This is a genomic window from Uliginosibacterium flavum, assembly GCF_040566545.1.
GTDB classification, from domain to species: domain Bacteria; phylum Pseudomonadota; class Gammaproteobacteria; order Burkholderiales; family Rhodocyclaceae; genus Uliginosibacterium; species Uliginosibacterium flavum.
In genome coordinates this window covers 1-86,732 of the sequence record NZ_JBEWZI010000016.1, presented here as the reverse complement: position 1 = coordinate 86,732, position 86,732 = coordinate 1, and the positions used below count along the sequence as shown (strand labels likewise).

Here is an 86,732-nt window from a genome sequence, read left to right as displayed (position 1 = left end):
GACTAAACTAAGGGGTTATTCTGGGCGCGGGAGATGCGCCGAATTATGCTGGTGGACTTGTGTTGAATGGGGTGGGCGTAACCCGCAGGCGTTTGGTGCGGTGAATGCCCCTTCATGCAAAGCTTGGGACTACCAACATGTTTAATAATTTTCAATTTCAGAAAAAAGGTTGCAATGCATTGAAGACCCCGCCAAATCGGGGAAAAGTGATGCTGGGTTGATGTTCATACGATTGAGCATTCGTAGCGCGATAGAGCGCTCAGAGTTCGGTACGAGGATCTTGAGCAAAACGGCCCCATCTCCGTCAGTTTCCTGATTGTTCTTGTTAATCCATTCTTCAAGCAGCCCTTTTTGGGTCAGCCGGGTAAATAATCCACCTTGGTTGACGAGACGTTGATTTTCATCTGATTGTGGCCGAATTATGACGAGCTCTGGCTCCGCTTCGCCGGTACAGATTAGATCCGCGATCGTTCGCGACCCATCAGGATTTTTTTGGATCTCTTTAAGGCGCGTGTTTCGGCGCGCGTTTTCTTTGTATCGGTTTTGGTTGGAAAGCGTTTCTACCGTGGGGAAATGCAGGGCGTAGATCGCTCTGTAGTCTGTTTGATCCGTCATGCCTGCGTCTGCAAACGCAAAGAATGCTGCGACAAACGGGGATGTGGTCCAGTCCAGCAGTGGGGTTGCGAGACCATGATGCTGTCCAAGAGCCCACCAGTCATTGTCGTCTTTGATTGCAGGAGGACTAAAACCTCTGCGCCCTCTTGTAGAAAGTTTGAAGCGTTCTAAATGTTGATAATGGAAAAATGGGTCGCTTGTGCTTTGTTTCTTGATCAGGCGATCAATGGTTGGTTCCAGTAGCCAAGAATCACAGCGCTGCCCTCGCCAGATATATGCGTCAAGAGTAGCCATCTCATAGATATAGTCTTGAAAACCTTTCCAGTCGGGGACGCTGACTTCAAAATATCCCGGCGCGATTTCCTTCGGCATAGTTTCTGTTGGGTCAGTCATGGGAGCTCTCGACAGGTTTAGTTGGGCAGTAGGTTGGATGAGCCGAAGGCGTAATCCGACGCGTGGGTTTGAAGGCGCAGACGTCGGAAGGCGCTGCGCTTTTGCGACCTACGAAAACCGGGTGATGGCGGTTGGCATTCGTTCCAGTCTCTTCTTCGCCGCCAGTCTAGCCGCAAGCTGACGTCATGTATCGATTTAGCTGTCTTGGAGGTCTTGCCCGCTTGGCTCTTCACTCAAGACGCAAACTCTCCGCTACGTCGTTCCCGCGAAGGCGGAAAGCCAGCGGCGTTCGCAAAGTCACTGGATTCCCGCCTTCGCGGGAACGACGAGGGGTGGGGGCGAAGGCCTGAATGGTGGCTGCCCGTAGAGCCTCACGTGGCTTGCCTCTTTAGAATGCCTGCCTGAAGAAGCCCGTCCCGCGTGCCTGTCCGGAATGCCAGTCTGCAGAAGCCCGCCAGATGAGGCTCTGCAGCCGGCTCTTGCGCAGCGGCTTCAGCGCTTGGCCTTATCCGCCGCCACCACCTTGCTGACGTAGGCCGGGAGTTGCCAGGCGCCGCCGGGGAAGCCGCGGCACATGCCGTCGCCGCTTTGTTCAGTGAGGGCGAAGACCTTGCCGTCAAATTGCCAGGTGTTCGTGGACCAGCAATCGCCAATGCCGCGGCCTTTCATGGCGGAGTTTATGCGGCCGGTTTCGGCGTCGAAGTCGCCGTCGGTTTCGAGGGCCTCGGGTTTGGTCGGGGCGCGGTCATTGATGATCCAGTTCAGCGCGGTGCTGTTGTAGGCGCCGACGCTGCAAGGGACGGAAAGGAGCAGGCGGTGCTCGTCGAGACGCGTAGTGCTGGCGTTGTCGAGCGCCTCATTGCCTTCGTTGCACTGCTCGCTGATGTCCTGGCTCAGAGTTTTGAGTGCGCGTTTGCCTATGGTGTCGTCGGCTTTGCGGGCGGGGAGCGGCTTGACGGCGATGACGACGGGCAAGGGCAGGGCGGGTAGCACGCTGCTTTCCTGTTTCGTGCCCTTGCGCACCAGGGCGCCGGGCGTGCCGAGGCGGCCCTGTTCTTCATCCATCTTGAGCAGGACGGCCTTGATGCCGGCCAGTGACAGCGTCCATTCAAGCTTGCCGGCGCGCAGCGTGGCTGTGTCGATGTTCAGGAGTTGCTGCACGAGGGGCAGGCTTTCCTTGGGCGGGATGGTGGCACTGTTACCTTTGAGATCCTTGATCAGCAACTTGCCGGCGCGCAGTTGCAGCGGGCCTTCGAGGCTCTGTTCGCTGACCACCTGGACGCTGACTTCAATCGGCGTGCCCGGCCCGGCGGGCCGGGTGATGAGGATGGAAACAGGGTCCGACTCGCCACCTTCCGCCTGGTAGCCGGCGGCGCGGCAGGTGCGCGTGTTGTCGCACTGCAGTTCCCAGTCCTTGTGTTGGAAACCTGCGCTGGCCGGGGCCGTGGCGAGGGTCAGTGCGATGAGAAAGCTGCTGGTGAGGAAGGTCGAGTGGGCGATTTTCATCGGGGCTCTTTCCGGGGTTTGTTGAGGCCTTGTCACGGCAGAAACGTGCTGGAAGCTTCGTTGCAGCGTTCTCCAGGTCGTGTCCGCATATGCCTGCGTGATGGTGTTGCGGATTGTACGGGAGGACGCCGGGCGCTGGATTGCGGCAGCAAAGGGCTGAACGGATTTGTCAGGACGTGCTTGCAGAGCCGCGCGTGGCATGGTTCTTGGATGTGCATGCCAGAAGATGCCCGCGGGTATTGGGTGCCTGGTGTGCCTGTCCGCAGAGGTTCGTCCGTAGCGGCTCTGCAGCTAGCCTATGCTTGCGATCGCACGATCATCTGCGGACTGGTCAGGGCTTCGGGCTTGAGGATTTCGTCGAGCTGTTCGCGGCTGAGCAGGCCCCGGGCGAGCACGATGTCGTAGACGCTGGCGCCGCTCAAGTGGGCTTCGGTGGCGACGTCGGTGGCGTTGGCGTAGCCGATGTAGGGATTCAGCGCGGTGACGATGCCGATGGAGTTGCGCACGGATTCGCGCATGCGGTCCGGATTGGCGGTGATGCCTTTGACGCAGCGCTCGGCCAGCGTGAGGCAGCCCTGGCGCAGGTGGGCAACGCTCTTGAACAGGCTGTGGGCGATGATCGGCTCGAAGGCGTTGAGCTGGAGTTGCCCGGCCTCGGCGGCGAAGCTGACGGTGACATCGTTGCCGATGACTTCGAAGGCGATCTGGTTGACGACTTCCGGGATCACGGGATTGACCTTGCCCGGCATGATCGAGGAGCCGGCCTGCATGGGTGGCAGGTTGATTTCGCCAAAGCCGGCGCGCGGGCCACTGGAGAGCAGGCGCAGGTCGTTGCAGGTTTTGGAGAGTTTCACGGCGACGCGCTTGAGCACGCCGGAAATCTGCACGAAGGCGCCGCAGTCCTGGGTGGCTTCGACCAGATTCGGCGAGGTGATCAGGGCGATGCCGGTCAGATCCGCCAGGTGCTGGCGCACGCGGGCGGCGTATTCCGGCGGGCTGGCGATGCCGGTGCCGATGGCGGTGGCGCCGAGGTTGATTTCGCGGATCAGGCTGGCCGCCTCGCGCACGCGCTCTTCGTCCTCGCCGAGCATCACGGCGTAAGTGCTGAATTCCTGGCCGAGGGTCATGGGCACGGCGTCCTGCAGCTGGGTGCGGCCCATCTTGATGACTTCCTTGAAGGCCTCAGCGCGCTCCTCGAAGGTTTCGCGCAGCACGGCCATGGCGCTCACCAGCCCGTGCAGGCCGCTGTAGGTGGCGATCTTCAGCGCGGTGGGATACACGTCGTTGGTGCTCTGGCTCATGTTGACGTGTTCGTTGGGGTGCAGGTGCTGATACGCGCCTTTGGCGTGGCCGAGCAGTTCTAGCGCGCGGTTGGCGATCACTTCGTTGGCGTTCATGTTGCTGGAGGTGCCGGCGCCGCCCTGGATGACGTCGACGACGAAGTGTTCGTGCCAGCGCCCGGCGCGGATTTCTTCGCAGGCGGCGACGATGGCGTCGAGATGCACGCGGCTGAGCAGGCCCAGCTCATGGTTGGTGATGGCGGCGGCCTGCTTGATCACGGCCAGCGCGGCGAGCAGATCCGGGTAGACCGAAATGGGAATGCCGGTGATCGGGAAATTCTCCAGCGCGCGCAGGGTGTGCACGCCGTAATAGGCGTCGGCGGGGACTTCGCGATTGCCGAGCAGGTCATGTTCGAGGCGTTTGCCGGGAGAAGCGGTGGTGGTGGTCATGGCGTTCTCGATGAAAAGTGGCGCGGTCGCGGCCGCGGAGTCGTGCTTGTTTCTACGGCGCGGTAAGGCTGAGGCTTGATGGCTTCGCTGGATTGTTGTTCGCTTCGAGGTAAATCTGTCGGGCTTTCTGAAGCAGGCTGGAGAGGTGCGCTGGGCTTGGTCTTGCACGGGGGCAAGCTGAAGAAGGCCGGCGGGTGCGGGTCTTGAAGGTGATGCCGTTCGTCATCAAGGGGGCGTCGTTGCCGAGTTGCGCTGGCTGAAAGGGGATATTGCCAATTTGAGGCTTGCGCAAGGATGTTTCTGGTAACACGCGTTTTCGAGATCTGGGCAATTCTGCTGCTTGTAGGATAAATGCTTACTTTCGTCTTCTTTTTGTTGAGCATGTATTCCTTTTTGCGCGTAAATACCGAGGCCACAGAAAGCATCGTGTGCGATTGTTCCGAAAACGTTCTGGCCCCTGCAGGTTCGATTGGCCGGACTCAATCAAATCCAGGAGCTAAACATGAGTTTCAAACTGAAAACAACGGCCGCGCTGGTAGCGCTGGCTGCCAGCAGCATGGCGTTTGCCGCCAATACCGGCGGTTTCTCTACCGCTACCGGCGGTAACCAGGCCGGCGCCAAGTCGGTCACGGTCAGCACGATGCAGGGCATCATCGATGCCATTGCTGCGGCACGCATCAACGCTGCGGGCACCAAGGTCGCTACGGGCGCTTATCCGCTCATCATTACCTATACGGGTAACGAAGATGCACTGATCGCCAACGTCGTCAAAGGTTCTACGGTTGATGCCTCGGGCAATTGCCCGTCCCCGCACTGGAGCGACGCCTACCGTGAAGTAGAGGTCAAGAACTTCACGTCCGGTCTTACCATCCAGGGCGCGAATGGTTCCTCGGCCAACTTCGGCATCACGATCAAGAGCGCCTCGAACAACGTCGTTGTCCAGAACATGAAGATCGGTGCCCTGGGCGGCGCCAGCAGTGATGCGGACATGCTGCGGATTGATGGCTCGTCGAACGTGCTGATCGATCACAACGAACTCTTCGCGGTGAACAACGAGTGCAATGGCTCGCCCGACGGAGATCTGACTTTTGAGTCGGCTATCGACATCAAGAAGGACTCGCACAACATTACCGTTTCGTACAACTATATCCACGACAGCAAGAAGGTCGGCCTGGATGGTTCTTCGGCCAGCGATATCGCCGGTGGCCGCGAGATTACCTTTCACCACAATTACTACTACAACGTGAGTGCTCGTCTGCCGCTGCAACGCGGTGGCTGGACGCACATCTACAACAATTTTTACGACAAGGTGACCGAGTCTGGCATCAACGTGCGCACCGGCGGCTACGCGCTGATCGAGAAGAACTGGTTCCAGAACGCCTACAACCCGGTGACCTGCCGTTACGACGTGGTCAACTGCGGTAAGTGGGACCTGCGCAACAACAACACCACCAGCGCGGCTGATAACGCCACCTACGGCATCACCTGGACGGATTCCGGTGGTGGCGCCAATGCCAACACCTGGGCCACGACAGCCGCTTTCCCGAAGACCCTGACCTACACGTACGAGCCGGTTTCCGCGCAATGCGTGAAGGACAAGCTGGCCAGTGTTGTGGGTGTGGGCAAGAACGGCGCAACCCTGGTGGCTTCCGCTTGCGGCAGCTCCAGCAGCTCGTCGTCGTCCAGCAGCTCCAGCTCTTCGTCGAGCAGCAGTTCCAGCTCGTCTTCGAGCAGCTCCAGCTCTTCGTCGAGTTCCAGCAGCTCCGGTGGTTCGTCGTCGAGCAGCAGCTCTTCGTCAAGCAGCTCTTCCTCCTCCTCCAGCAGTAGCTCCAGCTCGTCGGGTGGTGCAGTTCCCGTGCTGAAGGGTACGGGCTCTTATCCGGCAGGCTGGTCCAAGTGTGCGGATCTGGGCGGAATCTGCACGGTTGGCTCGGGTCAGGGCTGGGTTGCTTTTGGTGCCAAAGGCAAGTGGGTGTTGAAGAATGTCGGCGTGGGCAAGAGCATCGCCTGTACCGTCGCAGCCTTCGGTGGCGATCCGGCGGGTAGTTCGAACAAGTGTTCTTACTATCGCTAAGCGCGCTTGACCAGACCTGCTGCGCAAGCGGCAGGCACGCTTAAACAAAGCCCCCGGTTCGGGGGTTTTGTTATTTGATTTGAGCCGTTGGAGCAGGCCGAGGACTTCTGCGGCGGATTTACGGCCGAGATCGCCTATCAAGAAGCATGTTTTTAGCAGGGTAGTTGAGACCCCCTCAGGACTTGGCTCTGCAGGTAGAGTTCCTGAAGAGGCACTGTGGGCGGGGGTCTTCGGATAGGTGTTTTGTATCAGGGGCCGGGCTTACGTTGTCCGAAAGGCTTTGCCGCGGCTTGACTGACGAGTGGCATGTTCCGCGTGACACGCCTGCTGTGCCTGCTTGAGAGTTTGTTTTATGTAGGACAGATCCCTACTTTTTTTGATCTGCGTATTGAAGTCGTACGCCCTTTTGTGCATTAATAAGCGAGTCGCGCAAACCAATATGCGGGGCTGCCCGGACGTTTTTCCGAACCAGCAGGTTCGGGTGGTCGGGCAAAATTAATTTCAGGAGACAAAAAAATGAGTTTCAAGCTGAAAACACTGGCTACGTGCGTTGCACTGGCCACCAGCAGCATCGCATTTGCCGCTCAGACCGGTGGTTTTTCCACGGCTGACGGTGGCAATGTGACGGGCGCTAAATCCTTTACGGCGGCAACCCACACGGAAATCAACACCATCATCGCCAATGCGCGCCTCGACGCTGCTGGCAAGAAGATCTCTACCGGCGCTTACCCCGTCATCATTACCTATACCGGCAATGAAGATGCGCTGATTGCCAATGTCGTCAAGGGTTCTACCAAGGATGCATCGGGCAAGTGCCCCTCTCCGCACTGGAGTGATGCCTATCGTTACGTTGAGGTGAAGAACTTCACCGCTGGTATCACCATTCAGGGTGCGAACGGCTCCTCGGCCAACTTCGGCATCGTGATCAATGGCGGCTCCAGCAACGTTGTTGTCAAGAACATGAAGATTGGAGCCTTGGGCGGCGCCAGCAACGATGCTGACATGTTCCGCATCGACAGTGCTTCGAACGTGTGGATCGACCACAACGAGATGTTCGCTGTGAACAACGAATGTGCCGGTTCGCCCGATGGCGACCTGACTTTCGAGTCCGCGATCGATATCAAGAAGGACTCGCATAACATCACCGTTTCGTACAACAGCATCCACGACAGCAAGAAAGTCGGCCTGGATGGTTCGTCGAGCTCCGATATCGGCGGCGGTCGCGAGATCACTTTCCACCACAATATTTATTACAATGTGAATGGCCGTCTGCCGCTGCAACGTGGTGGCTGGACACACATGTACAACAACTTCTACGACAAGATCACCGAGTCAGGCATTAACGTGCGTACCGGCGGCTATGCGCTGATCGAGAAGAACTGGTTCCAGAACTCCGTGAACCCGGTGACCTGTCGTTACGACGTGGTCAACTGCGGCAAGTGGGATCTGCGCAACAACAACACCACCAAGGCGGCAGATAACGCTACTTACGGCATTACCTGGACGGATTCCGGTGGCGGCGTGAACGCTGACACTTGGACCACGACAGCGGCTTTCCCGAAGACCTTGACCTACACTTACGAGCCGGTGACCCCGCAGTGTGTGAAGGACAAGCTGGCTCAGTACGCCGGTGTGGGCAAGAACGGTGCGACGCTGACGGCTTCGGCTTGCGGTAGCTCCAGTTCTTCGTCATCCAGCAGCTCCAGCTCGTCTTCGAGCAGCAGTTCTTCGTCGAGCAGCTCCAGTAGTTCCTCTTCGTCAAGCAGCTCCAGCTCTTCGTCGAGCTCCAGCTCCAGCAGTTCTTCGTCGAGCAGCTCTTCTGGTGGCGGTACGCCTCCGGCAATGACCGGCACGGGTGATTATCCGGCTGGTTTCAGCAAGTGTGCCGCGCTGGGTGAAACCTGTACGGCCAAGACGACTGGCTGGGTGGCTTTCGGCCGCAAGGGCAAGTGGGTAGCCAAGTACGTAGGTTCGGGCAAGACCATTGCCTGTACCGTGGCAGCCTTCGGTTCTGACCCGGTGGGCGATCCGAACAAGTGCTCTACCAAGTAAGCGCATTTGATCAAACCTGCCACGCAAGTGGCAGGTGCAGCCAAACAAAAACCCCCGGATTTCGGGGGTTTTTGTTTTTGCTTCGCAGCAGGCGCGGCGCTTGCTGTGTACGACGAAGAGCCAGGCCTGGCGGGCCTGTACGGGCTGACTATCCTCAGGTGCGCAGTTTTCGCACGCGCTCCGACGGCGTGATGATGTCGGTCAGGCGGATACCGAATTTGTCATTCACGACCACGACTTCGCCCTGGGCGATCAGGGTACCGTTGACCAGCACGTCCATCGGTTCGCCGGCCAAGGCGTCGAGTTCGACAACCGAGCCGTGGGCCAGCTGCAGCAGATTGCGGATCGAGATGCGTGTGCGCCCCAGTTCCACGGTCATGTGCACCGGGATGTCGAGGATCAGCTCGTAGTCGTTCATGCTGCCGGGCTTGGTGCCACCATCGAAATTCTGGAATACGGCGGCTTGTGGCGCTGGCGCCGGGGCCGCGTCCACCACGGCCTGTTCCTGCATGGCCGCAGCCCAATCGTCTTCGCTGATGGGGGCTTCAGCTTCCGCGGCTTCGTTGATTTCGTCTTCAGTCATGGCTTTCTTCTCCTCTCACGCCCAGTTTGGCGGCGATCAGGTTGATTTCGGTGTCTTCCGGGAGGTTGAATTTTTCGACCCGCAGGGCGTAGTGACCGCCCTGAATGCCGTATTTGCACTCCAGAATCTTTACGCCATCCACATTCGCTTCGATGTTTTCCGGGATCTCGAGCGGGATGACATCGCCAACCTTGAAGTTCGCGATGTCGCGCAGTGACACGGTGGTAACGCCCAGATTGGCGACCAGATTGATATCCACGCCGTTGATCTGCTTGGACATCAGGTTGATCCAGCGCTTGTCCTGAGTGATGTGATCCGATTGCATCGAGCTGTAGAGGATGTCGCGGATAGGCTCGACCATCGAATACGGGAAGCAGATGTGCATGTCGGCCTGGGCACCGCCGAATTCCAGTGTGAAGGTGGTCGCGACCACGATTTCGCTGGGGGTGGCGATGTTGGCGAACTGCGAGTTCATCTCGCTGCGGATGTATTCGAACTGCAGCTGGAAGACCGGTGACCAGGCGCGTTCATATTCGGCGAAAACTACGCGTAGCAAGCCCTGGATGATGCGTTGCTCGGTGGCGGTGAAGTCGCGGCCTTCGACGCGGGTGTGGAAGCGCCCATCGCCGCCGAACATGTTGTCGACCACCAGAAACACCAGATTCGGATCGAACACGATCAGGCCGGTGCCGCGAAGCGGTTTGGCCATGATCAGGTTGAGGTTGGTCGGCACCACCAGATTGCGCACGAATTCGCTGTATTTCTGCACGCGGATCGGGCCCACCGAAACCTCGGCATTGCGGTGCATGTAGTTGAACAGGCCGATGCGCAGGTAACGCGCGTAGCGTTCGTGGATCAGCTCCAGCGTGGGCATGCGCCCACGTACGATGCGCTCTTGCGTGGCGAGGTTGTAGGAACGTATGCCCGTGCCGTCGTCGCCGGCCTGTTCCGGCTCGTCCAGCTCCCCGGTCACGCCCTTGAGTAGCGCGTCAACCTCTTCCTGAGAGAGAAAATCCTGGGCCATGGTTTGCCTCGATTCCTGCTACGGGTCAGTTCGCCTATTGCACGATGAACTGGGTAAAAAACACTGACACGACCGGACCTACAGGCTCCGGATCGGAAGTCTTCTTTTTCTTCTTGGATACGGGGGGCGGCTCAAAACCCATGATCACATTGATGATTTCCTTCATCTCGGTGGCGAGCTCTTCACGCCCTTCCGGCGAGGTGATCTCGGAAGGCTTCTTGCCCGAGAGCAGGGACAGTACTTCGTGCCTGATCTGCGGCATGAAGGCTTTGACCTGATCGCCGACGTGGGCGTCGATCACGCGCAATGAGGCCACTACCTGCAGGAATTGTTCGGCGCCATTGTCGGGCTGCAGATTCACGGTAAAGGGCTCCAGCGGCAGGAAGACCGGCGGCTTGTTCGGATCGAATTTCGGCCATTCGTGAACGGCGTGAGCAGGCGCTTCCTCGGCCGCAGCCTCTTCGCCTTCAGTCGCGACTTTTTTCTTGGCCAGCAGGGCGTAAGCGCCGCCGCCAATGGCGCCGAGCAACACTACAGCGGCCAGGATGATGATCAGCAGTTTCTTGCTCTTCTTGGGAGCGGGCGCAGCTTCGTCAGCTGCGGCCTCCTTTTTTGGTGCTTCCTTGCTTGTTGCCATAATCGGAGCTCCCTCGTCATTCAATTCTGTCTTGTTTCAGTATTGTGTCGCGCTCGGCACGACCCTCAAGGCTTGAATAACGGACATTGCAGGCCCCTTATGAAGGGTCTCGCTGCCAAATAAACGCGTTTCCCACTTCTGCCTGCTGTTTTTCGACTTGAATTCCCAGTTCCCAGTTCCCAGTTCCCAGTTCCCAGTTCCCAGTTCCCAGTTCCCAGTTCCCCGTTCCCAGTTCCCAGTTCTCAAGCAAACGTATCAATCGCCCCGCTGCCACGGCCTGTCCAGCTGCCACTCGTGCTGCCCACGGGCACTTGGCTGAGCTCGGCCGGGCTGGCGAAGCGGCTGGCCGCACTGCGTCGGCCGGAGTTGTCGTTCTGGGCCTGTTGCTGAGTGGAGCCTTCATTTACGTTGGCTTGACCCAGCTGGATGCCGGATTGCGCCAGCACCTCACGCAGGCGCGGCATAGCGTCCTGCAATGCCTCGCGCGCGGCCGGGCTGGCGGTGATGAAGGTGGCGCTGGCCTGATCGCCATTCATGCTGATCGAAATCTCGACGCGCCCCATCGAGGGCGGGGTCAAAACGATTTCGGCGCGGCCATTGTCGCGGCTGGCGATCCAGCTGACCTTCTGCCCGACCTCCTCAGCCCAGCCCCGCGTGGCAACCGGCGTGCTGATCTCGTGCTGCGGCAAAGCCTCGCCGCTGCGGCCGGCTTGAGGGCCTGACAAAACGCCGTGGGTGGCCAGTGTGCCGCTGCTGCTTGCCTGATTCTGGCTGGCGTTGGCCAGTTCCGTAGCAAAGGAGGATGACTTTTCCGTTTGCGAACCGGCAGCGAGCTTGTCCGCGAGCGGATCTGCGCTGGCTTTGAGGGTTTCGGATCGGATTTCGGAGTCCGCATCACCCTGGCTGGAGAGTGGCTTGCCATCGGCCTCTCCGGGCAGGATGCCGGAAGAGGCGAGCCCTGCCTGGTTCTTCGAGGCATTGTCGGCTGAGTTGTTTGCTTTGCCGGCAAGGCTTGCCGCCTGAGCGGCGAAGGCTGCCGTAGAGGTGGCAAACAAGGACGTATCGCGCGAAGCGTCCGTTTCAGCGCCCAGCGCAGTGCCGGTGTCATTGCTGCCGGGGCTGCTCGTGCTCGGAGCGACGGGCGCCGGATTGAGTCCTGCGGCGACCAGCAACAAGGCGGGATCGGTTGGCGCTGTGTTGTTGGCTTGCGTGGCAAGCGCTGCCGCAGTGGCAGCATCTGTCTCATCGGCAGCTTGCGCCGCGTTGCGCGTGTCGGCCTTGTCGCGCGGGCCATCCGTCTTGGCGCCGGGCTTGGATGCTTCCGGTGTCTGGCTGCGTGATTTCAAAACCTGTGCAAAAGTGGGTTTTCCGTCCTGCTCCGCTTGCTGGGGGGCATTCTGTGCAGCAGGGTTGCGCGGCGCCACAGGGGCGATTGCAGCAAGGGCGGGGGTATTCACTGTGGCCATGAAAGCTACCTCGATGAGCGGTGTTATGCGCTCCATTCAGCAAGGGCTGTGCCATGCCGCCGCCTGCGGCGGAGGACTGAGCAATGAGTGCTGAGGACTGAGTGGGGCATGCTTGGAAAGCCGCGTCGGGATTTGGTCTTCGGGCGGGAGCACTGCAGAGGTAATACGGGCGCGGATCTTCGGGAGGTGATGTAGGAGCTAGCGCAGCTGGCGATTTGCCAGTGTGAATCGCCAGCTGCGCTAGCTCCTACGGGGCATGCGTGGAGAGCCGCTCCCGGCAAGTTTCTTCGGGCAGATGTGCCGAAGAAGCTCGACAAGCCCGGCTCTCGGGATACGCTGACTCAGCACGTAGGGTGGGTTAGCCGCGCTTTTGCGGCGTAACCCACCGTGCCCTCAGTCCTCCGCCGCGTGCGGCCTATACGCAAAGACATTGCCCAAGATGGCTGCTCAACTCGGGCGCTGCGCTGCGGGTGTAGTCCTTGTCCAGCCGACCGCTGACCAGCGAGGCAGTGGGGGCGTCGAGCTCGGCGTTGAGCAGGCCCATGAAGGTGGGCGGGGCTACAAGGATGGCTCGACTGAAGCGTCCTCGACTTCGCTCCTGGCACAGGTCGTTGGCGACCTGGTGGGCGAAGCCCCGGGCGATACTGCGATCCGGCTGGCCCTTACGCGGGGAGGAGCGTCCATCGAATTCCGGCATGGTCGTGGCGGCTGCGTCGAGCTCGGTTTCTTTCACCAGTTCCAGAGCCTTGTTCGGGCCACTCTGGGAGAAGATGCGGGCGTGACGGGCATTGGCGACGACGATCCAGGTAATCATGGGTAGCTCCTTGGAGTGTGACGGGATGTCCGGGCCGGCAATTGCCGATCCAGCCTGTCAGCCTAGGAAGCCTTGCAACATGAGCGCCAATCAATTTTGACTATATCTTGCAGAGCCGCGCAGGGATTGGGTTTTGGTGGGGTGTGCCTGTAGAAGTCCGCCTGCTGGCGGTGTCGGGCAAGGGGGCTTGAAGAGGCCCGCCAGGCGCGGTGATGGGGGCGGGCTGTCAGGTCAGTTCGCGGTAGCAGTAACAATCGCGAGTGTGGTCATTAACCATCCCGGTGGCCTGCATGAAGGCGTAGCAGATGGTGCTGCCGACGAAGCGGAAACCGCGTTTCTTGAGCGCTTTTGACATTGCGTCGGATTCGGGCGTGCTGGCCGGGATTTCGCCCATCCCGCGCCAGTGGTTCTGACGCGGCTGGCCGCCGACGAATTGCCACAGCCAGGCGGGCACGTCGCCGACCTCGGCTTCCAGCGCCAGCCAGGCCTGGGCGTTGCTGATCGTCGAGCCGATCTTGAGGCGGTTGCGCACAATGCCGGGGTTGGCCATCAGACGGGCGAAGTCCGCGTCGGTGTAGGCGGCGATCTTGCGCACGTCAAAGCCGTCGAAGGCTGGGCCATAGCTCGCGCGTTTTTTCAGGATGGTGATCCACGACAGCCCGGCCTGCGCGCCTTCCAGTGTGAGCAACTCGAAGAGGCGCACTGGATCGCGCTGCGGGCGGCCCCATTCTTCATCGTGATAGGCGCGATACAGTGGATCGGCCGCGCCGGCCCAGGCTCCCAGCCAGGCGCAGCGTTTGCGGCCGTCGTCTTGCCAGTCAGCCATGCTCAGTCAGCCATCTCGCTGACGGGTGTCAGTACGCGAATATCCGGCAGGCCGCGCACCTTGCCGATCAGCATCAGCACGCTGCGGGTGACCAGCGCCGAGTTCAGATGGCGTTTGTGGGCGGCGAGGTTTTCCCATACTTCGATGGTATTGAAGCGGCCCGGGCGAGCGGCGTCGGCATACACGTCGAAGCGCATGCAGCCTTCTTCCTGACGGTGCAGTTCGGCCATTTCCTGGAGGATTTCCCGGACTTCTTCGATGTGCGCGGTTTCGGCTTCGGCGAGGGTGATGACGTGGATGGATTGGGCGGGCATGGAAGGTGTCGCGCTAAGAGTGAACCGGATTGTCAGGCGCTGATGCGGGCTTTGGCAAGCTCCAGCGTGCCGTGTTTGAGGGTCTTGTCCTCCGGGTCGGTGTGCAGCACGAAACCGATGCGTTCCACGAAGCGCAGCATGCGGTCATTGCTGGCCAGGAACTCGCCTTTCATGGTGACCAGACCGCGTTGTTGTGCTGTGCTGATGATCGCCTCCATCATGCGGCGGCCCAGTCCGCTGTGCTGATAGGCGTCAGCCACCACGATGGCAAATTCGCAGCTTGTGCCATCCGGATTGGTGTTGAAACGGCTGACGCCGAGCTGCTTTTCCTGCCCATTTTCGAGACTGGTGGCGATAAAGGCCATCTCGCGGTCGTAGTCGATCAGGGTCAGTTTGGAGAGCAGCGAGGGCGAGAGCTCGCGCAGGGCACTCATGTAACGGAAATACTTGGTCTCGGGCGAGAGCGCACGCACGAAGCCCTGATTCATCTCGGCGTCTTCCGGCTTGATCGGCCGGATGGTGACCGGCGTGCCGTCCTTCAACTGCCAGGCCCAGACCAGATTGGTTGGATAGGGGTGAATCGCCATGTGCTCGTAGCGCGCATTCTGGCGCGCATTGCGGCCGATTTCGATGCGTGCTTCGGCCGCCAACACGCCACGGTCATCGACGTAGAGCGGGTTGATTTCCAGCGAACGCAGCATGGGCATCTCGCAGATCAGATCCGAGACGCGCAGCAGCAGATGTTCCAGCGCTTCAAAGTCCGCTGCCGGCATTCCTTCGAGCGGTCCGAGCATGCGTTCGGCATGGGTGTCGTGGAGCAGGTCGCGCACCAGGAAGGCGTTCAAGGGCGGCAGCGCCACGGCGCGGTCGGGCCAGTAATTCGGATCGAGGCTGCGTTCGCCGAAACCGATCACCGGGCCGAAGACCGGATCACGCCACACGCGCAGCATCAGCTCGCGTGCGTAGGGGCTGTGGTAGGTCGGCTCCACGCACATGCCGGCGGCCAGTGCTTCGGGCAGATCCTGCGTAATCTGGGTCGTCAGCTCCGCCCAGGCCAGATGCAGGCCGACGTGGCTGAGCAGATCATGGCGTGCAGCCAGATGTTGCAGGCGCGTGCCGGCCAGCGCCGCGTTCGGCCGCAGGCTGATCGGAAAACCGAGCTGGGTGGCGGCCTTCTCGGCCTCGGCTTCGGAATGCACCACGCGCATGGCTGCCGTGGGAATGTGGAAGGCGGCCAGCAGCGCCAATGCCTCGTGACGGCGCAGCACCGTGCGCCGCTCGCTCAGCGCGGCGTCGATCAGACCGATGGCCAGTTCGCGCATCGGCGCTTTTTCATATTCGAGCGGGCCGGGTACCTGAGTCAGCAACTGCTGGTTGCGATAGTAGGAGCTGATGTGCGAGAACACGTCCACGGCGCTTTCCGGCGTGCGCAGCGAAGGAATCTTGGCAACACGGAAGATCTCGCGCGCCTCCAGGCAGGCATCGTCGCCGAGCCAGCAGGTGAGAATCGGCTTGTCGGAGCCCTTGCTCAGCTCGACGACGCGGCGTGCCACCTCGCTGGGCTGACTCATTGCCAATGGTGAGAGCAGACACAGGATGCCATCCACATTGTCATCAACGAGCAGGGCTTCCAGCGCGCGGGCGTAGCGTTCCGGGCTGGAGTCACCGATCAGGTCGACCGGGTTCTCGCGCGACCAGTGGGTCGGCAGGATCTTTTCCAGGCGGGCGATGGTTTCCGGCGCCAGGCGCGCCATCACGATGCCCAGATCGCCGGCACGGTCTGCCGCCATCACGCCGGGCCCGCCGCCATTGGTGATGATCGCCAGGCGTTTGCCGCGCGGGCGGAAATGCACGAACAGACCTTTGAGATTGCTGAGTAGCTGGGTCAGCGTGCTCAGGCGCACCACACCGGATCGGCGCAGCGCCGCGTCAAACACCGCGTCGTCGCCGGCCGCGGAGCCTGTATGCGCATGGGCTGCGCGGGCGCCCACCGGATGGCGGCCGACCTTCAACACCATCACAGGTTTCATGCGTGCTGCCGCACGCAGGGCACTGAGGAAACGCCGTGCATCGCGGATGCCTTCGATATAAACGAGGATCGCCTCGGTGCGGAAATCCCACACCAGATAATCGAGGATCTCGCCGAAATCCAGCTCCGCCGAGGAGCCCAGCGACACCACCGTCGAAAATCCCACCTGATTCGGCCCGGCGTAATCCAGCACCGCAGCGCACAGCGCGCCGGATTGCGAGACGAAACCGATCGAGCCGCTGAGCGCGCCGCTCGACGCGAAGGTGGCGTTCAGGCCCAGCAGCGGACGCGCCACCCCCAGACTGTTCGGCCCGAGGATGCGCATGCCGTACTGCCGCGCGATGCGCACCACCTCGTTTTCCAGATCGACACCTACGCCGCCGCTTTCGCCGAAGCCGGCCGACAGCACCGCCGCCACGCGCACGCCGGCCTGGCCACATTCATCGATCAGGCCCGGCACCGTGCCGGCCGGCGTGACGATGACCGCCAGATCCACCCTGCCCGGCACTTCGCCGATCTCGGCAAAGCAGGGCACGCCCTGCACGGATTGGTATTTGGGATTGACCGCGTACAGCGTGCCTTTGTAGCCCGCCGCCAGCATGTTGGCGACAAGGATCGCGCCGAGCGCATTTTCGCGTTCGGTGGCCCCGATGATGGCCACGCTGCGTGGCTCGAACAGCGGCGAGAGGTAATGTTTTTCGTCCAAGGAAGCACCCCGGCGAGGCAGCAGCAGGCGGGCGCCTGCCTGTACGTCAGAGTATGCCGCAACTGATCAACTGCAGGCATGCGGGCACACCCGATGGTCAGGGGTTTATCTGCTTGAGATGCGTTGCGCGGCTTTGATACGGGCCTTGTAGGGCCGACCCTTCGACAAGCTCAGGAGAGCCTTCGGTCGGCCGCCCACGCGTGGAGTGCGACTGAAGTCGCACCTGCAGGGCATGCCGTGCCGCAGCTTTATTCCAATGCGCAATAGAGGCGAGACGCGAAGACGAGCCGCTGACTGTGCATTTGCACGGCAAGCCTGTCCTGAGCCTGGTCGAAGGGGCGAAGTCGACAAAGTATCGGTTCTATTGCGGATTGGAATTAGATCTCGATAACGGTGGGTGGCTCGTCATCGATGGATTCAATGTAACCCTCTGCCAACAAGGTTTGAATCATCGCGTTTGCGGTGTCATCAACCATCAGGCGCTTCTGCAATTCATCCCAGGGCGTATGCCCGTCGATCACGATCAACGTGTTGCGCAGGCGCGAGGCCAGATGGTGTGTGCGGTGGCTGATTTCCTCCACGCCCTTATGGGTCTTGCTGTAAATCGTGTTGTCCGACATGGCGGCACTCCAGAGTCGCATGCTCTGACGCTAGATCGCCAACGCGCAGCTTGCAATGCGGGTATGGCCGGGAATGCACAGAAATTCACAAAACGGCGCCGCCTTGCAGGCAGGAATCAATCGCGCCACCTGTCTGCCTGAAGAGGCTCGCCCATGCTTGGTTTGCGAGCATGTGCCTTGCAGATCCTTGCTGCAAGCGGCTCTCCGACAGGGGTGGTCTCAGCTTGCAGGCGCAGCACTGCATGGCAGGATTTCCGGGATGAGCACGCCGTGCTCACTGTCGAATCGCCTCACCTTGAAAGCGCTGTATTTCGTGACTGTGTGCAGGCAAGTTCGCCATTTTCATGTTGCCTTTGCTGGCCATTACGCCTTGATTTATTGATGAAATTCATGAATTCATAAGCTTAATAATCTTTCAATACAATTTACTAAAGTTTTAGAAGATCGGGTCGTAATCCAAGATAGGCCGTTGTTTGGCTGATTTATTCCGGGTGGCCGGGTGGTAAGCATCGAGTTTCGGTAAAAAACGTAATTCAGGAGTGTTTTTTGATGGGTGACGAGATTGAAATAGGCCTCCGGATGCGGGCGGAAGAGCAGGGCGGCTCCGGGCTGGATGCCGTTCCGGAGCTGTTGAAGCCTTATCTCTCCGGCTGTCAGCAGCGCGATGGGCGTACCCAGCTGCGCTGGCAGCAATACACCTTGTCCAGTGCGTTCCAGCCGATTGTCAGCTTCAGCCACTCCCGCATCGTCGGCCATGAGGCGCTGCTGCGTGCCACCGATGTATTTGGCAGAGCCGTATCACCGCTGGACCTGTTCGGCAGCGTAAGCGCCACAGAAGAAATGCTGCATCTGGATCGCAGCAGCCGCTTGATGCACGTCCTGAATACCCGTCAGTCCCCGGGCTGGTTCTTTCTGAATCTGCATCCCGCGCTGTTCGGCAGTCTGCTGGAGTCGAATTCACGCCAGGTTACGCAGGCAATTGGTCAGTATGTTGGAGTGTCCTCCTCACAGTTCGTGGTGGAGATCGTCGAGGAGCACATCACCGACCATGTGCGTTTCGAAGAAGGCGTCGCCGCGTTGCGCGAGATGGGGCTTGGTGTGGCGCTTGATGATTTCGGTGCCGGACATTCGAACTTTGACCGGGTCTGGAAAATCCGCCCGGACGTCGTCAAGCTTGATCGCTCCTTTGCGGCACGTGTCGAAGAGGATCGCTCTGCGCGTCGTCTGCTGCCGCAGATCGTCAGCATGCTGCACGAGGCGGGAACGCTGGTTCTGCTTGAGGGAATCGAAACGCTTGATCAGGCGCGTATCGCCATGGATTCAAACATCGATTTCGGCCAGGGCTGGCATTTTGCCCGCCCCACGCCGAGCCCGGTTCAGGATCCGCTTTCAATCAAGGTAACGATGGATGCCGTGTGGGATCAGCAGGGCAAACGCGCCGATCTCGCCTGGGAAAGCCGTCGTCGCGTCATGGAACCTTATCTGAAAGCCATCTGGCTCACCGGGCAGCGCCTCGCGATGGGCGAAAGCCTGGAGCAGGTGGCGGATACGTATCTTCGCCTGCCGCATGTCGCCTGCCTGTACATGCTGGACGACGCCGGAATGCAGGTTGGACAAAACCTGAATGCGCCGACCAGCCACAAGCGGCGCGTCACCCTCGGGCTTGGGCACATGTCCGGCGCGCGGTGGTCCCGCCGCGCTTACTTCATCCGCGCCATGCACGACCCCGGCAAACCGCAGACAACGCGTCCCTATCTGTCCGTGGCGACCGGCGACATCTGCGTGACGGTCTCGATTCAGTTTGAGGTGGGCGGGCGAAAATTTGTCATCTGCGGTGACGTGGATTGGGACTCGCTCGAAGCCGCCTCCGGCGATTAATTTTCTCGTGATCTTGAACTTCTGAACGTCCGGGTGTATCCATAACAGACCCAGAGCCACCTCAAGGTGGCCGGTGCAGCACCCAACCCAACCGGACGAGAGGAAACCAGCATGAGCAAGTCGCCGATCATCAATCAGGACATCATCGCACTGTACGACGAATACACCCACGCACCGCTGCCGCGCCGGGTCTTCATGAAGCGCCTCACCGCCATCACCGGCAGCACCGTCGCCGCCAGCGCCGTGTTGCCGCTACTCGAAAACAACTACGCCCAGGCCGCCGTGCTCGCCCCCGATGACGCGCGCCTGACGGTACAGAAAGTCAGCTTTGCCAGCGAAGCTGGCAGCATCAACGGCTATCTCGCCGCCCCCAAGGGCGCCGCTGGCAAGCTGCCCGCCGTGATCGTCATCCACGAAAACCGCGGTCTCAATCCGCATATCGAAGACATCACGCGGCGTCTCGCGCTGGCCGGCTATCTTGCGCTGGGCGTCGATTACCTCAGCCTGCTGGGCGGCACCCCCGCCGATGAAGACAAGGCCCGCGACATGTTTACCAAGGTTGATGCCAAGACCATCGGCGCCATCTCGCTGGGCGCGCTGAAATTCCTCAAGGCCCATGCGCAATCAACGGGCAAGGTCGGCGTCGTCGGCTTCTGCTGGGGCGGCGCTGCCGTCAATCAGCTCGCCACCCTGGCACCGGATCTGAACGCGGGCGTCGCCTTCTACGGCATGCAGCCCAAGGCCGAGGAAGTCCCCAAAATCAAGGCCCCGCTGCAACTGCACTACGCCGGTCTGGATGAGCGCCTCAACGCCGGCATCGCCGCCTACGAGGCCGCCCTAAAGGCCGCCGGCAAGCCGTATGAGCTGTACATGTACGACGGCGCCAATCACGCCTTCAACAACGACACCAACGCCGCCCGCTACAACGAAGCCGCCGCCAAACTCGCCTGGCAACGTAGCCTGGATTTCCTCAAGCGCAATCTGGGTTGAGGCTTGGTTTGAGGTCTTGGCGGGTGAAATGAAGGCCGCAGGGAGTGATCCTCGCGGCCTTTTTACTTGCGTGAATTGCTTGATGCGCATCCAATCCAGAATATGAATCACGCGTTCCCGCTTTAGCGTCAACGCCCCAGTGTCGTTGTGCAATTCAGGAATCAAGTCGTGCTGAATCACATTCCAGCGTTGCATGATTATTTCACGTCGAGTAGCATCCATTAGGCATTTTTATGTTTGCGTGGCGGTCGCATCGTGCCTGAAATGGCCGCCAGCACTTTCCGGTTTTTGCCTCACGTTCCGAGAAAGTCCGGCTTCCAAGAGGGAGTTTGCAAGAAGCTCTGCTTTGTTGTTCGCGTCGGGTTTGGCCAGAGCTGCCGTTGTCAGATATTCCAGAAAGCGGACACCGTAGGAGTAAAAGTGATGAGTCATGCCAGAAATGTCGCCATGTGCTTGGGTGTTTGGCTATTGAGTTGCGGCACGACTTGGGGGGCGCAAAGGATTGAAGCTTGGAGCTATTACCCGGTACCTCCGTTCCAGACGGAGGACGTCAGTAATGCCGGTCTGACGGCAGATCTTGTGGTTTACCTGAACAAGGCTCTGTCCGGGAAATATGACGTTAATCTGGTGATGTTGCCCAAGGCCCGCTTAAACAAAATGCTGGAGCGTGGGGACAAGGCATTCGTTGCGTTTACGCCGTCAGTGGTATTTGACGGCCCCAACGGCGGCAGCTACCTATGGACCGCCCCCCTGTTCGAGGACAGACAGGAGCTGGTGTCGCGCGCGAAACAGCCATTTGAGTTCAATGGCCCGGCTTCGCTGTTTGGCGTCCGGTTTGGCGCGCTTCTGGGCCACATCTATCCGATGCTGGCGAAAGAGATGGAGAGTGGGGTCATTCACGCGGACCGTACGACCAGCGAGGCCTCTCTGATCGCCATGCTGATGGCGGGTCATGTTGACGTCATTACGATTCCGAATTCTGCAGTCCGCTACTACATGAGTACCAATACCGCTTTCCGGCAAGGATTTTGGATTTCTAGACAGCACCTTGGCGAATACACCCGTCACCTGATGTTCCAGCGTGGTATGGAAAAAGAGCGAGATGACTTTGACCAGATCATTCGCAAGATGAATGTCGATCCGGCATGGATTGGCACGCTGAAGAAGTACGGTCTGGAACCGGCCAGTCGAAAAACACGTTAGCCGTGCAAGAGCGGATCATTCGATCCGCGCGGTCAGGCCGCTGATTCATCACCATTTGGTTCTGTTCGCGCGGGTTAAATGCCCCGCCCTTGGCTAACGGATTTGTTGTTGTGGGGTTGGCTGAATGGCAGACTCATTTGCCTTGAAGAAGCTAATGAGCTCGTCAAACTTTGACTCCATCCGCTGGCCTTGGGCTTTCATTTGGGCTTCAATCTCATCTAGATTGCCCGTAAGTCCAAGATCTTGGCGGATGGCAATTAATACAGGTATGTGTTTGGTATTGATGTCGCGGAGTTTTGATATAAGGAAGCGCTGAAAGGCGAAATTGCTTTCGGTAAATCTAATCCATCCTGCGTTGCGCTCCTCGGAAAATTTGTCTGCTTGGGTTTGCTGAAACGCGAGGTTTGTTTGCAAAGCTTCAAAAGTCCGCAGGTCCGGAGTCCCTGATTCGTTCTGTTTGGTCATCTCCGAGAGGATGCGCGTCACTTCCATCTGTGTTTTTAAGTACATCTCATCGGCGATCTGAATGTCAGTTTTGGCATTGCTCGCAGGCATGAGGTGAATCATCAGGTCAAATACCAATTCTCCATACTCGGCCTGAAGCTGGTTAACAATTGCGGCGGTCTTCGGTTCGGCGACAAGCTGTAGTCGAGCAGCTGCAGAATTGAATCCTTGGAGTCCATCGCCAAGGTTAATCTTTGTCAGATCCAGTTGCGGCAATCCCACAAGGTGAGTATTCACTTTGACAAGCTCTTCTACCGTACGTAAATAGACTTCGCGCCGCAGTGTTGCAGTCCGTTCTTTGGTCTTTTCGGCAGCATCATGTTGAAGCTGCAATTTCAACCTGTTTGTGTTGCTCCAGTTCGAAATAAGCACCCCGCTTATCGTTATTAGTGAGGCAATTACCCCCGACCAAATGACATCTGGAATCATCTGTAGAATCGTTATCAAGGTAGTCATTGGGGTTGAAAACTCAGTCCGGTAGGGTGGGTTCGGCGCGCTAACGCTTCGTGTCAATGGCATGAATCATACGCTGTGTGGGCACACCGAGCCGACTCTTCAAAGTAGGGGGGGGCGAAGCAAGCCGCCACGATCTGTCGATGGCCAACGGTGGGTTGTCGCTGCGCTCCGAACCCACCCTACGAAAGACCTGCTCGCAGAGCCGCACCCATCGGACTTCCCCAGCCTGTCATCCCGCAAACGCCCGCCCAATGCGGCTCTTCAGGCACTCGCCCGTAGCAGGCTCAATTCAAAAACCACGCCATCGACCACGTTGCGGGCGCTGATGGTGCCGCCCATTTTGGCCATGTAGGTGCGCGCGACGAACAGGCCCTGGCCGCGGCTGCCCTGGGCGGCAGAGTCGGCTTGATCGGAGACGCCGTACTCGAAAATCTTGTCGAGCATGTCATCAGCAATCTGTCGGCCGCTGTTGTGGATGACGACGCGCGCGGCGCTTTCGTCGGCCTCTACGCGTAGCGTGATGGCGCTGCCGGGCAGGCGATGGCGGTCGGCGTTTTTCAGGACGTGGGTGACCACATCTTCCAGCGGATATTCGTCGGCGCGTACCCATAGCGGCTTGCCGCTGGCTGCGAAATGCACATCGACGATGCCGGCGCTGGGGGCGTTGCGGGCGATTTCGCTGAGGAAATTATCCAGATCGACGCGCCCGGCCTGCAGGGTGGAGAAGGCGAAGGCCTCGGAAGGCGAGGCGCTGCCGTAGAGCACGCGGATGGCCTGCTGCATGCGCGCCAGATAACGCTGATCGGGGTCGTTCTGGTCGGCGTGCAGGGCCAGCAGGGATTGCAGCGGTGACATGATTTCGTGGCCGACGGCGTGCCACATGTCTTTCTCCTGCTCGGTGCGGATCTGCTCGCGGCTCATGTCTTCGCGCACGCGGCGCAGCAGATCGTGCAGGCAAGTCGCCAATATGCCCAGTTCATCACCGCCGCGCAGGTCGGCGACGTTGAGCTGCTCCAGCCCGTGGGCGGCGCTGATGGATTTCTGCACGGCCTGGGCGCGGCGGGTCAGTCTGGCGATGCGCCGGATGATGCCCAGTTCGATCAGGAACCAGGCGAGAAAGATGGCCAGCAGCATGGCGCCGACGAACCAGCCGACGCGCGTGGCGACGCCGGCGAGGATGCGGTTGGCGCTGCGCACGTCGCCATTCAGGATCAGTTCGTAGCGGCCCACCGGCGTGCTGATCTCTTCGCGCGTTTCCAGCTTGAGTTCGTTGGCCTCGGCCGGCAGGCGGCGAATCAGCCAGAGAGCGGCAGGCGAGATTTCCTCGGCGTTGGCGTCGCCACCAATCATGTGCAGCAGATCGGGCGCGCGTTCGTCGCCGGTTTTGCGGATGCGCAATGATTCGCCGGGCAGCAGCAGGGGTTGCAGATCGACGAGCAGGAAGGGCGCGCGGGCGTCTTCGCTGTTGCTGTCGAAAATCACCGTCTCGTTGCCGGGCGCCAGCACCTGCAGGTGCACACGAATGTCATCCAGATCAGCGGGCGGCCAGATCGGCTGGCGTTTGTCGATCAAATCTTCGCGCAGTAATTCGATGGGCAGGCGAATCGAATAGAACACTTCACGCGGGCAGTCCGGCGTGACCGGCTGGCCCGGCAGGCAGGCTGCCGATTGCCAGACCCAGCCCCGGAAATCGCGCTGAGGGCGGGTGTAAACGTAGTCCTGATCGTCCCGTTCGACGAAGCCGGTGAGTCGTCCGCGCAGGGCCTTGCCGGGCAGGACTTCGGCGTTGTCATGGAGCTCGACGGGCGCCAGCCAGCGATAATCCTGGCCGCGCAGCGTGACATGCACACGCACGCGGTGCGCCACTGACAGATCGCGTTCGCCGAATTGATGGGCGACCAGATCGCCACTGGCGAAACGCCCCGCCGCATAGATGAAGGCGCCGGCCCAAGGGTTGGCGCCGACGGCGACGCACAGGCCGGCGTCCTGCGGGTACTGAACCATGCAGCCGGCCATCTCGACGGCATTGCGCACCTTGTTTTGTTCGTCGAAATCCAGCGCGGCATAGGGCAGCAGCAGCGGGCGCAGCGGCGTGACCTGCTCGCCGCCAGACTTCGGATTGAGCAGGGCGAGCTGGCCGGTGGGGTGGCGCAGGCGCGCGGCGATCTGTTCGCCTGTCTTGTGAAAGACTTCCTGATACTTTTCGAAGCCCTGCTGTTTTTCCTCGCGCAGCACGGCCAGCGCCAGGGCCACGGTGGCGATGGCCAGCAGCAGGAAAATCGCGCGAAAGATTGTGCGCAGGCGGAAGGAGGCGAGCCAGGCGAGGAGCGTGCGCGTCATCAGCCGCGCGCCTCGGTGGCCCAGCGGAAGCCGCGCATGGGCACGTTCTCGATGGCATCAAACACTTCGTCGATCTCGCGGAAGGCCTCGCGGATGGTGCTGACGTGTTTGCGGATGTTGTCGCGATTGCGCCCGCTTTTGACCACTTGGAACAGGTCTTCGTAGGACACGACCTGGCCCTTGTGTTCGTACAGCGCCAGCAGGATGCGCTGCGCGGTGAGCGGCAGATTCACGCGCTGGCCGCGCCATAGCGTCGCGCCCTGACGTAGCGGGTCGATGGACAGATCATCGCGTGGCTTGACGGGCGTGGCTTCCAGATTGCCGTTGCGCGTCTTCACCGTGCGCAGGATGTCGAGGAAGGTATCGATGAAATCGCTCTCCTCGAAGGTGGTTTTCTGCAGGTAATCCCAGGCGTCCAGCGCCTTCATGATGCTGCGGTAAATCGCCGCCGGCATGGCAGAGACGACCAGTACGGGCGTGCCCTGAGAGCCGCCGCCGGCCTTGTTGATGGCATTGATGATGGCCACGCCGGCATGGCGCTCGCGGCCCAGTTCGATATCCAGCACGACGGCATCGTAATGCTCGCGGGCAATCGCCGCCTCGGCTTCGTCGCGCGAAAACCACTGGTCGACGCGGATCTCCGGCCTGGCCGCCTCGATCCAGCTTTTGAGCTGATTGCTGGTCGGGAGGTCGTCTTCGATCACGGCTACTTTGAACATCGGGTTCTCCTGCGTGTATCGCGAATTTTCGTAGGTGCGACTTCAGTCGCACGCCACGTATGGCAGGCTGACTGAAGTCAGCCCTACAAACCCAAGCCGAACCCGCCCACCCCGTAGGTGCAACTTCAGTCGCACTCCGAGCGTGGCGGCGGACTGAAGTCCGCCCTACAACATCGGAGCCACAGAAGCTTGTGACTCCATATGGATTATCCCTGCATTCCAGCCCGGATTCATACGCGCTGCTGTGAGTGTTTCTTCCGGGGCCGGAAGCAAGAGGCCCGGCGGCGGGATTGAGTGCTCGCCAGCGCCGCCACCATGATTCAGTCACGGCAAAGCAAACGCCGCCACCTACTCACCTGAATCTGGAGAACATCATGGAACTGCCCCGCCTGAACACCCTGACCCGCAGCCTGCGCATCGCGTTTAGCCGTTTTTCCCGCAAGGCCGGCCCGGCTTGCGAGTCGCTCGGTCCGGTGGTACTGGGGGCGGGCGCCAGTCTGCGCCGTGCTGTGCGCCCGGTGCTGATCATCAGTCTGGTCGGTGCGGCCGGCTATGCCCTCGTCAAGCATCCGCCGCTGGGCAAGGTGGAGCGCGGCGAAGTCGGTCTGCGTGTGAATCAGCTGACCGGCTCGATCACTGAAGTCACCGATGGCTCGCTGCTCGTGCTTCCCGGCCTGCATCGCCTGCAGACCTACCCGCTGCACGATCAGGTATATCGCGCCGAGCGCAGTGCGCAGGCCGATGGCCCGGCGCCTTTTCAGTCGGTCGAGGGCATGTCGCTGGGCGTGGATCTGACGATTCGTTATGCGCTGGACCCGACACGGATTGCCAGCACGGTGCGCAAGCTGCCCGCCGACATTGGCGCCGAAGTGGTCGAGCCGGAAGTGCAGGGCGTGATCTACAAGACCTTCACGCGCTACACCGTGCGTGAAATCTTCTCGACCAAGCGTGCCGAAATCCAGCAGCAGATTGAGGCGGAACTCAAGCCCAAGCTGGCCGCCGACGGCATCCTGCTGCGCGGCGTGATGATGGGCAAGGTGGATCTGCCTGCCGATTACCGGCGCGGTCTGGATCAGCTGCTGAACGAGGAACTGGAAACCCAGAAGATGCGCTACACCCTCGAATTGAAGGAAAAACGGGTCAAGCAGACCGAGCTGGAAAGTCAGGCTGATGCGGTGCGCCGCGAACGCGCTGCAGAGGCCGCCGGTAACGAGCAGATCATCGCCGCCAAGGCGCAGGCCGAATCCATGAAGCATGTGCTGCCCTTCAAGGAGAAGCAGATCCAGCAGCGCCAGCTCGAAGCCGATGCCGAGAAAATTTCGCGCATCAAGGGGGCTGAAGCCAGTGCCGAGGCGCGCAAGATCGAAGCCGGTGGCGAAGCCTTCTCGCGCCAGAAACTGGCCGAGGCCGATGCCTATCGCGTCGAGGTGATGGGCAAGGCGTCCAGCGCGCAGATGGAACGCGACGGCGCGCTGATCACCAGGCACCCGCTGCTGATCCAGAAGACCATGGCCGACAAGCTTTCCGACAAGATCCAGGTGATCATCGCCCCGCCGAATACCAATGGCTTTATCGGCGCCAACCTGCTCGGCAACAGCCAGCCAGCTCAAGCACCGCAAGTTGCTGAACAAGGAGTTGAATGATGTTTGCTGCCACAGCATTGGCCCTCGCCATCGTCACTCAGGATCAGGTGGCGCTGCGCGCCGCGCCGCGTGATTCCGCCCAGCAACAGGCCCAGCTCTGGCAGGGCGACAGTCTGGAGGTGCGCGGCGAGAAGGGCGACTTCCTGCAGGTCTGGGACCACCGCCGCGAGCGTGGCGGCTACATCCGCGTCAATCAGGCGCGGCAGATGGAGCTGACGCCGGCCGCCGCGCCGCAGATGCTGGCGGTGATGAATTTCGTGCGCGATACGCCGGGGCAGGAGGCGCTGGGCATCGGCTACGCGGCCGCCTTCCTCAAGGCCGCAGAGCCGGCGCAGATCGGTCCGGAGGCCTTCGATGCGCTGGGCACCATGGCCGACCGGCTGGCTCGGCGCGCCTCATCCAGCCGCGGCGACAAGGCGAGTGACGCACGTACCGCAGCGCAACTCGAAGTGGCGGCGGCCTATGGCGTAGGCATGACGAGTTTCGAGCGCGAAGGCCGCGTGCAGATCTGTTACGACGGCGAGGCTTTTCGCCGCGTGCTGGCCCAGCCGCAAAGCGCGCCGCTGCTCAAGGCTCGCGCTGCGCTGGCATTGACGCGGCACGAATGCGTCAGCCCGGATCTCACCCCTAGCCAGCGCGCCACGCTGGATGCCTGGCGCATCGAAGTGCTCGGCCGGGTGGAGACGGCCAAGCTGCCGGAGCATGTGAAGAACCGCATCTTTATGCGCCGCGCCGGCGTGCTTTCGGCCATCGCTTACCAGCAGCAAAGGCGCGGCGAAGCGCCGCAGGAAACCGCGAACCGCGCCATCGAGAGTCTGGCCGCGATCAACAAGAGCGAGCTGACCGAAGACGACGCCAACAGCTACAGCGACGCCGCTACCCGCGCTGGCGTAGTGCGCTGGGCCGCCAGCGATGCCGCGCGCGCCGTGTCCACGCTGAGCGTGACGACTCGTCCCGGCCAGCCCGGCGAGACCTGCGTGCAACTCGTCGAAGCGAAACAGAAGGCAGCACTTTTCGAGCGCTGCACCTATGGCTTCGTCTATCCCGCTTCCGCCGCGCCCAACCCGCAGCACACCATGCTCGCACTGGCGGTGCAGACGCTCGATACCTGGCGCGAACTGTGGCTGTTCCGCAAGGGCGCAGACGGTTGGTTCGTTGAGGTGATCCCGCCGTCCGCTAACGGCCCGGACATCGGCTACATCGACTTCGCCGGCTGGGTGCCGGGCGGCAAACAGATGCTCACGGCACGCGAAGTGCGCGTCGAGGGTCGCTACAAAAAGAGCTTCGAGCTGATGAGTCTGGATAGTCTGCAAGTCGAACGCTGGGCCGACAAGCCGGAATCCCTGACGCCCTTCTACCGCTGGCAAGACCCGAGCTGGAAACGCATGACGCTGAGTTTGCGGTGAGGGTGGCTGGAGAGGCTCGCGGGGTGGGCTTCTTCGGCATGCATGCTTGCGGAGCAAGGCGAGATGCGGGTCTTCAGGCAGGTGTTTGCGTGGCTTTGTGCTGAGGGGCAAGAGCCTTTAAGTGCAGGAATCGGCAGGCCCGAACATTCCCGCCCCCTTCAAGGGGGAGGGCGAGGGTGGGGGTAAAAACGTCAAGCCGAGGGCTGTCCTTGTTGAACGTGACAACCCCCATCCCAACCTTCCCCCTGCAAGGGGGAAGGAGCCGTTTGGGCTTGGCCTTGGGGTTTTCGTTGATCTGATGAACGATTCATTACCCGGCGTAGGTTAGTCACCAGCAGCTGATAGCAAGTCATCGTACGCGGATAGCATTGACTCGACGAGTGGCCACTTGTTATCCATAGAAAGCATGGCTTCAAGTACGTGTCCGCCTTTTCTTTCTGATTTTGCAATGGACCATAGTAAATAATCCAGTGTGACTGTCGATCCAAGTACCTCAAACGCATGCGATACGTTGATGGGGGCGTGCATTGGAAATTTTATATTTGCCTTAGTGATTGCAGCTTTCAACTTTTCGCTTTTGCCGGACAAAGCGATTCGTTGATGTGTTTCTAGTGCAGCTTTATGCTGTGTCACAGCATTGCGAACAGAGTTTAATTCAGCATGTAAGTTGGTCAGCTCATCTGGTGATGGTCGATTGACTGGCGTGCTGTTACCGATTGCCCTGAGTAGTAAATCTAGTTTTTCTTTGTATCCGTCTGCATTGGTAAAGTCGCCATAAAACTTCCCTTTCAGAAAGCCTGGTAGAACAACGTTCTCAAGAAGTAGAGGGAGTACAAGCACTCGGCCTTCTTCAATCTCTCTGTTTGAGGCGATATCCAGCTCGCGCGTTACCCACGGACTGTCAATTGATGCGCTGGATAGAATCGCAGCTACGTAATCCACTTGTTCAAGACCTTCTCTGATTTTTTCAATCAGAGAGTCGCCGATGTTTATTTCAGCTTCGTCGATCCAAACAGCATGACCAGCTAAACGAAGATCGGTCGCAAGTTTTCTTGCGAATGCTTTGTCTTCGTGTGCGTGACTTAAGAAAATACTGCTCAAGAGATCCTCCTAGTGACTATAAGGTCGCGTTGCGATCCATTGTATGCCGCATACGGTGTCCGTCGCATGTTCCCCGTTTTATCCCAAAAAATACGAGCCATCAGTTTTTGACTTTGGTTTGGAATGGACTTTGGTTCGCTATCTTGCGCGTATAAGGCTGCCCTGAGCGCCGCGCGCAGCTTGCATCTGCAGGATGCATCCCCACACAAGCCCACAGGAAGCCACTCTCTGGCCTGCTCGCGTGCCTAGGCTTGCTGGACGCGCCTTTCCGGCATGGGTGATTTCAATCCGGTGGCCCGCTTCAGACGCTATCCCCCATGAAAAAGGCGCAGCCCGCGGGCTGCGCCTTTCACTTGCACACTGGAACGCTTACTTGCCGGTCGGTGTCGGCGAGCAGCTGGCGAAGTTCGTGCTGGTCAGCAGGCTGCTGGCATAGGTGAAGCTGCCGGCCGAGCTGGTGACGTTGCTGAACATGGTGCTGGGGGCGCTGCCCTTGATGCCATTGAGCACGAAGCCTTTGCCGCCGGTGATGTTCACGTTGGTGAAGTTGATGTTGTAGTGCTCGGAGCCCGTGTTGCCGCTGGTTTCGGCGCCGTAGGCACTGCTGCCCACCGAGCCGGTCAGGCCGTTGATGGTGATGTCGTGGAAGTGGCCAGGCGTAGGTGCGTCGGCGAAGGTGGAGTCCGCGTAGGAGGCCATGATCACGATGGCATCGTCAAGGATGGCGTTGACCTTGTTGTCCACCGCGCGCACGCCGAAGTCGCCCGTGCCCAGCGGGGCGATGCCGCCGCCACGGTTCTTGCCGGTTTTGAAACGCAGACCGATTTCGGTGCCGTTGAAGGTGTTCTCGGTGATGGCAATGTTCTTGAAGCCGGCCGCGGTGAAGCTGCCGAGCACCACGCCGCCGTGACCGTGCAGGGTGTAGTTGTTGAAGATCTTCGCGCCGTTGAGCGGGGTGGCGGCGGTGACGCCCGGTGCGCTGGTGCCGGCGTTGAGGTTGATGCAGTCATCCCCATTGTCGAAGGTCGAGCCGAAGATCCAGGCATTGGTCGGCAGCAGGCCGACCGGGCCGCTGGCGGTGAGCGCGCTGGCGTAGGCGGTCGACAGATCGATGCCGTCGCCATTGTGGATGCCCTTGCTGCTGGCGGCAGGCCAGGAGTTGGCGTTGATGTTGGCCACGGTGATGTTGCTGGAGCGCGCGATGAACAGCATGTGGTCCGGCGGGACGGTGAACTTCAGCTTGGAGACGTAGAGACCATTCACGCCGGTCAGACTGAGCAGGTCGGCACGCGCCGGATCCCCCGTGGCGTTGTCACCGCCCTGAGCAGCACGCTGGTTGTGCGCCAGGGTCGACAGGTAGTAGCCGCTGTTGGCGCTATCCGCCGATGAGCCGCTACTGCCTTGCACGGTGCCGGAGCCGGTGATGCGGATGTTTTTCATGCCCACGCAGAGGTTGTCCGCCACGTAGCCGGTACGGGCCGACCAGTCGGCGTAGTAGCCGCAGGTGTTAAGCAGTGCCTTGTAGTTGGTCGGGTACTTGATCGTGCCGAAGCCGGTGGTGCCGTAGATGGGGAAGCGGTTGTTGCCCCACTCGTAGTCGGCCGCCGCATCCGAGCCGAGCAGCACGCCGTCGATCTGGTAGGTGCAGTCACTCTTCAGATAGAGCGCGCCGCTCTTGAAGGTGCCGCTCGGGATCAGCACCTTGCCACCCACCGGGCAGGCGTTGATCGCGTTCTGGATCGTCTTGGTGTTCAGCGTAGTGCCATCACCGACGGCGCCGTAGGTGGTGACGTTGAGCGTGGTCGGCGTGGCGGTGGTGCTCTGGCTGACGACGTTGCTGTCGGCAGATTCGTTGCCGGCGCTATCCACGGCGCGCACGCTCAGCGCGTAGCTGGTGCTGGGGGCAAGGCCGGTGATGTCGTAATAGAGCTGCTGATTGGTGATGCCGGAAGGCCAGGAGATCTTGCTGACGGTGCCCTTGAGCGTACCGTTGGCATACACGCGATAGCCGCTGGGGCTGCCGCTGGTGGGTTTTTCCCAGGCCACGGTGATGTGGGTGTCTTCAAATGCCAGTGGCGGCACGGCCACGTTCTGCGGCGCGCTGGCGCTGCCGCCGGAGGAGGAGCTGGAGGACGAGCTGGAAGAAGAGCTGCTGGAGGAGCTTGAAGAGCCGCTCGAAGAACTGCTGCTGGATGACGAGGAGCTGGAGGAAGAACTGGAGGAACTGGAAGAGCTTGAGGAAGAACTGGAGCTCGATGAGCTGCTGGAGCTGCTCGTCACCGGACCCACGGAACACCAGGCAGACGTTGTGAAGCTGTTAGCCGGAAAGGCGGACAGCGAGCAGGTGAAGTTGCCCGTCTGCGTCGCATAGACAAAGAGGCCGGATTTACCCAGGGCCACATTGCGCGTGCCCGTCATGCTGCAGGCGGTGCCGACCTGGGCGCACTTGGTATAGCCGGCCGGGTAGTCGGTGGCGGCGTAGGCATTGGCCGTCAGCAGTAGAGCGGCCAAGCCGCCGAGTAGTCTGGTGTGCATCTGTTTGTCTCCTGATTTTTGTTGTGCTTGCCGCGAGAAAGCGAGTCCGGGTCTGGGCGGTGTCGTGCGCCAGCATCCAGCCTTGAATCGTTCTCATCTGTCTTGCTACCGCGCCTGAAACGCAGGATCGTCAGCCCCTTGTCTTGCTTCGTAGGCATTTGTTTCGATACGTCTTTGTAAGACAAATACTTACATTGATGTTGGCGAATTTTGCAGGCTAGGTAAGGATGCCCCGGCTGTCAAGCGTCTTGAGTTATTGCTTTAGTGGTAGCGGCGTCACGCCGGGCTGATGGCATGGCGCCGTCTGGATCAATCGCCCTGTACGGCTGAGTTTGGAGATGCTCGTTGCTGCCCGGCCCGATCAGGCTGTTTTCGGCAAGCCGGGACGGCGGCTATGGTGTAGGGTGGCGCGGCGTCGGCGCTAGCGCAGGATTTCACCTCAGACCGGCGCACTCATTCAGTGAATCAGGAGAAAACAATGCAAGTCTGTCTCGTAGCGAACCCCAAGGGCGGCGTCGGCAAGAGCACGCTGGCCACCAATCTGGCGGGCCTGCTGGCCTGGCGGGGGCTGGCTGGCGGTGATACGCAGGTGATGCTGGGCGATGTGGATCGGCAGCAGTCCTCGCGGCAATGGCTGGCGCGGCGGCCGGCGGTGTTGCCGAAGATTCATTCCTGGGAGATTGCGCTGGGCAATGCGGTCAAGCCGCCGCGTGATATGACGCACATCGTGCTGGATACGCCGGCGGCGCTGCATGGCGACAAGCTGAAGGAATGTCTGAAGCTTGCGCATCGCGTGCTGGTGCCTGTGCAGCCGTCGATGTTCGACATTCTGGCGACACAATCCTTCTTCGCTGAGCTGGCCGAAATGAAGGCGGCGCGCGGCGTGCCAGTAGGATTGATCGGCATGCGCGTGCATGAGCGTTCGCGCTCGGCCGAGGAGTTTCTGCGCTTCATCGAAACCACCGGCCTGCCGCTGATCACCTGTCTGCGCGACACGCAGAACTACGTGCAATTGGCCGCGCACGGCATGACGCTGTTTGACGTGGCGGCGTCGCGTGTGGCCAAGGATCTGGCGCAGTGGGTGGCGATTGAAGAATGGCTGGGTTTGCGTCTGCCGCAAACGCTGGATTAGATCTCGTTTTTGACAGCCTGAAGAGCCGCTACCAGCTTGGTTCTTCAGTCTGCATGCCTGCACAGGCAGGCGGGGTGGGGCTCTGCAGAGTGGCTGTTTTCACGGCTAAACATGTTGGCGCTCAGCCGATCCGGTTCTGCAGCGCTTCCCACAGCCCGATGACGTCGTTGCTGCCGAGCATGAAGCGCGTACCGTCTTTTTGCGTGACCAGAACGGCATTGCGCCCGGATACGTTGTAGAGCCAGCCGCGCTTGGTGTAGTGAATGCCCCAGCCTTCGAGCCAGGTGGTTCGGGTCATCTCGACGCTGGCGATGTCTTTCAGGTCGACTTGTTTGCGGACGATGCCGGGGCCGAAGCGCCAGCGCAGGGTGTCAGCGCTGACTTCGATGCTCAGCGAGGAGAACAGCAGGGCGCCGATGGTGAGCATGGTGCTGATCACCCACAGGGTGACGCGATACTGAGGGTGGCTCCAGGCGGCGAGGGCGCAGACCAGCACGGGGATGAAGATCAGGGTCAGGAGGGCGCGGGCGGGCTGCCGGCGCTGGTAGTTCGGCAGATTCTGCGGATTCAGGGATGTGCGGTTCTGGCGCGAGGGTCTTCTGCTGGGTTTGCTCAAGGGATGCTCCGGGTTGATTCGAAAATGGTGGTGGCCAGCGTGTCGACGCCAGCCTCGGAAAGGTCGTCCGTGCTGAAACGCCCCGCCGCATCGAAGCGGGTGAAGTTGCGGTTCTGCGAGCGGGTGTAGAGCGGGTCGTAATGCTTGTCGATGAGTTCGGCATACAGCGCAGGCAGGGCGCGTTCGCTGGCCCAGGCTTGCCAGCGCGCAAGCGATTCGTTATCGATGATGCCTTTGAGGTAGCCGAGTTTGCGGACCAGTTGCGCGGGCTCTTCGCCCAGCCAGGCGTAATCGCGCAGCAGGTATTCGATACGCGCGTCGCGGGTGGCGGCAATTTCGATGCAGGGCGCGGCACGCATGCGGGCGATCAGCGCTTCGGGCACGAAGATCGCACCAATCTTGCGGCTTTCGGCTTCGACGAAGACCGGGCGAGCCGGATCGAAACGGCTGATGGTTTGCTGTACGCAGGTCTCGAACCATTTCTGCGCCGGCTGACCCTGATCGGGCAGGCCGCCGAGCACCGAGCCCTTGTGTGCGGCAATCCCTTCCAGATCGAGCACCTGCGCGCCTTGTGCGCTCAGGGCGGTGAGGACGGCGGTCTTGGCGCTGCCGGTGGGTCCGCACAGCACGTGCAGGTCAAGCCTGGCGGGAATCGCGGCGAGTTCGTCGATGACGTGCTGGCGCCAGGTCTTGTAGCCGTTCTCAAGCTGACAGGCTTGCCAGCCGACCAGACGCATCCAGGTCACGAAGGAGCCACTGCGCATGCCGCCACGCCAGCAGTAGAGCAGCGGCCGCCAGTTTTTCGGGCGGTCGGCCAGGGTGGTCTTGAGGTGGTGCGCGATGTTTTCGGCGACCAGTGCGCCACCGAGGCGACGCGCCTCGAAGGGCGAGTGCTGTTTGTACAGGGTGCCGATCAGCGCGCGCTGTTCGTCGTCGAGTACCGGCAGGTTGATCGCGCCGGGAATGCGGTCTTCGGCGTATTCGGCGGGCGAGCGCACATCGATGATCTCGTCGAATTGCGAGATATCTGCTAGGGTCACCACGGCTTTGGACATCAGGATTGGACTATGCAAGAAATCAGATTGACGCAATTCTCCCACGGTGGCGGCTGTGGCTGCAAAATTGCTCCCGGCGTGCTCGCCGATATCCTCTCGCGCGCACCGCAAGGGATCATTCCGCCGGAGTTGATGGTGGGCATCGAAACCTCGGATGACGCGGCGGTGTACCGCTTGAACGACAGTCAGGCGCTGATCGCCACCACCGATTTTTTCACTCCCATCGTCGATGATCCGTATGACTTCGGCCGGATCGCTGCGACCAATGCGATCTCAGATGTGTATGCCATGGGCGGCACGCCGATCATGGCGCTGGCGATTGTCGGCATGCCGCTGGACAAGCTGCCCCTGGAGGTGATCGGCAAGGTGCTGGAAGGCGGCGCCAGTGTGTGCCGCGAAGCCGGCATCCCGATTGCCGGTGGGCATTCTATCGATGTGCTGGAGCCGATCTATGGTCTCGTCGCGCTGGGGCTGGTGCATCCGGACCGCGTGCGGCGCAACGCCGATGCGGGTGCCGGTGATGTGCTGATTCTCGGCAAGCCGCTGGGCGTAGGCGTGCTCAGCGCGGCACTGAAGAAGGGCATTCTGGACGCGGCCGGCTATGCCGAAATGATTCGCCACACCACCCAGCTGAACCGCGTCGGCCCGGCGCTGGCCGCATTGCCGGATGTTCATGCGCTGACCGATGTCACCGGTTTCGGGTTGGCCGGGCATCTGCTCGAAATCTGTCGTGGCTCCCTGCTGACGGCGCGCGTGGATTTCGCCAAAGTGCCACGCATCGCCATCGCCGAGGCGTTTGCGCGCGACGGCATCCGCACCGGCGCTTCGCCGCGCAACTGGACGGCGTACGGCGCGTCGGTGAACTTGCCGACAGGCTTTGCCGACTGGCAGCAGAACCTGCTGACCGATCCGCAAACCAGTGGTGGTTTACTGGTGAGTTGCGCGCCGTCGGTCGCCGACGAAGTGCTGCGCCTGTTCCACGACAACGGTTTCGGGGCGGCGGGTGTTATTGGTGAATTCGCCGAAGGTGCGCCGGTCGTGACGCTGGTGTAAATTGATGCCGGAGTAATCGGGATAGGCTCCCGGAACGGGGCCTGATGAGGAGATATTGCATGAAGCGGATTGTGTTGCTGCTGGCTTTGAGTGGTTTGGCGCTGGGTGCGCAGGCCGAGATTTACAAGTGGGTGGATGCCGATGGCAAGATCCAGTATGGCGATGCGCCGCCCAAGGAAGCCAAGACCAAGAAAGTGTCGGGCGGCGTGATGGTGGTGCCGGCGATGGTGGTGCCGCCGCCTGCTGCGTCAGCTCCAGCAGCGGCGCCTGCTCCGGTCAAAGCCAAGCCGGAGCCGGAAGCGCGCGAGGAAGGTGTGCGCAGTGGCGGTATTAGCATCAAACCTGAAGCGCCTGCCGCGCCCGCCGATCCGGATGCTGTTGCACGGGCTGAGGCGCGCCAGCGGGCGATCGATCTGTGCCGACAGAACCGCGGTAGCAATTGTGAAAACGAGGTCGATGCACAGCTCTATGGGCAGGCGGGGAGAACCTATGCGCCCGCTCCTGTCGTCATTCCCGGCTGGAGTCAGCCGCCGATTAGGCCTTCGAACCGGCCAGGAGCGAAAGCCCCTGACAGCCGGCAGTCTGCACCCGTCAGAGAGCGTGAATCGACCTTGAAGCGAGTGGTGCCTGAAAAGAAGTAACGGCCTGAAGAACCTCGCCCTGCCTTGTTGATGGCGGGGGTGTGCTGTAGAGCCAATATGGATGCGGGTCTTCAGGCAGGCGTAAAAAAACCGGCTTGCGCCGGTTTTTTTACGCCTGCAGCAAAGCTCAGATTGACTCGACCTTGATCGATTCAATCTTCAGCGCGGCGCCGGACTCGGCGCGGATCTGCAAGAAGGATTTGGCGTCACCCAGCGTGGCGTTGAACACGTTGTCGCCGGCTTTGAGTTCGCTAATCGGCGCGCGCACGATTACCGAGGCCTCGCCCAGCGGGGACTGAACCATCTTGGCTGTGCTGTTGTTTACATAGATGAAGAAGGTGTCCTTGCCGGCAATGACGGTGCTGGCTTCGCTGATCTTGACGGTGATCTTGTAGGGCTTGCTCAGATCCAGCACGCCATCCGGACGGGTGGCTGCAGTGGATTCGGCGATGGCGCCAGAGGCGTCACCGACGGCGCCCAGGGTGACACGCCCGTTGGCCAGCACGAGTTTGCCGGCTTCCACTTTCGGCTCGCCGAAGGTTACGGCGAAGAAGGGCTTGCTGGCGTCCGTGGGCAGGGCCTTGAAGGCCGGGACGAAAACTTTGTCGCTGGTGAATGAGGCGGACATCAGTTCGCCAGCTTGAGCAAGACCACTAAAAGCCAGGGCAATAACAACAGCCAGCAAGGGTTTGCGGAGATTCATGGGATTTCCTTCGAATGGTTCATTCCGGGATAAGCGCCGTGATCCTGATAAGGATCTGGCGCGCGTTCGCGTCAGGCCGAAGGGGATTCGGCGTTTTCGCAGTGACAGATGATGCCGTCGGTGTGAAGTGCGCGACCTGCCATCGGTAAGGCTATTAGCCGCGTTCAGCGTGCGGGTATACCGCAGGTTTCGCCCGACGTAGGGCTGGGCCGGATCAGTGGCCTTGCCTGCCTTTTGGGGCAGGTTTTTTTTGAGGTTTCTCAACAGATTCTGGGTAAGGGATCTTCACTCAGCTCGCCGATGAAGCGTTGCCCGCCGAGCGTCGTAGCGAGGGTGACGCAGCCACCGCTTACCAGCGTGCCGATGCGCGCAGCCTGTGCGCCTTGCGGGTGGTTGCGCCAGCGGCTAGATGCTTTCGGCATCCGAGATGAGATCGCTGGAGAGGCCGAATTCTTCGCGCGCCATCAGCACGGTGGCGCCGTGATCGCCGACCGGGCCGCTGACCAGTACCGCATCGCCGGCTTGCACGCTGCGGATGTCCAGCGTGCTGCCGGCCTCGCGCCAGCCCAGACCGGTGCTCGCGATGACGATGCCGCTGCCCTGACCGCGCGGCACTACTTTGGTGTCGCCACCCACAATGGGTACGCCGGCGACGCGTGCAGTCGCGCCGGCTGATTCGAGAATCGTGCGCAGATCACTCAGAGCGAAGCCTTCTTCGATAATCAGATTGAAGGTCAGCGCGGCTGGCTCGGCGCCGGACACGGCCAGATCGTTGAGCGTGCCATGCCCGGCGAGGCTGCCGATGTTGCCGCCGGGGAAGATCAATGGCTGTACGGTGAAGCCGTCGCTGGCCATGATCGGCACCCGTCCGTCCGGCTTGAGTGCGCTTCCGTCGGTGCCGGATTCGCGGCAGCCGAGCGCCGGAAAAGCCAGATTTTCCAGCAAATCCCGCATCAGCTTGCCGCCGTTGCCATAGGCCAGTCGAATGTATTCGTATTGCATCGAGTGTGGCCTCTTGTCGGCGATGAAAGGGTTTGCGACGAACTTCAAGGGCGTCACATCATAAGTCCATATTAGTGAGGTGGGAGCTTGCACAGTCAATATTGGTGCGGGTTTACCGGTAGACGGGCTTTCCGCTACGCGGCACACATCTCCGTTTTATTTCGGGGTAAATACATATGTTCAAACTGACTGTTGCCGTATTGTTTTTGAGTTTTTCGGGCTTGGCGCTGGCGCAACAAGCCGCACCGATCCGCATCGGCGTCATCGGTCCGTTTTCCGGCAAATCCTCCACCGAGATGGGCGAGAGCATTCGCGGCGGTGCCCGCGTGTTTGCCGAAGAGGTCAATCGTCTCGGTGGTGTGTTGGGGCGGAATATCGAGTTGGTGGAGCGTGACGATCAGGCCTCGCCGGACGTGGGTGTGAAAATGGCCCGCGAGCTGATCGAAAAGGAGAGGGTGGTCGCGGTTGTCGGTTTTGCCAATATCGGTGTGGCAACGAAGGTGGCGCCCTTGTTTCAGCAAGCCCGCGTGCCGCTGATCGTGTCGGCGGCGGATGGCGGCGAGATTACCAGGATGCCCGAGCAGGCCATGGGGACGCAGAATTTCATTTTCAGGCTCGCCGGGCGCGACCTGCTGCAGACTCAGGCGATGGTCAAGGATGTGGTCGAGCGGCGCAAGATTACTTCGATTGCCGTGTTGCACGAGGTCAGCCCGTATGGTGAATCCGGCAAGGCGAACCTGCTGAAGGTGCTGGAGGGGCAGGGTTTGAAACCCGCGCTCATCGACAGTTTCAAGCTGGGGGATCAGGATATGAGTGCGCAGCTGGCGCGGGCCAAGGAGGCCGGCGCCAAGGCGGTGCTGGTGTATGGCCAAGCCAGTGAGGCCGCGGCGATTGCGCGTGGCACGACAAAGATGAAGTGGGCCGTGCCGCTGGTCGGCACTTGGACCATGTCGCAGCAGGCTTTTATCGAGCAGGCCGGCCCGGCGGGCGAGGGCGCCCGCGCGGCGGTGACCTTCATCGAGGATGAGCGACGCGGCGCGCGTTATGAATTTGGCGCAGCCTATCGGCGCATCAACAAGGTGACGACGATCCCCTCGGCGGTGGCCGCGGCGCAGACTTACGACGCCCTGCGCCTGATCTTTCTGGCGATCTATCAGGCCAATGGCGCGACGGGCGAGAGGATTCAGCACGCGCTGGAATCGCTCGATACCCAGTCCCGCTCGACTGTGGTGGCGCGCTTCAGCCGTCCCTTTGCGTATGACGATCACGAGGCGATCAGTGACTTCCAGGTGATCATGGCCGAGGTGCGCAACCAGAAACTGGCTTACGCCTATCCGGGTGACGAAGCCAGTTCGCAGATGACGCGGATCCGTCGTTGAAATGCTTATGGCGTTTCCTTGTGATCGAGCGCCAGGCATTCCATGAGCTGCCCCAGGGCCATGCCCGCATCATAGGCGGGCTGGCGCTGGGATAGCTGCAGGCCGGGAAAACGCTCCCACAGGCGTTCTGCAAGCAGGCTATTCTGAAACACCCCACCGGCGCCGCCCAACGCTGTGCCTGCCTGCAGATCAAGCCTGCAAGCCAGTTCCGAAGCAGCCCTTGCCAGCGCATCGTGCAATGCCCAGGCGCGATGGGCGGTGGGGATCTGTTCGTTCAGCAAGCCGTCCAGCCAGGGCTGCCAGTCCAGCTCCCACAGATCACCCGTGTGCTGCCAGTGAATCGGCCGGCATGGTCCGTTCGCCACGGTTTTCGCCAGTGCCTGCAGGCGCATTGGCCCCTCACCCTCAAAGCTGGCCTCCTGGTACGCATCAAGCAAGGCGGTCGCGTCGAAGAGTTGGCCGATGGTGCTGGTTTGCAGGCTGTTGAGGCCGCGCTGCCAAGCCGTGTGCAGCAGCTCGATCTGCGCATGCCAGGGCGAGCATCTCCGGCTCGCAGTCCGACAGCGCACCAACGCTGACCTGCAGCGCGCGCAAGGCTCGACCCCTTGGTCCGTTCGCTTTCGGCGCTGGCGATCAGGGCGCGGCACAGGCTCAGCTCATGCACTGGCATCCCCTTGTTGCATGGCTTGCCACAGGGCATGGGATTCGGTATCAATAGCCGCGTCGATGCATTAGACGGCGTAGCCCACATGCACCATCACGTAATCGCCCGCCGCTGGTCAGGGCTGGGGCAGCAAGGCGAGGCCGATCTCGCGGCGCACGCCCAGCGCCTCGCTGATGGCGCGGTCGCCATGAATGCTCAGAATCTGCATCGGCATGCCCAGACACATCTCGTCACCCTTTTTTTTGCTTACCCACTCAGGCCGGATGGGCATGTTTCGGCAGTCATTATGGCGAAGGATTTACGATCAGCTCAAAGGTCTTCCCGATAGGGCTTGCTATCGCTTACCGGGACTCTAGCGTGAGTAGTACGCTGATAGAGGAGCATGCTGATGAGTGACATGCAATATTTCCCCCGCGCCGCCTTGGCCGGCTTGATCGAGGCAATCCGCGATGCGGGTTACCGCGTGATCGGCCCGCGCGAAGAAACCGGGCAGGGTGGTCTGGTCTATCGCGAAATCGATGGCGTCGAAGACCTGCCGCAAGGTCTCCACGACCGCCAGGAGCCGGGCCGTTACCGGCTGGAGAAAACCGGTTCGCCGCGCTACTTTGCCTGGGTCAATACCGCCTCGGCGATCAAATCCTTTGTCTATGCCCCGCGCGAAAAGCTCTGGCGCGCAGTGCGCAAGGAAGGGCGCATGCATTTCGAGGCCGTGGAGCGCGATGCCGGAAAAACCGCGATCCTCGGCGTGCGCGCCTGCGATCTGGCCGCGCTGGATCTGCAAGATGCCCACTTCCTGCGTGGCAAGTTTGTCGATCCCTATTACCAGGCGCGGCGCGAGAAGCTGCTGCTGGTCGCCGTGAATTGCAGTCACGCCGCCGCCACCTGTTTCTGTGCCTCCACTGGCGACGGGCCGGAGGTGGTTGGCGGCTATGACATTCTGCTGGATGAACTGGAGGACGGTTACCTGCTGCGCGTGGGCAGTACGCGTGGTGCGGTGATTGTCGCCGATCTGCCGCTGGAACCCGCCTCCACAGCGCAGCGCGAAGCTGCCTGGGCGCAGCTGCAGCAAGCGCGCGGTCAACAGCGGGCCTTGCCTGCAGCGCCAGATCTGGCGCGCCTCGGCGAGCATCTGGAGAGCGCGCGCTGGACCAGGATCGCGGATCGCTGCTTGTCTTGTGGCAACTGCACGGCGGTGTGCCCGACCTGTTTCTGTCATCGCGAATTCGAAGTGCCCGCGCTGGACGGCAAAAGCACCGAGCACTGGCGCGATGCCGACTCCTGTTTCAACGAGGATCACAGCTACATCGTCGGCGAAGTCGTGCGGCACGGCACACGCGAGCGTTATCGGCAGTGGATGACGCACAAGCTCTTCAACTGGGTGCCGCAATATGGGCGCATCGGCTGCACTGGCTGTGGGCGCTGCACCACCTGGTGCCCGGCCGGCATTGATTTCGTGGCGGAGGCCAACATCATCCTGGGTCAGGCCGAAGCGCCTGAAATCGACATTCCGCGCGTAGACGGATCGGAGGCGGCGCAATGACAAATTGCTATCTCCCATGGGAAGCCGAGATCGTCGAGCGCACCCAGGAAACCCCCGACATCTTCACCTGGAAGCTGCGCTTTACCGACCCGGATGTGGCGCACAGCTACAGCTTCAGGCACGGCCAGTTCAACATGCTGTATCTGTATGGCGTGGGCGAGGTGGCGATCTCGGTGATGTCGAACGACGGCGAATTCCTGCTGCATACCATCCGCGCAGTCGGCCGCGTCACCAAGGCCATGATGGAGCTTCCGCTGGGCACCCACGTCGGCGTGCGCGGGCCCTTTGGCAGCGCCTGGCCGTTGGATCAGGCCAAAGGCAAGGATGTCGTGTTCGTGACTGCGGGCCTGGGCTGCGCACCGGTCACCTCATCCATCAAACATGTGGTGAGCCAGCGCGCCGACTACGGCCGCCTGGTCATCATGCAGTCGGTGCGCCACCGCAATGAAGGCCTGTGGGAGCCGCAGTACGATGCCTGGCGCGAATTGCCGGATACGCAGGTGCTGCTCACCGCCTCGCGCGACAAGACACGCTGGCCGCACTGGCAACTGGGCCGTGTCAGCGTGCTGCTGGACGAGGCGCAATACGACAAGCACAACTGCGTGGTGATGATGTGCGGGCCGGACGCGATGATGGCCGATACCGCCCGCACCCTGGTCGAACTCGGCGTGCCCGGCGAGGCCATTCACGTATCGCTGGAGCGCAACATGCAGTGCGCCGTCGGCCACTGTGGCCACTGCCAGCTCGGCGCGCATTTCGTGTGCAAGGACGGGCCGATTTTTCGCTGGCCTGAAGTGGCTGAACTGATGCGCGTGAAGGGGTACTGATCATGAGCAAACCACGCGTTGCCATTCACAAATTCGCCTCCTGTTCCGGTTGTCAGCTTGCCTTCGTGAATATGGGGGTCGAACTGATCGAGCTGACCAAGCTGGTCGACATCGTGCACATGGCCGAGGTGGGCCACGTGTTGCCCGAGACCACCGAGGTGGATATCGCCTTCATCGAGGGCTCGATCACCACACCGCACGATGTGGAGCGCCTGACCAGGATTCGCGAGCACAGCAAATTCCTCATCACCATGGGCGCCTGTGCCACCTCGGGCGGCATCCAGGCGTTGCGCAACAACGCCGATACGGCCGAGTGGATGCGCTCGGTGTATGCCAAGCCGGAGTTCATTCACTCGTTGTCCACTTCGGGTGCCATCGCCAATTACGTCAAGGTGGATTTCGAGCTGTGGGGCTGCCCGGTCAGCGTGCGCCAGATGCTCGCCGCGATCCGCTCTTTCCTGTTCGGCGTGCCGCCGCAAATCCAGCGCGAGAAGGTTTGCCAGGAATGCAAACGGCGTGGCAACAACTGCATCATGGTCACGCAGGGCGCCGCCTGCATGGGGCCGGTCACGCGCACGGGCTGCGGCGCGCTGTGCCCGAGCTTCGGCGCGCCCTGCTACACCTGCTACGGCCCGGCCGAGAACATCAATGTCGGCAGCTTCGGGCGGCGTCTGATGGGCCTCGGCCTTTCGCAGGAACAGGTGCTGCGCAAGTTCGCCTCGATCAACAACGCCGCGCCAGCTTTCAGCGACGCGGCGAAGCTGTTCTGCAGCGAACCCTGGATGGAGGAATAGATCATGAAAGCTAAGGGTGTGTGTCAAGTTTTTGACGCTCCATCAAATCCCCCAGCCCCCCTGATCAGGGGAGCATACGTTGGCGCCGGGCGCTTTGCGCCTCTGCTGACAAGGGGGTGGGAGAGCGACTCTGCAAAGCACGGCCTTGCGGCTCCGGAACGGGACGGGTGTGCAACCCCGGTATTCCTGCGTGAGGAGTTTGATTCGCTTGTGGAGAGCCTGAAATGACAACATTGGATCCGCGCCGTGATATCGACATCCAGGTGCCGCTGCTGACCCGCGTGGAGGGCGAAGGCTCGCTGGAATTCACCGCCCGCGATGGCAAGGTCGAAACCCTGCAGCTGCGCATCTTCGAGCCGCCGCGCCTGTTCGAAAAATTCCTCGAAGGCCAGGACTACACCGAGGTGCCGCACATCGCCGCGCGCGTCTGCGGCGTCTGTCCGATTGCCTATCAGATGACCTCGATCCGTGCGATGGAGAAGATCTTCGGCGTGCCCGAAAATCCCTGGGTGCATGGCATGCGCCGGGTGATCTATTACGGTGAATGGCTGCAGAGCCACGCCTTGCACATCAACCTGTTTGCCGCGCCGGATTTTCTCGGCTTTGCTGACGCGCTGCAGATGGCCACGCGCTTTCCGGACGACGTGAAGCGCGGCATGCAATTGCAGGGCCTGGGTAATGACATGCTGCGCCTGCTCGGCGGGCGTTCGGTGCATCCGATCGGCCTGCGCGTCGGCGGTTTCCACCGTGCGCCGCCGAAACACGAAGTCGCTGATCTGGTTGACAAGTTGCTGGCCGCGCGTGACATGGTGCGCGGATTCGCCGCTTGGGCCGTCAGTCTGCCGCGCCCGGTGGATGAACAGGATTTCGTCAGCGTGGCGATCCGCCATCCGCGCGAATACGGGCTGAACGAAGGCCAGCTGGTGTCGAATCGAGGTCTGGATATCGATTTTTCCGACTATCCGACGCACTTCAAGGAGCACCAGGTTGCGCACTCCACCGCGCACTACTCGATGATGGGCGGGCAGAGCTACTTCCTCGGCCCGCTGGCGCGCATGAACCTGAATTTCGACCGCCTGCCGCTGGAGGTTCAGGATTTTTCCCGCGATCTGGGCCTCAGATTCCCCTCGCGCAACATGTTCATGAACGTCGCCGCGCGTGCGCTGGAATGCTATCTGGCGATTGTCGATACGCTGAGCATCCTGCAGCGTTACAAACTGCCGACCCGGCCCTGGCAGGATTTCACGCCGCGTGCCGGCATCGGCCACCACTGCACTGAAGCCCCGCGCGGCATGATCTACCACCGTTTCGAACTCGGCAGCGATGGTCGCGTGAAGACGGCCACCATGATCCCACCCACCTCGCAGAATCAGGCCCGGCTGGAGCAGAACCTGCACACTGCCGTCGAACATTTCGGTCTGGAGCATCCTGACGACGCGCTGCGTGATCTGTGCGAGAAAGTCATCCGCAACTATGACCCGTGTCTGTCATGCTCGACGCATTTTCTCAAGCTCACGGTGACTCGGGCGTGAGTCGTGTGGCGCAAGTCGCGAGTCGCAAGTCGTGATGGGCGGCCATGGGTGAAATCCTTGTCGCCGGTATCGGCTCGCCGCACGGTGCCGACCGCCTCGGCTGGGTTGTGATCGATGCTCTGCAGCACGCCAGCCTGCCGGCGCCGGTCAAGCTCGTCGCCTGCAGCTTGCCCAGCGAACTTACCCCGCTGCTGCTCGATGCCCCGCGCGCCATCGTCATCGACGCCCTGCTTGGCGATGGCCCGGCCGGCACGATTCACGTATTGCGTGCGACAGACCTGACAAGAGCCGCGCTGCGCCTGTCTTCCCACGGCCTCGGGCTGGTGGAGGCCGTCCAGCTTGCCTCTGCACTGGGTATGCCTGCAGAATGCCTGTGGGTGCTGGTCCTGGACGTGGTGCATCCCGAAGCTGAAATCGAGGATGCGTGGATTGAGGGGCTGGCGCAGCGAGTCAGGACGATGCTGACGGAGATTTGATCGCTGCACTCACACCAGGCAGGAGCACTTGGAAAGCCGATACCCGGAATCCGTTTGGCGTAATGCTGATTTCGGCCATCTGCCGGCAGTAGAATGCCTCGACCCGACTCACCAAGGACACTGCAACATGGCACTCACAATGTACGAAGCGTCGATTCCTGCCCTGAAGAAAACCCTGAGCAGCCTCGCGGCCATTCTCGCCAAGGCCGCCGAGCACGCCCAGACGAAGAAGATCGAGCCCGCCGTGCTCGTCAATGCGCGTCTGTTTCCGGATATGTTTGCCCTCGCGCGTCAGGTCCAGATCGCCACCGACCAGGCCAAAGGCTGTGCTGCACGTCTGGCCGGTGTCGAGATTCCAAAATTCGAAGACACCGAAACCAGCTTTGAAGAACTGCAGGTGCGCATCGCCAAAACCATCGCCTTCCTCGATGGCGTCAGCGCCGACCAGATCAATGCCAGTGAAGCGCGTGACATCGTGCTGCAGCTTCACGAAACCAGGCTCGAATTCAAGGGCGCGGATTACCTGCTTAACTGGGTATTGCCCAACTTCTATTTCCACGTCACCACGGCTTACAACATCCTGCGCCACAACGGCGTCGAGATCGGCAAGCGGGATTTTCTGGGCAGTCGCTGAGGCTTAAGCTTGGCTTGCTTGTGGTCGTCTCCGGCAGGAGTCAGGCAATTACAGCCGACGGCAGAAGTGAAATCTACAAGCTATTTTAAATTGTGAAGCGTCGCGTAGTCGCGGCGCAAGCGCCGGCTTCATGCCGAAAACTGTGCCCTGAACAAATTGGGCTACGCTGTAACGGTGGGAGGGAGTGTAATGACCTTTACTATCGATGCACTGGGCGTATTGCAGGAAAAGGGATACAGGAAGCACTGCCACCCCTTGGATACCCTGTCCAGAACATTTGAAATGACAAGCAAGAATGTGGCAAGCAAAGTCCGCTTTTACAAGTGGTTCGGTTTCATCCTGCTTACCATTATCCCGATCATTTCGGCACTGATTTCCGTATTGATCAGTCTCAAGAATCCTGGCTCGGACTGGTTGCCGGCGGAGGCTATGGTTTTTCCGCTTAGTCTGACTTTAACGCTGCTGACGATCTTGAATTCGATATTCAAGCCGAGTGAGAAATTTCGTGAGGTATGCCTTATCGGAATTGGAATTGAGCGTTTTGCCGTGGATTTTATGGTGGCTTTGGAACGAATGCCGAAAGTAGATGAGTCCAGCTTGCTTGAACTCATCGACAAGAAGCGAAAAGAATTCGAAACATATCAAATAGAGCTTATTGGCATGTTCATGCCAATGGAGGTCGCCGCCCAACAGGCCGCAGCGGCCGACGCCAAGAAGCGGCACCACTGAGTTTGACTGTTGAGCTTTTGCGTCCCAAAGTCCTGGCATCAATTAGGGGCGATTTGATTCACTCGCCCGGCGCTGGAATAGCGAGGCTGTGGGGTCGAGGTGAACTGGTGCCGATCATTGGGGTGACGGCATTGTTGCCGTGATATTTGCTGAAGAGCGTCGTCTGGCTTGCTTCTTCAGGTGCCTGCCGTGCACCGCGCCGTGGGGCCGGCTTGTGCAGGCAGGTGAGCTGGACAGGCCCGCGCGATGCGGGTCTGCCGTCGTGCAGCTAATCAGGCTTGTGGGGCTTCGGCCGAGGCAGCATCCAGCGAAGATCCCGGCACTTTGCCGTCGATGATCTGGCGGGCGTGTTCCCAGCCGGCGCGGCGGGCGTCGCCCAGGCTTTCGTAGGGGGCGCCCAGCGGGAGTTTGAACAGCGAGCTGGTGCGGGCCGGATCGTCGTCGCGGCTGATGCGCACGGCGACCTTGAAGGTGCGGACGTGGGCGCGCGGGTCACCGGAGCCGTCTTTGTAAACGAGGGCTTGGGCTGAGAAGCCCTTGTAGTGGCAGATCTCGATGCTGTTCATTTTTTGCTTTCTGAAAAGAGCGGATGGCTAAAAGCTGGTCGATGGCTGGCGCAGTGGCGACAGCATGAAAAGCGGAGATGAACTTGCCGGAAGGCCGCCTGCAGAGCGGGAGGCGGGGAAGGAGGGTGCCGGGAGGGCTCCGTGAATCAGGCCTGGCTGCTTGCGGATCGAGCCTTTGCATGCTGCGCGCTGGGCCGGGGAATGGCAAGCGCTATTCCTGCTTTCCCGGCACGGGTTTGGCTTGGGTCACGGGTTCGCCTGTTAAAATCCAGCCTCGCCCCGGAATCACTCCATGCCTCTCGCTCCCCGCGCCGCCGTTTTGCTCGACATGCTTCACCGCATCGATGCGCCGCGTCTGCACGAGCTGCCGGTGGAGGTGGCGCGGCGCAGTTTCTACAAGTTGATGTACGCCTATCGCGAAGAGCCAGAGGCGGTGGCTTCGGCCGTCGATATCGAAATTTCGCGTCGCGAGCATGCTGGCGGAGCATTGCCGGCGCGCCTGTACCGGCCTGCCGGGACAAGCCCGGAGACGGTCTTGCCGGTGATGCTGTGGTTGCATGGCGGCGGTTGGGTGCTGGGTGATCTGGAGAGTTACGATCCCTGGTGTCGCGCGCTGGCGAATGCTTGCGGGATTGCGGTGCTGGCGCTGGATTACCGCCTGGCGCCGGAGCACCAGTTTCCGGCCGGGGTGGATGACGCCTGGTTTGCGCTGAAGTGGCTGGCGAGCGCGGCGGCGGGGTTGCAACTGGATGCGGCGCAGGTCACGGTGGGCGGCGATTCGGCGGGCGGCACGCTGGCGGCGGTGTTGTGTCTGATGGCGCGCGATGCTGGCGGGCCGGCGATTGCGCAGCAGTTGCTGATCTATCCGGCGACGGATTTGCTGACCGAATTCGGGAGTGCGCGGCAGTACGGTGCCGGGCATTTTCTGGAGCGTGAAACCATGCTCTGGTTTCAGCACAATTATTTCGCGCGCGAGCTGGAAAAGCACGACTGGCGTGCTTCGCCGATGCTCGCGGCGAGCCATGCGGGCTTGCCGCCGGCGCTGGTAATTACAGCCGAATGCGATCCGCTGGCCGATGATGGCGCGGCCTATGCGGCCAAACTGGTGGCGAGTGGCGTGGCCGCGCGTCATCTACAGTTTGAAGGCATGGTGCATGGTTTCGTGACGATGTTTAAATTGTTTGTCGAAGCGCGGATGGCGCTGGATGAGATTGCCGCCGCTTTGCGCGCGGCCCGGATTTCGTAGGAGCGGCCTCTGGCCGCGAAATGCTCGCGGCCAGAGGCCGCTCCTACATCAAAGCAGGAATTGCCATGAACGAAAATCTGTCCCCTGAGAACTCCCCGCTGGGCCGGGCTACGGATTACTGCAGCGAGTACGCGCCACAACTGCTGTTCCCGATTCCCCGCCAGCAAAAACGCGATGAGTTGGGGCTGCATCCGGACAAGCTGCCTTTCGTGGGCGAGGATCTGTGGAATGCCTACGAACTGTCCTGGCTGAATCCGCGCGGCAAGCCGGTGGTGGCAATAGGCGAATTCCGTGTGCCGGCCTACTCGCCGCGCCTGATCGAATCGAAGTCGTTGAAGCTCTATCTGAACTCCTTCAACCAGACGCGCATGGAAAATGCCGAGGCCGTGTCGGCGACCATCGCGCGTGATCTGTCGGCCGCCGCGGGCGCTGGCGTGCATGTGTCGATCACGCCGATGGAGCGCCAGCCGCGCCGCATGATGGGTTACGTGCAGGGCGTGTGTCTGGATGCGCTGGATATCGAGGTAACGCAATATTCGCCGCAGCCCGGTTTGTTGCGCGTGAATGCGGAACACACGGTGGAGGACGAGATGCTCTACTCGCACCTGCTCAAATCCAATTGTCTGGTCACCGGCCAGCCGGATTGGGGCGCGGTGGTGGTGCGATACAGCGGCGCGGCGATTGATCGCGAATCGCTGCTGCGCTACATCATCTCGTTTCGCGAACACAACGAATTCCACGAGCAATGCGTGGAGCGCATCTTCACCGACATCCAGCGCCAGTGTGCGCCGAGCCAGCTGGTGGTGTGGGCGCGTTACACCCGGCGCGGCGGCTTGGACATCAACCCTTTCCGCAGCAGTCACGAGGGCTGGGTGGCGGACAATCTGTTCGAGGTCAGGCAGTAAATTCAGTGCTGAGCAATGAGGATTGAGTGCTGAGTGGGCTTGCTTGCAGAGCCGCTCCCAGCAACGGTCTTCGGGTGGGTGTGTTACAGAGGCAATACGGGGGCGGCTCTCGGAGCATACTGATTACGCACTCTGCACTCTGCACTCTGCACTCTGCACTCTGCACTCTGCACTCAGCACTCAGCACTCAGCCGCAGGCGGCAAGCGGCAAACACACAAAGAAAGTCGCGCCTTCGCCGAGCCGGCTGATGCAGCCGACTTTGCCGCCGCTGGCTTCGACGATGTGCTTGACGATCGAGAGGCCGAGTCCGGTGGAGTGTTCGCCGCCGGTGGGGCGGGCGGTGAGGCGGGCGAATTTGCGGAACAGGCGGCCCTGATCTTCTTCTGAAATGCCGGGGCCTTCGTCGCGGATCTGGAGCAGGGCGTGGCCACTCTCCTCTTCCAGGCGGACATGGACCTTGCGCCCATGCGGCGAATATTTGATGGCGTTGGAGACCAGATTGTCGATGATCTGGTGCAGGGCGGTCTTGTCGACCATGAGCCTGAGCGGCGCATCGGGCAGTTCCAGACTCAGGCGGATGTCCTTGGCTTCGCCGCGCTGACGGTAGCTTTCGCACACGCCCTTGATGCTTTCGCGTGCATCAACGCTGACCGGGCGCAGGGCGTAGTGGCCGGTCTCGATGGCGTTGATGTCGAGCAGGTTGCGGATGATGTCGAAAATCAGCTGGGCCATGCTGCGTACATTGCCCAGACGGTTGATCTTCTTCTCGTCGTCCCAGGCGTGCCAGCGCTCGCGCAGCAGATCGACGTAGCTGATGATCGCGGCGGTGGGGTTTTTCAGATCATGCGCAGCAATCTGCAGGAAGGCGCCGCGCTCCTCGTGCAATTCGGACAGGCTGCGGTTGTTGCGCTCCAGCGCTTCGTGTTGCTGGCGCTGCAGGGCCAGGGCTTCTTCAAGCTGGGTGGTGCGTTCCTGCACGCGGGATTCAAGCTGGAGTTCGGATTCGCGCAGGACTTCGATGATCTGTTGCTCGGCGATCAGGCGGTCGTTCTGGGCCTGGATGTGTGCGCGTTGCAGCAGATTGACTTTGTCAGCCAGGGCGAAGGCGATGACGAGGACGTTGAGTGCGGCGGCGAGCGGGAAGGCATAGAGTGTAATCGGGGTGGCGTGGAGCAGGCCGAAACCATTGGCGACATGCAGGCTGCCACCTGTGAAGAGGATGCCATTGGCGACGAGGTAGAAGCGGGCCGCACGATTGCCTTGGCGAAAGGCTTGAATGCCGACGAACAGGCCCGCAGCGCCGGTGAAGGCGCCCATCAGGTAGTCGGCCGGAATGGCGTAACGCGCGCCGGCGATGGCGTAAAGGGGCAGGATGCACAGCTCCAGTACCATGCACAGGCGCATGAGCAGATCGGCGCGCGGGTTGCTGCGTTTCAGGTCGAGAAAGCGGCGGGCGAAGTGGGCAAAGGCGACGCCAGCGATTACCGGCAGCAGGATGCCGGCAAATGCCATGATCGGGGCTGACTGGAGCTGCGCCTGTTCGTGCAGCATGCCGAGCAGATGACCCTGAAGAAGCCCGCTGCTGGCGATGAAGAGCAGAAAGTCGGCATAGCCGCGATCACGCGTGGTGCTCCAGACCATCAGGCTGAGCAGGCTGAGGGCGAAGAACACGCCGCCGTAGAGTCCCAACCACAGGCGCTGGGTGAAGCTCTGGCGGTAGAAGTGGGTGTCTTCATAAACGCGGGGCCAGGCGATCAGTGGGCGCTTGGCATTCAGGCGTAAATAAATTGTCACGGGTTCGTCTGCTTGCTCGATGTCGAACTCGAAAACCTGATTGTGATAAGGCCCCAGTTTGAGATCCCGGGCGGATTCTTCGAGGCCGCCGCTTTGTCGCTCCAGGCTGCCGTCGGCGCGCAGGACGTAGAGCGTGGCCTGATCCAGCAGGGGATTGGAGAGTTCGATGACGTAGCCGCTCTTGTCGCGTGGGATGATCGTGCTGCGTAGCCAGGCAGCCTCGCGGGTGAAGCCCAAGCTCAGGGTGCCGTCTTGCAGGGCTTGCCAGTGGGCATCAGGCAGGCTACGGATTTCTGCCAGGGCGCGCCCGCTGCCATCGCTCAGTGTTTGCCAGCTGACGGGAATTTCGGTGGAGGTTTCGCTTGCGTGGCAGTGCAAGGCGCTGCAGCACAGCACAGCCAGGATGAATGAGATCAGCTTGCGCATGCCTTCCCCTTTGTTGCAGTGGCGGCCGTGCATGGCGGCGCCGCAATGTGCCCGGATTCTGGCATGCCGGACCGGGCTGCAGGCGACTTTGTGGCGGGGATGCCACATTGGCCAAGGTTCAGGTGCGCTCGCTGAACCAGTCGAGTTTGTGATGCAGCGCGACAACTCCGCCAATAATCAGCAGCGCTGGCGGTTTGATTCCCGCGTCAATAACGATCTGCGGCAGCGTGGCAATCGTGCCGGTCAGGGTTTGCTGGTCGGGCAGGGTGGCGCGGCGCACACAGGCCGCGGGCGTGGCGGGATCCATGCCGTGGGCAATCAGTTCGCGGCTGATGTCGGGCAGCGAAGTCAGGCCCATGTAGATCACCAGCGTTTGGCCGGGGCGGGCCAGGGTGGGCCAGTCGAGTTTGCAGCCTTCGTCCTTGAGATGGCCGGTGACAAAGAAGCAGGACTGGGCGTGTTCGCGGTGCGTCAGCGGAATGCCAGCGTAAGCGGCCGCACCGGCTGCAGAGGTGACGCCGGGCACCACCTCGAAGGGGATGTTGGCGGCGCGCAGGGTTTCGGCCTCTTCGCCACCGCGCCCGAAAATGTAAGGATCGCCACCTTTGAGGCGCACCACCTGCTTGCCCTGCAAAGCCAGAGTGACGAGCAGCTTGTTGATGTCCAGCTGGGGCAGGGCGTGATTGCCGGCTTTCTTGCCGACGTAAATATGTTCCGCATCGGCGCGTGCGTGGGCCAGCACGGCGGCGCTGACCAGATTGTCGTACACCACCACATCCGCCGCAGCGAGCAGGCGTGCGGCTTTCAGAGTGAGCAGTTCCGGATCGCCGGGGCCACCCCCAACCAGATAAACCGTGCCCGGCGGGGTGTTGTTGAGCGTGCTTGTTTCCATGGGGCAGAAGTTTAGCGGCTTCGCACAACTTGCGCGAATGCGCGTAATGGCCGCTTGAGCCGTGTGGTAGGCCTTATGTGGATCGTTCTGGCGAGAGGGATTACCCTGAATCCAACACTTCGGATGCTGCGGGATTGTTCCTGAGCACACAGGATGGTAGTTTCGCCGCACTTTCAGACAGAATCAGTCCCCGCTCCGCCAGGGACGACAGGGTAATCAATGTCACAAACAGCATCAGGGCACGCTACGGAAGTTTCACGCAAGCGTCTGGCGGGGCTTACGCTGGCTGCGGTCGGCGTGGTTTTCGGGGATATCGGCACCAGCCCGCTCTATACGATGAAAGAGGTGTTCGGCGGGCACGGCATCGCGGTCAATCACGATAACGTGCTGGGCATCTTGTCGCTGGTGTTCTGGGCGCTGATGCTGATCGTGTCCTTGAAGTACGTGCTGTTCATCATGCGTGCCGACAACCGGGGTGAGGGCGGCATCATGGCCCTGACGGCGCTGGCGCAACGTGCGGCGGTGAATGCCTCTCCGCGCATGATGTGGGCGCTGACGGCGTTGGGAATCTTCGGCGCCGCATTGTTCTATGGCGACGGGGTGATCACGCCGGCGATGTCGGTGCTCTCGGCGGTGGAAGGTCTGGAGATCGCCGCACCGGGTATGCACAAATATGTGGTGCCGATCACGATTGTCGTGCTGATCGGATTTTTCTGGATGCAGAGCAAGGGCACGGCCAGCGTAGGCGCCTTGTTCGGGCCGGTCATGGTCATATGGTTCCTGACTCTGGGAGGATTAGGGCTCGCCCAGGTGATTCATCACCCGAGTGTGCTGGCGGCGATCAATCCCTGGTATGGCGCGAATTTTTTCATTGAACACCGCCTGCATGGCTTTCTGGCGCTGGGCGCCGTCGTGCTGGCGGTGACCGGCGGCGAGGCCTTATATGCCGACATGGGCCACTTTGGCCGGCGGCCGATCAAGCTGGCCTGGTTCTTTCTGGTGCTGCCCTGCCTGTACATGAATTATCTGGGGCAGGGCGCTTTGCTGCTTAGCGATGCGGCCACGGTGCGTAACCCCTTCTATCTGCTGGCGCCGGACTGGGCGCTGTATCCGATGGTGGGTTTGTCGACGCTGGCAACCATCATTGCCTCGCAAGCAGTGATTTCCGGCGCATTTTCGCTGACCCGTCAGGCGACCCAGCTGGGCTATTGCCCGCGGATTGCCTATATCCACACCTCGGCCCGCGAAATCGGGCAAGTCTATGTGCCGGGCATCAACTGGACCTTGCTGCTGGCCGTGATCGCGCTGGTGCTGGGTTTCCGTTCATCGAGCAATCTGGCCTCCGCGTACGGCATTGCGGTGACGATCACGATGCTGATCGATACGCTGCTGGCCTTCATCGTGGTGCAGGCCTTGTGGAAATGGCGCTGGTTCCAAAGCATTCCTTTCCTGGTGGGGTTCCTGATCGTCGATCTGGCCTTCGTGATTGCCTGTTCGGTCAAGGTGCTTGATGGAGGCTGGTTTCCGCTGGCCATGGGCGGGGCGATCTTCACGCTGCTGGCCACCTGGCATCGCGGTCGCACCTTGCTGTCGGAGCGCACCCGGCTGGAAACCATGCCGCTGGATATCTTCATTTCTTCCTTGTTTCATTCCCCGCCCCGGCGTGTGGAAGGGGCCGGCATTTTCATGACCTCCAACACGCAGGGCGTACCGCGCCCGCTGCTGCACAACCTGTTGCACAACAAAGTGCTGCATGAGCGCGTGGTGCTGCTCTCGGTGATGATCGAAGATGTGCCGGTGGTGCCGGAGATTGACCGGGTGGAAATTGAAGAGCTCGACTACGGCTTCTATCGGATGTATGTGCGCTACGGTTTCAAGGACGAGCCGGACGTGCCCGAAGCGATGGCGCAGGCGACAGAGAAGGGCCAGCTTGAATTCCGGATGATGGAAAGCACCTTCTTCCTCGGCCGCGAGCGGCTGGTGCCGCACATCAAGCCGGGCATGGCGATGTGGCGCGAGCGCCTGTTCTTCTTCATGTTCCGCAACGCCAGCAGCGCGGCGGATTTCTTCAAAATTCCGCCTAATCGTGTGGTGGAGTTCGGCACCCAGGTCGAGCTTTGATTATTTGACGGCCTTGCTGAAGAACCGCATGGAGCGGTCCTTTTCGGGTGGGTGTGCTGAAGAGTCTTATGGGGCGAGCCAGTCCGGGCAGGTGTGCTGAAGAACCAAGCTGAGTGCGGCTCTTCAGGCCGCCAGTTTTGAATCCTCGGCGCAGATTTTCCCGGCCAGCGCATCCACCAGTTGCATCAGCACCTGCGCTTCGCCTTCCGGCAGTTTCATGCAGCGCAGGGCCAGTTCGCGCGCGATGCGGGTCAGGCGCCAGAAGATCTCGTTCAGTACGCAGCGCGCTTCCACGCGCGCTTCGCGCAACTCGGCTGGCGAGAGCAGAGGCGCAATCACCTCGAAACTGTCCATGCCTGTGCTGGCAAAGGCCTTTTGTACACCGATGAAGCGCTCGAATACGTCGTGGGTAGCGGATTCGGCGGCAGGCGAAAATTTGTAATTACTGGTTTGCCAGTTTGCGTAAATTTCCTGAGTGGCAGCGATGCGGGCGAAGACCCGGTGGATGTCGTCCGGCATGTCGCTTTCTTCTGATTCGGTGGGTGTGTCGGGCGGGCAGTCTTCGCACAGGGCGCCGATTAGGCTGACCAGATCGGGGGCGAATTCGCCCGGCAGGATCTTCAGCGCGACGCTCAGATGCTGGCGCGGCTGTTCGCGGCTGACCAATGCCGAAATCATTTCTGCCAGGCCCAGAATCTGTCCACCGACGGACACTTCGGCGCGGCGGCGCGCGCGCGGATAGCCGAAGCCATCGATGCGTTCGTGATGATCAAGAATGGCCGCCTGGGTGAGCTTGTCGAGCTTGGCGACTTCGCGCGCGAGGGCTGCGCCGATGATCGGATGTGCCGAAAAAGCCATCCATTCGCGCGTTGAAATTTCGTGGCCGCGCTGGCTCAGCGCCGGGTCGACATACAGTTCGCCGACGTCGTGAAACAGCCCGGCTACGCCCATGCTGGCAAGCAGATGCGCGTCGTTGTAGCGCCAGGCATTGGCCAGACCCATGGCGATCAGCGCCACGCGGACATGATGTGGGCGATTGGCCGGTGAGTGGCGATCAGCGACGGCGAGAAGGGTGCAGGCCTGGGGTGAGAAATGCAGGTGTTCAAGCATGCCCAGTGGCGTGACCCGCCCCTGCGACCAGTGACAGAAACTGCGTAGCAGCGGAGTTTCGTCCAGCGCCTGTTCGGCCACACGGCACAGCGCCGCAGTGTCCAGCCCTTCGGCGCTGGCCAGGCTGGTTTCCAGCGGGGTCCGTAGACGGTGGTTGATGATCTGCTCGTACAGGCCGGGCGTGATGCGCGCACCGCGTGCCAGTAATTTCGTGCCGTTCTGTGCGAATACATCTTCGCTGGCCTGCACCTCGGTTTCCTCGGCCAGCGAGCTCAGAGCACGCAGGAAATGCGGGTTGGCCTGCGTTGGCAGCGCAGGGATGGCGGGATCGTGGGGGTCGGGAGGGCTCATGCGGGTCAGTGCCTCGCGCGGAGCTTGATGCCGGCAGCCGAGGCTAGCTGCTTGCGTGCTTTTTGTCTTTTCCCGTCGATCAATAGCGGGTAGCTCTCCCTGTTTCGAAGGGCGTCTCGTGGTGCCAGTACTATTTTCATCGTTCCCTCCCCTCGAGAAACTACGCATCGTTGGAGTTAACGGCCGATGCGAGCCTCACTGGAGGGGGACGGAAGGGTAAATGAATCGTGCCTGCGTTGAGGCTATTTGCTGCGCTTTCCGCTGGCCGCGGGTTTGCGTCGACGGTCGTAATATTGTGCGATGTCGGCCGGCAGCCAGTCGCGATAGGCGCGCGCCGCCGCATCGGGTAGCTTGCCCTCATGCACCAGCGCGTTGATCTGGCCGATGATCGCCTCGCCCGTCGGGCTGCGCGAGCAGGCGATATGCACCGGGAGCAGGGCTGTTTCGCCTTCTACCGGGATGAACCAGAACTGACTGGGTTTGAGGTCGAAGCGCCGGATCGCCCAGCTCAGCTCGATGGCATAGCCCATGACCGCATCGACGCCCTGATGATTGCTGAGCCGCAGCAGGCCGCTCGAAAACAGGTCGCTGGCATTGAACTGGACGAGTTTGCCTTGTGCGCTGCCCGCTTGCAGCACGGGATCAATGCTGGGGCCAAAGCTGCGTCCCGCGGCCACGGCGATTTCGAACTTTCTGGCGTTCAGCAAGGCGTCCAGACGCAGCTCGCCGCGCTCGTTCAGGAAGGGTTCCAGGTCGGCTTTGCGACTGCGCAGGGTGATCAGCCCATTCGGTAAAAAGCTCACCAGTGGCTCGGAAAAAATGAAGTTTTTCTCGCGTTCCGGATTCTTCAGCAATGCGCGGCTGCAGCCATTGCCGCGCTGCTTCATTTCTTCTTGCAGGCGTGCGGCATTGGCAGGGATCAGCTCGTGCTGGTAGTCCGGCATTTGCTGCATCAGCAGAGCACCCCATTGATCGGCGGCGCCGCGATCCTTGAAGGGGCCGCTGATGATCGAAATGGGGGGGAAGTCGCTGTGGAACCACACTACTGATTTGGCGGGGACCTGCGCTAATAGCGGGCTGATCATCAGGCTCAGGCAGATCGGGCACAGCAGCGAAATCAGCAGGCGCATGGTGTTGCAAACACAGGCAGGAAGATTCACAAAGCATAGATGGCGACAGCGCCTTGCCGCAAGCCAGGACTTACAAATTTGCATAATCCATGCTTTGGGTTGTGGCCTCAGTTGCCGTGGCGCGTGGCAAATTCCTTGCGAAGCTCTTCGGGCAGGCTCATGTAATCGTCCTGATTGCCATACCAGCGTGTAGAGATGCGCCCGGCCTCGCGGGTAAAAAAGCCCGCCCAGACTTTCTTTTGAGAGGGCAGCACGACGATCATGGCCAGATCGGTCGGGCAGTTGCGGGGACGGCACAGGTGGATGATCAGGGTGTCGCCACTCTGGCGCACTGGCGTTTCAACATCCAGGCGAGCCAGTGTCTGCCGTTCGGCTTTGGGCAGGAGCTTGCCCAGTGCGGCCTTCAGCGCGGGCTGGGCGAGCAGCGGCAAGGGGCCAGCGACGTGCTCGGAGGGGTAACGGCCGACCCAGGCGTGCAGGCCATTCCAGTCATCCGCGGCCTGGCTTGGGGCGGCACATAGCAGCAGGACAGACAGGAAGAGTGTGGAGAGTATTTTCATCGTGTGGCCTCAGAGATGGATTTTGTGGAGCGCAGCGATCGGGTGGGCGCTGTCTTCTTTCATGCAGGCTTCACAGACGAAAATCTTCTTCGAGTAACCCGCGCCGGTGCCATAGCTTGTATCGATGCCGCCGAGTTTGTTCTTGGCAATATCCAGATACAGCGTGGCGCACTGGATGTTTTTGGCCGCATCGGTCATCTCGCTGTGCTCGAAGTGAACACCTTTGGGTGAGCATTTGTTGACCATGTCTACCGCGCCCTTGGTCATCTGCATCAGGCCGGTGGCGCTGGACTTGGTATTTTTGACGGCGGGCTCGAAGCCGGATTCTTTCCAGATCAGGCAGATTACAAACTCGTTCGAAAACTCTTTGGACTTGTTGTTCGCTTGTACCAGCTGTTTGATTTCATCGTGGGTCATGGGGTTGATCCTTTTTTTGGGTACGCGAGAATCACCCGGCGCCCGCTCTGGCGCAAGGCTTTGCAGGCTATTGGGCGGGATTTGACCGAGCAGTGGCGGTGGCTTTGTGCCGTGACCGGCTGCCTGAAGAGGCTTGCTGCACGGGCATCTTCGGGCATGCCTGCTGAAGGCTAAGGCGCAGCAAGCCTCTTCAGGCAGGCTTGATGCAAAACAGGGCGCAGGCGCTCGGATCAACCTACCCTGTCGGCTGTTCATTCTTCTTGCCGCTTGATGACGCTGCTTCCCGATGAGTTTTCCGGCCGCCGCTACCACGTCTACAACGACTGGGTGCGGCGCACGCATGGCGGACGGGTGCAGAAGATCAGCATCGACGCTGGCTTTACCTGCCCGAACCGCGACGGCACGCTGGGGCAGGGCGGCTGCAGCTTCTGCAACAACGAGGGCTTTTCTCCGAGCTATCTGCGCGAGCAGCCACGCATGGCGGATCAGATTGCGACGGGCGTGGAGTTCATGCGCCGGCGCTATCCGCGCACGCTGAAGTTCCTCGCTTATTTCCAGAGTTACTCAAACACTTACGGTGATCTGCCGCGTCTGAAGGCGGCCTATGCCGAGGCGCTGGCGCATCCGGACATCGCCGGGCTGGTGATCGGCACGCGGCCGGACTGTCTGCCGGACGCGGTGCTGGACTATCTGGCCGAGCTGGCGCAGCGCCACATCATCGAGCTGGAAATCGGCGTTGAGTCCTGTTCGGATGCGGTGCTCGTCGAATGCCTGCGCGGCCACGATTTTGCCTGCGCGCAGGATGCCATCCGCAGAGCCGCGTCGCGCGGGCTTTTCGTGACCGGGCATCTGCTGATCGGCTTGCCGCTTGAGTCTGCAGCCAGCCTGCTTGAAGGTGCCCGCCAGCTGGCCCTTTTGCCGCTGGATGCCTTGAAGTTCCATCAGCTGCAGATCGTGCGCCACACCCGCCTGGCGATCCAGTATCAGCGCGATCCGGCGAGCATTCCTTTGTCCGATCCGGCTGCCTACATCGATCAGGTGATCGACATGTTGGAGCTGTTGCCGCCCTCGATCAAGATCCAGCGTCTGGGCAGTGAGGTGCCACCACCGCTGCTGCTCTCGCCGGACTGGGGCATGCGCCTGCATGCCTTTCCGGCGAAGCTGGAGGCCCGTTTGGAGGAACGTCAGACATGGCAGGGACGGCTGGTTTCCGGCGTTTTGTAGGAGCTAGCGAAGCTGGCGATTTCTTCCACGATGGGATCGCCAGCTTCGCTAGCTCCTACAGGTTTAAACCCAGAGTGAAATCCACGGCGCCAGCAGCACCATCAGGATGCCGGCGATGATCATGGTCAGGCTGGAAATCACGCCTTCTTCGGTGTCGCGCTTGTGTGCGGTGACGGTGCCGACCGCGTGCGCTCCAGCGCCAAACAGCGCGCCCTTGGCGAGCTTGGAGCGCACGGGCAGCCAACTCAGCAGCCATTCGCCCAGCACCATGCCGACCAGCCCGGTGATCACCACGAAGACCGCCGCCAGTTCGGCCTGCCCGCCCATGGACGGCGCGGCGGCAATCGCGAAGGGCGTGCTGATCGAGCGTACCGTCAGGCTGCGTTCCAGCAGCTCGGGCAAGCCCAGCAGGCGACTGAGCCAGACGGTGCTGAGCACGGCCACGCTCATGCCGACGATGACGCCGACGACCAGCGGAAACCAGTGCCTGCGGATGGTCTGGCGGAATTCGAAGATGGGCACCGCAAACGCCACCGTGGCCGGTCCGAGCATGGCGCTGAGCCAGTGGCTTTGCGCGTTGTAGGCCGCGTAAGGCACGTGGGCCAGCAGCAGAATCGCAATCAGCACGGCCGGCACCACGATCAGCGGCGACAGCCAGGCGCGCGGAAAGCGGTGATGGATGCCGCGCATCGCGACGTACAGCAGCACGGTCAGGGCCAGCCAGAACAAGCCGGTGAGCAGGGTCATGCTTTGTTCTCAAAATGTTTGCGCCAGCGCGCTTCCAGACGCCAAGCCAGATCCACGGCCAGCGCGGTGGCGATCATCACGCAGGCGGTGCTGCCGACAATCACCAGCAAAATTGCCAGCAGCTTGCCCTGCAAAATCTGCTGATACTGCAGCACGGCGATTACCACCGGGATGAAGAACAGCAGCATTTCGCGCAGCAGCCAGGCTGCGCCATCGGCCAGCCATTCACGTTTGAGCAGGCCCAGTCCGAGCAGTGCCAAGGCGATGGCAATTCCGCTGACGGTGGGCGGAATCTTGTGCAGCCAACGGGCGGAGAGTTCGACAGCTGCCAGCCAGATCAGGATCAGAACGCCGATTTGCACAAGCAGGCGAGCGAAGCGGCGGAGTTTTGGGGCCAAGGGTGTCATGCGGAGGGTCTGCAACAGAAGCCTTTGCATGATACGGCCGCAGCCATGAAAAAGCCCGCCGAAGCGGGCTGGTTTTCTTGCCGACAAACATTAATCGGCAAAGAAATTTTTCACCTTGTCCATCCAGGACTTTGCGCGCGGATTGTGGCTGTCGCCACCGTCCTTGCAGGTCGACTCGAATTCGCGCAGCAGTTCCTTCTGGCGCTCGGTGAGTTTTACCGGCGTTTCAATCACGACGTGGCAATGCAGGTCGCCGTGATAGCCGCTGCGCACGTTCTTGATGCCCTTGCCGCGCAGGCGGAAGACCTTGCCGGTCTGCGTTTCGGCCGGGATCTTGATCGAGGCCGCACCGTCCAGGGTCGGAATCTTGATCTCGCCACCGATGGCGGCGGTGACGAAGCTGATTGGCATCTCGCAATGCAGGTCGTCGCCTTCACGCTGGAAGACCGCGTGTTCCTTGATGTGGATTTCGACGAACAGATCGCCCGGAGGCCCGCCATTCACGCCGGGTTCGCCGAAACCGGCGTGGCGCAGGCGCATGCCGGAATCGATACCGGCCGGGATCTTCACTTCCAGTGTCTTCTGTTTCTTGACGCGACCAGCACCGTGGCAATCGCCGCAGGGGTCGGTGATGACGCGGCCGGATCCGTGACACTTCGGACAAGTCTGCTGGATCGAGAAGAAGCCTTGCTGCATGCGCACCTGACCGGCACCGCCGCAGGTCGGGCAGGTCTTGGGTTTGGTGCCGGCCTTGGCGCCGGAGCCGTTGCAGCTGCCACATTCCTCCTGAACGGGGATGCGGATGGTTTTTTCGACGCCGCGTGCAGCCTCTTCCAGCGTGACTTCGAGGTTGTAGCGTAAGTCGCCGCCGCGATACACGCGTGATCCGCCTCCGCCACCTCCACGACCGCCGCCAAAGATTTCGTCGAAGATGCCACCGAAGGCATCGCCAAAGCCCTGCTGACCGCCGCCGAAACCGCCGCCTCCCGAGGACTGATCCACACCAGCATGGCCGTAACGGTCGTAGGCTGCGCGTTTCTGGTCGTCGGACAGCATCTCGTAGGCTTCCTTGGCCTCCTTGAATTTATCTTCGGCACCCTTGTCGTCCGGATTTCGATCCGGATGGTGTTTCATGGCCATCTTGCGATAGGCCTTCTTAATGTCGTCGTCCGAAGCGTCGCGGCTGAGGCCGAGCACTTCGTAGTAATCGCGTTTTGCCATGGTCGGTCAGGGAGATGTTAGGGGCAGGAGAACGTGCAGTGCTGGATGTGGAAATGAGGAGTGGGCGCGCTACGCACCACACTCCTCATTTTTCCTTCCTGACCAGTGCTTACTTCTTGTCGTTCACTTCAGTGAATTCGGCATCCACCACGTTGTCGTCTGCGGGCTTGGCCTCGGCGTGGGCATGTGCTTCGCCTTGGCCTGCACCACCGCCCGCGGCCGCTTGCTGGGCGGCATATACGGCTTCGCCGAGCTTCTGGCTGACTGTGCCGAGGGCTTGCGTCTTGGCTTCGATGTCAGCCTTGTCGCTGCTCTTCATGGCTTCTTCGGCGTCCTTCAGTGCGGCTTCGATTTTTTCTTTCTCATCGGCAGCCACCTTGTCGCCATGCTCGCTCAGGGCCTTCTTGGTCGTGTGGATCAGCGCATCACACTGGTTGCGGGCGTCGACCAGTTCATGCTGACGGTGATCTTCTTCGGCGTGAGCGGCAGCGTCGTTCACCATCTTCTGGATTTCGTCTTCCGACAGGCCTGAGTTGGCTTTGATGGTGATCTTGTTTTCCTTGCCGGTCGCCTTGTCGGCAGCTTTCACGTGCAGGATGCCGTTGGCGTCGATGTCAAAGGTGACTTCGATCTGCGGCATGCCGCGCGGAGCGGGGGCGATGCCTTCCAGATTGAATTCGCCCAGCATCTTGTTGCCGGCAGCCATTTCGCGCTCGCCCTGATAGACCTTGATGGTCACGGCAGGCTGGTTGTCGTCGGCCGTCGAGAAGACTTGTGCGTGCTTGGTCGGGATGGTGGTGTTGCGTTTGATCATGGCGGTCATTACGCCACCCAGGGTTTCGATGCCCAGCGACAGCGGCGATACGTCCAGCAGCAGCACATCTTTCACGTCACCGCGCAGCACGCCACCTTGGATCGCGGCGCCGACGGCCACGGCTTCATCCGGATTAACGTCCTTGCGGGCTTCCTTGCCGAAGAACTCCTTGACCTTTTCCTGCACCTTGGGCATGCGCGTCTGGCCGCCAACGAGGATCACGTCGTCAATATCGGAAATGCCCAGACCAGCATCCTTCAGCGCCTTGCGGCAAGGCTCGATGGTGGCGTTGACCAGTTCCTCAACCAGCGACTCGAACTTGGCGCGGGTGATCTTCATGGTCAAGTGCACCGGAGCGCCGTTGGCCATGGTGATGTAAGGCTCGTTGATTTCGGTCTGCTGACCCGAAGACAGCTCGATCTTGGCGCGCTCGGCAGCGGCCTTGATGCGCTGCAGGGCAATCGCGTCCTTGGACAGGTCGACGCCGTTGATGGTCTTGAACTCAGCGACGATGAAGTCGATCAGGCGTTGGTCGAAGTCTTCACCGCCAAGGAAGGTGTCGCCGTTGGTAGCGAGTACTTCAAACTGCTTGTCGCCATCCACGTCGGCGATTTCGATGATGGAGATGTCGAAAGTGCCACCGCCCAAGTCGAATACGGCGATCTTCTGATCCTTCTTGCCCACCTTGTCGAGGCCATAGGCCAGTGCGGCGGCAGTCGGCTCGTTGATGATGCGCTTGACGTCCAGACCAGCGATGCGTCCGGCGTCCTTGGTGGCCTGACGCTGGCTGTCGTTGAAGTAAGCCGGCACGGTGATGACCGCCTCGGTGACTTCTTCGCCGAGGTAGTCTTCGGCGGTCTTCTTCATCTTGCGCAGCACGTCAGCGGAGATCTGGGGAGGCGCCATCTTCTTGCCGCGCACTTCGACCCAAGCGTCGCCGTTGTCGGCCTTGACGATTGCGTAGGGCATCATGTGGATGTCCTTTTGCACTTCTTTTTCTTCAAAGCGACGACCGATCAGGCGTTTGACCGCGTACAGCGTGTTCTTGGCGTTGGTCACGGCTTGACGCTTGGCGGGCGCGCCGCACAGGACTTCGCCTTCTTCCATGTAGGCGACAATGGACGGGGTGGTGCGCGCACCTTCCGAGTTTTCGATCACCTTGGGCTGGCCGCCTTCCATGATGGCCACGCAGCTGTTGGTGGTGCCGAGGTCAATACCGATAATTTTGGACATATTTACTGCTCCTTGATTGCAATTCTGGAAGCGCAGATGCGCGCTTCATGTTCATTTCTGATAACTAAGTGGGGGTAAGGCGGGCGATTTCAAGCCGACTGGGCGACGGCAACCAATGCCGGACGCAGCACACGGCCTTCCAGCGTGTAGCCCTTCTGGAAGACCTGCACCACCGTGTTGGCGGGCTGATCAGAAGGGATTGCAGAGATTGCCTGGTGCTTGTGTGGATCGAACTTCTCGCCGATCGGGCTGATTTCCTGCAAACCACTCTTCTCGAAGGCTTTGCTCAGGTTTTTGAGGGTCAGGTCCACGCCTTCACGGATCGCTTCAGGTGTTGCCCCTTCAACCGCCAGCGTTTGCTCCAGACTGTCTTTTACCACCAGCAGTTCGTTGGCGAAGCGCTCGATGGCGAACTTTGCTGCCTTGCTGATGTCTTCCTGAGCACGGCGGCGCATGTTTTCGGTTTCGGCCTTGGCGCGCAGCCAGGCATCGTGGTGTTCGGCTGATTGCAGTTCGGCCTGACGCAACTGTTCTTCGATGCTAGGAAAGCTATCAATGTTTTCGGCTTCCGTGCCGTCAACAGCTTCCATAGAGGTGTCTGAGGTGTTGCTATCGTTAGCGAGGTTATCCTGAGGGTGCGGCATGAAGCGGGCTCCTGAATGGTTCAATCAAGCATCTGCGGGTGCCGTTGATCCATTTCAAGTGCTGGCATTCTTTTTTTTCGTGAACTTTGTCACACTGGCGATAGAATCTGCCTGCTATTCAGGTTTGTACAGAAACAGACGGGGCGACGTGATCCATGGCTGATATGCCAACACAAGTCGGTAAATACAAGATCATTCGCGAGGTAGGGCGCGGTGCGACCGCGGTCGTCTATCTGGCGGAGAATCCGTATTATCCCGAGCCGGTGGCCCTCAAGTACATCTCCTTTCGCGACAAAGCCAAGGATGAGGCCAAGTGGAACCGGCGCCTGCTCAAGTTGTTGCGCGCCGAGGGCTCTGTGGCGCGCAAGCTGGATCACCCGCACATCATCAATATCTACGAGGCGGTGATCGAGGCGGAAGAGGCCTACGTGGTGATGGAGTATTTTCCCGGCGGCTCGCTGGAAGATTACTGTACTTACGAAAAAATGCTGCCCGTGCATCGCACCACCAGCATCATTTTCAAGTGCTGCATGGCGCTGGATTACGCGTATCGCCAGGGCATCGTTCACCGCGATATCAAGCCGGCGAACATTCTGGTCAATGCCGAGGACGAGGTGAAAATCACCGACTTCGGTCTGGCGCTGAACGTGAACAAGAAGAGCGCCGAAGATTCGACCTTCATCATGGGCGTGGGCTCGCCGGCCTACATGTCGCCTGAGCAGATCAAGAATTACCCGCTGAACCAGAAGACCGATCTGTATTCGCTGGGCGTGGTGCTGTTCCACATGCTGACGGGCCGTTTGCCCTTCCGTGCCAAGAATCCGGCGCAGCTGGTGTACAAGATCATCAATGCCGATCCGCCCTCGGCCAGTACGTTGAATCCTGATGTGCCTGAAGCTATGGATGCGGTGATTCGCCGCGCTCTGGAAAAGGATCTGTATTCACGTTACAAGAACGGCGCCGAATTCGCCAAGGATCTGTCGGGGATCCAGTTCAAGATTTACGACGAAAACGACCGGATTCCGGATGGCTCGCGCTTCGGGCAGTTGCGCAAGCTGCCGTTTTTTACCGAGTTCGAGGACGTCGAGCTTTGGGAAATCGTGCGTTTCTCCGCTTGGCGCATGGCCGAGCCGATGACCCAGATCATTCGCGAAGGGAATACGGACCAGCGTTTCGGAATTTTGCTGGAAGGCGAAATCGAATTGTCGATCAATGATCGCGTGCTTGCGACTGTGGCCTTGGGCGAGAGTTTTGGTGAGACGGCCTATCTGGACAAGGTCGACCACAAACAAACATGCACCGTGATCAGCCGTACCTTTGTGCGCTATCTGGAAATCACCCCGGCCGCGTTGGCTCTGGCGTCGGAAGAGTGTATGGAACACTTCCGGGATCGCTTGAGTTCGGCGTTGGTCGCGCGCCTGGCGCGTGCCGAAAGCAGGATCGCGGAAAGCGGTGTGAAAGCCATCCGTGCGGTGAATGTCACCATGTCGGGCATGGAGTTGCAGCTGGTTAATAATTAGAATTACACGACCAGATCAATCTGCTGAATTGTTTTGGCAATGCCGTCCTCGCTGAGGAACAGGCCAGTCGTGCGTACGGCTCCCGCCGTTTCTCCACCGGCCTTGAGCGTAAAGGCCGTTCCCACTCGATCCAGCGCAATCGCCCCGACATTCGCCGTTTTCAGGCTTTGCGCCTGATCGCCGGGATGCCATACCTGCAGTTTGCTGAATGCGGCGTCGTTTTCGTCGATCCAGCCGTTGCCGTCGTCGTCAAGCGCACTCAACTCTTCAAAACCATCACCGCTGCTTGGCCCGAATAATTCGCGGCCGTCGTCAATCTTGCCGTTGCCATTGCGATCCAGCGCCAGAAAGGCACTGCCGGCCGCCAGGCTTGCGAGGCTTTCCGTCTTGCCGTCGGCATTCAGGTCAAAACTGAATTCGGCAGCCTTCAGGCGAATCTGATCTGTCGCGAGGTTCAGCACCAGCGGATCTTTGGCTTTCGGGGCGTTGCTGGCTTCGAACACGCTGCGGCTTTCCTGTTGTTCGTAGCGCTGCATCAGCAGATCCAGCGAGAAACTGATCTTGCGCCCGTCAGCGGTGCTGACCTGGCCTTGAGCGCTGTAGCTGGCAATCTCCAATTCTTCATGCACTTGGCTGGTTTCAATCCGGACCGACCAGACGGGATCCGTGTTGGCGGGTGCAGGTGCATTTGCTGTCGCTTCGGTGGCCTCGGCAGGCGCTGCTTCGACGCTTGCACTGCTGCCGGATTGCAGTTCCGACGCGCTGAACAACTTCACCTTGCGCCCGGTCAGGGCTTCGATGATGGCGATCAGTAGTTGCATGCGCGGATCGGTGGAGTCTTCGCCGCTGCTCTCAACAATGGCTTCGCTCTGCTGCGCCGCCATGCCGGCGGATGAGATCTCGGTACGCGTAGCCGGTTCGGGCTGCGGCGCGCGGCGCTCCGGAAACGTGATGGAGAGGCTGGCTTCGCTGTGTCGCCGGGTGGATTGCCAAGCGAGCGCCTTGCCCTCCGAATGGAGGTTGGATTGTTCGATTTTCATGCGTTTCTCCTTGCGACCCTCAAATTGCGATCGTCTATGCAGGAGTTACCGGCATGCGACAGAAGAGCTTGAATTCCTGATGGGGGGACACCCCCTTCAAAGGCGGCGCGCGCCATGTCGTGAGCAAAGGCGTTACCATTCCGGCATCTGTCAATCAAGGGAACTTCCATGCCGGCTTTGATCGTTGTTATTGCGCTATTGGTGTTTGTGGTGATTACCCTCGCCAAGGGCGTGCGTATCGTGCCGCAGGGCGAGGAATGGGTCGTTGAGCGTCTGGGCAAGTACCTCACCACAATCACACCGGGCCTGAGTGTGTTGATCCCGTATGTCGATCGTGTGGCCTACAAGGTCACCACCAAGGACATCATTCTCGATGTGCAGGAGCAGGAGGTGATTACCCGCGATAATGCGGTGATCCTGACCAATGCGATTGCCTTCATCAAGGTGACCGATCCGATTCGCGCCGTGTATGGCATCACCAATTTTCAGGAAGCAATCCGTAACCTGGTGATGACGACGCTGCGTTCCATTGTTGGTGAAATGGAGCTGGATGAGGCCTTGTCTTCGCGTGACCGGATCAAGGCGCGGCTGCGCGAGAGCATTTCGGATGAGGCGATGGATTGGGGCATCAGCATCAAGACGGTGGAGATTCAGGACATCAAACCCTCCGAGTCGATGCAACGCGCCATGGAGTTGCAGGCTGCTGCCGAGCGCGAGCGCAAGGCCGTGGTGACTCGCGCCGAAGGCAGCAAGCAGGCAGCGATTCTTGAAGCAGAAGCGCGTCTGGAATCATCAAAGCGTGATGCGAATGCCCAGGTGGCATTGGCAACCTCGTCCGCCGAATCCATCCGGCGCGTGGCCGATGCGATTGGCGAGCAGAGCACGCCGATGATGTTCATCCTGGGTGAAAAATACATTCACGCCATGGAAAAGCTGGCCGCCTCGGACAACGCCAAGATGATCGTTCTTCCGGCGGATCTGCAGGAGGTCGTCAAGCGCTTCGTGGGTGTGCGCAGCTAAGTGCTTGCAGGGCCCCATCTGGACTGGTTCTGCGGAGTGCTTGCCTGCTCAGCCTTTACTGGCAAGGCTTGGCAGTATGTGGGGCTGAAGAAGTCCGCTGGGTGAGGCTCTTCAGCCAGGCTTAGTGAACTTTGTCGCGCATCAGGCGCTGCTTCTCGCGCACCCAGTCGCGCTCCTTTTCGGTTTCGCGCTTGTCGTACTGCTTCTTGCCCTTGGCCAGACCGATCTCTATCTTGATGCGGCCCTTGCTGTAATGCAGGTCCAGCGGGATCAGGGTGAAGCCGGCGCGTTCGACCTTGCCGATCAGCTGGCTGATTTCGTGGGCGTGCAGCAGCAGCTTGCGGGTGCGCACCGGATCCGTCTTGATGTGGGTGGAGGCAGACAGGAGCGGGCTGATGTGCATGCCGATGATGAACAGCTCGGCGCCACGAACCAGCACATAGGCCTCCTTGATCTGTGCCCGGCCGGCACGGATCGCCTTGACTTCCCAGCCTTCCAGCACGAAACCCGCCTCGAAACGTTCCTCGATGAAGTAGTCGTGAAAGGCTTTGCGATTGTCGATGATGCTCATATTGGGTGCTGTCGGTGGCCGTTGTCGGGCCGCAATCCGCTAGAATCCACCATTCTAGCAGTGCAGCGCAAAGCAGTTTTGGGTTCCCTATGGCTGAAATCAGGAAGTCTGTCCTTATCGAGCATTCGGCAGACGAGATGTATGGCTTGGTCGAACGCGTCGAGGATTACCCCGCGTTCCTGCCCTGGTGCGGTGGCGGCGAGGTCGTGGATCGCACGCCGCATTCAATGCTCGCGACCTTGCATGTGAATTATCACGGTATCAAGACGAAGTTTTCGACTGCCAATGTCAGCGAGCCGGGGCGGCGCATTGCGATGCGCCTGCACGACGGCCCGTTTCGCCTGCTGGAGGGGGAGTGGCGTTTCACGCCTTTGGGTGAGCGGGCTTGCAAGATCGAATTCCAGCTGCACTACGAATTCTCCAGTCATCTGCTTGAAAAGGTGCTGGGTCCCGTTTTCAGTCATATCGTCGGAAGTTTTGTTGAAGCCTTCGTCAAGCGCGCCGACCAGCTCGGCAGGGAAAGAAAATCATGAGTGAGCAGATCAGTGTGGAAGTTTGCTACGCCTTGCCTGAACGGCAGGAGTTGGCCAAGGTGAAACTGGCGCCAAATGGCACGGTGCAGCAGGCGCTGGAAGCTTGTGGTTTGTTGGTAAGATTTCCGGAAATCAGTCTGGAACAAAGCAAGTTCGGCGTGTATGGCAAGCTGGTGCGGCTGGATACAGCGCTTCGCGAGGGGGATCGGGTGGAGATCTACCGTCCGCTGATTGCCGATCCGAAAGAGGTGCGGCGCAAGCGCGCTGAAGAGGGCAAGGCTATGAAAAAAGGCGGCGGCGACTTGTAATTCCGTTTTCAGGCCAATATTGCCTTCGTCGACTTCGGCTTGCCGTGCTTTAGCACTGATCTAAGCCTCGCCTTCGCGGCACTATTGCCCTGAAAACGGAATAGGGGTAGCGCCTCTTGAAATGCAAAAAGGGCCGTTCGATGAGCGGCCCTTTTTGTATGTGCCTGCTTGCGTTTACTTGCAGTCGCTGGCGATCTGGCTGCGAATCCGGTCGGCTTCGCTCTTCATCTGATTTTCCGACAGAAAGTCCGGCTCGCCCTTGGCGTTGGGTTTGGACATGCGCCCTCCGCGCTCCAGAGCGGCGAGATTGCTGCGCAGGCTGCTGCAATACTTGTCTTTCTCGGCCTTGGCGTCTTTTTCTTTCTTGGCCTTGGCATCCGCTTCGGCCTGTTCAGTTTTGCGTTGTTTGTAGTCGCGATCCTGATCTTCCCAAGTTCTGGGGCCGGAGGCTTTGGCGGACGGGGCTGAGCCGCTCGCGCGCGGCGCCTCAGGTTCTGGCGGCACGATGTTGCCACGCACGGGCTTGGCGTCGGTTCCGACCGGCGGCTGGTCCGCGAAATGGGTACGCCCGTTGGCGTCTTTCCAGGTGTAAACCTGAGCGCTGGCCAGCATGGGCAGGGCACAGGCCGCAAACATTGCAAGGGATTTGAGGATGAATTTGAAAGCCATGAGTGCTCCTTTGTGATTCTTCGAAGTGCGTGCCGGATTCACGGCGCCGCCCTCCACCTGTATAATGCTCATTTGCCGGTAAGGATTATAGACATGCGATTGATCCAGAAGGCGCTGACGTTCGATGACGTTTTGCTGGTCCCAGCCCATTCCAACGTTCTCCCACGTGATGTCAGCCTCGCAACGCGCTTGACGCGCAAAATCACCCTGAATATTCCGCTCGTGTCCGCAGCCATGGACACCGTCACCGAATCCCGTCTGGCCATTGCGCTGGCACAGGAAGGTGGCATCGGCATCGTTCATAAGAACCTTACTCCGAAGCAGCAGGCGCAGGAAGTGGCCAAGGTCAAACGGTTTGAATCAGGCGTCCTGCGTGATCCGATCACGATCCCGCCGACACTGACCGTGCGCGAAGTCACTGCGCTGACCCGTCTGCACAAGATTTCCGGCTTGCCGGTGGTCGAAGGCCGTCGTGTCGTCGGCATTGTGACTAACCGCGATCTGCGCTTCGAAACCAATCTCGATCAATCCGTCGCGGCCATCATGACGCCGCGTGAGCGCCTGATCACGGTGCAGGAAGGTGCCTCGCTGGATGAAGCCAAGGCCCTGATGCATCGACATCGTCTGGAGCGCGTGCTGGTGCTCAAGGAGAACGGCGAACTCTACGGTCTGATTACCGTGAAGGATATCCAGAAAGCCACCGAGCATCCGTTGGCCGCCAAGGATGCGCAAGGCCGTCTGCTGGTCGGTGCAGCTGTCGGCGTGGGTGCCGGCACCGAGGAACGCTGCGAACTGCTGGCCGAAGCCGGTGTGGACGTGATCGTGGTGGATACCGCTCACGGCCATTCGCAAGGCGTGCTCAATCGCGTGAACTGGGTGAAGAAGAATTTCCCGCAAGTTGAAGTGATTGGCGGCAATATCGCCACCGCTTCGGCGGCCAAGGCGCTGGTCGACGCTGGTGCGGATTCGGTCAAAGTCGGTATCGGCCCGGGCTCGATCTGCACCACGCGGATCGTGGCGGGTGTTGGTGTGCCGCAGATCACGGCCATCGACAACGTGGCCAATGCGCTGGCGGCACAAGGCATCCCCTTTATTGCCGACGGCGGTATCCGTTATTCGGGTGACATCTCCAAGGCCATCGCGGCCGGTGCCAACTGCGTGATGCTCGGCGGCCTGTTTGCCGGTACCGAAGAAGCTCCGGGCGAAACCGTGCTGTTCCAGGGCCGCAGTTACAAGGCTTACCGCGGTATGGGGTCGCTGGGCGCCATGGAGCAGGGCTCGGCTGATCGCTATTTCCAGGACAACGACAGCGGCAACGCCGAGAAACTGGTTCCGGAGGGCATCGAAGGTCGCGTTGCCTACAAGGGCCCGGTCGGCGCCGTGATCCATCAGCTGATGGGTGGTTTGCGCTCTTCCATGGGTTATGTCGGCTGCAACGGTATCGAAGAGATGCGGGCGCGTGCCGAGTTCGTTGAAATCACCTCGGCAGGCATCCGCGAGTCGCACGTCCATGATGTGCAGATCACCAAAGAAGCGCCGAACTACCAGCATCTGGATTGATGAGCAGTACGGGCCACCATCCGGTGGCCCGCATGATTCCCGGAAAGTACGCTTGATGAACATCTCTGCATCGACTCCTGACAAGGCAACGAAGGGGCGCTCCGCAGGGATAGGGTTCATCATGATTACCGTGCTGATCGACATGATCTCGATCGGCCTGATCATTCCGGTGCTCCCCGCGCTGGTAGGCAGCTTCACCAGCTCTCCAACGGAGCAGGCCTGGTGGTATGGCGCGGTCGCGTTTTCCTTTGGTTTTGCCAACTTCATCGGCTCGCCGATTCTCGGCGCGCTGTCGGATCGTTATGGCCGCCGCCCGGTACTCTTGCTGGGCTTCTGCGGTCTGGCTCTGAATTTCTTTGCCACCGCCCTAGCGACTTCCCTGTGGATGCTGGTTGCGGTGCGTCTGGTCGGCGGCGCCATGCAGGCCAACGCCGCAGTGGCGAACGCCTACGTCGCTGACATTACGCCGCCCGAGCAGCGCGCAAGCCGCTTCGGCATGCTGGGCGCCATGTTCGGGCTGGGCTTCATCCTTGGCCCGGTGATGGGCGGCATCCTCGGAGCGATCCACCTGAACCTGCCTTTCTTCGCGGCCGGCACGCTTTCTATTCTCAATCTGCTGTATGGCTATTTCGTTCTGCCCGAATCTCTGCCGCTCGAACGCCGTAAGCCGATTCACTGGCCGTCAGCCAACCCTGTATCGGCGCTGCGCAAACTGGGTCAGCTCAAGGGTATCGGCCCACTGGTGGCAGTGGTGGCGATGGCCTCACTGGCGCAATTCACGCTGCATACCAGCTGGGTGCTCCATAATTTTTTCCGTTTCGGCTGGGGCCCCAGCGAAAACGGCTGGTCCTTGTTTGCCGTAGGCGTCATGTCGGTGATCGTGCAGGGCTTCCTGCTCAAACACTTCCTGCGCTGGTTCGGTGCCCGCAAGCTGGCTGCCATCGGTCTGGCCTCTGGCGCAGTGGCCTATCTGTTGTGGGGCCTGGCGACCGAGGGCTGGATGATGTACGCCGTGATCGGCTGCAATGTGCTGGCCTTTGGCTCCATGGCCGCCGTGCAGAGCCTGATCTCGAATTCGGCCGAGGCCCACAATCAGGGCCAGACCATGGGCGCGGTGTCTTCGCTCAATAGCCTGATGGCCGTGCTCGCGCCGATGGTCGGCGCGCCCTTGTTGGCGGCCGTTTCGCATCTGCCCGCACAGGACTGGCGTCTGGGCGCCCCCTTCTTTTTCAGCGCGCTGCTGCAAGCGGTCGCTGCGTTTCTTGCCATGCGCTATTTCATGACCCACCAAGCCGCTGCGACTGCCGCGGCTGCTGAACTTACTCCTTCTGAATCCGCCACGCTCTGAGCCATCATGCATAAAATCCTCATCCTCGATTTCGGTTCCCAGGTCAGCCAGCTGATCGCCCGTCGCGTGCGCGAAGCGCATGTGTATTGCGAACTGCATTCTTTCGATGTCTCCATCGACTTTATCCGCAGCTTCAATCCCACTGGCATCATCCTGTCGGGCGGGCCGAATTCGGTGTATGAGTCCGATTACCAGGCTGACCCGAAGCTGTTCGAACTCGGCGTGCCAGTGCTGGGCATCTGCTACGGCATGCAGTGGATGGCGCAGGTGCTGGGCGGCAAGGTTGAAGCCGGCACGGTGCGCGAATTCGGTTTCGCCGAAATCCAGACGCATGGCAGTGCGCTCTTCGACGGGCTGGAAGATCGCGTCGGCGATGCCGGTGAAAACTTCCTCGAAGTGTGGATGAGCCACGGTGACAAGGTCACCGAAATTCCCGCTGGCTTCAAGCTCATCGCCAGCAATGCCGCCTGTCCGCACGCGGCCATGGCCGACGAGGCACGCGGTTTTTACGCTGTGCAGTTCCACCCCGAGGTGACGCACACCCTCAAGGGGCGCGACATGCTCAATCGCTTCGTGCTGCAGATCTGCAAGGCCCAGCCGTCGTGGACCATGCCCAACTACATTGATCAGGCCGTGGCTAAAATCCGCGAGCAGGTCGGCACTGACGAAGTCATCCTCGGCCTTTCCGGCGGCGTCGATTCCTCTGTGGCTGCAGCACTGATCCATCGCGCCATCGGCGATCAGCTCACCTGCGTGTTCGTCGATAACGGTTTGCTGCGCCTGAACGAAGGCGAGCAGGTCATGAACATTTTCAACAAGCATCTGGGCGTGAAGGTTATTCACGTCAATGCCACCGCCCAGTTCATGGGGCATCTGGCCGGCGTCAGCGATCCCGAAGCCAAGCGCAAGATCATCGGCCGCGAATTCGTCGAAGTCTTTCAGGTTGAATCTGCCAAGCTGCCCAGCGCCAAGTGGCTGGCGCAAGGCACGATCTACCCGGACGTGATCGAATCGGCCGGCGCCAAGACCGGCAAGGCCCACAGCATCAAGAGCCACCACAACGTCGGCGGCCTGCCGGATACCCTCAAGCTCAGCCTGCTGGAACCGTTGCGCGAACTGTTCAAGGACGAAGTGCGCGAACTCGGCGTCGCCCTCGGTCTGCCGCATGAGATGGTCTATCGCCATCCCTTCCCCGGCCCCGGCCTGGGCGTGCGCGTGCTTGGCGAAGTGAAGCAGGAATATTGTGATCTGCTGCGCCGGGCCGATGCCATCTTCATCGACGAACTGCGCGCTTTCGACTGGTACGACAAGACAAGCCAGGCCTTCGCCGTCTTCCTGCCGGTCAAGAGCGTCGGCGTGATGGGCGATGGCCGCACCTACGAATACGTTGTTGCCCTGCGTGCCGTATGCACCAGTGACTTCATGACCGCCAAGTGGGCCGAGCTGCCCTACGAACTGCTGGGCAAGGTCAGCAACCGCATCATCAACGAAGTGCGTGGCATCAACCGGGTCGTGTACGACGTGTCTGGCAAGCCGCCCGCGACAATCGAGTGGGAGTGAGCCGCCTGCGGCGGAGTGTTGAGCAATGAGGTCTGAGTGCTGAGGGGGCATGCTTGAAGAGGTGCTCCCAGTAAGCTTCTTCGGGCTGCCGTGCTGTAGAGACAATGTGGGCGCGGCTCTTCGGTATGGCTATGTAAGACCTAACGAAGAACAGCTTCTTCGGCCTGAAAATGAATAAAAAACCCGCTACGGCGGGTTTTTTATTGGGTTTCGGCGGCAGGCTGAAGAGCCGCTTGCAGTAAGGGTCTTCGGGAAAATGCCTGAAGAAGCTTGATCGTCGCGGCTCTCGGGACACGCTGACCACGCACTCAGCACTCAGCACTCAGCACTCAGCACTCAGCACTCAGCACTCAGCACTCAGCACTCAGCACTCCGTGCTGATCATTCCGCTTCCCGCGTCACCCGCAGGATTTCGTCGAGCGAGGTGACGCCCTGGCGCACGCGCTCGAAGCCGTCTTCACGCAGACTGAGCATGCCGTGTTCGGCGGCGTGGTTGCGCAGCACTTGTTCGTTGGCGCCATCGTGGATCAGGGTGCGCGTGGTTTCGTCGAAGACCATCAGCTCGTAGATGCCGGAGCGGCTCTTGTAGCCGGTGTTGGCGCAGGCCGGGCAGGCGCCGGCGCGGTACAAGGTGTGGCTGGCGGGGATCTTGAGCAGGGCTTGTTCGGCGGCGTCGGGTGGGTAGGCGATGCGGCAGGCCGGACACAGGCGGCGCACCAGACGCTGGGCGAGCACGCCGATGCTGGAGGAGGCGAGCAGGAAGGGTTCGACGCCCATGTCGATGAGACGCGTCATCGCGCTCGGCGCGTCGTTGGTGTGCAGGGTGGCGAGCACAAGGTGGCCGGTCAGCGAGGCTTGCACAGCAATTTGGGCAGTTTCCAGATCGCGGATTTCTCCGATCAGGATGACGTCCGGATCCTGGCGCAGGATCGCGCGCAGGGCGCGGGCAAAGCTCATCTCGATGCGGGCATTGATCTGGGTCTGGCCGATGCCGTCGAGTTCGTATTCGACCGGATCTTCCACCGTCATGATGTTCAGTTCGCGCGCATCCATCTGGGCCAGCGCGGCGTAGAGCGTGGTGGTCTTGCCGGAGCCGGTGGGGCCGGTGACGAGCAGGATGCCGTGGGGCTGTTTGAGCAGGCCTTGCAGGCGCGGCAGGGTCGCGGCGGGCATGCCCAGACTGTCCAGATCGAGGCGGTTGGCGGATTTGTCGAGCAGACGCAGCACGACGCGTTCGCCGTGGGCAGTCGGCAGGGTGGATACGCGCACGTCGACCGGGCGCCCCGCCAGCCGCAGGGTGATGCGTCCGTCTTGCGGCAGGCGTTTCTCGGCAATATCCAGCCCGGCCATGATCTTGATGCGCGAGACGATGGCCGCGTGCAGGCCGCGCTGCGGTTCGATCACGTCGCGCAGGCCGCCGTCGATGCGGAAACGCACGGTGGCGCGGCTCTCGAAGAGTTCGAAGTGGATGTCCGAGGCGCCTTCACGCAGCGATTCGGTGAGCAGGGCGTTGATCAGGCGGATCACCGGGGCGTTTTCTTCGGCTTCCAGCAGATCCTGCGTTTCCGGCATTTCTTCGAGCAGGCTCGACAGGTCGACCGAATCGGCGATGTCTTCGACCATGCGCGAGGAGCGCGTGCCACCCTGATTGAAGGCTTGGGCCAGACGTTCCTGATACACCGCCGACGGCAATACTTCAAGCTTCAGGAGGCCGTCAAAGCCGCGCTGCAATTCTGCCAGCATGCCGGCGTCGCCGCCCTGGCGGAAACATACGTGCATCACGCCATCTTCGATGCCCTGATCGAACAGCCCGTATTCGCGGGCGTGGGCAAAACTCAGCAGACGTTCACTCATGGCGCAACCGGGCTGGCGGGGGTGGCGGCCGGAGCTGCTTCGGGCGCCGGCTTGGCGGGCGGCTGCGGCGGCAGGGCGGGCAACTGGGCGACCGGCAGATCGGGCAGCATCCAGTTGTGCGGCAGGGCGAACTCGCCCTGGCGGGCGCGCAGGTAGTCATAGCGTTCGTTGGCCAGATTGGCGCTGGCCTGACCGTCGCGCAGGATGACAGGACGCAGGAAGACCATCAGGTTGACCTTCTGGTGGGTGCGACTTTGATAGCGGAACAGATGCCCGATCAGCGGGATGTCGCTGAGCAGGGGGACGCGGGTGTCATTGTTGCTCTGACGATCCTCGATCAGGCCGCCCAGCACGATGATCTGGCCATTATCGACGAGCACCTTGGTTTCGATGGTGCGCACCTTGGTCGCAATACCGGTGCCGCTGGTGTTGACCGAAGTGTCGATGCTGGAGACTTCCTGCGCCACGGTCAGGGTGATCGCGCCACCTTCCGAAATCTGTGGTTTGATCTTCAGCTTGATGCCGATGTCGCGGCGCTCGACCGTAGTGAAAGGATTCTGGTTGGAGCCGGTTGAAGCCTGCGTGCCGGTGACGATCGGGATGTTCTGACCGACCACGATGCGCGCTTCTTCGTTGTCCAGGGTCTGCAGATTCGGAGTGGACAGGACATTGCCGTCGCCGGATTTTTCAATGGCGGAAGCCAGTGCGCCGAGGTTGGCAGTGCCATTGGTGGGGTCGCCATTGAACAGGCCGATGTTGAAACCTTCCGGCACGGTGCTGGCGGTGCCCGCGAGCAGACCCGTGGCAATCGTGGCGATGCTGTTGGTGCCGCCCGACAGGGATGAAATTACGCCGGCGCCAATCTTGGAATTCGCACCACCGACGGCCCACTGGATACCGAATTCGCCAGCCTTGGAGACATTGACCTCGGCAATCATGGCTTCGACATAAACCTGGGCGCGGCGAACGTCGAGTTTTTCGACGATGCTGCGGATGTCGTTGTAGATATGGTCGGGGGCGGTGACGATCAGCGAGTTGGTCACCGCGTCGGCCTGGATCATGACCGAGTTGCCGTCGATCTTAATGTTAGTGGCCGAGGAGGCGGTGCTGCCTGAGCTGCTCTGCGTCGCCGCCGAGGCAGCGGTTGCTGCTGCCTGAGTGCTGCCACTGGTGGTACTGCTGCCGCCCGACAGGCTGGAGGATGAGGCGCCACCTGAGTCCTGGCCGGTCAGGATGCCGCGCAGGGTGGCGGCGAGACGGGTGGACTCGGCATTGCGCAGATAAATCACGTGCATGCTGCTGCCGGAGACGCCGGGGCGATCCAGCATCTCGATGATGCGTTTAATCTGGGTCAGGTGCGCGGTGGATTCGCTGCGTACCAGCAACTGACTGTTGCGCGCATCGGTAACCAGCAGTACGCGCTTGACGCCGTCGGGTACCGGCAAAGGTGCGGAAGCGCCTTGTACCACGACTTCCGGCATCAGGCGGGCGATGGTCTGGGCGATGTCCAGTACCGAAGCGTTCTTGATCGGGAAAGCCTGCACGTCGTTATTCGGTGCCTGGTCGATGTGCTCGATCATGCGGTTGATACGCGACAGGTTTTCGGCGTAATCGCTGATGATCAATACATTGCCGGCCTGATAGGCGGCGATGATGCTGTTATTGCCCAGCAGTGGGCGCAACACCTGGGCCAGTTGCGTGGCGGATTCATAGCGCAGCGGGTAAATCTGGGTGACAAATTTGTCGCCAGAGCCAACAGTTCCTTTGCCCAGAACCACCGTGCCACCGTTCTGGCGCGCATCGGCCTCGGCCAGTACTTTGATCACCGTGCCGTTATCGATCAGGGTGATGCCCTGCTGGCGCAGGGCGGTCTGTACGATGGGCAGCACCTGATTGCGATCCACCGGCTGGCTGGAAACGATGTTGACCGTGCCCTTGAGTTTGGGGTCGATTACGAAGTTCTTGCCCGTGATCAGGGTCACGGCCTTGAGTGTGGCATCCAGATCCGAGTTGACGAAGTTCAGCGTCACCCGCTCGTCTACCGCATGGACAGGGGAGGCGAGGGCGAAACACAGCAGGCAGGCAGCGGTAAGGGCTTTGACTTTCATGGCTGGATCTTGAAGTTGAGTTGTTGCGGTTTGCCATCGCGCAGAATGGTCAGGGTGACCTCCTGTGACTGGCTGAAATGGTGGTAGATCAGGGAGATATCGGCAAGCTGGGTCAAGTCCCGATCATTGACACGCTTCATGATGTCGCCATCACGCAGATTCAATACTTTGGCCAGCGGCTGGGTGCTGGCCGAGGTGACGCGGATGCCGCCGCCAGCGAAGTTCGCCAGGCCCTTGTCCCAGTCGCCCAGATTGCCGCCCTGAGCGACGCCGGCCAACTGGCCGCGCGAGACGTTGCTGCTTTGCACGGGCACTTCTGCTTCAGCTTTGACGGGCTTTGGTGCAATGGGCTTAACTGGTGGAATGCCTGCCGGTGCCGGGGTAATGCTGATCGGTACCGGCGGAAAGGTCAGCTCGCTGCGCACGCCGGCTTGTTCGAAAACTGCCCGGTCGGCCAGCACTTCGATCAGACGCAGGCCGGGGCGCGCTTCCTTGCCGGTCGCGATGGCCACTGGCGTGCTTTCGATGCCGCCGATCAGGGCCACTCCGCGCTTGCCGGCGACGACGGCGATCAGCTGCATGCCCGCGGTCGAGCTGACCGGTTTGCCGGTTTCGGCGCTCGCGAACCAGCGTGCCAACGCGGCGCGGCCGGCGCCAGTGTCAGAGGCGGGCGGGCGCGGCAGCACCAGCGCGGGCTGGCTGGATTGCCAGCCGAGGATCTGCGCCAGCAGGCCGGCACTTTGCCAGCACAGCAGAGCGGCAATCAATGCGATCAGGCTGCGCAGGGCGAAGTTCGCATTCGGGCGCCAGGCCGCAAGTCGCGCCGGCATGCGCAAGGGGAGCAAAGAGGGGAATCGCATGGTTACGGGCATTTATGACTTTGCGGACAAGTATTGCATTGATTTGACAGCATGGGCTCGATCAATCCATCAGGCTGCTGCGCCGTGCCCACAAGACCTGGGGCATGTTCTTGCCGTCGCGTTTGAGCAGGGCTTCGTAGCCCAGATGGACTTCACTGAACCAGGCATCGATTTCGACACGGAAATAACTGCTTTCGACAGATACCGCGTTTTCCTTGAGACCCGTGCGCAGCTTCGCCGGCAGGGCTTCCTTGAACTCATCCAGATTCATGAAGGGCTTGCTGGCACGGCGCGAGATCAGCGCGCTGGCGTCACCTGACGACAGGTCTGCGATGCTGGCTTGCAAGGCCTCGGTGCTGGCGAAATTGGCGTTGATCGGCGTGGTTTCCGGTAGCAGTACCAGATGTTTTCTCAGCACTTCTTCGCTGCTCGCCTGCAGTGCCGCGCGGCGCAGCAGTTCGGACAGTTCCGGTGTGCTGGTCGGCTCGATCTTGCGCACTTCCTGAAAGGCTTGCAGCAGCTTGGCGATCTCGCCCGTCGATACGCCCAGCGTGCGCGCCAGGCGCAGCAGCGCGGCATCGTCCTCTTTCACGGCAGAGCCTGCGGGCGGCAGCAGATTGGCGAGGTTGAAGCGTCCCTGCAGCTCGTTCAGGCGGCCGGAGATATGTCCTTCCTCGACGGCGATGGGTGGAATCGGAATGGTCCAGGGCTCCAGCAGATGGTCGACCTGATTGTTGCGGGCGTCATCCCGTAAAGTCAGACGAGTCATGTCGAGGGCGGCAAAGGCGATCATCGTCGCGGTGGTGAAACCATTGCGGTTTTCCAGCTGGCGCATCCACAGCTGCTGGCGTGCGGTGAACAGGAAGGCCATGGCCGCGACAATCGCCACCACCAGCAGGGCAACGATCAGGGCCAGACCTTGCTGGCGGGAGGTATGTCGGCGCTGCGTCATGGCAGGTAGTACAGCCGTTCGAATTCGCCACGGCCGGCTAGGGTCAGGCGCAGACGCATGCCACGCGGGCGCGTCGGGTCAGCCAGATTACTGGCGGGCCAGCGCGCCAGCCATTTGTTGCTGCCATCCAGAAAGTTCAGTTCGCAGCGCTCCACGTTCGTCAGCAACAGGTTCTGGCCTTGCGTGCCGCTGTTGATTTGCACTGCAGCGGCCTGGGCGTTTTCCGGAATGATCTCCAGGGTCAGCTGGCCCTCCTTGAGCAGGTAGCGCACATGCACCAGTTCATGATCGGCGCTTGTGCCAAAGCGCAGCACATCCAGCTGGCATTGCGTGCCGCTCTCGCTGGTGCTCGCCTGCACGGCGGAGCGCAGCGGCGCCTCGGTTCCGGCCGTGCTGTCTTTCCAGCTGCGTGGCGCGGTCTGGGTGATGTCCAGACCGATGCGTTCGAACACCAGTTCCAGTTCGCGCCACATGTGCATTTCCTGATCCAGACGCAGCTTGGCCGTGGCCATGCTGTCCAGCCCGCGATAGGCCAGCAGCGTGATGATGGCGAACACCGACAGGGCGACCAGCACCTCCAGCAGGGTGAAGCCAGCGTGCTTCCGCTTAGTTTGCAACGCGCGCCACATAGCTCACCTGGTGTGCCAGCACATCATCGGGTTTGTCGGCGGAGAAGACCTTGATCTCGACCCGGCGGAAGCTCAGATTCGGAGTCGGTCCGGTTTCCTGACGCCACACGAATGCGAATTTTCCTTGCGTCGCCTTGCCGTCCAGCGCGCCCATTTCCGGGAAGCTGCGCGTTGCCATCAGTTCGTTGGTGACATTGCTCACCACCCAGCCCGCCAGCGTGCGCTGCTGCAGCTCGTAGCCTTTGTCGGCGCCGAAACCGCTGGCGCGGATCGCCGCACCCAAGGCCAGACTGATGATGGCGAGGGCGATCACCACTTCGAGCAGGGTGAAGCCTGAAGAGCCGCGCACAGCGTGCCTCTTCAGTGCGCCGTGCTGTAGAGGCAAGCTGGGTGCGGCTCTGCAGAGGGTGGGGTGTTCAGCGCGCACCGGTTTCCTCCTGCGCCACATCTTCGATGCGGATGCGTCCCAGCGCATCGGCCATGACTTGCACCCGCGCCTCACCGCCCTGCAGTAGCAGGGTGAAAGGCTCGGACAGGCCTTCGGCGGAAAACACCAGACGCTCGCCCAGCGGACGCGACTTGCCGTTAACCGTCTGCTGCAGGATGCGTACTTCGCCTTTCAGTTTGCGCGCCTGCAGCGCGCTGTCGCCGCTCAGCGCCAGCCATTTGCGTTGCTTGTCATCGCTGCGCCAGAACTGGAAACCCTCGCCGTCGCTCGAAAACGCCACCGGTTTGCCGCTATACACCGCCGCATCGCGCGCGGCCTCCAGTGCCAGACTCAGGCCTTCGGCATTCGCATGGGTCACGCGCGAGCCGGAGTCGTCAAGACGCACTACTGCCAGACCGATCACCACGAGGATGACGGACATCACCACGAGTAGTTCGAGCAGGGTGAATCCGGCTTGCTTGCGCATGACGCTTGAATCGGTCGGCTGCCTGGAAATCAGGGCATCCAGTTGCCGATGTCGGCGTCAAAACCTTCGCCACCGGACTGGCCATCGGCACCATAGCTCATCACGTCGATATCGCCATGCAGGCCGGGGGTGAGGTACAGATAGTCGTTACCCCAAGGGTCTTTGGGCAGGCGCTCCAGATAGCCGCCACTCTTCCAGTTGGCGGGCAACTGATCGCCACTGGGCTTGGTGATCAGCGCCTGCAGGCCTTGAGACTGACTGGGGTAGCGGCTGTTGTCGAGCTTGTAGAGCTTGAGTGCGGAGACGATGGCGCCGATATCCTGTTTGGCTGCGACGATGCGCGCCTCGCTTGGCCGGTCCATGATCTTCGGCACGATCAGCGCACCCAGAATGGCCAGAATGGATACCACCACGAGAATTTCGATCAGGGTGAAACCGGTATTGCGGCGTTGCATTTTCATGATTTGATTGTCTCTTACTTGATCAGCTGATTCATTTCGAACACCGGCAGCAGAATTGCCAGCACGATGAACAAGACCACGCCGCCCATGATCAGCACGACGGCCGGTCCGAGCAATTGCGTAAAGGTTTCGACGCGGCGCGACAGGCCGGCCGATTGCTCGGCGGCGGCGCGCTCCAGCATCGTATCCAGGCGTCCGGTGGCTTCACCGCTGGCCACCAGATGCACGAGGATGGGCGGGAAGGCTTTGGCCGCGGCCAGCGCGCGCGCCAGCGAGACGCCTTCACGGACCTGACGCGCAGCCTGTTCGGCGGCGGCTTTCAGCGGCAGATTGCTCATCACGCCACTGGCCGCTGACATCGCCGTGAGTACCGGCACGCCGCTGCCGGCGAGGATCGCCAGGGTGCTGGCGAAACGCACGGTTTCGGCGCTGCGTTCGAGCCGGCCAAACCAGGGCAGGGTCAGGCGCCAGGCATGCACGCGCGAACGAAAATCGGGATTCTTCATCGCCCGCACGAAGACGATCACCGCAATTACCAGCAGCAGGAACAGCCACATGCCCCAGTTGCTCAGAAAGCCGCTGATGCCCAGCAGCATCCGGGTCGGCAGCGGCAGGACCTGCTTGGCGCCCTGAAACACCTGCACCATCTGCGGCACCACCCAGGTCAGCATGCCGGCAATGACTGCCACCGACACCAGAATCACGATGGCTGGATAGATGATGGCCAGACTCAGGCTGGATTTCAGCGCCTCGCGCCGTTCCAGATAATCGGCCAGACGCAGCAGCACGCCGGGCAGCTTGCCGGAGTCTTCGCCAGCGCGCACCAGTGCCCGGTAGAAGCCGGGGAAGACGCGCTCGAAACGGGCCAGCGAGGCCGACAGTGACAGGCCGGTGGCGATGTCCTGACGGATCAGGCTGAGCAAGGTCTTCTCGCGCTTGTTTTCGGATTGCTCACCGAGCACCGTCAGGGCTTCGTCGATGGCCAGACCGGCGTCCAGCAGGCCGGCAAGCTGGCGCGTCAGGGTCGCCAGATTGGCGGCGCCCAGACGCAGCGACTGGCTGCCGTGCTTGTTCTCTTCCTTGACGTCGATGACGACCAGACCTTGCTCGCGCAGCAGGCTGCGGGCGTGGCGGGCCGAGTCGGCTTCGATGCGTCCGCGCTGCACCTGAGCCTTTTCGCCGCTTGTCAGTGCTTGATAGGAATAGCTTGCCATGTCTGATACTCAGGGCCGCTTGAAGCTCAGGACGTATTGATCGCCCTCGCGCGGCAAGGTCGCCAGAATCGAGGCCAGGCCGGGCAGGTCGCCCGCCGGCTTGAGGCGCAGGGTCAGATCCACGGCCTGATTGGCCAGTGCGAAACTGCCGCCACCAGTGATCTGCAACGGGCCGCCGAGCGGGCTCACCTGCAGCGTGCCGGCGCCTGCGGCGTCAGCGTCCACCGTCAGCTGATAGCTGCCGAGCAGGGCGGCTTCAGCGGCCATGGCCGAGGACACACGTTCCAGTCGGGCGCTCAGCTTGATCGCTTCGCCCTGACTCAGACGCGCGCTTTCCAGCTGCAGCACGCCGCTCAGGCGCACGCCGGCGATGGTCGGGTTGAAGCGCGTCAGTGGCTCCAGCGGCAGGCTCAGCTTGACCTGTTCCAGCGCGCGCTGGCGCAGGCCGATCAAGGCGCGCAGCGTGCCGGGCTGGCCCATGTGCTCACTGCTGATTTGCCAGGCCAGGCTGCCGCGCAGCAGGGCAGAGGGCTCGAAATGCCAGACGAGTTTTTCTTGCGCCACGATGCCGTCGATGCCCAGCGCGCTGGCCGAGCCATTCCACACGCTGCCGTTCACACCCGCCAGGGTGATCGTTGCCGGCAGGGCGCGGGCAATCAGCGCGGCTGGCAGGCGGACGATGAAGCTAATGATGAATACGAGGCCCAGTGCCAAGGCCCACCAGATGGGTTTCTTCATGGCATGCGCTCCAGAACGACCGTCGAGCCCGCTTCTCCAGTGGCCTCGGTAGCGCGGATCTGAATGCTCAAGACGCGGGCGCCAGCACTCAGGTGCAGCGCGTTCAAGTTGCTGATCAGCGTCTTCGCATCCTGATCCGGCAGACGCATTTCGACCTGATCGGTGCTCAGGGCGCGCAGCTCGGCTTTCAGGCCTCGGTCGGCGAGGATCTTGAACAGATCGCTGCGCAGATCCGCCGCGCGCGTGGTGCGTGGGGTGGCGGCTTGACCACCACCGGCGATTTCATAACTGTTGAGCATCAGCTCGGGCAGCTTGCGTTGCAGGCTGGCGATACGGCTTTGCAGGCTGCTGATCGCCAGCCAGTAGGCCAGCACGATCAGCGCGGCTGCGCCAATGCTCAGGATCAGGCGTTCGCGCGGATTGCGCGCAGCCCAGAATTTCTCGAATTCGGTTTGGGCGAGGAGCAGCTTGGCTTTCATGGCTGCGCCCTTTCTGCCGTGCGGCTGATGGTGATCTGTTGCAATCCGTTGTCGGTGGTCTGGATGTCGAAACCGATGTTCTTTTCGTGCAGCACAGGTTTGAGCAATTCGGCATCCGACATGCTCAGGGTCAGCTTGAGCGCGGCACTTTCCGCTTCGATGCGGGTTGGATGAATCGCCACCGGCGCCTGTTCGGCGAGCTGTGCCAGCTGATCCAGCGCATCACCGCCCTTGGCCGCTTGCTTGCCGTGCAGCTGACGCCATTGCAGGATTGGGTCAATGATCGGTACACCGGGATTGGCGGCAGCGAAATTCTGGCGAATTGCCTCGCGCAGCGCGGTTTCCTGCGAAGCCAGCTGACGCCAGCTCAGAACCAGCGACAGCAGCCAGATGCCGGCCAAGGCCAGCAGCATGAAGCCCGCCAGTTTGAGTTGCGGACGCGACAGGCGCGAGGCCTGACGCAGGGAGGGCAGGCCTTGCAGCAAATCGATATTGAGTGCGCGCGGTGCGCCCAGCAGGTTTTCGATTTTTGTCAGCGCCTCGCCGCAGACCGGCTCGAGCAGGGCTTCTTCAGGCAGGGTGCCGCAAGCGCCAGTACTGGTGCGGTACACGAAGCCCCCTTCCGTTTCAGCGAAGCTCTGTGCGGCTAACAGGGCTTGCTCGGGCAGCACGCGGGCCGGTACCAGCCCCGCCGCGCCACAGGCAGCTAGCACGGACAGCAACCAGTCACGCGACACCAGCCATACGGAGAGTTTTGAGCCCAGACGCTCGCCCTTGACGATGTGGCTGGCGGTCAGCTCGCCCAGCACGCGGTCTTCCAGTTGCTGGCGAATGACGGCAGCTTCGTGTTTGCCGGTACCGGCAGGCAGCTCCAGCGTATGCAGGGCAACCATGCGGGCCGGGATCACCAGCTCCAGTTCGGCCGTCGCGGGTAGTTGGCTGAGCGGCGAGCAGCCGCGCTCCAGCGCTCGCCCCGTGGTATCCAGCGCCACCCAGTCCACCGGGCTGGCCGACAGACCAGCGGCAGCCACGCGCACCCGCAAGATTTTGATTGGAGAAGTCATTCGCAGCGAGGGTCAGCGGAAAACGGGAAGTATAGGGGAGAAGCAAAGCACATCGAGGCGATGCCACGCAAAAGCAATAAAAGCCCACGGCGAGGCGTGGGCTTTCTGCGGTCTTTTCAGTCTGCGACGGGCTTAGTAGCCGACGCTGTTGCTGTAGGTGAAGAGCTTGGTGCCGTAGCTGCCACCCCATTCATAGCCTGCCAGGCGCTCTTGCTCAATCTGCATGATGTCGTAGAACTTGACGGCAGTGCGATCACTGAAGAACCCCTTGTCCTGATCCAGATCGTAGAAACGGTACCAGGTGGTTGTGCCGGTTTGAGCGATGAAGGGATTGCGGAACGCACTGGCTTCGGTCTTGCTGTAATAAGTATCTTTCAGCTGAACCGCCGAGCTCTTGTACCAGGCAATCGCGGCCTGCACCGCAGCCTTGACTTCCGTTGTCTGCGGGCGGGTCATCAGGAAGGCCACGACCAATACCGACTCCTTGCCGCTCTTCGAGGGCAGCTCATAGGCGCGCGCACCTTGCGGGGCGTAGCTGACCGGATCGTGCTGGGCGCACCACACGGTTTTTACACCGTTC

81 protein-coding genes and 1 pseudogene are annotated in these 86,732 nt (G+C 61.0%); 29 read left to right on the top strand and 53 right to left on the bottom strand.

The window, feature by feature from the left end; translation table 11 throughout:
- Nucleotides 1-141: 141 nt before the first annotated feature.
- From ABXR19_RS14625 to aspA, 3 genes are all read right to left on the bottom strand, one after another.
- Entirely contained in the window at nt 142-1,008 is an 867-nt protein-coding gene (locus ABXR19_RS14625) for an FRG domain-containing protein (RefSeq protein WP_354601880.1), read from the bottom strand.
- Nucleotides 1,009-1,500: 492 nt separating this feature from the next.
- Nucleotides 1,501-2,514 (bottom strand): DUF1176 domain-containing protein, encoded by a 1,014-nt coding sequence (locus ABXR19_RS14620; RefSeq protein ID WP_354601879.1) that lies wholly within the window; start codon nt 2,512-2,514, stop codon nt 1,501-1,503.
- Between the two features lie 296 nt (nt 2,515-2,810).
- Nucleotides 2,811-4,244, bottom strand: coding sequence for an aspartate ammonia-lyase (gene aspA / locus ABXR19_RS14615; protein ID WP_354601878.1), 1,434 nt, complete (start codon nt 4,242-4,244; stop codon nt 2,811-2,813).
- Between the two features lie 502 nt (nt 4,245-4,746).
- On the opposite strand from aspA, the gene ABXR19_RS14610 reads away from it, so the two are divergent.
- Together ABXR19_RS14610 and ABXR19_RS14605 are read left to right on the top strand one after the other, a co-directional pair.
- A complete protein-coding gene (locus ABXR19_RS14610) occupies nt 4,747-6,318 on the top strand; it encodes a pectate lyase family protein (RefSeq protein ID WP_354601877.1) in 1,572 nt (523 codons plus the stop codon).
- A 516-nt stretch (nt 6,319-6,834) separates the two neighbouring features.
- Complete coding sequence (locus ABXR19_RS14605) at nt 6,835-8,370, top strand: pectate lyase family protein (protein WP_354601876.1); 1,536 nt, start codon at nt 6,835-6,837, stop codon at nt 8,368-8,370.
- A 154-nt stretch (nt 8,371-8,524) separates the two neighbouring features.
- On the opposite strand, the gene fliN is transcribed toward ABXR19_RS14605, so the two are convergent.
- The 9 genes from fliN to ABXR19_RS14560 form a co-directional block, all read right to left on the bottom strand.
- A complete protein-coding gene (gene fliN / locus ABXR19_RS14600; protein WP_354601875.1) occupies nt 8,525-8,953 on the bottom strand; it encodes a flagellar motor switch protein FliN in 429 nt (142 codons plus the stop codon).
- Nucleotides 8,946-9,977: a flagellar motor switch protein FliM gene (fliM, locus tag ABXR19_RS14595; protein ID WP_354601874.1), complete on the bottom strand. Its 1,032-nt coding sequence runs from the start codon at nt 9,975-9,977 to the stop codon at nt 8,946-8,948. Before fliM ends, fliN begins: the two co-directional genes overlap by 8 nt.
- Before the next feature lie 34 nt (nt 9,978-10,011).
- A complete protein-coding gene (locus ABXR19_RS14590; protein WP_354601873.1) occupies nt 10,012-10,614 on the bottom strand; it encodes a flagellar basal body-associated FliL family protein in 603 nt (200 codons plus the stop codon).
- A gap of 242 nt (nt 10,615-10,856) precedes the next feature.
- Nucleotides 10,857-12,080 (bottom strand): flagellar hook-length control protein FliK, encoded by a 1,224-nt coding sequence (locus ABXR19_RS14585; RefSeq protein ID WP_354601872.1) that lies wholly within the window; start codon nt 12,078-12,080, stop codon nt 10,857-10,859.
- 415 nt (nt 12,081-12,495) lie between these two features.
- Nucleotides 12,496-12,894, bottom strand: a complete 399-nt coding sequence (locus ABXR19_RS14580; protein WP_354601871.1) for a host attachment protein — start codon at nt 12,892-12,894, stop codon at nt 12,496-12,498.
- 226 nt (nt 12,895-13,120) lie between these two features.
- Nucleotides 13,121-13,720 carry a DNA-3-methyladenine glycosylase I gene (locus ABXR19_RS14575; protein ID WP_354601870.1) on the bottom strand — a complete coding sequence of 200 codons (600 nt, stop codon included), beginning with the start codon at nt 13,718-13,720 and terminating at the stop codon, nt 13,121-13,123.
- A gap of 2 nt (nt 13,721-13,722) precedes the next feature.
- The gene (locus ABXR19_RS14570) at nt 13,723-14,034 is read right to left on the bottom strand and encodes a putative quinol monooxygenase (RefSeq protein ID WP_354601869.1); all 312 of its coding nucleotides are present in this window, start codon (nt 14,032-14,034) and stop codon (nt 13,723-13,725) included.
- 32 nt (nt 14,035-14,066) lie between these two features.
- Complete coding sequence (locus ABXR19_RS14565) at nt 14,067-16,769, bottom strand: bifunctional acetate--CoA ligase family protein/GNAT family N-acetyltransferase (RefSeq protein ID WP_354601868.1); 2,703 nt, start codon at nt 16,767-16,769, stop codon at nt 14,067-14,069.
- A 377-nt stretch (nt 16,770-17,146) separates the two neighbouring features.
- A complete protein-coding gene (locus ABXR19_RS14560; RefSeq protein ID WP_354601867.1) occupies nt 17,147-17,410 on the bottom strand; it encodes a hypothetical protein in 264 nt (87 codons plus the stop codon).
- 528 nt (nt 17,411-17,938) lie between these two features.
- On the opposite strand from ABXR19_RS14560, the gene ABXR19_RS14555 reads away from it, so the two are divergent.
- The gene (locus ABXR19_RS14555; RefSeq protein ID WP_354601866.1) at nt 17,939-19,267 is read left to right on the top strand and encodes a sensor domain-containing phosphodiesterase; all 1,329 of its coding nucleotides are present in this window, start codon (nt 17,939-17,941) and stop codon (nt 19,265-19,267) included.
- Nucleotides 19,268-19,378: 111 nt separating this feature from the next.
- Nucleotides 19,379-20,257, top strand: coding sequence for a dienelactone hydrolase family protein (locus ABXR19_RS14550; RefSeq protein ID WP_354601865.1), 879 nt, complete (start codon nt 19,379-19,381; stop codon nt 20,255-20,257).
- 18 nt (nt 20,258-20,275) lie between these two features.
- On the opposite strand, the pseudogene ABXR19_RS14545 reads toward ABXR19_RS14550, so the two are convergent.
- Nucleotides 20,276-20,479: pseudogene (locus tag ABXR19_RS14545) on the bottom strand (IS5/IS1182 family transposase); the annotation flags it as partial.
- A 42-nt stretch (nt 20,480-20,521) separates the two neighbouring features.
- Here ABXR19_RS14545 and ABXR19_RS14540 point away from each other — a divergent pair.
- Entirely contained in the window at nt 20,522-21,460 is a 939-nt protein-coding gene (locus ABXR19_RS14540) for a substrate-binding periplasmic protein (RefSeq protein WP_354601864.1), read from the top strand.
- A 93-nt stretch (nt 21,461-21,553) separates the two neighbouring features.
- On the opposite strand, the gene ABXR19_RS14535 is transcribed toward ABXR19_RS14540, so the two are convergent.
- From ABXR19_RS14535 to ABXR19_RS14525, 3 genes are all read right to left on the bottom strand, one after another.
- A complete protein-coding gene (locus ABXR19_RS14535; RefSeq protein ID WP_354601863.1) occupies nt 21,554-22,393 on the bottom strand; it encodes a hypothetical protein in 840 nt (279 codons plus the stop codon).
- Nucleotides 22,394-22,681: 288 nt separating this feature from the next.
- A complete protein-coding gene (locus ABXR19_RS14530) occupies nt 22,682-24,760 on the bottom strand; it encodes a sensor histidine kinase (RefSeq protein ID WP_354601862.1) in 2,079 nt (692 codons plus the stop codon).
- Nucleotides 24,760-25,479, bottom strand: a complete 720-nt coding sequence (locus ABXR19_RS14525; protein WP_354601861.1) for a response regulator — start codon at nt 25,477-25,479, stop codon at nt 24,760-24,762. Before ABXR19_RS14525 ends, ABXR19_RS14530 begins: the two co-directional genes overlap by 1 nt.
- 374 nt (nt 25,480-25,853) lie before the next feature.
- On the opposite strand from ABXR19_RS14525, the gene ABXR19_RS14520 reads away from it, so the two are divergent.
- Both ABXR19_RS14520 and ABXR19_RS14515 read left to right on the top strand, forming a co-directional pair.
- Nucleotides 25,854-27,122, top strand: a complete 1,269-nt coding sequence (locus tag ABXR19_RS14520) for an SPFH domain-containing protein (RefSeq protein WP_354601860.1) — start codon at nt 25,854-25,856, stop codon at nt 27,120-27,122.
- Complete coding sequence (locus ABXR19_RS14515; protein WP_354601859.1) at nt 27,119-28,528, top strand: SH3 domain-containing protein; 1,410 nt, start codon at nt 27,119-27,121, stop codon at nt 28,526-28,528. Before ABXR19_RS14520 ends, ABXR19_RS14515 begins: the two co-directional genes overlap by 4 nt.
- Before the next feature lie 324 nt (nt 28,529-28,852).
- Here ABXR19_RS14515 and ABXR19_RS14510 read toward each other — a convergent pair whose 3' ends face one another.
- Both ABXR19_RS14510 and ABXR19_RS14505 read right to left on the bottom strand, forming a co-directional pair.
- Nucleotides 28,853-29,629, bottom strand: coding sequence for a toll/interleukin-1 receptor domain-containing protein (locus tag ABXR19_RS14510; RefSeq protein WP_354601858.1), 777 nt, complete (start codon nt 29,627-29,629; stop codon nt 28,853-28,855).
- Between the two features lie 369 nt (nt 29,630-29,998).
- The gene (locus ABXR19_RS14505) at nt 29,999-32,164 is read right to left on the bottom strand and encodes a glycosyl hydrolase family 28 protein (protein ID WP_354601857.1); all 2,166 of its coding nucleotides are present in this window, start codon (nt 32,162-32,164) and stop codon (nt 29,999-30,001) included.
- Nucleotides 32,165-32,642: 478 nt separating this feature from the next.
- On the opposite strand from ABXR19_RS14505, the gene ABXR19_RS14500 reads away from it, so the two are divergent.
- Nucleotides 32,643-33,296, top strand: a complete 654-nt coding sequence (locus ABXR19_RS14500) for a nucleotide-binding protein (protein WP_354601856.1) — start codon at nt 32,643-32,645, stop codon at nt 33,294-33,296.
- Between the two features lie 121 nt (nt 33,297-33,417).
- Here the strand turns inward: ABXR19_RS14500 and ABXR19_RS14495 are convergent, their stop codons facing one another.
- Nucleotides 33,418-33,912: a hypothetical protein gene (locus tag ABXR19_RS14495; protein WP_354601855.1), complete on the bottom strand. Its 495-nt coding sequence runs from the start codon at nt 33,910-33,912 to the stop codon at nt 33,418-33,420.
- Nucleotides 33,909-34,967 (bottom strand): tRNA 2-selenouridine(34) synthase MnmH, encoded by a 1,059-nt coding sequence (gene mnmH, locus ABXR19_RS14490; protein ID WP_354601854.1) that lies wholly within the window; start codon nt 34,965-34,967, stop codon nt 33,909-33,911. Before mnmH ends, ABXR19_RS14495 begins: the two co-directional genes overlap by 4 nt.
- 12 nt (nt 34,968-34,979) lie before the next feature.
- Here mnmH and selD point away from each other — a divergent pair, with 12 nt between their 5' ends.
- Both selD and ABXR19_RS14480 read left to right on the top strand, forming a co-directional pair.
- Nucleotides 34,980-36,020 carry a selenide, water dikinase SelD gene (gene selD, locus ABXR19_RS14485; RefSeq protein WP_354601853.1) on the top strand — a complete coding sequence of 347 codons (1,041 nt, stop codon included), beginning with the start codon at nt 34,980-34,982 and terminating at the stop codon, nt 36,018-36,020.
- 59 nt (nt 36,021-36,079) lie between these two features.
- Nucleotides 36,080-36,661 carry a DUF4124 domain-containing protein gene (locus tag ABXR19_RS14480; RefSeq protein WP_354601852.1) on the top strand — a complete coding sequence of 194 codons (582 nt, stop codon included), beginning with the start codon at nt 36,080-36,082 and terminating at the stop codon, nt 36,659-36,661.
- Nucleotides 36,662-36,788: 127 nt separating this feature from the next.
- Here the strand turns inward: ABXR19_RS14480 and ABXR19_RS14475 are convergent, their stop codons facing one another.
- The 3 genes from ABXR19_RS14475 to ABXR19_RS14465 form a co-directional block, all read right to left on the bottom strand.
- Complete coding sequence (locus ABXR19_RS14475) at nt 36,789-37,364, bottom strand: hypothetical protein (protein WP_354601851.1); 576 nt, start codon at nt 37,362-37,364, stop codon at nt 36,789-36,791.
- A 260-nt stretch (nt 37,365-37,624) separates the two neighbouring features.
- A complete protein-coding gene (locus ABXR19_RS14470) occupies nt 37,625-37,786 on the bottom strand; it encodes a hypothetical protein (protein ID WP_354601850.1) in 162 nt (53 codons plus the stop codon).
- Nucleotides 37,770-38,366: an AIR synthase related protein gene (locus tag ABXR19_RS14465; protein WP_354601849.1), complete on the bottom strand. Its 597-nt coding sequence runs from the start codon at nt 38,364-38,366 to the stop codon at nt 37,770-37,772. Before ABXR19_RS14465 ends, ABXR19_RS14470 begins: the two co-directional genes overlap by 17 nt.
- Before the next feature lie 176 nt (nt 38,367-38,542).
- On the opposite strand from ABXR19_RS14465, the gene ABXR19_RS14460 reads away from it, so the two are divergent.
- Nucleotides 38,543-39,745, top strand: a complete 1,203-nt coding sequence (locus ABXR19_RS14460) for an ABC transporter substrate-binding protein (RefSeq protein ID WP_354601848.1) — start codon at nt 38,543-38,545, stop codon at nt 39,743-39,745.
- A gap of 5 nt (nt 39,746-39,750) precedes the next feature.
- Here ABXR19_RS14460 and ABXR19_RS14455 read toward each other — a convergent pair whose 3' ends face one another.
- Nucleotides 39,751-40,314, bottom strand: a complete 564-nt coding sequence (locus tag ABXR19_RS14455) for a Kae1-like domain-containing protein (protein ID WP_354601847.1) — start codon at nt 40,312-40,314, stop codon at nt 39,751-39,753.
- Nucleotides 40,315-40,524: 210 nt separating this feature from the next.
- Nucleotides 40,525-40,680, bottom strand: a complete 156-nt coding sequence (locus ABXR19_RS14450; RefSeq protein ID WP_354601846.1) for a HypC/HybG/HupF family hydrogenase formation chaperone — start codon at nt 40,678-40,680, stop codon at nt 40,525-40,527.
- A gap of 117 nt (nt 40,681-40,797) precedes the next feature.
- On the opposite strand from ABXR19_RS14450, the gene ABXR19_RS14445 reads away from it, so the two are divergent.
- From ABXR19_RS14445 to ABXR19_RS14415, 7 genes are all read left to right on the top strand, one after another.
- Complete coding sequence (locus ABXR19_RS14445; protein WP_354601845.1) at nt 40,798-41,949, top strand: 4Fe-4S dicluster domain-containing protein; 1,152 nt, start codon at nt 40,798-40,800, stop codon at nt 41,947-41,949.
- Nucleotides 41,946-42,776 carry an FAD/NAD(P)-binding protein gene (locus ABXR19_RS14440; protein WP_354601844.1) on the top strand — a complete coding sequence of 277 codons (831 nt, stop codon included), beginning with the start codon at nt 41,946-41,948 and terminating at the stop codon, nt 42,774-42,776. Before ABXR19_RS14445 ends, ABXR19_RS14440 begins: the two co-directional genes overlap by 4 nt.
- 2 nt (nt 42,777-42,778) lie before the next feature.
- The gene (locus ABXR19_RS14435) at nt 42,779-43,570 is read left to right on the top strand and encodes an NADH-quinone oxidoreductase subunit B family protein (RefSeq protein WP_354601843.1); all 792 of its coding nucleotides are present in this window, start codon (nt 42,779-42,781) and stop codon (nt 43,568-43,570) included.
- 224 nt (nt 43,571-43,794) lie between these two features.
- On the top strand, nt 43,795-45,102 hold the full coding sequence (locus ABXR19_RS14430) for a Ni/Fe hydrogenase subunit alpha (RefSeq protein ID WP_354601842.1): 1,308 nt from the start codon (nt 43,795-43,797) through the stop codon (nt 45,100-45,102).
- Nucleotides 45,103-45,146: 44 nt separating this feature from the next.
- Nucleotides 45,147-45,578 (top strand): hydrogenase maturation protease, encoded by a 432-nt coding sequence (locus ABXR19_RS14425; RefSeq protein WP_354601841.1) that lies wholly within the window; start codon nt 45,147-45,149, stop codon nt 45,576-45,578.
- Between the two features lie 127 nt (nt 45,579-45,705).
- Nucleotides 45,706-46,212: a DUF1993 domain-containing protein gene (locus ABXR19_RS14420; RefSeq protein WP_354601840.1), complete on the top strand. Its 507-nt coding sequence runs from the start codon at nt 45,706-45,708 to the stop codon at nt 46,210-46,212.
- Between the two features lie 189 nt (nt 46,213-46,401).
- Complete coding sequence (locus tag ABXR19_RS14415; protein WP_354601839.1) at nt 46,402-46,941, top strand: hypothetical protein; 540 nt, start codon at nt 46,402-46,404, stop codon at nt 46,939-46,941.
- Nucleotides 46,942-47,213: 272 nt separating this feature from the next.
- Here the strand turns inward: ABXR19_RS14415 and ABXR19_RS14410 are convergent, their stop codons facing one another.
- Nucleotides 47,214-47,507: a hypothetical protein gene (locus ABXR19_RS14410; protein ID WP_354601838.1), complete on the bottom strand. Its 294-nt coding sequence runs from the start codon at nt 47,505-47,507 to the stop codon at nt 47,214-47,216.
- A 292-nt stretch (nt 47,508-47,799) separates the two neighbouring features.
- Here ABXR19_RS14410 and lipP1 point away from each other — a divergent pair, with 292 nt between their 5' ends.
- Together lipP1 and queF are read left to right on the top strand one after the other, a co-directional pair.
- The gene (gene lipP1, locus ABXR19_RS14405; protein ID WP_354601837.1) at nt 47,800-48,753 is read left to right on the top strand and encodes a LipP1 family hormone-sensitive lipase; all 954 of its coding nucleotides are present in this window, start codon (nt 47,800-47,802) and stop codon (nt 48,751-48,753) included.
- Nucleotides 48,754-48,818: 65 nt separating this feature from the next.
- Nucleotides 48,819-49,658: an NADPH-dependent 7-cyano-7-deazaguanine reductase QueF gene (gene queF, locus ABXR19_RS14400; protein ID WP_354601836.1), complete on the top strand. Its 840-nt coding sequence runs from the start codon at nt 48,819-48,821 to the stop codon at nt 49,656-49,658.
- A 187-nt stretch (nt 49,659-49,845) separates the two neighbouring features.
- Here queF and ABXR19_RS14395 read toward each other — a convergent pair whose 3' ends face one another.
- The gene (locus tag ABXR19_RS14395) at nt 49,846-51,879 is read right to left on the bottom strand and encodes a sensor histidine kinase (RefSeq protein ID WP_354601835.1); all 2,034 of its coding nucleotides are present in this window, start codon (nt 51,877-51,879) and stop codon (nt 49,846-49,848) included.
- 118 nt (nt 51,880-51,997) lie between these two features.
- Entirely contained in the window at nt 51,998-52,771 is a 774-nt protein-coding gene (gene cobA, locus ABXR19_RS14390) for a uroporphyrinogen-III C-methyltransferase (RefSeq protein ID WP_354601834.1), read from the bottom strand.
- Between the two features lie 219 nt (nt 52,772-52,990).
- On the opposite strand from cobA, the gene ABXR19_RS14385 reads away from it, so the two are divergent.
- Nucleotides 52,991-54,892 (top strand): potassium transporter Kup, encoded by a 1,902-nt coding sequence (locus tag ABXR19_RS14385; RefSeq protein ID WP_354601833.1) that lies wholly within the window; start codon nt 52,991-52,993, stop codon nt 54,890-54,892.
- A gap of 123 nt (nt 54,893-55,015) precedes the next feature.
- On the opposite strand, the gene ABXR19_RS14380 is transcribed toward ABXR19_RS14385, so the two are convergent.
- From ABXR19_RS14380 to ABXR19_RS14365, 4 genes are all read right to left on the bottom strand, one after another.
- Nucleotides 55,016-56,353, bottom strand: a complete 1,338-nt coding sequence (locus tag ABXR19_RS14380; RefSeq protein ID WP_354601832.1) for an HD-GYP domain-containing protein — start codon at nt 56,351-56,353, stop codon at nt 55,016-55,018.
- 242 nt (nt 56,354-56,595) lie between these two features.
- A complete protein-coding gene (locus tag ABXR19_RS14375; RefSeq protein ID WP_354601831.1) occupies nt 56,596-57,483 on the bottom strand; it encodes a TIGR02285 family protein in 888 nt (295 codons plus the stop codon).
- Nucleotides 57,484-57,590: 107 nt separating this feature from the next.
- Entirely contained in the window at nt 57,591-58,043 is a 453-nt protein-coding gene (locus tag ABXR19_RS14370; RefSeq protein WP_354601830.1) for an Ivy family c-type lysozyme inhibitor, read from the bottom strand.
- A 9-nt stretch (nt 58,044-58,052) separates the two neighbouring features.
- Nucleotides 58,053-58,460 carry a transglycosylase SLT domain-containing protein gene (locus ABXR19_RS14365; RefSeq protein WP_354601829.1) on the bottom strand — a complete coding sequence of 136 codons (408 nt, stop codon included), beginning with the start codon at nt 58,458-58,460 and terminating at the stop codon, nt 58,053-58,055.
- Nucleotides 58,461-58,730: 270 nt separating this feature from the next.
- Here ABXR19_RS14365 and mnmL point away from each other — a divergent pair, with 270 nt between their 5' ends.
- The gene (mnmL, locus tag ABXR19_RS14360) at nt 58,731-59,684 is read left to right on the top strand and encodes a tRNA modification radical SAM protein MnmL/YtqA (RefSeq protein WP_354601828.1); all 954 of its coding nucleotides are present in this window, start codon (nt 58,731-58,733) and stop codon (nt 59,682-59,684) included.
- A gap of 63 nt (nt 59,685-59,747) precedes the next feature.
- Here the strand turns inward: mnmL and ABXR19_RS14355 are convergent, their stop codons facing one another.
- The 5 genes from ABXR19_RS14355 to grpE all read right to left on the bottom strand — a co-directional run bounded on the left by ABXR19_RS14355 (nt 59,748) and on the right by grpE (nt 64,750).
- Nucleotides 59,748-60,431 carry an LrgB family protein gene (locus ABXR19_RS14355; RefSeq protein WP_354601827.1) on the bottom strand — a complete coding sequence of 228 codons (684 nt, stop codon included), beginning with the start codon at nt 60,429-60,431 and terminating at the stop codon, nt 59,748-59,750.
- A complete protein-coding gene (locus tag ABXR19_RS14350) occupies nt 60,428-60,829 on the bottom strand; it encodes a CidA/LrgA family protein (RefSeq protein WP_354601826.1) in 402 nt (133 codons plus the stop codon). Before ABXR19_RS14350 ends, ABXR19_RS14355 begins: the two co-directional genes overlap by 4 nt.
- 99 nt (nt 60,830-60,928) lie before the next feature.
- The gene (dnaJ, locus tag ABXR19_RS14345) at nt 60,929-62,059 is read right to left on the bottom strand and encodes a molecular chaperone DnaJ (protein ID WP_354601825.1); all 1,131 of its coding nucleotides are present in this window, start codon (nt 62,057-62,059) and stop codon (nt 60,929-60,931) included.
- Between the two features lie 109 nt (nt 62,060-62,168).
- A complete protein-coding gene (dnaK, locus tag ABXR19_RS14340; RefSeq protein WP_354601824.1) occupies nt 62,169-64,106 on the bottom strand; it encodes a molecular chaperone DnaK in 1,938 nt (645 codons plus the stop codon).
- 89 nt (nt 64,107-64,195) lie between these two features.
- Nucleotides 64,196-64,750 carry a nucleotide exchange factor GrpE gene (gene grpE / locus ABXR19_RS14335; protein ID WP_354601823.1) on the bottom strand — a complete coding sequence of 185 codons (555 nt, stop codon included), beginning with the start codon at nt 64,748-64,750 and terminating at the stop codon, nt 64,196-64,198.
- A gap of 155 nt (nt 64,751-64,905) precedes the next feature.
- Here grpE and ABXR19_RS14330 point away from each other — a divergent pair, with 155 nt between their 5' ends.
- On the top strand, nt 64,906-66,270 hold the full coding sequence (locus ABXR19_RS14330; RefSeq protein ID WP_354601822.1) for a serine/threonine-protein kinase: 1,365 nt from the start codon (nt 64,906-64,908) through the stop codon (nt 66,268-66,270).
- A gap of 2 nt (nt 66,271-66,272) precedes the next feature.
- Here the strand turns inward: ABXR19_RS14330 and ABXR19_RS14325 are convergent, their stop codons facing one another.
- Complete coding sequence (locus ABXR19_RS14325) at nt 66,273-67,310, bottom strand: SPM autocatalytic domain-containing protein (protein WP_354601821.1); 1,038 nt, start codon at nt 67,308-67,310, stop codon at nt 66,273-66,275.
- A 168-nt stretch (nt 67,311-67,478) separates the two neighbouring features.
- Between ABXR19_RS14325 and ABXR19_RS14320 the strand changes: the two genes are divergently transcribed.
- Complete coding sequence (locus ABXR19_RS14320; protein WP_354601820.1) at nt 67,479-68,330, top strand: SPFH domain-containing protein; 852 nt, start codon at nt 67,479-67,481, stop codon at nt 68,328-68,330.
- 121 nt (nt 68,331-68,451) lie between these two features.
- Here the strand turns inward: ABXR19_RS14320 and smpB are convergent, their stop codons facing one another.
- Nucleotides 68,452-68,901 (bottom strand): SsrA-binding protein SmpB, encoded by a 450-nt coding sequence (gene smpB, locus ABXR19_RS14315; RefSeq protein ID WP_354601819.1) that lies wholly within the window; start codon nt 68,899-68,901, stop codon nt 68,452-68,454.
- Nucleotides 68,902-68,990: 89 nt separating this feature from the next.
- On the opposite strand from smpB, the gene ABXR19_RS14310 reads away from it, so the two are divergent.
- Both ABXR19_RS14310 and ABXR19_RS14305 read left to right on the top strand, forming a co-directional pair.
- Nucleotides 68,991-69,434, top strand: coding sequence for a type II toxin-antitoxin system RatA family toxin (locus ABXR19_RS14310; protein WP_354601818.1), 444 nt, complete (start codon nt 68,991-68,993; stop codon nt 69,432-69,434).
- The gene (locus ABXR19_RS14305) at nt 69,431-69,742 is read left to right on the top strand and encodes an RnfH family protein (RefSeq protein WP_354601817.1); all 312 of its coding nucleotides are present in this window, start codon (nt 69,431-69,433) and stop codon (nt 69,740-69,742) included. The genes ABXR19_RS14310 and ABXR19_RS14305 overlap by 4 nt, the downstream gene beginning before the upstream one ends.
- Nucleotides 69,743-69,916: 174 nt before the next feature.
- Here the strand turns inward: ABXR19_RS14305 and ABXR19_RS14300 are convergent, their stop codons facing one another.
- The gene (locus ABXR19_RS14300; protein WP_354601816.1) at nt 69,917-70,411 is read right to left on the bottom strand and encodes a DUF4124 domain-containing protein; all 495 of its coding nucleotides are present in this window, start codon (nt 70,409-70,411) and stop codon (nt 69,917-69,919) included.
- Between the two features lie 93 nt (nt 70,412-70,504).
- On the opposite strand from ABXR19_RS14300, the gene guaB reads away from it, so the two are divergent.
- The 3 genes from guaB to guaA all read left to right on the top strand — a co-directional run bounded on the left by guaB (nt 70,505) and on the right by guaA (nt 74,879).
- Nucleotides 70,505-71,971, top strand: coding sequence for an IMP dehydrogenase (gene guaB, locus ABXR19_RS14295; RefSeq protein WP_354601815.1), 1,467 nt, complete (start codon nt 70,505-70,507; stop codon nt 71,969-71,971).
- Between the two features lie 121 nt (nt 71,972-72,092).
- On the top strand, nt 72,093-73,319 hold the full coding sequence (locus ABXR19_RS14290) for an MFS transporter (RefSeq protein ID WP_354601814.1): 1,227 nt from the start codon (nt 72,093-72,095) through the stop codon (nt 73,317-73,319).
- A gap of 6 nt (nt 73,320-73,325) precedes the next feature.
- On the top strand, nt 73,326-74,879 hold the full coding sequence (gene guaA, locus ABXR19_RS14285; RefSeq protein ID WP_354601813.1) for a glutamine-hydrolyzing GMP synthase: 1,554 nt from the start codon (nt 73,326-73,328) through the stop codon (nt 74,877-74,879).
- A gap of 381 nt (nt 74,880-75,260) precedes the next feature.
- On the opposite strand, the gene gspE is transcribed toward guaA, so the two are convergent.
- The 13 genes from gspE to ABXR19_RS14220 form a co-directional block, all read right to left on the bottom strand.
- The gene (gene gspE, locus ABXR19_RS14280; RefSeq protein ID WP_354601812.1) at nt 75,261-76,733 is read right to left on the bottom strand and encodes a type II secretion system ATPase GspE; all 1,473 of its coding nucleotides are present in this window, start codon (nt 76,731-76,733) and stop codon (nt 75,261-75,263) included.
- On the bottom strand, nt 76,730-78,841 hold the full coding sequence (gene gspD, locus ABXR19_RS14275; protein ID WP_354601811.1) for a type II secretion system secretin GspD: 2,112 nt from the start codon (nt 78,839-78,841) through the stop codon (nt 76,730-76,732). The genes gspE and gspD overlap by 4 nt, the downstream gene beginning before the upstream one ends.
- Nucleotides 78,838-79,701 (bottom strand): hypothetical protein, encoded by an 864-nt coding sequence (locus ABXR19_RS14270; RefSeq protein WP_354601810.1) that lies wholly within the window; start codon nt 79,699-79,701, stop codon nt 78,838-78,840. Before ABXR19_RS14270 ends, gspD begins: the two co-directional genes overlap by 4 nt.
- A 61-nt stretch (nt 79,702-79,762) precedes the next feature.
- Nucleotides 79,763-80,653 (bottom strand): type II secretion system minor pseudopilin GspK, encoded by an 891-nt coding sequence (gene gspK, locus ABXR19_RS14265; RefSeq protein ID WP_354601809.1) that lies wholly within the window; start codon nt 80,651-80,653, stop codon nt 79,763-79,765.
- On the bottom strand, nt 80,650-81,270 hold the full coding sequence (gene gspJ, locus ABXR19_RS14260) for a type II secretion system minor pseudopilin GspJ (RefSeq protein ID WP_354601808.1): 621 nt from the start codon (nt 81,268-81,270) through the stop codon (nt 80,650-80,652). The genes gspK and gspJ overlap by 4 nt, the downstream gene beginning before the upstream one ends.
- Entirely contained in the window at nt 81,260-81,631 is a 372-nt protein-coding gene (gspI, locus tag ABXR19_RS14255) for a type II secretion system minor pseudopilin GspI (protein ID WP_354601807.1), read from the bottom strand. The genes gspJ and gspI overlap by 11 nt, the downstream gene beginning before the upstream one ends.
- Before the next feature lie 67 nt (nt 81,632-81,698).
- Nucleotides 81,699-82,196 carry a GspH/FimT family pseudopilin gene (locus ABXR19_RS14250; RefSeq protein WP_354601806.1) on the bottom strand — a complete coding sequence of 166 codons (498 nt, stop codon included), beginning with the start codon at nt 82,194-82,196 and terminating at the stop codon, nt 81,699-81,701.
- 29 nt (nt 82,197-82,225) lie between these two features.
- The gene (gene gspG / locus ABXR19_RS14245; protein WP_354601805.1) at nt 82,226-82,657 is read right to left on the bottom strand and encodes a type II secretion system major pseudopilin GspG; all 432 of its coding nucleotides are present in this window, start codon (nt 82,655-82,657) and stop codon (nt 82,226-82,228) included.
- Between the two features lie 14 nt (nt 82,658-82,671).
- Nucleotides 82,672-83,871 (bottom strand): type II secretion system inner membrane protein GspF, encoded by a 1,200-nt coding sequence (gspF, locus tag ABXR19_RS14240; RefSeq protein WP_354601804.1) that lies wholly within the window; start codon nt 83,869-83,871, stop codon nt 82,672-82,674.
- Nucleotides 83,872-83,880: 9 nt separating this feature from the next.
- Nucleotides 83,881-84,609: a type II secretion system protein N gene (gspN, locus tag ABXR19_RS14235; RefSeq protein WP_354601803.1), complete on the bottom strand. Its 729-nt coding sequence runs from the start codon at nt 84,607-84,609 to the stop codon at nt 83,881-83,883.
- Entirely contained in the window at nt 84,606-85,088 is a 483-nt protein-coding gene (locus ABXR19_RS14230) for a type II secretion system protein M (RefSeq protein WP_354601802.1), read from the bottom strand. The genes gspN and ABXR19_RS14230 overlap by 4 nt, the downstream gene beginning before the upstream one ends.
- Nucleotides 85,085-86,152, bottom strand: coding sequence for a type II secretion system protein GspL (gene gspL / locus ABXR19_RS14225; RefSeq protein WP_354601801.1), 1,068 nt, complete (start codon nt 86,150-86,152; stop codon nt 85,085-85,087). The genes ABXR19_RS14230 and gspL overlap by 4 nt, the downstream gene beginning before the upstream one ends.
- Nucleotides 86,153-86,284: 132 nt before the next feature.
- Nucleotides 86,285-86,732, bottom strand: a 448-nt coding sequence (locus ABXR19_RS14220) for a pectate lyase (RefSeq protein WP_354601800.1), incomplete at its 5' end; no start/stop codon positions are given.

What these genes read in the sequence shown, in the direction of transcription:
- selD (WP_354601853.1), top strand. Translation starts at nt 34,980, where the DNA reads ATGCAAGAAATCAGATTGACGCAATTCTCCCACGGTGGCGGCTGTGGC.
- lipP1 (WP_354601837.1), top strand. Translation starts at nt 47,800, where the DNA reads ATGCCTCTCGCTCCCCGCGCCGCCGTTTTGCTCGACATGCTTCACCGC.
- cobA (WP_354601834.1), bottom strand. Translation starts at nt 52,771, where the DNA reads ATGGAAACAAGCACGCTCAACAACACCCCGCCGGGCACGGTTTATCTG.
- fliN (WP_354601875.1), bottom strand. Translation starts at nt 8,953, where the DNA reads ATGACTGAAGACGAAATCAACGAAGCCGCGGAAGCTGAAGCCCCCATC.
- ABXR19_RS14425 (WP_354601841.1), top strand. Translation starts at nt 45,147, where the DNA reads ATGGGTGAAATCCTTGTCGCCGGTATCGGCTCGCCGCACGGTGCCGAC.
- mnmL (WP_354601828.1), top strand. Translation starts at nt 58,731, where the DNA reads ATGACGCTGCTTCCCGATGAGTTTTCCGGCCGCCGCTACCACGTCTAC.
- ABXR19_RS14290 (WP_354601814.1), top strand. Translation starts at nt 72,093, where the DNA reads ATGATTACCGTGCTGATCGACATGATCTCGATCGGCCTGATCATTCCG.
- ABXR19_RS14560 (WP_354601867.1), bottom strand. Translation starts at nt 17,410, where the DNA reads ATGCGACTCTGGAGTGCCGCCATGTCGGACAACACGATTTACAGCAAG.
- mnmH (WP_354601854.1), bottom strand. Translation starts at nt 34,967, where the DNA reads ATGTCCAAAGCCGTGGTGACCCTAGCAGATATCTCGCAATTCGACGAG.
- ABXR19_RS14375 (WP_354601831.1), bottom strand. Translation starts at nt 57,483, where the DNA reads ATGCGCCTGCTGATTTCGCTGCTGTGCCCGATCTGCCTGAGCCTGATG.
- gspE (WP_354601812.1), bottom strand. Translation starts at nt 76,733, where the DNA reads ATGAGTGAACGTCTGCTGAGTTTTGCCCACGCCCGCGAATACGGGCTG.
- ABXR19_RS14480 (WP_354601852.1), top strand. Translation starts at nt 36,080, where the DNA reads ATGAAGCGGATTGTGTTGCTGCTGGCTTTGAGTGGTTTGGCGCTGGGT.
- ABXR19_RS14420 (WP_354601840.1), top strand. Translation starts at nt 45,706, where the DNA reads ATGGCACTCACAATGTACGAAGCGTCGATTCCTGCCCTGAAGAAAACC.
- smpB (WP_354601819.1), bottom strand. Translation starts at nt 68,901, where the DNA reads ATGAGCATCATCGACAATCGCAAAGCCTTTCACGACTACTTCATCGAG.
- ABXR19_RS14380 (WP_354601832.1), bottom strand. Translation starts at nt 56,353, where the DNA reads ATGAGCCCTCCCGACCCCCACGATCCCGCCATCCCTGCGCTGCCAACG.
- ABXR19_RS14540 (WP_354601864.1), top strand. Translation starts at nt 20,522, where the DNA reads ATGGCCGCCAGCACTTTCCGGTTTTTGCCTCACGTTCCGAGAAAGTCC.
- ABXR19_RS14435 (WP_354601843.1), top strand. Translation starts at nt 42,779, where the DNA reads ATGAGCAAACCACGCGTTGCCATTCACAAATTCGCCTCCTGTTCCGGT.
- gspL (WP_354601801.1), bottom strand. Translation starts at nt 86,152, where the DNA reads ATGACTTCTCCAATCAAAATCTTGCGGGTGCGCGTGGCTGCCGCTGGT.
- gspF (WP_354601804.1), bottom strand. Translation starts at nt 83,871, where the DNA reads ATGGCAAGCTATTCCTATCAAGCACTGACAAGCGGCGAAAAGGCTCAG.
- ABXR19_RS14440 (WP_354601844.1), top strand. Translation starts at nt 41,946, where the DNA reads ATGACAAATTGCTATCTCCCATGGGAAGCCGAGATCGTCGAGCGCACC.
- ABXR19_RS14610 (WP_354601877.1), top strand. Translation starts at nt 4,747, where the DNA reads ATGAGTTTCAAACTGAAAACAACGGCCGCGCTGGTAGCGCTGGCTGCC.
- ABXR19_RS14395 (WP_354601835.1), bottom strand. Translation starts at nt 51,879, where the DNA reads ATGCGCAAGCTGATCTCATTCATCCTGGCTGTGCTGTGCTGCAGCGCC.
- ABXR19_RS14270 (WP_354601810.1), bottom strand. Translation starts at nt 79,701, where the DNA reads ATGCGATTCCCCTCTTTGCTCCCCTTGCGCATGCCGGCGCGACTTGCG.
- ABXR19_RS14570 (WP_354601869.1), bottom strand. Translation starts at nt 14,034, where the DNA reads ATGCCCGCCCAATCCATCCACGTCATCACCCTCGCCGAAGCCGAAACC.
- ABXR19_RS14250 (WP_354601806.1), bottom strand. Translation starts at nt 82,196, where the DNA reads ATGCGCAAGCAAGCCGGATTCACCCTGCTCGAACTACTCGTGGTGATG.
- ABXR19_RS14445 (WP_354601845.1), top strand. Translation starts at nt 40,798, where the DNA reads ATGAGTGACATGCAATATTTCCCCCGCGCCGCCTTGGCCGGCTTGATC.
- ABXR19_RS14410 (WP_354601838.1), bottom strand. Translation starts at nt 47,507, where the DNA reads ATGAACAGCATCGAGATCTGCCACTACAAGGGCTTCTCAGCCCAAGCC.
- ABXR19_RS14460 (WP_354601848.1), top strand. Translation starts at nt 38,543, where the DNA reads ATGTTCAAACTGACTGTTGCCGTATTGTTTTTGAGTTTTTCGGGCTTG.
- ABXR19_RS14520 (WP_354601860.1), top strand. Translation starts at nt 25,854, where the DNA reads ATGGAACTGCCCCGCCTGAACACCCTGACCCGCAGCCTGCGCATCGCG.
- ABXR19_RS14465 (WP_354601849.1), bottom strand. Translation starts at nt 38,366, where the DNA reads ATGCAATACGAATACATTCGACTGGCCTATGGCAACGGCGGCAAGCTG.
- ABXR19_RS14580 (WP_354601871.1), bottom strand. Translation starts at nt 12,894, where the DNA reads ATGATTACCTGGATCGTCGTCGCCAATGCCCGTCACGCCCGCATCTTC.
- ABXR19_RS14500 (WP_354601856.1), top strand. Translation starts at nt 32,643, where the DNA reads ATGCAAGTCTGTCTCGTAGCGAACCCCAAGGGCGGCGTCGGCAAGAGC.
- ABXR19_RS14325 (WP_354601821.1), bottom strand. Translation starts at nt 67,310, where the DNA reads ATGAAAATCGAACAATCCAACCTCCATTCGGAGGGCAAGGCGCTCGCT.
- gspD (WP_354601811.1), bottom strand. Translation starts at nt 78,841, where the DNA reads ATGAAAGTCAAAGCCCTTACCGCTGCCTGCCTGCTGTGTTTCGCCCTC.
- ABXR19_RS14515 (WP_354601859.1), top strand. Translation starts at nt 27,119, where the DNA reads ATGATGTTTGCTGCCACAGCATTGGCCCTCGCCATCGTCACTCAGGAT.
- ABXR19_RS14555 (WP_354601866.1), top strand. Translation starts at nt 17,939, where the DNA reads ATGGGTGACGAGATTGAAATAGGCCTCCGGATGCGGGCGGAAGAGCAG.
- ABXR19_RS14530 (WP_354601862.1), bottom strand. Translation starts at nt 24,760, where the DNA reads ATGACGCGCACGCTCCTCGCCTGGCTCGCCTCCTTCCGCCTGCGCACA.
- ABXR19_RS14470 (WP_354601850.1), bottom strand. Translation starts at nt 37,786, where the DNA reads ATGCCGAAAGCATCTAGCCGCTGGCGCAACCACCCGCAAGGCGCACAG.
- ABXR19_RS14430 (WP_354601842.1), top strand. Translation starts at nt 43,795, where the DNA reads ATGACAACATTGGATCCGCGCCGTGATATCGACATCCAGGTGCCGCTG.
- guaB (WP_354601815.1), top strand. Translation starts at nt 70,505, where the DNA reads ATGCGATTGATCCAGAAGGCGCTGACGTTCGATGACGTTTTGCTGGTC.
- ABXR19_RS14575 (WP_354601870.1), bottom strand. Translation starts at nt 13,720, where the DNA reads ATGGCTGACTGGCAAGACGACGGCCGCAAACGCTGCGCCTGGCTGGGA.
- ABXR19_RS14605 (WP_354601876.1), top strand. Translation starts at nt 6,835, where the DNA reads ATGAGTTTCAAGCTGAAAACACTGGCTACGTGCGTTGCACTGGCCACC.
- ABXR19_RS14310 (WP_354601818.1), top strand. Translation starts at nt 68,991, where the DNA reads ATGGCTGAAATCAGGAAGTCTGTCCTTATCGAGCATTCGGCAGACGAG.
- queF (WP_354601836.1), top strand. Translation starts at nt 48,819, where the DNA reads ATGAACGAAAATCTGTCCCCTGAGAACTCCCCGCTGGGCCGGGCTACG.
- gspK (WP_354601809.1), bottom strand. Translation starts at nt 80,653, where the DNA reads ATGACGCAGCGCCGACATACCTCCCGCCAGCAAGGTCTGGCCCTGATC.
- guaA (WP_354601813.1), top strand. Translation starts at nt 73,326, where the DNA reads ATGCATAAAATCCTCATCCTCGATTTCGGTTCCCAGGTCAGCCAGCTG.
- ABXR19_RS14590 (WP_354601873.1), bottom strand. Translation starts at nt 10,614, where the DNA reads ATGGCAACAAGCAAGGAAGCACCAAAAAAGGAGGCCGCAGCTGACGAA.
- ABXR19_RS14505 (WP_354601857.1), bottom strand. Translation starts at nt 32,164, where the DNA reads ATGCACACCAGACTACTCGGCGGCTTGGCCGCTCTACTGCTGACGGCC.
- ABXR19_RS14305 (WP_354601817.1), top strand. Translation starts at nt 69,431, where the DNA reads ATGAGTGAGCAGATCAGTGTGGAAGTTTGCTACGCCTTGCCTGAACGG.
- ABXR19_RS14365 (WP_354601829.1), bottom strand. Translation starts at nt 58,460, where the DNA reads ATGACCCACGATGAAATCAAACAGCTGGTACAAGCGAACAACAAGTCC.
- ABXR19_RS14370 (WP_354601830.1), bottom strand. Translation starts at nt 58,043, where the DNA reads ATGAAAATACTCTCCACACTCTTCCTGTCTGTCCTGCTGCTATGTGCC.
- dnaJ (WP_354601825.1), bottom strand. Translation starts at nt 62,059, where the DNA reads ATGGCAAAACGCGATTACTACGAAGTGCTCGGCCTCAGCCGCGACGCT.
- ABXR19_RS14385 (WP_354601833.1), top strand. Translation starts at nt 52,991, where the DNA reads ATGTCACAAACAGCATCAGGGCACGCTACGGAAGTTTCACGCAAGCGT.
- ABXR19_RS14585 (WP_354601872.1), bottom strand. Translation starts at nt 12,080, where the DNA reads ATGGCCACAGTGAATACCCCCGCCCTTGCTGCAATCGCCCCTGTGGCG.
- ABXR19_RS14620 (WP_354601879.1), bottom strand. Translation starts at nt 2,514, where the DNA reads ATGAAAATCGCCCACTCGACCTTCCTCACCAGCAGCTTTCTCATCGCA.
- aspA (WP_354601878.1), bottom strand. Translation starts at nt 4,244, where the DNA reads ATGACCACCACCACCGCTTCTCCCGGCAAACGCCTCGAACATGACCTG.
- ABXR19_RS14355 (WP_354601827.1), bottom strand. Translation starts at nt 60,431, where the DNA reads ATGACCCTGCTCACCGGCTTGTTCTGGCTGGCCCTGACCGTGCTGCTG.
- gspG (WP_354601805.1), bottom strand. Translation starts at nt 82,657, where the DNA reads ATGAAAATGCAACGCCGCAATACCGGTTTCACCCTGATCGAAATTCTC.
- dnaK (WP_354601824.1), bottom strand. Translation starts at nt 64,106, where the DNA reads ATGTCCAAAATTATCGGTATTGACCTCGGCACCACCAACAGCTGCGTG.
- ABXR19_RS14230 (WP_354601802.1), bottom strand. Translation starts at nt 85,088, where the DNA reads ATGAAAGCCAAGCTGCTCCTCGCCCAAACCGAATTCGAGAAATTCTGG.
- grpE (WP_354601823.1), bottom strand. Translation starts at nt 64,750, where the DNA reads ATGCCGCACCCTCAGGATAACCTCGCTAACGATAGCAACACCTCAGAC.
- ABXR19_RS14450 (WP_354601846.1), bottom strand. Translation starts at nt 40,680, where the DNA reads ATGCCCATCCGGCCTGAGTGGGTAAGCAAAAAAAAGGGTGACGAGATG.
- ABXR19_RS14535 (WP_354601863.1), bottom strand. Translation starts at nt 22,393, where the DNA reads ATGATTCCAGATGTCATTTGGTCGGGGGTAATTGCCTCACTAATAACG.
- gspN (WP_354601803.1), bottom strand. Translation starts at nt 84,609, where the DNA reads ATGAAGAAACCCATCTGGTGGGCCTTGGCACTGGGCCTCGTATTCATC.
- ABXR19_RS14415 (WP_354601839.1), top strand. Translation starts at nt 46,402, where the DNA reads ATGACCTTTACTATCGATGCACTGGGCGTATTGCAGGAAAAGGGATAC.
- ABXR19_RS14320 (WP_354601820.1), top strand. Translation starts at nt 67,479, where the DNA reads ATGCCGGCTTTGATCGTTGTTATTGCGCTATTGGTGTTTGTGGTGATT.
- ABXR19_RS14525 (WP_354601861.1), bottom strand. Translation starts at nt 25,479, where the DNA reads ATGTTCAAAGTAGCCGTGATCGAAGACGACCTCCCGACCAGCAATCAG.
- ABXR19_RS14475 (WP_354601851.1), bottom strand. Translation starts at nt 37,364, where the DNA reads ATGAATCTCCGCAAACCCTTGCTGGCTGTTGTTATTGCCCTGGCTTTT.
- fliM (WP_354601874.1), bottom strand. Translation starts at nt 9,977, where the DNA reads ATGGCCCAGGATTTTCTCTCTCAGGAAGAGGTTGACGCGCTACTCAAG.
- ABXR19_RS14330 (WP_354601822.1), top strand. Translation starts at nt 64,906, where the DNA reads ATGGCTGATATGCCAACACAAGTCGGTAAATACAAGATCATTCGCGAG.
- ABXR19_RS14300 (WP_354601816.1), bottom strand. Translation starts at nt 70,411, where the DNA reads ATGGCTTTCAAATTCATCCTCAAATCCCTTGCAATGTTTGCGGCCTGT.
- ABXR19_RS14550 (WP_354601865.1), top strand. Translation starts at nt 19,379, where the DNA reads ATGAGCAAGTCGCCGATCATCAATCAGGACATCATCGCACTGTACGAC.
- ABXR19_RS14625 (WP_354601880.1), bottom strand. Translation starts at nt 1,008, where the DNA reads ATGACTGACCCAACAGAAACTATGCCGAAGGAAATCGCGCCGGGATAT.